The sequence below is a fragment of the Natrialba magadii ATCC 43099 genome, from assembly GCF_000025625.1.
Taxonomy (GTDB): domain Archaea; phylum Halobacteriota; class Halobacteria; order Halobacteriales; family Natrialbaceae; genus Natrialba; species Natrialba magadii.
In genome coordinates, this window is sequence record NC_013922.1 from 1 (window position 1) to 115,343 (window position 115,343).

At 59.9% G+C, this 115,343-nt stretch carries 90 protein-coding genes, 3 tRNA genes, 3 rRNA genes and 1 pseudogene (1 of these 97 running past the window's edge); 49 read left to right on the forward strand and 48 right to left on the reverse strand.

The window, feature by feature from the left end; genetic code table 11:
* Positions 1-676 precede the first annotated feature (676 nt).
* The 3 genes from NMAG_RS00005 to NMAG_RS00015 all read left to right on the forward strand — a co-directional run bounded on the left by NMAG_RS00005 (position 677) and on the right by NMAG_RS00015 (position 4,461).
* Positions 677-2,026: a Cdc6/Cdc18 family protein gene (locus NMAG_RS00005; RefSeq protein WP_004215785.1), complete on the forward strand. Its 1,350-nt coding sequence runs from the start codon at positions 677-679 to the stop codon at positions 2,024-2,026.
* A 263-nt stretch (positions 2,027-2,289) separates the two neighbouring features.
* Positions 2,290-3,573, forward strand: coding sequence for a dihydropteroate synthase (gene folP / locus NMAG_RS00010; protein WP_004215784.1), 1,284 nt, complete (start codon positions 2,290-2,292; stop codon positions 3,571-3,573).
* Positions 3,574-3,762: 189 nt separating this feature from the next.
* Positions 3,763-4,461, forward strand: a complete 699-nt coding sequence (locus tag NMAG_RS00015; RefSeq protein ID WP_004215783.1) for a 6-hydroxymethylpterin diphosphokinase MptE-like protein — start codon at positions 3,763-3,765, stop codon at positions 4,459-4,461.
* Positions 4,462-5,202: 741 nt separating this feature from the next.
* Here the strand turns inward: NMAG_RS00015 and NMAG_RS00025 are convergent.
* Positions 5,203-6,381, reverse strand: a complete 1,179-nt coding sequence (locus NMAG_RS00025) for a tubulin/FtsZ family protein (RefSeq protein WP_049916336.1) — start codon at positions 6,379-6,381, stop codon at positions 5,203-5,205.
* Positions 6,382-6,749: 368 nt separating this feature from the next.
* On the opposite strand from NMAG_RS00025, the gene NMAG_RS00030 reads away from it, so the two are divergent.
* From NMAG_RS00030 to NMAG_RS00040, 3 genes are all read left to right on the forward strand, one after another.
* Positions 6,750-8,549 carry an ABC transporter substrate-binding protein gene (locus tag NMAG_RS00030; RefSeq protein ID WP_004215781.1) on the forward strand — a complete coding sequence of 600 codons (1,800 nt, stop codon included), beginning with the start codon at positions 6,750-6,752 and terminating at the stop codon, positions 8,547-8,549.
* Between the two features lie 195 nt (positions 8,550-8,744).
* Positions 8,745-9,626, forward strand: a complete 882-nt coding sequence (locus tag NMAG_RS00035) for a phosphatase PAP2 family protein (RefSeq protein ID WP_004215780.1) — start codon at positions 8,745-8,747, stop codon at positions 9,624-9,626.
* 304 nt (positions 9,627-9,930) lie between these two features.
* On the forward strand, positions 9,931-10,320 hold the full coding sequence (locus tag NMAG_RS00040; protein ID WP_004215779.1) for a HalOD1 output domain-containing protein: 390 nt from the start codon (positions 9,931-9,933) through the stop codon (positions 10,318-10,320).
* 146 nt (positions 10,321-10,466) lie between these two features.
* Here the strand turns inward: NMAG_RS00040 and NMAG_RS00045 are convergent, their stop codons facing one another.
* The 7 genes from NMAG_RS00045 to trmB all read right to left on the reverse strand — a co-directional run bounded on the left by NMAG_RS00045 (position 10,467) and on the right by trmB (position 19,033).
* Complete coding sequence (locus tag NMAG_RS00045) at positions 10,467-11,435, reverse strand: sugar phosphate isomerase/epimerase family protein (protein ID WP_004215778.1); 969 nt, start codon at positions 11,433-11,435, stop codon at positions 10,467-10,469.
* 59 nt (positions 11,436-11,494) lie between these two features.
* Positions 11,495-12,562, reverse strand: a complete 1,068-nt coding sequence (locus NMAG_RS00050) for a Gfo/Idh/MocA family protein (protein WP_004215771.1) — start codon at positions 12,560-12,562, stop codon at positions 11,495-11,497.
* 97 nt (positions 12,563-12,659) lie between these two features.
* Positions 12,660-13,847: an ABC transporter ATP-binding protein gene (locus NMAG_RS00055; protein WP_004215770.1), complete on the reverse strand. Its 1,188-nt coding sequence runs from the start codon at positions 13,845-13,847 to the stop codon at positions 12,660-12,662.
* A gap of 19 nt (positions 13,848-13,866) precedes the next feature.
* Positions 13,867-15,054: a carbohydrate ABC transporter permease gene (locus NMAG_RS00060; protein ID WP_004215769.1), complete on the reverse strand. Its 1,188-nt coding sequence runs from the start codon at positions 15,052-15,054 to the stop codon at positions 13,867-13,869.
* Entirely contained in the window at positions 15,054-16,118 is a 1,065-nt protein-coding gene (locus NMAG_RS00065; RefSeq protein ID WP_004215768.1) for a carbohydrate ABC transporter permease, read from the reverse strand. The genes NMAG_RS00060 and NMAG_RS00065 overlap by 1 nt, the downstream gene beginning before the upstream one ends.
* Positions 16,108-17,526, reverse strand: a complete 1,419-nt coding sequence (locus tag NMAG_RS00070; protein ID WP_004215767.1) for an extracellular solute-binding protein — start codon at positions 17,524-17,526, stop codon at positions 16,108-16,110. The genes NMAG_RS00065 and NMAG_RS00070 overlap by 11 nt, the downstream gene beginning before the upstream one ends.
* 442 nt (positions 17,527-17,968) lie before the next feature.
* Positions 17,969-19,033, reverse strand: coding sequence for an HTH-type sugar sensing transcriptional regulator TrmB (gene trmB / locus NMAG_RS00075; protein ID WP_004215766.1), 1,065 nt, complete (start codon positions 19,031-19,033; stop codon positions 17,969-17,971).
* A 242-nt stretch (positions 19,034-19,275) separates the two neighbouring features.
* Between trmB and NMAG_RS00080 the strand changes: the two genes are divergently transcribed.
* Entirely contained in the window at positions 19,276-20,295 is a 1,020-nt protein-coding gene (locus tag NMAG_RS00080; RefSeq protein ID WP_004215765.1) for a mechanosensitive ion channel family protein, read from the forward strand.
* Between the two features lie 152 nt (positions 20,296-20,447).
* Here NMAG_RS00080 and NMAG_RS00085 read toward each other — a convergent pair whose 3' ends face one another.
* Positions 20,448-20,858 carry a universal stress protein gene (locus NMAG_RS00085; protein WP_004215764.1) on the reverse strand — a complete coding sequence of 137 codons (411 nt, stop codon included), beginning with the start codon at positions 20,856-20,858 and terminating at the stop codon, positions 20,448-20,450.
* 148 nt (positions 20,859-21,006) lie between these two features.
* Between NMAG_RS00085 and NMAG_RS00090 the strand changes: the two genes are divergently transcribed.
* Positions 21,007-21,246: a DUF5816 domain-containing protein gene (locus NMAG_RS00090; RefSeq protein WP_004215763.1), complete on the forward strand. Its 240-nt coding sequence runs from the start codon at positions 21,007-21,009 to the stop codon at positions 21,244-21,246.
* A gap of 231 nt (positions 21,247-21,477) precedes the next feature.
* Positions 21,478-21,789 carry a DUF7116 family protein gene (locus NMAG_RS00095; RefSeq protein WP_004215762.1) on the forward strand — a complete coding sequence of 104 codons (312 nt, stop codon included), beginning with the start codon at positions 21,478-21,480 and terminating at the stop codon, positions 21,787-21,789.
* A gap of 182 nt (positions 21,790-21,971) precedes the next feature.
* Here the strand turns inward: NMAG_RS00095 and NMAG_RS00100 are convergent, their stop codons facing one another.
* The gene (locus tag NMAG_RS00100; RefSeq protein ID WP_004215761.1) at positions 21,972-23,186 is read right to left on the reverse strand and encodes a pyridoxal-phosphate-dependent aminotransferase family protein; all 1,215 of its coding nucleotides are present in this window, start codon (positions 23,184-23,186) and stop codon (positions 21,972-21,974) included.
* Between the two features lie 240 nt (positions 23,187-23,426).
* On the opposite strand from NMAG_RS00100, the gene NMAG_RS00105 reads away from it, so the two are divergent.
* A complete protein-coding gene (locus tag NMAG_RS00105) occupies positions 23,427-23,627 on the forward strand; it encodes a dodecin (protein WP_004215760.1) in 201 nt (66 codons plus the stop codon).
* 107 nt (positions 23,628-23,734) lie between these two features.
* Here NMAG_RS00105 and NMAG_RS00110 read toward each other — a convergent pair whose 3' ends face one another.
* From NMAG_RS00110 to NMAG_RS00125, 4 genes are all read right to left on the reverse strand, one after another.
* Complete coding sequence (locus NMAG_RS00110; protein WP_012996287.1) at positions 23,735-24,109, reverse strand: HesB/IscA family protein; 375 nt, start codon at positions 24,107-24,109, stop codon at positions 23,735-23,737.
* Between the two features lie 104 nt (positions 24,110-24,213).
* Positions 24,214-24,429, reverse strand: coding sequence for a hypothetical protein (locus NMAG_RS00115; RefSeq protein ID WP_049916334.1), 216 nt, complete (start codon positions 24,427-24,429; stop codon positions 24,214-24,216).
* A gap of 77 nt (positions 24,430-24,506) precedes the next feature.
* On the reverse strand, positions 24,507-25,814 hold the full coding sequence (gene hisD, locus NMAG_RS00120) for a histidinol dehydrogenase (RefSeq protein WP_004215757.1): 1,308 nt from the start codon (positions 25,812-25,814) through the stop codon (positions 24,507-24,509).
* 104 nt (positions 25,815-25,918) lie between these two features.
* Complete coding sequence (locus NMAG_RS00125; protein ID WP_004215753.1) at positions 25,919-26,170, reverse strand: hypothetical protein; 252 nt, start codon at positions 26,168-26,170, stop codon at positions 25,919-25,921.
* Between the two features lie 702 nt (positions 26,171-26,872).
* Here NMAG_RS00125 and NMAG_RS00135 point away from each other — a divergent pair.
* From NMAG_RS00135 to NMAG_RS00155, 5 genes are all read left to right on the forward strand, one after another.
* Positions 26,873-28,344, forward strand: a 16S ribosomal RNA gene (locus NMAG_RS00135).
* A gap of 131 nt (positions 28,345-28,475) precedes the next feature.
* Positions 28,476-28,547: transfer RNA gene (locus tag NMAG_RS00140), tRNA-Ala, on the forward strand.
* Between the two features lie 196 nt (positions 28,548-28,743).
* Positions 28,744-31,662: ribosomal RNA gene (locus NMAG_RS00145) — 23S ribosomal RNA — on the forward strand.
* Positions 31,663-31,793: 131 nt separating this feature from the next.
* Positions 31,794-31,915 (forward strand): 5S ribosomal RNA (gene rrf, locus NMAG_RS00150).
* The 16S, 23S and 5S rRNA genes sit together here with 1 tRNA gene alongside, the layout of an rRNA operon.
* A 270-nt stretch (positions 31,916-32,185) precedes the next feature.
* Positions 32,186-32,566, forward strand: coding sequence for a DUF7344 domain-containing protein (locus tag NMAG_RS00155; protein WP_004267015.1), 381 nt, complete (start codon positions 32,186-32,188; stop codon positions 32,564-32,566).
* A 55-nt stretch (positions 32,567-32,621) separates the two neighbouring features.
* On the opposite strand, the gene NMAG_RS00160 is transcribed toward NMAG_RS00155, so the two are convergent.
* From NMAG_RS00160 to NMAG_RS00170, 3 genes and pseudogenes are all read right to left on the reverse strand, one after another.
* A complete protein-coding gene (locus NMAG_RS00160) occupies positions 32,622-33,707 on the reverse strand; it encodes an NAD(P)/FAD-dependent oxidoreductase (protein ID WP_004267016.1) in 1,086 nt (361 codons plus the stop codon).
* A 461-nt stretch (positions 33,708-34,168) separates the two neighbouring features.
* Positions 34,169-34,291 (reverse strand): annotated as a pseudogene (locus NMAG_RS22330) (manganese catalase family protein); the annotation flags it as partial.
* Between the two features lie 75 nt (positions 34,292-34,366).
* Positions 34,367-35,758 (reverse strand): NAD(P)/FAD-dependent oxidoreductase, encoded by a 1,392-nt coding sequence (locus tag NMAG_RS00170; protein WP_004267018.1) that lies wholly within the window; start codon positions 35,756-35,758, stop codon positions 34,367-34,369.
* A gap of 163 nt (positions 35,759-35,921) precedes the next feature.
* Between NMAG_RS00170 and NMAG_RS00175 the strand changes: the two genes are divergently transcribed.
* Positions 35,922-36,935, forward strand: a complete 1,014-nt coding sequence (locus tag NMAG_RS00175) for a D-2-hydroxyacid dehydrogenase (RefSeq protein WP_004267019.1) — start codon at positions 35,922-35,924, stop codon at positions 36,933-36,935.
* A 223-nt stretch (positions 36,936-37,158) separates the two neighbouring features.
* Positions 37,159-37,593 carry a universal stress protein gene (locus NMAG_RS00180; protein WP_012996289.1) on the forward strand — a complete coding sequence of 145 codons (435 nt, stop codon included), beginning with the start codon at positions 37,159-37,161 and terminating at the stop codon, positions 37,591-37,593.
* Positions 37,594-37,636: 43 nt separating this feature from the next.
* On the opposite strand, the gene NMAG_RS00185 is transcribed toward NMAG_RS00180, so the two are convergent.
* Together NMAG_RS00185 and asd are read right to left on the reverse strand one after the other, a co-directional pair.
* A complete protein-coding gene (locus tag NMAG_RS00185; RefSeq protein WP_004267021.1) occupies positions 37,637-38,110 on the reverse strand; it encodes a DUF7344 domain-containing protein in 474 nt (157 codons plus the stop codon).
* A 102-nt stretch (positions 38,111-38,212) separates the two neighbouring features.
* Positions 38,213-39,247: an aspartate-semialdehyde dehydrogenase gene (gene asd / locus NMAG_RS00190; protein WP_004267022.1), complete on the reverse strand. Its 1,035-nt coding sequence runs from the start codon at positions 39,245-39,247 to the stop codon at positions 38,213-38,215.
* Positions 39,248-39,500: 253 nt separating this feature from the next.
* Here asd and NMAG_RS00195 point away from each other — a divergent pair, with 253 nt between their 5' ends.
* Positions 39,501-39,776 carry a hypothetical protein gene (locus tag NMAG_RS00195; protein WP_012996290.1) on the forward strand — a complete coding sequence of 92 codons (276 nt, stop codon included), beginning with the start codon at positions 39,501-39,503 and terminating at the stop codon, positions 39,774-39,776.
* Positions 39,777-40,075: 299 nt separating this feature from the next.
* Here NMAG_RS00195 and NMAG_RS00200 read toward each other — a convergent pair whose 3' ends face one another.
* The 3 genes from NMAG_RS00200 to NMAG_RS00210 all read right to left on the reverse strand — a co-directional run bounded on the left by NMAG_RS00200 (position 40,076) and on the right by NMAG_RS00210 (position 41,943).
* A complete protein-coding gene (locus tag NMAG_RS00200; RefSeq protein ID WP_004267024.1) occupies positions 40,076-40,267 on the reverse strand; it encodes a 30S ribosomal protein S17e in 192 nt (63 codons plus the stop codon).
* 123 nt (positions 40,268-40,390) lie between these two features.
* The gene (locus tag NMAG_RS00205) at positions 40,391-41,059 is read right to left on the reverse strand and encodes a DUF447 domain-containing protein (protein WP_004267025.1); all 669 of its coding nucleotides are present in this window, start codon (positions 41,057-41,059) and stop codon (positions 40,391-40,393) included.
* Positions 41,056-41,943: a triphosphoribosyl-dephospho-CoA synthase gene (locus tag NMAG_RS00210; protein WP_004267026.1), complete on the reverse strand. Its 888-nt coding sequence runs from the start codon at positions 41,941-41,943 to the stop codon at positions 41,056-41,058. Before NMAG_RS00210 ends, NMAG_RS00205 begins: the two co-directional genes overlap by 4 nt.
* 709 nt (positions 41,944-42,652) lie before the next feature.
* Here NMAG_RS00210 and NMAG_RS00215 point away from each other — a divergent pair.
* On the forward strand, positions 42,653-43,582 hold the full coding sequence (locus NMAG_RS00215) for an HhH-GPD family protein (RefSeq protein WP_004267027.1): 930 nt from the start codon (positions 42,653-42,655) through the stop codon (positions 43,580-43,582).
* A 142-nt stretch (positions 43,583-43,724) separates the two neighbouring features.
* On the forward strand, positions 43,725-46,463 hold the full coding sequence (locus tag NMAG_RS00220; protein ID WP_004267028.1) for a type IV pilin N-terminal domain-containing protein: 2,739 nt from the start codon (positions 43,725-43,727) through the stop codon (positions 46,461-46,463).
* A gap of 115 nt (positions 46,464-46,578) precedes the next feature.
* Here NMAG_RS00220 and NMAG_RS00225 read toward each other — a convergent pair whose 3' ends face one another.
* The gene (locus NMAG_RS00225) at positions 46,579-47,229 is read right to left on the reverse strand and encodes a hypothetical protein (RefSeq protein ID WP_069673584.1); all 651 of its coding nucleotides are present in this window, start codon (positions 47,227-47,229) and stop codon (positions 46,579-46,581) included.
* A gap of 319 nt (positions 47,230-47,548) precedes the next feature.
* Between NMAG_RS00225 and NMAG_RS00230 the strand changes: the two genes are divergently transcribed.
* The 5 genes from NMAG_RS00230 to NMAG_RS00250 all read left to right on the forward strand — a co-directional run bounded on the left by NMAG_RS00230 (position 47,549) and on the right by NMAG_RS00250 (position 55,407).
* A complete protein-coding gene (locus NMAG_RS00230) occupies positions 47,549-48,202 on the forward strand; it encodes a hypothetical protein (RefSeq protein ID WP_004267030.1) in 654 nt (217 codons plus the stop codon).
* Between the two features lie 196 nt (positions 48,203-48,398).
* Positions 48,399-49,481, forward strand: coding sequence for a DNA-methyltransferase (locus NMAG_RS00235; RefSeq protein ID WP_004267031.1), 1,083 nt, complete (start codon positions 48,399-48,401; stop codon positions 49,479-49,481).
* Between the two features lie 114 nt (positions 49,482-49,595).
* Positions 49,596-51,263 carry a gamma-glutamyltransferase gene (gene ggt / locus NMAG_RS00240; RefSeq protein WP_049916070.1) on the forward strand — a complete coding sequence of 556 codons (1,668 nt, stop codon included), beginning with the start codon at positions 49,596-49,598 and terminating at the stop codon, positions 51,261-51,263.
* An 89-nt stretch (positions 51,264-51,352) separates the two neighbouring features.
* Entirely contained in the window at positions 51,353-55,003 is a 3,651-nt protein-coding gene (locus NMAG_RS00245) for a GAF domain-containing protein (protein ID WP_004267033.1), read from the forward strand.
* A gap of 107 nt (positions 55,004-55,110) precedes the next feature.
* On the forward strand, positions 55,111-55,407 hold the full coding sequence (locus NMAG_RS00250) for a HalOD1 output domain-containing protein (RefSeq protein WP_004267035.1): 297 nt from the start codon (positions 55,111-55,113) through the stop codon (positions 55,405-55,407).
* Positions 55,408-55,616: 209 nt separating this feature from the next.
* Here NMAG_RS00250 and NMAG_RS00255 read toward each other — a convergent pair whose 3' ends face one another.
* Positions 55,617-56,030, reverse strand: coding sequence for a HalOD1 output domain-containing protein (locus NMAG_RS00255; protein ID WP_004267036.1), 414 nt, complete (start codon positions 56,028-56,030; stop codon positions 55,617-55,619).
* Positions 56,031-56,350: 320 nt separating this feature from the next.
* On the opposite strand from NMAG_RS00255, the gene NMAG_RS00260 reads away from it, so the two are divergent.
* Positions 56,351-57,604 (forward strand): tyrosine-type recombinase/integrase, encoded by a 1,254-nt coding sequence (locus tag NMAG_RS00260; RefSeq protein ID WP_004267037.1) that lies wholly within the window; start codon positions 56,351-56,353, stop codon positions 57,602-57,604.
* Positions 57,605-57,608: 4 nt separating this feature from the next.
* On the opposite strand, the gene NMAG_RS00265 is transcribed toward NMAG_RS00260, so the two are convergent.
* On the reverse strand, positions 57,609-57,821 hold the full coding sequence (locus NMAG_RS00265) for a hypothetical protein (RefSeq protein WP_004267038.1): 213 nt from the start codon (positions 57,819-57,821) through the stop codon (positions 57,609-57,611).
* A 725-nt stretch (positions 57,822-58,546) separates the two neighbouring features.
* Between NMAG_RS00265 and NMAG_RS20675 the strand changes: the two genes are divergently transcribed.
* The gene (locus NMAG_RS20675) at positions 58,547-59,698 is read left to right on the forward strand and encodes a hypothetical protein (RefSeq protein ID WP_004267039.1); all 1,152 of its coding nucleotides are present in this window, start codon (positions 58,547-58,549) and stop codon (positions 59,696-59,698) included.
* A gap of 50 nt (positions 59,699-59,748) precedes the next feature.
* Here NMAG_RS20675 and NMAG_RS21390 read toward each other — a convergent pair whose 3' ends face one another.
* The 4 genes from NMAG_RS21390 to NMAG_RS00285 all read right to left on the reverse strand — a co-directional run bounded on the left by NMAG_RS21390 (position 59,749) and on the right by NMAG_RS00285 (position 65,790).
* Entirely contained in the window at positions 59,749-62,052 is a 2,304-nt protein-coding gene (locus NMAG_RS21390; protein ID WP_148221893.1) for a hypothetical protein, read from the reverse strand.
* 417 nt (positions 62,053-62,469) lie between these two features.
* The gene (locus tag NMAG_RS00275) at positions 62,470-63,342 is read right to left on the reverse strand and encodes a hypothetical protein (RefSeq protein WP_004267043.1); all 873 of its coding nucleotides are present in this window, start codon (positions 63,340-63,342) and stop codon (positions 62,470-62,472) included.
* Between the two features lie 340 nt (positions 63,343-63,682).
* Entirely contained in the window at positions 63,683-65,377 is a 1,695-nt protein-coding gene (locus tag NMAG_RS00280) for a DUF7845 domain-containing protein (RefSeq protein ID WP_004267044.1), read from the reverse strand.
* Between the two features lie 259 nt (positions 65,378-65,636).
* Positions 65,637-65,790, reverse strand: a tRNA-Met gene (locus NMAG_RS00285).
* Positions 65,791-65,892: 102 nt separating this feature from the next.
* Between NMAG_RS00285 and NMAG_RS00290 the strand changes: the two genes are divergently transcribed.
* Positions 65,893-67,191 (forward strand): DUF7115 domain-containing protein, encoded by a 1,299-nt coding sequence (locus tag NMAG_RS00290; protein ID WP_004267045.1) that lies wholly within the window; start codon positions 65,893-65,895, stop codon positions 67,189-67,191.
* Between the two features lie 128 nt (positions 67,192-67,319).
* Here NMAG_RS00290 and NMAG_RS00295 read toward each other — a convergent pair whose 3' ends face one another.
* Entirely contained in the window at positions 67,320-68,615 is a 1,296-nt protein-coding gene (locus NMAG_RS00295; protein ID WP_004267046.1) for a DUF6498-containing protein, read from the reverse strand.
* Positions 68,616-68,626: 11 nt separating this feature from the next.
* Positions 68,627-69,127, reverse strand: a complete 501-nt coding sequence (locus NMAG_RS00300; protein ID WP_394295561.1) for a DUF5830 family protein — start codon at positions 69,125-69,127, stop codon at positions 68,627-68,629.
* A 262-nt stretch (positions 69,128-69,389) separates the two neighbouring features.
* On the opposite strand from NMAG_RS00300, the gene NMAG_RS00305 reads away from it, so the two are divergent.
* Positions 69,390-70,163 carry a TVP38/TMEM64 family protein gene (locus NMAG_RS00305; protein WP_004267048.1) on the forward strand — a complete coding sequence of 258 codons (774 nt, stop codon included), beginning with the start codon at positions 69,390-69,392 and terminating at the stop codon, positions 70,161-70,163.
* Between the two features lie 129 nt (positions 70,164-70,292).
* Here NMAG_RS00305 and NMAG_RS22335 read toward each other — a convergent pair whose 3' ends face one another.
* The gene (locus tag NMAG_RS22335) at positions 70,293-70,523 is read right to left on the reverse strand and encodes an HVO_2523 family zinc finger protein (protein ID WP_237076830.1); all 231 of its coding nucleotides are present in this window, start codon (positions 70,521-70,523) and stop codon (positions 70,293-70,295) included.
* Positions 70,524-70,832: 309 nt separating this feature from the next.
* On the opposite strand from NMAG_RS22335, the gene NMAG_RS00315 reads away from it, so the two are divergent.
* Positions 70,833-71,705, forward strand: coding sequence for a formyltransferase family protein (locus tag NMAG_RS00315; protein WP_004267050.1), 873 nt, complete (start codon positions 70,833-70,835; stop codon positions 71,703-71,705).
* 108 nt (positions 71,706-71,813) lie between these two features.
* Here NMAG_RS00315 and NMAG_RS00320 read toward each other — a convergent pair whose 3' ends face one another.
* Positions 71,814-76,064 carry an intein-containing adenosylcobalamin-dependent ribonucleoside-diphosphate reductase gene (locus NMAG_RS00320; protein WP_004267051.1) on the reverse strand — a complete coding sequence of 1,417 codons (4,251 nt, stop codon included), beginning with the start codon at positions 76,062-76,064 and terminating at the stop codon, positions 71,814-71,816.
* A 447-nt stretch (positions 76,065-76,511) separates the two neighbouring features.
* On the opposite strand from NMAG_RS00320, the gene NMAG_RS21860 reads away from it, so the two are divergent.
* On the forward strand, positions 76,512-76,679 hold the full coding sequence (locus tag NMAG_RS21860; RefSeq protein WP_004267052.1) for a hypothetical protein: 168 nt from the start codon (positions 76,512-76,514) through the stop codon (positions 76,677-76,679).
* A gap of 135 nt (positions 76,680-76,814) precedes the next feature.
* Here the strand turns inward: NMAG_RS21860 and trpG are convergent, their stop codons facing one another.
* From trpG to trpD, 4 genes are read right to left on the reverse strand one after another with little or no spacing between them, the layout of a single operon-like run.
* The gene (gene trpG, locus NMAG_RS00325) at positions 76,815-77,507 is read right to left on the reverse strand and encodes an anthranilate synthase component II (RefSeq protein ID WP_004267053.1); all 693 of its coding nucleotides are present in this window, start codon (positions 77,505-77,507) and stop codon (positions 76,815-76,817) included.
* Positions 77,504-79,276 carry an anthranilate synthase component I gene (gene trpE / locus NMAG_RS00330; RefSeq protein WP_004267054.1) on the reverse strand — a complete coding sequence of 591 codons (1,773 nt, stop codon included), beginning with the start codon at positions 79,274-79,276 and terminating at the stop codon, positions 77,504-77,506. Before trpE ends, trpG begins: the two co-directional genes overlap by 4 nt.
* Positions 79,269-79,949, reverse strand: coding sequence for a phosphoribosylanthranilate isomerase (locus NMAG_RS00335; protein ID WP_004267055.1), 681 nt, complete (start codon positions 79,947-79,949; stop codon positions 79,269-79,271). Before NMAG_RS00335 ends, trpE begins: the two co-directional genes overlap by 8 nt.
* A complete protein-coding gene (trpD, locus tag NMAG_RS00340; protein WP_004267056.1) occupies positions 79,946-80,986 on the reverse strand; it encodes an anthranilate phosphoribosyltransferase in 1,041 nt (346 codons plus the stop codon). Before trpD ends, NMAG_RS00335 begins: the two co-directional genes overlap by 4 nt.
* 179 nt (positions 80,987-81,165) lie before the next feature.
* Between trpD and NMAG_RS00345 the strand changes: the two genes are divergently transcribed.
* Positions 81,166-81,240 (forward strand) — tRNA-Val (locus NMAG_RS00345).
* A gap of 790 nt (positions 81,241-82,030) precedes the next feature.
* Positions 82,031-83,782 (forward strand): BCCT family transporter, encoded by a 1,752-nt coding sequence (locus NMAG_RS00350; protein WP_004267057.1) that lies wholly within the window; start codon positions 82,031-82,033, stop codon positions 83,780-83,782.
* 156 nt (positions 83,783-83,938) lie between these two features.
* Here NMAG_RS00350 and NMAG_RS00355 read toward each other — a convergent pair whose 3' ends face one another.
* Positions 83,939-84,373, reverse strand: a complete 435-nt coding sequence (locus NMAG_RS00355) for a universal stress protein (protein WP_004267058.1) — start codon at positions 84,371-84,373, stop codon at positions 83,939-83,941.
* Between the two features lie 171 nt (positions 84,374-84,544).
* On the opposite strand from NMAG_RS00355, the gene NMAG_RS00360 reads away from it, so the two are divergent.
* Positions 84,545-85,453, forward strand: coding sequence for an AEC family transporter (locus tag NMAG_RS00360; protein ID WP_004267059.1), 909 nt, complete (start codon positions 84,545-84,547; stop codon positions 85,451-85,453).
* Between the two features lie 69 nt (positions 85,454-85,522).
* Here the strand turns inward: NMAG_RS00360 and NMAG_RS00365 are convergent, their stop codons facing one another.
* The 3 genes from NMAG_RS00365 to NMAG_RS00375 are packed head-to-tail and all read right to left on the reverse strand — an operon-like array spanning position 85,523 to position 87,835.
* Entirely contained in the window at positions 85,523-86,479 is a 957-nt protein-coding gene (locus NMAG_RS00365; protein ID WP_004267060.1) for a hypothetical protein, read from the reverse strand.
* Between the two features lie 47 nt (positions 86,480-86,526).
* On the reverse strand, positions 86,527-87,417 hold the full coding sequence (locus NMAG_RS00370; RefSeq protein WP_004267061.1) for a CAP domain-containing protein: 891 nt from the start codon (positions 87,415-87,417) through the stop codon (positions 86,527-86,529).
* 46 nt (positions 87,418-87,463) lie between these two features.
* Positions 87,464-87,835 carry a lycopene cyclase domain-containing protein gene (locus tag NMAG_RS00375; protein WP_004267062.1) on the reverse strand — a complete coding sequence of 124 codons (372 nt, stop codon included), beginning with the start codon at positions 87,833-87,835 and terminating at the stop codon, positions 87,464-87,466.
* A gap of 104 nt (positions 87,836-87,939) precedes the next feature.
* Here NMAG_RS00375 and NMAG_RS00380 point away from each other — a divergent pair, with 104 nt between their 5' ends.
* The 4 genes from NMAG_RS00380 to NMAG_RS00395 all read left to right on the forward strand — a co-directional run bounded on the left by NMAG_RS00380 (position 87,940) and on the right by NMAG_RS00395 (position 92,415).
* Positions 87,940-89,097 carry a CBS domain-containing protein gene (locus tag NMAG_RS00380; protein WP_004267063.1) on the forward strand — a complete coding sequence of 386 codons (1,158 nt, stop codon included), beginning with the start codon at positions 87,940-87,942 and terminating at the stop codon, positions 89,095-89,097.
* Positions 89,098-89,297: 200 nt separating this feature from the next.
* Positions 89,298-90,506 carry a S8 family peptidase gene (locus NMAG_RS00385; RefSeq protein ID WP_004267064.1) on the forward strand — a complete coding sequence of 403 codons (1,209 nt, stop codon included), beginning with the start codon at positions 89,298-89,300 and terminating at the stop codon, positions 90,504-90,506.
* Between the two features lie 131 nt (positions 90,507-90,637).
* Positions 90,638-91,567, forward strand: a complete 930-nt coding sequence (locus NMAG_RS00390; protein WP_004267065.1) for an ABC transporter ATP-binding protein — start codon at positions 90,638-90,640, stop codon at positions 91,565-91,567.
* Positions 91,564-92,415, forward strand: coding sequence for an ABC transporter permease subunit (locus NMAG_RS00395; RefSeq protein WP_004267066.1), 852 nt, complete (start codon positions 91,564-91,566; stop codon positions 92,413-92,415). The genes NMAG_RS00390 and NMAG_RS00395 overlap by 4 nt, the downstream gene beginning before the upstream one ends.
* Before the next feature lie 26 nt (positions 92,416-92,441).
* Here NMAG_RS00395 and NMAG_RS00400 read toward each other — a convergent pair whose 3' ends face one another.
* Together NMAG_RS00400 and NMAG_RS00405 are read right to left on the reverse strand one after the other, a co-directional pair.
* A complete protein-coding gene (locus NMAG_RS00400; RefSeq protein ID WP_004267067.1) occupies positions 92,442-93,692 on the reverse strand; it encodes a DUF418 domain-containing protein in 1,251 nt (416 codons plus the stop codon).
* 57 nt (positions 93,693-93,749) lie between these two features.
* A complete protein-coding gene (locus NMAG_RS00405; RefSeq protein ID WP_004267068.1) occupies positions 93,750-94,577 on the reverse strand; it encodes an AAA family ATPase in 828 nt (275 codons plus the stop codon).
* A 113-nt stretch (positions 94,578-94,690) separates the two neighbouring features.
* On the opposite strand from NMAG_RS00405, the gene NMAG_RS00410 reads away from it, so the two are divergent.
* Complete coding sequence (locus NMAG_RS00410) at positions 94,691-95,476, forward strand: hypothetical protein (protein ID WP_004267069.1); 786 nt, start codon at positions 94,691-94,693, stop codon at positions 95,474-95,476.
* A gap of 94 nt (positions 95,477-95,570) precedes the next feature.
* Here NMAG_RS00410 and NMAG_RS00415 read toward each other — a convergent pair whose 3' ends face one another.
* Both NMAG_RS00415 and NMAG_RS00420 read right to left on the reverse strand, forming a co-directional pair.
* Positions 95,571-96,275: a phosphatase PAP2 family protein gene (locus tag NMAG_RS00415; RefSeq protein ID WP_004267070.1), complete on the reverse strand. Its 705-nt coding sequence runs from the start codon at positions 96,273-96,275 to the stop codon at positions 95,571-95,573.
* 90 nt (positions 96,276-96,365) lie between these two features.
* Complete coding sequence (locus NMAG_RS00420) at positions 96,366-97,670, reverse strand: ArgE/DapE family deacylase (protein WP_004267071.1); 1,305 nt, start codon at positions 97,668-97,670, stop codon at positions 96,366-96,368.
* 301 nt (positions 97,671-97,971) lie between these two features.
* Between NMAG_RS00420 and NMAG_RS00425 the strand changes: the two genes are divergently transcribed.
* From NMAG_RS00425 to NMAG_RS00450, 6 genes are all read left to right on the forward strand, one after another.
* Positions 97,972-99,114: an ABC transporter substrate-binding protein gene (locus tag NMAG_RS00425; RefSeq protein WP_004267072.1), complete on the forward strand. Its 1,143-nt coding sequence runs from the start codon at positions 97,972-97,974 to the stop codon at positions 99,112-99,114.
* Positions 99,115-99,138: 24 nt separating this feature from the next.
* On the forward strand, positions 99,139-100,242 hold the full coding sequence (locus tag NMAG_RS00430) for an ABC transporter ATP-binding protein (protein WP_004267073.1): 1,104 nt from the start codon (positions 99,139-99,141) through the stop codon (positions 100,240-100,242).
* 3 nt (positions 100,243-100,245) lie between these two features.
* A complete protein-coding gene (locus tag NMAG_RS00435) occupies positions 100,246-101,187 on the forward strand; it encodes an ABC transporter permease (protein WP_004267074.1) in 942 nt (313 codons plus the stop codon).
* Complete coding sequence (locus NMAG_RS00440; RefSeq protein ID WP_004267075.1) at positions 101,184-102,002, forward strand: ABC transporter permease; 819 nt, start codon at positions 101,184-101,186, stop codon at positions 102,000-102,002. Before NMAG_RS00435 ends, NMAG_RS00440 begins: the two co-directional genes overlap by 4 nt.
* Before the next feature lie 175 nt (positions 102,003-102,177).
* Positions 102,178-103,314: an arginase family protein gene (locus NMAG_RS00445; protein ID WP_004267076.1), complete on the forward strand. Its 1,137-nt coding sequence runs from the start codon at positions 102,178-102,180 to the stop codon at positions 103,312-103,314.
* Between the two features lie 135 nt (positions 103,315-103,449).
* Positions 103,450-104,322, forward strand: a complete 873-nt coding sequence (locus NMAG_RS00450) for a hypothetical protein (protein ID WP_004267077.1) — start codon at positions 103,450-103,452, stop codon at positions 104,320-104,322.
* A gap of 67 nt (positions 104,323-104,389) precedes the next feature.
* Here the strand turns inward: NMAG_RS00450 and NMAG_RS00455 are convergent, their stop codons facing one another.
* A complete protein-coding gene (locus NMAG_RS00455; RefSeq protein WP_004267078.1) occupies positions 104,390-105,718 on the reverse strand; it encodes a TIGR00341 family protein in 1,329 nt (442 codons plus the stop codon).
* Positions 105,719-105,979: 261 nt separating this feature from the next.
* Between NMAG_RS00455 and NMAG_RS00460 the strand changes: the two genes are divergently transcribed.
* The 3 genes from NMAG_RS00460 (at position 105,980) to NMAG_RS00470 (ending at position 111,075) form a co-directional block, all read left to right on the forward strand.
* Positions 105,980-107,383 carry a MarR family transcriptional regulator gene (locus NMAG_RS00460; protein WP_004267079.1) on the forward strand — a complete coding sequence of 468 codons (1,404 nt, stop codon included), beginning with the start codon at positions 105,980-105,982 and terminating at the stop codon, positions 107,381-107,383.
* A gap of 317 nt (positions 107,384-107,700) precedes the next feature.
* A complete protein-coding gene (gene aglF, locus NMAG_RS00465; protein ID WP_004267080.1) occupies positions 107,701-108,474 on the forward strand; it encodes a UTP--glucose-1-phosphate uridylyltransferase AglF in 774 nt (257 codons plus the stop codon).
* Between the two features lie 138 nt (positions 108,475-108,612).
* Positions 108,613-111,075 (forward strand): hypothetical protein, encoded by a 2,463-nt coding sequence (locus NMAG_RS00470; RefSeq protein ID WP_004267081.1) that lies wholly within the window; start codon positions 108,613-108,615, stop codon positions 111,073-111,075.
* 883 nt (positions 111,076-111,958) lie between these two features.
* Here NMAG_RS00470 and NMAG_RS00475 read toward each other — a convergent pair.
* On the reverse strand, positions 111,959-113,644 hold the full coding sequence (locus tag NMAG_RS00475) for a thiamine pyrophosphate-binding protein (RefSeq protein ID WP_004267082.1): 1,686 nt from the start codon (positions 113,642-113,644) through the stop codon (positions 111,959-111,961).
* A gap of 191 nt (positions 113,645-113,835) precedes the next feature.
* On the opposite strand from NMAG_RS00475, the gene NMAG_RS00480 reads away from it, so the two are divergent.
* A complete protein-coding gene (locus NMAG_RS00480; protein WP_148221895.1) occupies positions 113,836-115,050 on the forward strand; it encodes an aminotransferase-like domain-containing protein in 1,215 nt (404 codons plus the stop codon).
* 53 nt (positions 115,051-115,103) lie between these two features.
* Here the strand turns inward: NMAG_RS00480 and NMAG_RS00485 are convergent, their stop codons facing one another.
* Positions 115,104-115,343, reverse strand: partial view of an ArgE/DapE family deacylase gene (locus NMAG_RS00485; RefSeq protein ID WP_004267084.1) — the final stretch only. It continues 1,062 nt past the right edge of the window; the window shows 240 of its 1,302 coding nt (coding positions 1,063-1,302); the start codon falls outside the window, past its right edge; its stop codon occupies positions 115,104-115,106.

Here is a 115,343-nt window from a genome sequence, read left to right on the forward strand (position 1 = left end):
GTTACTCACTTCTCTCTAGTTCTAGAACACACATGTTGAATACAACGAACAGCATGTGTGTTGGAGTAGTACACCACTCGAAACGGACGTTTTGCCGTAGAGAGAACGTGTCGACAGCCTGGTGAGGGGGGACACACCACCCTCGCGTTTGTAACGCTGTATGGCTAGGGGGGTTCTGTTTTGCAACACACCTATGTCGCGAGTGAAAAATCCGCCAGGTTACCGGTCATATTCTCCGAAATCTGGGGATCAGTCAGACCCTCCCCCACCCTTTCGGCGTTACATCCGCGACGGGGGTGTGTGTCCCGAACGGCTCGTCGTTCGTCCGGCGCGTCAGACATCGGTGCTAGTTTTGTCGCTCAGTGGGCGTGGATTCTACACCGATCTTCGTTCACACGCTGCTTTCGGAACCGGATTCAAAACGGGCATCTTTGGCCTTCGATTGGACTGCAGTCTTGCGAATTTACATCCGCGACGGGGGTGTCGGTGTCGGCGCCACAGTGACCGCTACTTGTTGCTTTCCACACGGCAGTTAGAAGCGCGAGGGCGGCTATTTCATCGCTCGCGCCTGAATCGGCGTGTTATGGCGGATACAGTCTCGAACACATGCTATTTACATCCGCGATCGATCTCCATACCTTTATTTCAGTCCAGTTGGAAGACACCCGGTACTGCAATGTCCGCCAACGACGATCGCGACCCACTCTTTCGGTACGACGATCCGGTCTTTGCCGACGAGCGATTGCTCGAAATCACGCATCTGCCCGGTCCGGACCGCATCGTCGGCCGGGACGAACAGATGCAACGGGTAGCGGACGCCCTGAATCCGGCCATCTTCGGGAGCGAGCCCAACCACCTGTTCATCTTCGGCAAGACCGGGACCGGCAAGTCGCTCATTTCGCGCTCGGTGACAAAGCGCGTGATCAGCGAAGCACGCCGGGACGACGTGACGGTAAAGTACGCCTTCATCGACTGTGGCGAACAGAACACCGAAGCCTCGATCATCAAGACGATCGCCCAACTCGTCAACGACTCGAGTGAAAGCGGGATCACGGTTCCCGACCGCGGCCTCGGAACCGGCGACTACTACAAGCGCCTCTGGCAGGCCGTCGACCGCTGTACTGACGTGACGATCGTTATTCTGGATGAGATCGACATGCTCGAGGACGACGAAGTCCTCCGCAAACTCTCGCGTGCGGGCGAGAACCGTCGCATTTCGGACTCGAGTATCGGGATCATCGGCATCTCGAACAAGATCGACTTTCCGGACCATCTCTCCGAGCGCGTCAAGTCGAGTCTTTCGCGGGACGAACTCGTCTTCTCGCCGTACGATGCAAATCAGCTCGTCGAAATCCTCGAGAAGCGCCGCGACGCGTTCCACGACGGCGTGCTCTCCGGTGACGTAATCCCACTCACGGCCGCGCTCGCGGCACAGGAACATGGAGACGCGCGGAAGGCAATCGACATCCTGCGGAACGCGGGTCGGATTGCGAAGAAGCAGAACGCGACGCGCGTGACGGCGGATCACGTCCGCGACGCGAAGGAGAAGACCGAGGCCGACCGGTTCAACGAACTCATCGAGGGCTCCCCACAGCAGGCCAAAGCGATTCTGTACTCGCTGACGCTGCTCACCGAGAACAGCACGGAAAAGGAGTTCCCGACGAAGATCATCTACAACCAGTATAAGGAGGTCGCGAACCGACTCGACTTCGACGTGCTCTCCGAGCGCCGGGTCCAGGAAATCCTCCAGGAGCAGAACTTCCTCAACGTCATTCAGTCCGAACGCGAGGGGCGGGGACGCGGGCGCGGGGCGCACGCGAAACATCGACTCCTCGAGAACCCGTCGATAGTCAAGAAGGTGCTGCTGCGAGATTCGCGACTCGCGCCGCTGGAAGAGGGTGGTCGTGATGCAGGCGAGTCCGAGACGGACGGCGAACGCACGGGGAAGAACGATTCAACTGACGAACACGAGAGAGCGGAGGAGTCGGGGTCCGACGAACAGTCGAGTGTCGGCCACTGGTCGTAACGAGACCATCGTTACGGTAGAGTTGGCTCACGTGGTACTCGTATTATGCTGTACACGCACGTCAGATCTCATTCACCAGATCCAAATTCAGTGGATGTGGTTCACTTATAAACCAGACTCTTCCCGTTTATGGAGTGGTCGTGACAGGATGTTTGAGTACAGCCAGTGGGACTGACTGCTGGGGGGGAACGCAACTGCCCGAGTACACCTGTATCCCTCACCGCAACCGCGTTGATTTTCAGTCTTCGCTCCTCACTCCGGGTATGAACAGTGTCGACGCGGCCGGGCTCGGCATCGGCGACGAGCATCCGCCGCGGATCATGGGTGTGTTGAACGTCAGCGAGGAATCCCCCTACGATCCGAGCGTCTACGACGACCCCGGCGAGGCTGCCCAGTACGTCGACGAGGAACTGATCGGTGAAGGCGCGGACATCGTCGACATCGGCCTCGAGTCCGCGAACAAACGCTTCGACGTACTCTCAGCCGAGGAGGAACTCGAGCGTCTCCACATTGCACTCGAGACCATCGAGAGCGTCTCCGGTGACGCAATCTTTTCGATCGAGACGCGCTACCACGAGGTCGCCGAGGAGGCGCTCTCGCAGGGCTTCGACATGGTCAACGATATCGCGGGCTTTGCCGACCCCGACATGCCGACGGTCTGTGTGGAGTACGACGCTGCCGTCGCGAAGATGGCGAGTCCGCCAGATCTCGAGCGCCCAGGCGCGGTCGAGGAAACTGACTGGGCGGCTCGAAAGTCGCCTGACTGGGCGACACAGGCCGACTACGTCGATCAGGTTTACGAGGCGCTGAAACAGAACGGTCTCACGGACAAGACGATTATCGACCCCGCGTTTGGCGGCTGGAGCGAGGCACAGACGCTCGCGGACGACCAGGAGACGTTCCGCCGCCTTCGGGAGTTTCGCGCTCTCGGCCAGCCGATGCTGGTCTCGATCAACCGGAAGAACTTCCTCGGCTCGATTGCAGACCGCGAGACCGAAGAACGACTCCCCGTCAGCCTCGCAGCGACCTCGATGGCGGTCGAACGCGGCGCACACGTCATCCGAACCCACGACGTGGCCGAGACGCGTGACGCAGCGCTCATTGGGTCGGCGTTTTCCGAGCGTGCGAGCGTCTCCACCGGCTCGGTGACCGTCTCACGCCTCGACACTCACACCTCGCGGACGTTCGAACGCCAGCTTCGAGAGCGCGGTGTCGACCCTGAACTCGTGGGCACGGTACAGCCACAGGTACTCGAGTTCACCGGACTCTCGTCGAGTCAGTTTGACGAGCTTACAGCGGCGGTCGAGACGGTTCGTGGGGAAGTGACAGCCACTGGTTGCCAGGATGACAGTGGCAGTGGTAATAGCCCTGACGGGGACGGTGTTGGGAACGGTTCCGGAGGGAACATTTCGGTGCAGCGAACAGTCGACGAGGAGACGATTTTGCTCGGCTCGACGGATTCAATAAGTGCTGTTTCCGCACGGCTTGCGGCCTCAGATGGCGAAATTGAACCGATCGGTGACGAACTCGACAATCTGCTGCAGTAAGAGAAAGCTTATACCGAAGGCTTCGAAATGAAAGAGTGGACGCCGGGCGGCCTCCCGGGTAGGGGTACTTTGGAGGCGACTCCCCGGCCCACAACTCAGAATTATTGGGACACTACGTTGCACAGTGACGACGCTGTCGGGTAACCGAACGACACAAACCGCCAGCAACCGAGTCTCCGACAACCGACAATGGAGTTCGAGACCTGGGAACCCGTCTACGATACTATCTGCCGAGACTTCGGCTATCCCCGCGAGGGAGACGAACAAGCCCGTGACATCCTCGCCTCGCTCACCACGTCGTTCGACCTCGCACACCTCGCCGCGGTCGACGACGCCACCGTTGCCATCGCCGGTGCCGGCCCCTCACTCGAGACGGAGGGGGCACTCGAGTCCGCTCGTGAAGCCGATGTGGTTATCGCGGCGTCGACGGCTGCCGACGTGCTTGCCGCCCACGATATCCCGGTCGACTGTATGGTGACCGACCTGGACAAGAACCCGGAGACAGTGACACAGCTCACGGCGGCCGGCGTGCCGGTAGCGGTCCACGCTCACGGCGACAATATCCCCGCCATTCGGCGCGTCGTTCCCGACTGTGACGACGAGTTCGTCCTCCCGACGACGCAGGCTGCGCCGAGCGGGCCAGTACGGAATTTCGGCGGCTTTACGGACGGTGACCGGGCCGCGTTTCTCGCGGATCACCTCGGTGCGGCCCGCCTCGTCTTCGTCGGCTGGGATTTCGACGACGAGTCCGTGGATGCGGTGAAGGCGGACAAACTCGAGTGGGCCGAGCGACTACTGTACTGGCTCGAACAGCGCCGCGGCGAGCGGTTTGCGGTGCTCGACGAGCGGCGTGCCGAGATCGACGTGAGCGCGCTGGGGTTCGAGTGATTCAGAGGTGGTGGTGGGTGGCCATGGAGCGGTCGAACGCCTGGGTGAGCGACCGGCTATCTACTGGCAACTGACTGGCAATTGACTGGCAACTGAACCAGTAGCCCGACTAATAGGTGCGGGCCCACCGACGGCGGTGGACTGCGCCCCAGACACAGAACTCGATGTAACTGAATCGGTGTTCACTCGATACGATACGTCACGACATCTGTACAGCCACACGTCGGACACTCGGTGTCGGGCGTCTCCGTCGTCCGCCCGCACCGGCGACACTCCTCGATGGTCGTCACGCCATCGGATCCAAGTAGAACCGATTTGACTGCCGCTCGCACTGATCGCCCCGTACTCGAGTTCGCGTTCGAATTCGATTTCGATCCCCGCTGATGCTGTCTCGGCATATCACGTCGATCAGTTGTATCATAGTTCGTTATTGTTCGACTACGATGACTGACATGGATGGAAACCAGTCATCGACTCGAAGGGAGGCGTAACGGTATCTTCGAATGCACCACATACTGCGGTCGAGACGGAGTCAAACGGTCGTTTCGTGCTGTACTGTGGATGCGTGGTCGCCGGTGTCGCCGAACGCCTGGCCGCTTCGCTGGCAGTGTCGTTGGAATCAGTGGTGGTGAACACCAGAGACGATTCGTCGAGAACTCGAGTCCACACTCGAATGCGAAATCCGTCGTGGACTGCTGTATCGAATACTGCTGTGTCGACCGTCAGTCGGTTGGTTCTGCGTCAGAACAGTGCATCGAGTTCGCCGCCCGTGTCGACCAGCGAGGCGAAGTCGTCCTGTGCTCGTGCGCGGACGTTTTCGGTGGTTTCCTGGGCCTCGATGGCGACCTGCTGAAGCTGGTCGATCCGCGGGACGTCGGTAACACCCGAGAGGAGGACGACCGCGCCGACCTCGTCCTCGCCAGGGAGTGGGTAGTCACCGCCACGGATCTCCATGCTGCCGGTCTCGTCTTCGAGCCACTGGCGGCCGCGCTCGACGCCCTTTCGATTCAGGTGTTCCGGTGGGCCAGTCGCGACGACGAGACCACGGTCGGCGCTTGCGGCATCTGCTGGGAGGGTAAGTCTGCCGAGCGTCGACTTGCGGACGAGGCTCGTCATGCGATTCGTTGCGGTGCCCTCGTCGAACTCCGTCTCGGAGCGCAGCGACGAGAGGAGACCACTCGAGTCGTCCTCGATGACTTCGCTGGCGTAGCCGATCGTCGAGATGCCGTTCCCGTTCCCGTTCCCGTTGCCGAGCGTGTTGATAATCTCCGAAGAGTCGACGACGCTCTCGGCGACGTGGTCGCCGTGGCCGACTTCGCCGGCTGCGAATAGCAGTCCGAAGCGCTCGACGATTTCCCGGTTGATCCGATCGTAGCCGCTGCCGACGGACTCGCCGGCGCTGCGCCAGGCGTCGTTGTCGAAGACGAGGAGATTGTCGACTTCGTGGACGAAGGTTTTGAACGACCGCGCGGCGTTGAGGGTGTAGATACCACCCTCGTCGGTGCCGGGGAGGATACCGAGGCCGTAGACGGGCTCGGTGTAGATGCGCTTCAGGTGTTGGGCGAGTACGGGTGCACCGCCCGAGCCGGTGCCACCGCCCATTCCGGCGACGATCAGGAACGCGTCGATCTCGTGGACCTGAATGCGATCGATCGCACCCTGGATCTCGTCGATATCTGCCTCGGTGACTTCCGCGCCGAGTTCGTTGTCCGCTCCAACGCCGTGACCTTTCACGCGCGCCTGGCCGATCAGAACACGATTCTTCTGTGGAACGCGATCGAGTCCCTGCAGATCCGTCGTCGCGGAGTTGACCGCGATTGCGGCCTCGACGAAACTGTTGTCGATGGCGCTGTCGTACGCCAGGAACTCGTCGACGATCTTTCCGCCTGCTTGCCCAAAGCCGATGAGTGCGAGCTTCATGATTGTCTCTCGTGGCCGCTCTCCACCCGGTTGGCCGCCGTTTTCGTGCAGCGACTGCGACACCGGGGTGTGAACGGGTGCCACAGAACGACAGTGATCAGTTTCGGCTATTGTTATGGCCGCCATACGAATGGAGGAAAGAGACTCAGTAATCGAATACACTCATGAGTTCATGATAGTCACTGATTAACGACGGTCTGATTCGGCCCAATTCACGGTCACTCGAGTCGAGTGTCAGTGTCAGTGTCAGTGTCAGTGTCAGTGTCAGTGTCAGGTGTGCGGGTTGATGACTACCAGTCTGTGGCGTGACATGGATCTATCGCTGTGAAAGTAAGTCCTATACATCGTGGTTGCGTATCAACCGAGATATGAAACGGGTCGCTCCGTCGGTGACACGACGGTCCCTCCTTGCCGGCGCAAGCGGTGTCGGGTTGAGCGCACTCGCCGGGTGCTCGGAGCGATTCTGGTCGCGAGCGGAGAACACGGGCCCTGATCAGGTCGAACTCACGATTAAGACGGTCCCTGCCGACGACGACGCGATCGCGGCGACGATCATGAGTCAACTTCGCGAAAATTTCCAGGCCGCTGGCATCGATGCGACCCACGAGCCGATCGCCGAAGCGGAACTGTACCGTGACGTTCTCATCGACGGCGATTACGACGTCTTCGTCCTCAAACATGCCGGACTCGACGAGTACGACGCCCTCCATGGACTGCTTCACTCGCAGTTTGTCACCGAACGGGGCTGGCAGAATCCGTTCCAGTTCTCCGATATTCACGCAGACGAGTTGCTCGACGAGCAACGGGCAACTGACAGGGCAGAGCGCGAAGAGACACTGACTGAACTGTTCAACTATCTGTTAGAGACGGTGCCGTTCACCGTCGTCGCCTACCCCGACCGCCTCGGCGGTACTCGCGAGACACTCTCGGTCTCACGACCACCGCGGCGCGCAATCGAAATCATCGATATTCTCTCACAGGAGTTCGAGGATGGCCCCTTCGACCGGCCGCTCGAACTCGGCATCTACGGTGAGGCGCTGACGGACCGATTGAATCCTCTCATCGTCGACCGTAACCGAGTGCAGGGGTTGATGGAATTACTGTACGACCCGCTCGCCCGCCAGTCACTAACTGACGAGTCAGAGCCGGGCGAGCCAGCGACGTACAGCCCGTGGCTCGCCGAAGAAATCGAGTGGGACGAGGAGAGTTCGCTCACCGCGACGGTGACGCTTCGTTCTGACCTTCACTGGCACGATGGCGAACCGCTCGATGCCGACGACGTCGATTTCACGTTTCGGTTCCTCGGGGATACGTCCCTCGGAGCCGTCGATGGAACGATCCCGGCACCCCGGTATCGGGACAGACAGACGCTTATCGACGACAGTGATCGGATCGAGGTGCTCGACGATCGAACAGTTGTGCTCCCGTTCGGCTCTACCGCTCGCCCGGCTGCGACGCGTATCCTCTCGGTCCCGATCCTGCCCCAGCACATCTGGGAGCCACTATCCGAGGTCATCGCCGAGCGCCAAACCAGGGCACTCGTCCACGACAACGAGGAACCAGTCGGCTCCGGTCTCTTCGAACTCGTCGAAACATCGGCGGACGAACTCGTCCTCGAGCCGTTCGAAGATCACGTGCTTCGCTCGTCTACTGTTCCAAATCGCCCCAGTATCCTGGAACACTTCTCGCAGTTCGAGGGCATTCGATACCGAATTGATCCGAACGTCGGTGCCATGCTCGACGCGCTCGAAGACGGAGAGATCGATGTCACGGCCGGTGCAGTCCCTCCCGACTCGGCCGCACAACTCACCGATGCAGACGATGTCTCGATGGTCACCACCTCGACGAGTTCGTTCTACATGGTCGGGTACAACATCCACCACCCCGAACTCGGCAATCCAAACTTCCGACAGATCGTCTCACAGTTAATCGACCGCGAGTATGTCGTCTCTGAGTTCTTCAACGGCTTTGCATCAGAACCCACACGGAGCACTGGACTCTTTGGCTATCAGCAGTACAGTCAGGACGACGCTACCCTCGAGGGCACTACATCGACCAACCCCATCTCGGTATTCCCGGGATCTGACGGCGAAATCGATCCCGAACGCGTCAGGCAACTGTTCACCGAGGCCGGCTACCAGTACGACGATGACGTGTTACTCGAGTAACTGCCGTCGCGACCGGGCGACTGGATCGCCCGTCCGATTCCGCCTGACTCGCTGACGTCTCGAGTCCCATCTGCGCCGCTCGTCGCTTTCGGTGAATCATGCACTGGACTGGTGTGGGGTGACTCGCAATTGCCGATGGCACTGACTCAGGACCGGTCGCTATTAATGTGCTCCAGCCCTAGTTACTAGTCCCGCATGGCTCTCGTTAGCGTCGTGTTAGATCTCGCCCTCGTGGTTGCGGCGATGCTCGTCACGGCGACGCTTCTCATCGTCGGCCCGCGTCGAATCGCGGCTGCGCTCCAGGATGCCCGCTGGCGACTCGAGATGTGTTTGCTGCCGCTCGCGGTGCTGGCGTTTGTGCTGTTCATTCGGTGGTCGACTGTTGATATCGTTATCAGGATCGAACGCCGCGTGTTCGGAAACAATCTTTCGCCGCATCTGTTCGAATTGGAGCAGTTGCTCTTCCCGGTGAATCCGGTGACCGTCCTGCAAGCGTTCGCATCGCCAGTTGTCACCGAGTTTTTCGTGTTCGTGTACATCTACGGCTATGCGTTCTTGCTGTTGTTCCCTTTCATCGCGTACTTCGCGCTCGACGAGATGGATGACCTCTCGACGTTGATTCTGGCGTTTACAGTGAACTATGCGATTGGGCTGGCCTTCTACATCCTGTTTATCGCCTATGGACCACGCAACTACGACCCGTTGTTGTTCGAGCCGTTGCTCTACGATGTCTTCCCACAGGCCAGGTCGTTGACGAACCAGGTCAACCAGAACACGAACGTCTTCCCGTCGTTGCACACATCGCTGTCGATGACGGTGTTCTTCCTCGCGTGGTTGACACGCGAAAAGTACCCACTGTGGGTGCCGATTTCTGGTGTCCTGGCCATTAGTGTCGGCGTTTCAACGATGTATCTCGGCATTCACTGGTTCTCGGATGTCGTCGCGGGAACCGCGCTTGCACTGATCAGCGTCTACATCGGCCGCAACTACACGGTTCGGGGTATCCACCGGTCGATCCGTAGCTATCTCGATTCACAGCTTGGTAAGCGCGGACGCACAGACCAGAAATACGAGTGAGTGTGGCTGAGGCGGGTATGCGTGCACGAGTGAGCGTGAGGCGGGTATGCGTGCACGAGTGAGCGTGAGGTGGGTATGCGTGCACGAATGAGCGTGAGGCGGGTATGCCTGCCCTGACATCCGCGTTCCACCGTCGTCTTCACCACTCAGTAGCAACGCTTTCCGATCCCGATCAACCGGCCTTCGATATCAAACCCACCTGCATTCTGTTCCCCACGAAATAGACCGTTATAGCCCCTCTCCGAGCTGTCCCACAGTGAAGGGTGCCAGTATCCTTATCCCTTGGAGTCTCCTAGTCATCGATATGTCCTCCCCCGACGATACGTCGCCGCCGAAACCCGGAGTCGAGGATATCGTATCGCCAAGCCAGGCGATCATCGAAGCCGTCGCCGATCGAGAGGGAGTCGACCCAACCGAGATCGAACCGCCGGCGTACGACCCGCTGTACACCGTCATCAATCCAGAAGCACTCGACTCACTCTTCAGAGACGTCACACATGGCACCAGCGGTCAAACCCATCCTGTTCCTCACGCTACACCCCACGCTGACACCCCGGCCCAGACTGATCCTGACTCCGTCGGCCGAGTCGAACTCGAGTACGAGGGATATGCCGTCACCGTGTATAGCGACGGTCGGATCGAACTGGATGACGTGTCGGGTTCGGACGAGTCGGTTAGTGTTGGGAAAGAGTAGTTCTCGTTGTCGTTATCGTTGCCGTTGTCGTTGTCGTTGCCGTTGCCGTTGTCGTTGTTGTGGTCTTGTGTTTGCGTTCGCGTACGTGTTCGTGCTCGTGTTCGTGTTCGTGCTCGTGCTCGTGTCCACCTCACCTCCAACCCGTACTACTCTGCCCAGTACGCCTCCCCGGGTTCGGTCTCGAACAGCGCCCGCTGGAGGAGGTCGATGGCCTTCTCGAGTCCCTCGCGGGAACTCGTGAGCGAGTCCTCGTGTTCGATGCTGAGGGTGCCGTCGTAACCGACCATCCGCAGGGTTGAGACGATATCCTTCCAGTGGGTCTCGCCGTGGCCGTAGCCGACTGACCGGAACAGCCACGAGCGATTCGGTTCGTCGTCGTAGGCCGTCGTATCGAGGACGCCCTTCTCGCGGGCCTGCGCGTCGTAAATTTTGGTGTCCTTCGCGTGGACGTGATGGATCGCATCACGCTCGCCCAGATATCGAATCGCGTCGCTGATCGTAATTCCTTGCCAGTAGAGGTGTGACGGATCGAAATTTGCTCCGATCCGTTCGCCGGTTTCCTCGCGCAGGCGGGCCATCCCGTGTGGTTCGTAGACCAGCATGTTTGGGTGCATCTCGATGGCTACGTCGACATCGTGCTCGTCTGCGTGAGCAGCGATGTCTGTCCAGTAGTCGACGGCCACGTCCCACTGATAAGACAGCGCTTCGTCGTGCTCGGGCGGCCACGGTGCCGTGATCCAGTTCGGCACCTCGTCGTCCGGACCGCCCGCTGGCAGGCCCGAGAAGCAGGTGACGACGCCGACGTCGAGCTGGTCGGCCAGTTCGATCGCTTCACGGAGTTCGGTGTCGGCGGTCGCCGCGCGCTCGTCGTCCGGATGGAGCGGATTGTTGTGCGTCGCAAGCGCGCTGATCTCCAGTCCGTACTCCTCGAGGAGGTCGTGTACCGCCGCCTGTGCATCCGCATCGTGGAGGTACTCTGCACGAGGTAGATGGTCCTGTCCGGGGTGACCGCCGACGCCCGGCTCGAGTGCGTCGACGCCCTGTTCGGCGAGATACGAGAGCGCGCCCTCGAGTGACTCATCAGCGAGCGGTGGAGTGTGAACGCCGAGTTGCATACGAGACGACGAACGAGAAGCGGCGAGATAAAACGCGGGTGCGGCGGCCGACTGAACCGCTACTCGTCGAACGAAATGGTCGTCTTTGTATCGCTCGAGCGGTAGATTCCGTCGATGATTTCCTGTACCAACAGCGCCTGCTCGACGCTCCCGTTGCCGCCGTTCTTGCCGAGAACTCGGTCGAAGAACGCCCGTTGTTCGGCTGTGTGGGTATCGTTCTGGCGGGTGTCGATCGACGTATTCTCGAGATGTGGCGAGCCGCCAGTGCTCGCAGAGTGAATTGTCAACCCGCCCTCGAGCAGGTCGAATCGGGCCGCAGCGTCCGAGCCGTGGATGACGAACTTGTGATTTGCCGGTCGGTTCGTCGCCCAGGCGACTTCCAGACTGATCGTCCGGTCATCGGTACAGCGGACGAACGCACTCGCCGAGTCATCGACGTCGAACCCTCGCGGGCCGACATCCTCGCCCCACATATCCAGATAGGCGTACTCCTCGCGCGACCCGAACTCGCTTCGAGCAATGCCAGACACTTCCATGACTGGTGGGTACTCGAGTAGGTAGAGCGCGAGGTCGATGGCGTGGACGCCGAGGTCGATGAGTGCGCCGCCGCCGGCAATCTGTCGGCGAGTGAACCACGAGCCGCGGCCCGGAATACCCCGTCGGCGGACGTAGTTGGCTTCGACGTGGGTCACGTCACCGAGTGCGCCGCGGTCGATCCGGTCTTTGAGAATCTGGACGGTGTTCGCAAACCGGTTGTTGAACCCGACCATGCAGTAGCTGTCGGTCTCCCGCGCGGCTGTTGCGATTCGTTCGGCGCTCTCGTAGTTGTGGGCGAGGGGCTTCTCGAGGAGGACGTGGATCCCCTGGTCGAAGGCGTCGACGGCGTACTCTTCGTGGTACTTGTTTGGCGTCGTGATGATCACAGCGTCGACCGTTTCGTACAGCTCCTGGTGGTCTTCGTAGACATCGACGTTGTACCGTCTGGCGAACCGTTGTCTGGCTTCCGCGGCCACGTCCATTCCACCGACGAGCGGGACATTCAACTCGCGGAGGCGCTCGGCGTGGTACTGGCCGATGTTACCGAGGCCCACAATTCCGGTGTTGATGTCGGAGCGATCGTCTGTCATAGCGGGAATCTGTTAGCCGGTTTCGAACAAGTACACCATTTGTCGCTATACCAAACCTTGGGGGCGAACCACCTTTTGTCCATTGGTGGTGGGGGACTCACGTGTCGGCTTCCGTCGCGGCTGGGCCGGAGCCGCCGTCTGAGGGCTCCGTCAGGCCGTGTCGGAGTGCGTCGCCTGTCGCCGTCTCGAAGAGGTGGATCTTCGAGCGGTCGAGGACGACGTTGACGTCTTTCCCCTCGTGGATGTCGGTATCCGGCGTCACGCTCATCAGCAACTGATCCGACGCAGTCGCGGGGTCCTGTTCCATCGACCGGTCTGCGGCCTCCGAAAGGAGCAGATAGACGAACACCTCATCGCCCATCGGCTCCAGCACGTCAGCTGTCGCCCCCAGTTCGGCTGTCTGCTCGGCCACGCCATCAGCCGTCGCCACGAGGTGTACGTCCTCCGGCCTGACACCGAGCGTGAGCGTCTCGCCAACGTCCATCGACGGAACCAGCTCCGGCTCGAACGCCACGTCGACGTTCTCCGACTCGAACCCCGTCGCCGTGAGTTCTCCCTCCATAAAGTTCATCGATGGCGACCCGATGAACCCCGCAACGAACAGGTTCGCCGGCTCGTTGTAGCACTCGAGTGGTGGCGCGAGTTGCTGGAGTTTTCCTTCGTTGAGGACGGCGATTCGGTTCGACATGGTCATCGCCTCGGCCTGGTCGTGGGTGACGTAGATGATGGTCGTCCCCAGTTCGCGGTGGAGGCGCTGGAGTTCGGTTCGCATGTGGACGCGCAGTTTGGCGTCCAGGTTAGCGAGCGGTTCGTCCATGAGGAAGACGTCGGGGTTGCGGACGATGGCGCGGGCGATGGCGACGCGCTGGCGCTGGCCGCCGGACATCTCGTCGGGCATCCGGTCGAGCATGCCCTCTAACTGGACGATGTCGGCGGCCTGTTCGACGCGACGTCTGACCTCCTCGTCGTCGTACTTTCGTAACCGGAGGCCGAAGGAGATGTTCTCGAAGACGTCCATGTGGGGGAACAGCGCGATGTTCTGGAAGACCATCGCGACGCCGCGGTCCTTCGGGGCCAGGTTCGTCACCTCGCGGTCGCCGATGTAGACGTTCCCCTCGGTTGGCTTTGTGAGTCCCGCGACAGTTTCCATGGTCGTCGACTTGCCACAGCCAGAGGGGCCGACGAACGTGACGAACTCGCCGTCTTCGATCTCCATCGAGACGTCGTTGACCGCGGTGACGTCTTCGTAGCGTTTCGTGATGTGTTCGAGTTGAACGCGTGCCATAGTGTGGTTTCCTCCGTTTTCACTCCTTGAGCGCGCCTGCGGTCAGGCCGCTGACGATCTTTTCCTGTGCGATGATGACGAGAATCGCGACGGGGATCACCCCGATGATGCTCGACGCCGCCATCAGGTGATACATCACCTCGTACTGGCCCTGGTAGCCGAGGATGCCCTCGAGTATCGGGGCCCAGTTTTCCGGTTGGCCGTCGGTCATCAGGAACGAGAAGAAGAACTCGTTGTAGACGGCGATGAACGTCAACACGCCGGCGGTCGCGACACCAGGAGCTGACAGGGGAATGATGACCCGGAACAGCGCGCCGAGCCGCGTGGTTCCCTCGACGCGGGCCGCGTCCTCCAGGCCGTCCGGGATCTGTGAGTAGAACGTCGTGAGGATGAAGATGGCGAGTGGCATGAAGATCGCCGACAGGGGCAACACCATCGCGCCGGGCGTGTTGTAGAGACTGCCGTCGCCGGTAATCGGCTCGAGTGCGACGAACTGCGTGTTGAACAGGTCGTTCAGCGGGATGAAAAAGGCCGCTGGTGGGAAGAACGAGATCACCAGCACGAGCAGCATGAGCGGGATCTTTCCGGGGAACTGGAGCCGGCCGAAGGCGTAGCCCGCGAGGCTGGCGATGACCAGCACGACGATGGTCGAGGCCGTCGCGATCACGAAGCTGTTGAAGACGTACCAGTGGAATGGCAGCACCTGGAAGACCTCGACGAACGCACCGGGGTTGAAGCCGTTCGGCGTGAGGATGATGTCCTGTTGTTGTCCTTCTGGCGTCAGCGCGACCATGAGTAACCAGTAGAACGGGAACAGCGTCGTGAACAGGAAGAATATCGTCGCCGTGTAGAACATCGCCCGGTAGGCGCGGTCCGGGTTGGAAATCGAACTCGCAACCCAGCGCTGGAACGGGCCGCGGTCAAGTTCGGCGTCCTCGCCCTCCACGAGGACGTTGCTCTGCTGTTGGCCGGCCTCGGCTGATTGGCCGCCATCCGTCGCCGTCGCACCGTCATCCGTCGCCGTCGCACCGCCATCTGTCGCCGTCGCAGCCTGTTCGCGGGCGTACGCCCAGTGTTCGGGAACGCCGACGCCGTTGTCATCAGTGCTTGCTGGAGCGTCGGCTTCGGTTTCGGTTGGCGTCTCGTCGGTTTCTGTGCCGGTCGACGTCTCGTCGGTTTCTGTGTCGTCCGTCCTCTCGTCGGTCATCAGTAGATCCCTCCCTCGGTGTCGCGGAAGAAGAACACGTACACCGAGATGATCAGCCCGATCACGAGCGCGGTCGTGAACGCCACTGCTGCCGCAGTCGCGAAGATACGCGTCCCGCCGAACATAGCCTCGACGACGAGACACGTGAGCGACGGCACGGTCGTACAGCCCGCGGTCGACTCAATTAGCCCGTAGACGCGCATCGCGTCCATGGTGCGGAACAGCATCGCGACGAGCAGGGCCGGCAGGACGAGCGGCAGCGTGATCATCTTGAACCGCTGCCACGGCGAGGCACCCGCGACCCGCGCCACGTCGTACAGGCTCCGGTCGACGCTTTGGAGACCGGCCAGGATCAACAGCGCCATGAACGCCGCCGACTTCCAGATGTCCGCGATGAGAATGATAATGAACGAGTCACGACTGTCTGCCAGCGGGTCGGCCCCGAAGACACCGAGCCACTGCATGAGGTCGCTACCGAAGCCAACCTCGGGCTGGAACAGCAGGAAGAAGAGCATCCCCTGAATCACGATCGGCACCGCCCACGGGAGGATGATCGCGACCCGGACCCAGCGCCGTCCCCGGAAGTCCTGATCGAGCACGTACGCCTGCCCGAAGCCGATAACCGTCTCGAAGAAGACGCTGAGCACCGCGAACGCGAGCGTGACGAACAGCGCCTGCTGCAGGAACGGGACACCGAGTTCGACGAACGGGAACGAGGAGGTGACGCCGACGTCCAGGAACTGCCGGGCGAGTCGCGCGTTCCCCGTCAAAATGTCGACGTAGTTCTCGATACCGACGAACTCGCCGAGTGGCTCCGCCCCGCGCGTCTCGTCCGCCCGCAGAGACATGATGAACGTCATGATGAGCGGGTAGAACGCGATCAACGCGAGCAGGGCGAAGGCCGGAATCAGGAGGAGGTAGGCGTAGGCAGCCTCACTCAAATTCTCCATCCAGTTGACGACGGGGTTGCCGGTGCGGTCCTGTTCGGTGTCGAGGTCGGTCTGCGTGCCGATCCCACCCTCGAGGTCCCCTGTCTCGGTGCCGCCATCGGGTTCACTCACCATGTCGGGCTGCCACCTCCGATTCGCTACCCTCGAGGCGTCCGGCCAGGTCCTCCATGGCCTCGCTCGGCGACTTCGCGCCACGATAGGCCGCGTTCACCTCCTGGAAGATGAGCGCGGACTGCTCGGGCCAGACGTCCGTCACGGGACGTGGCACGGCGTTCTCCCCCGCCAGCTGGATCTGGTCGACGTAGCGTGCGATCGGACCGATCTCGTCGGGATCGGCCTCCTCGACCAGATCGATGTTCGGTGGGAGAAAGCCCTGCAACTCGAAGATGGTGAGCATGACCTCGTCGTGGGTGAACGCCTCGAGTACCTGCAACACCTCGTCGATCTGGTCGGTGTACGGACTGACGGTGAGATTCCAGCCCCCGAGCGCAGCAGCCGTGCCACCGACGCCCTCGAACTCGGCTTCGTCTTCGGAGACCGCGTACGGCTGTGTGATGACGCCAAGATCTTCACCGAAGGCGTCGTCTTCTCCCGTCGCAGCGATCGCGAACGGCCAGTTCCGGTTCGCGACCGCATCACCGCCCTCGAACGGGCTGAGTGACTCCTCCTCGGTCCACTGAACGATGGCCGACGGACAGATCTGTGGGTAGCCCTCGAGTGCGTGCTCGTCATCGTCCCCGTGAATGAACGCCCGCATCATGCGAATCGCGTCGAGGACGCTGTCGTCGGTGACGGTGATCGGACGGTCGCCGGCGGTGAACAGGTCCTCCGTGCCACCGAAGTAGCCGCCGCCCCAGGTCGACATGACCTCGTTGAACGTACAGCAGGCAAGCCCCTCGAATGCGGCCGCCTGTGTCGTGAGACCGTAGTTGAGTCCGGCCTCGTCCTGTGCGTCGGCGACCGCCTGCGAGAACGTTTCCCAGCTCGGCGGCTCCGTCGCCCAGTCGCTCGTGTCGTGGCCGGCATCCTCGACGAGGTCCTGGCGGTACAGCATCATCCCGAAGTCAGGAAACAGCGGCAGTCCGTGGATGTCGTCGGTCTCCGGATGGCGGGCCGTCTCGAGTACCTCGTCGAGATAGACGTCCTCGATCCGGTCGACCACGTCGTCGGGGAGTTCCTCGGTGAGGTTCGTCGTCTGCTCGCGCAGGATGAAGGGAATCGTCCAGCCCGTGTCCATCATGTGGATGTCGGGTGGCGCGCGGCCGGCTTGCAGGGTCGACTGGGCTTCCTGCATCCGCTGTGCGGAGTCGCTGACGACTGTCTGGACCTCGACCCTGATGTCCTCGTCGAGTCCGACGTCCCACAGCGCCTGCTGGACGTCGGGTTCGTCACCGTCGGTGTGTAGAATTTCCTCGAAGTCCGTCGCCCCGGTCATGATCACCGTGTCTGGATCGTGTCCGCGGCCAAGACAGCCAGCGATCGTCGTCGCCCCGACTGCCGTAGTCGCCGAGGCTGCGGCCACGAACGAACGACGGGAGACACGCGTGCCCCGCGTTCGAGACTGGTTGGAATTACCGGCGGAACCAGCAGTGGGCTGGTCGGAATTACCGGCGGAACCAGCAGTGGGTCTCGGTCCCATCGAACGTAACGTCACACCGCATACTATCTTAGTGGTTGGCTTGCATACGAGCCCTTAACCTGAACAGTCGCGTCTTGCAACCGGTGTAACCATTGATTACGAACGACTCTCTCAAGTGATATAACGGAGTTCTTCGTGGGGTCACGGTGGCGTGGCTCGCGTCTCGAGTAGAGGGGACAGCGCGCAGTGTACGCCATGTACACCATGTACACCATGTCGTGCCCACGTCGCGTCTATGGCCACGCTGAAAATAGCGTTTGTAGCACCAGCCGTTCGTCTCATTCAGCCGCCGGCCGACTCACAACGACCGCTCGATACCGTCCGCCTAGTCGTCGATCGACGGCGGTTTGTTGCGTCCGATGTGGATCTCGTGTCCCTCGATGTCCTCGAGTGCGGCGACGCGGCCACCGACGGTGACCTCCTCGCCTTCCTCGGTCTCGACGGTGAGGCTCGCGACCTCCTCGCTGACCTCGAAGGAGATGTCGAGGACGCGCCCGCGAACGATTCGGGTGCCGCCAACTTCGACATCGCGGCCCTCGATGGTGGCGTAGAACTCACCACCTTCCTCGATGAGGTCCTTCACGCAGCGTCGAATCGAGGCGTATCTGCGGGGGTAGGAACGCTTCGAGCCGTCCTCGCTCAGTGTCTCTTCGGCGGTCGTCCAGAGGACCGTGCCGAAGAAGCCGGAGACGAGGAAGCCGAGGGAGGAGCGGTTGAAGATGACGCCGTAGCGGTCCTGGTCGTCACGCAGGGCGTCCTGGGTCGCGTAGACGGAGTAGTTCCCGTCTGCGACGGCGATGACCGGCGTCGTGATCCCGCGTCGAGCGCGGACGGTCGTCGCGACGTTCTGGTACTCGAACTCCGCCGGTGTGGGTGCTTCGTCGGCTGGCGTAATGAGCAGATCCACGCTAACGCCGGCGTCGACGGCGTTGCGGAGTTCGTCCTCGAACCGGGTCAGCAGACCAGGTGTCAGCGACAGCGACAGTTCGTACTCCGCGGCGTCGATGACCTCCTCCAGGTATCGAAGGATCGTCGACCGGGACTTGACCAGCGAGACGGCCTCGGTGTCACGGGCGGGCGCGGTGTAGCGCGCCTCCAGTTCGTCGATCATCTGCTCGAGCGAACTCTGAACGTCGTCGAAGGCCTCGCCGGGATCGATCGCGACGACCTTCATCGGACGCGATTCGCGCAGTTCGACCAGTCCACGGTCGCTGAGGCTGCGGACGGTGTCGTAGACGCGGGGCTGTGGGATGTCGGTCCGGTCGGCAATTTCGCTCGCCGTGAGCTGGCCGTGCTCTAGAACGGTCAGATAGGCGTCGATCTCGTACTCGCCGAGGTTGAACCGATCCCCGACGCGCTCGACGGTCGAGCGCAGTTCGTCTGATGCCATACCCACACCTACGGTCCCGATGGATAAATGATTTATTATGCATCGAGTAGCATCTCTTTTCGAAATCAGGTTAGTTTCACGTTGGGTCGAAAGCGAGCGCCGTTCATGGCTTCTCACGACCTGTTCGAAGACCACACCGAGGGCTGAAAGCGGGGCCACGACCGCCACTGCACTCGCGTCGAAACTGAATACCCGAGTGTGCGGACAGAACCCTTAACCACTGCCGCCGTGAGTTTGTTCCCATGCTAGAGGACCTGCTGGAGGGGACGCGATCACCCGTCGAGGTGCTCCAGGACAACGTTCCCTTCGGTGTCAGCGAGGTCATCGTGGCAGTCGTCGTGCTGGTGATCGGCTGGTACCTCTCGAACGTCGTCGTCCGTCTCACTGGTCGGACCGTTGCTCGCCGAATCGAGCGGCCGAGCGTCACCCGAACGGTTCTCCGTGGGGTGCGAATCTCCGTGCTCGTCGTGGCGTTCGCCGTCGCGGCTGGCGTACTTGGCGTCGGTGATACAGAAATTCTCCTCTCGGTTACCGTTATCTCCGCCGTCATCGCCGTCGTCCTCGCACCGCTGGTCAGTAGTTTCGTTACTGGAATCTTCGTGCTCGCAGATCGGCCCTACGAAATCGGCGACATGATCGAAATCATCGACGAGGGCCACACCGGTTTCGTCGAGGACATCACGATCAGGTACACGAAAATTTTCACACTCGAGAACACCTTCATCGTGATCCCGAACTCGGAGATCTACAACCGTGATGTCATCAACTACTCCGCGGAGGACGAGCGGACGCGAATCTCGGTCGAGTTCGAGGTGACCTACGAGAGTGACCTCGAGGCTGCTCGTCGACACGCAGAGCGGGCGGCGCGAAGCGTCGACATGGTTATCGGCGGTGGTCCGGATATCCGGATTGGGAGCGCCCGATATGCGGCTGCGCCGGTCTGTACCATTGACTCCTACGCTGACAACGGAGTCGTGCTTACGCTGGCGTTCTGGGTCCAACACCCCTACAAACAGCGGATCGCCCGTTCAGAGGTCCAGTCGGCGGTCCGGTCACGCTTCGCGGATCTGGATATCGAGTTCGCGTACCCACACCGTCACCACGTCTTCGATAATACGACGGGTGTTGCCCGCGTTACGGTCGGCGATGGAGACGATGGCGACAGCCCCGCTCCCGGACACGAGCACAGAAACGCACACGATGCCGACCGCGAAGGGGAAGCGATACGGGCAGACTCCGATGTGGAGTCAGGCGACTCCTGACGGTAGCGGAGCAGAACGGGAGAATCACGATATATAGTTTAAAAGGACAATCGAAACCAGGGAACAGGAACTGCTTGTCGGCCGGAACGGCGGTAGCGGTTCCGATGATGAAAGAATAAGAAACGGTCCTGTCTGTCGTCAGTCCTTGCCCACTACGCGTGCGCGCTTTCGACAGTGACGACCTCGCAGTCGAGGTGTGTTCGCAGATAGCGGTCGATATCCGGATTGTCCGTCAACCGACGGAAGATGCGACGCAGGCGACTCGCCTGCTGGCTGCCGATAACGACGATATCAGCATCCTCGGCCGCAACCTCGTCGAGAATACTCTCTTCGACGAGGAACCCGGTTCGGACGACGTACCGGGCGTTCTCGATTGGCCCGATCGATCGCTCGACCGCGTTTTTTAGATCGATTCTCGTTACTTTCTTCCCGTTCTGATAGAGGTCCACATGTAGAACCGTGATCGCCGCATCGCGCTCGCGGGCGATCTCGATTGCCTCCTCGAGTGTCCGCCGCGAGTGTTTCGTCAGTGGATATCGAACGGGAACCACGACAAGCGCCATTACAGCATCGAACGATTCCCGCGCGGGTAAAGGTTTCAGTTAGTGCTACTCTCGTATGGGTAAGCCCATCATACTCACGCGATGGCGACTGCCGACGGGTGTCGCCGGGACAGACAGTCATTTACCGAGCGCGTGAATACCCCACAGTATGCGATCGATCGTCACCGAGGACGGCGACACCGTCTTCATCTCGCAAACAGACGGCGATACGGGGTCGAAGGGCCCTTTCCTCGTCGTTTACGAAACGAGCGACGCTGACAGCCGCTATGGGTGGTTCTGTACGAACTGCGAGGATGTCGACAACGCGATGGACTCCATGGGCCGGATCAAGTGCAACCAGTGTGGGAACTTCCGGAAACCCACGGAGTGGGACGCAGCACACGAATAGGGCGGCTGATTCCGCCTCTCGTCGTGTCCCCACACTATCCCCGTCCGTTCTCGCCGTAATCTCTCGTTTTGCTAATTGACTATTACCGCCTTGTCGCTCCGTGACTGGAGACTGATTGTCAACAAAACACTGTATTGCGATTGCATTTGTCTCGTCGAACCCGAATTTGGGATTCGTACCAACATTTATGCTACTGGGTGACGTACCTCGATACGAATGGGTCCTGTTAACATGCGACTCGTCGAGCAGGCCAGGTCGATCTTCGCCGAGCTTGGATACACCGTCGAAGGAACCGGCCCCGAGTTTCGGGCCGAACGCGCGTGGAAAGTCGTCCACGTAAACACAGTCTTCGAGAACGCCGAACTTCCGTCCTCATCGTCGACCGAACAGTTCCACTGTTTCGTCGCCCACCCCGAGGACGCAGCCGATCTCGAAAACCAGCTTCTTAGCACAAACCCCAGCTACGAGTGGGCCATCATCGCCGTCGACGGGGACGACTATCAGGTCGAACGCGCCCCACCGGGACCGCGCGTCTCCGCCTGACTCGCGTCCCGTCGAGTCCCGTCCAGCCCGCACCGCACCCACACTCACCGCCACATTCCGACCCATTTTCACCATTTCTACGGCCGTGAGCGATCGGCCCGCCTGTCCTCCACGTATAGTGGTCACAGCACCTTGCTCACTCCACTCACTCAGAGTACCCCGATCACCGCCGATCACTCCACTCACTCAGAGAGCGCCCGTCGCACCGCCGACACACCCGCACCCGTGTCCACCGACGCACCGAGGGACTCGAGTACGTCGCCGAGTGCCGTCACGACGTAGATCACGTTCTCGGGCCGGGCGGAGTACCCCATACAGCCGATCCGGAAGATCTCTCCCTCGAGGTCGCCGAGACCGCTCGCGATCTCGAGATCGTAGCGTTCGATGAGTTCAGAACAGACCTCGCCGTCGTCGATCCCGTCCGGAACGCGGACCGCGTTGAGGCTTGGCAGCCAGAACTCGTCCGGCGCGTTCATCTCGAGTCCCATCCCCTCGACACCGGCTTTCAGCGCGCCGGCGAGTCGCTCGTGGCGCGCCCAGCGTTCTTCGATTCCTTCCTCGGCGACGAGTCGCAACGCCTCCCGAATCGCGTAGACGTTCGTGATCGGCGCGGTGTGGTGGTAGGCACGTTCGTCGCCCCAGTAGCCCTCGAGCAACGAGAGGTCGAGATACCACGAGCGCGGGTCCTCCTCACGCGAGAGGACCTTCTCCATCGCCTCGTCCGAGAGCGTGAGCGGACTCGCGCCCGGTGGACAGGAGAGACACTTCTGGGGCCCCGCGTACGCGACGTCGATATCCCACTCGTCGACGCGGAGTTCGACGCCACCGATCGAGGTGACGGTATCGGCGATGACGAGCGCATCGTGGTCGTGCGCGGCCGCAGTCAGCTCTGGGACGTTCGGCTGGAGCACGCCTGTACTCGTCTCCGCGTGAACGAAGCCAAAGACGTCGGGTTCGTGTTCGGCTACCGCGTCGGAAACGGTGGCTGGCTCGAGTGGTTCGCCCCAGGGCGCGTCGACTTCGACAACCTCACCGCCAGCCCGGCGTGCCATCGAGGCCATTCGGCCGCCGAAGTAGCCGTTCGTCGGCACGAGCATGGTGTCGCCTGGCTCGACGAGATTCCCGATTGCGGCCTCCATTGCAGCCGAACCGGTTCCAGAGACGGGAATCGTCCACTGATTATCCGTCCGGAAGGTGTAGCGAAGCAGTTCCTGCACCTCGTCCATAATCTCGACGAACGACGGGTCGAGATGGCCGACTAGCGGCGTGCTCATCGCCTGCAACACGCGCGGGTGCACCTCGCTTGGACCGGGTCCCATCAGTGTTCGATCCGGCGGCGTTAACTCGCTGATTGTCGACACATCGACCGACTCACTCGAATCGTCAGCGGTTGGCATAGATAGACGTGGTATCGGCTCCCTCAAAAACGTTCACGCCTCCCCTGTCTTTCGTGCCGTCGTTCCCACAACGCTGTCTTTCGTGTCGTCGTTCCCACAACGCTGTCTTTCGTGTCGTCGTTCCCACAACGCTGTCTTTCGTGTCGTCGTTCCCACAACGCTGTCTTTCGTGTCGTCGTTCCCACAACGATACACTGACCGCGTATCTTTATGCTCCCGTGTCAGGTAGTGACTGCCGCAATGGTTTTCAAGAAGATCACCCTTATCGGCACCAGCTCGGAAAGCTTCGACGACGCAGCGGACAACGCAATCGACCGCGCAGAAGAGACGCTCCAGAACGTCCAGTGGGCAGAGGTCGACGAACTGGGCGTCGAGGTCGCGACTGCAGACAATCGCGAGTATCAGGCTGAGGTCACCGTTGCGTTCAAACTCGAAGACTAAGCCTCCAGCCCCCATCAAAACTCGACACAGGCCACAGTACCATCCACAGGACTGAAAAACAAAACAGACGGACGACGGACGTATCGCGGTGGGTACTCCTCCTCGAGTTACGTCCGGAACGACTCGCCACAGCCACACTCACTCACGACGTTCGGGTTCTCGACGTGGAATCCCTCCGCCTGCAGTCCACTCTCGTAATCGAGGATACTTCCCTCGATATATTTCAGACTCGCCGGATCGACGAACACGCGAAGGTCGTGGTGTTCGTAAATCGTGTCGTCCTCGTCTGGCGCGTCGTCGAAGCGCATCCCGTAGGAGAGCCCCGCACATCCGCCCTGCTGAACGAACAGGCGCAGCCCGGCTTCGTTCGCGTCCATTCCCTCGCTGTCGAGCAACGAAAGCGCCTGTTCTGCGGCACTCTCGGTGATTTCAATCTCCGGGCGCGTCTCCGCCTGTCCGCCATCCATACTGTCCGTGCTCATATGCACTCATTCCCGGGCGACGATGTTAACCTTGACGCCCCCGGAACACCAGACACTGCACGACACTATACCGGCGGACGCGTTCCAACCCCGACACTCGTACCTCACTGTACACTCGCCCGCCTGGCAGCGCGGTAGTACGACCCGAACTCGAGTCGATCGTTCCGTGAGAGTTCGATGTCGTGTTCCGCGAGCAACTCGAGCATCCGTTCGACGTCACACTCGTACCACATCGCGAGGAGTCGAACGTTTCGCTGCGCGTAATCGTAGTTCCGCTCGAGAACCCGCCCGTCGGTCGGATCGACCTCACGCGGTTGCATCATACTCAACTGTGAGACGCAGCTACGTAAAACCAGGCTGGGGAGTAGCCGGGTCGTGCAAACGGTGTAGGCTCTGACTACGAGTCGTCGACCGTCTCCGCTCCGCTCCGATCCAGACGTACCCGCACGCTGTTGGCGTGTGCGTCGAGTCCCTCGGCGTCCGCGAGCGTCGTGATCGTCTCGCCGAGTTCATTGAGCCCGTCCGACGAGAGGCGCTGCACTGTCGTCGACCGAAGGAACGTCTCGACGGAGAGTCCACCAGTCACGCGTGCACCGCCGTTCGTCGGTAGAACGTGATTCGTCCCACTGGCGTAATCGCCGGCCGCGACTGGTGTTTCAGGACCCAGGAAGACGCTTCCTGCGCTATCGATGCGCTCGAGCAGTGACTCGTCGTCGTCCGCAATGATCGAGAGATGCTCTGGCGCGTACTCCTCCGTGAACAGAATGGCCTCGCTCATCGAGCGTGCCAGAAGGACGCCACTGGCATCGTTCTCGAGTGCCTGACGAATTACATCTTCGCGCTCGCTCGCGTTGGCTTGCTCGCCGACGGCGTCGGCGATTGCCGTTGCCGTGTCTGCGTCATCAGTCACGGCGACGACCGAAGCGTTTGGATCGTGTTCCGCCTGCGCAACTAACTCAGCTGCGACGAGAGTGGGATCGGCAGTCTCGTCGGCGACGACGACGATTTCGCTCGGACCGGCCAAAAAGTCGATTTCGACGTCACCGCGGACCGCTGCCTTGGCTGCGGTGACCCACTTGTTCCCCGGCCCGACTACCTTCTGGACACGCGTGATGGATTCGCTTCCGTAAGCGAGAGCCGCAATTGCCTGTGCGCCCCCGACACTATAGACTGCGTCTGCACCCGCGATGTGGATTGCCGCGAGTGTCGCTGGGTTCAGTTCATCCGCTGGCGGCGTTACAACGGAGACGTGCTCAACGCCTGCGACGACCGCCGGGACGACTCCCATGATCGCACTCGACGGATATGCTGCTTCCCCGCCGGGGACATAGACGCCAACGCGATCGATCGGTCGGAATCGTCGACCCAGTTCACGTCCGTTGCTGAACTCGCGTCGCCAGTCCTCAGGAATCTGCGCTTCGTGGAACTCTTTGACGTTGGCCGCTGCGGTTTCGATTGCTTCGCGGAGGTCCGGATCAAGCTCGTCGTACGCGCGCTCACACTCGTCCGTTATCTCGAGGTTTCCCACTTCGACACCGTCGAACTCACTTGTGAACTCACGGATAGCGACGTCTCCCTCCTCGCGGACGCGGTCGACAATCTCTCGTACATCCCCGCGAACGCTCTCAATCCCCGCATCTCGCTCGAAAAAAGCAACCCGGTCGTCCGGACCGAGATCAGCTATTTCGCGCACGTCGGTTGTCATGTATCTGCGTTGGGTTGGCAGTCGAAAAACCGTTTCCTTCCCCGCGTACGCGCAACACTTGTGGAGAGCTATTCGTGGATCGATTTGTTTGGTTATGGTGTAGTCTACGTGTCGCCTTCCGGATTCGTCTCTGAATCTTGTTCCGGATTTTCGACTGTCCAGATCCCGACTGCATCCAGTGTCGCACGCACGAAAAGGTATACAAGCAGTGTAAACCCGATAATTGCGAGGGGAGCCTGGAGCATCTCCGCGATACCACGTCCGAGGAGAAGTTGGCTGAATCCGCGAACGAAGAAACTCAGAATCACGAGCGCGAGCGCGATGATAGAGAGTTTGACGAACCCTGATTGATCCATACTCTCTGCTACGTGTCCACGAGCGCTAAATCGTGTCGGTCACACTCCATCTCGTTTAGTCCTGTTGGATAGTACAGTACTGGTCTATTACGGGAGGAACAGGATGTGTACGTTGTGATAACGGGAAATGACCGCCCTCTCGAGCCATCACTCCCCGTCAATGACCAACGTGGTTCAGACGTCGATTGAGACGACGGTCTTATATAGTAACCCTCTCCTCGTCATTAATGCGAACGACGTGGCGCACGCCGCCACGTTCCCTCTGGCCGTTTCCCGGCACGGAGGTAGGAATTGTATCCACTCCCCGTCTCTCTCCCTTTCGGGAGGTGACACTTGGGCATCGATGTCGTCTATGTCACTGCCGGTCATCCGGCAGTGCGAGACGACGCCCTTAAGTACATACGAGGATTTGGATACGATTGCAAAGAAATGCGTGACTGACGAAGCGTTCACTCGCTTCGTCGTCGGACGATTTGGGTTCGAAGGGGTTAAGTACCCCAGACGGCCTACGAATACGTCCGAAGGAAATGAGGATCCTACCCCTGCGGTCCGCCGTACAGATGGGATCTGATGTTAGCCTTGGTAGTTCGGTGACGCCCGATCGGTTCACGATCGTGGTTGGTCACCGAACGTGGACCCATGTGTGAGTGCACGAGACATTAGCATTCACCGCCAACCCCCCAGCCTTGCGCTGGGGAGACCATTCCGGTTGATCCTGCCGGAGGTCATTGCTATTGGAGTCCGATTTAGCCATGCTAGTTGTACGAGTTTAGACTCGTAGCAGATAGCTCAGTAACACGTGGCCAAACTACCCTATGGATCCAGACAACCTCGGGAAACTGAGGCTAATCTGGAATACGACTCTCATCCTGGAGTGGAGAGAGTCCGAAATGCTCCGGCGCCATAGGATGTGGCTGCGGCCGATTAGGTAGACGGTGGGGTAACGGCCCACCGTGCCAGTAATCGGTACGGGTTGTGAGAGCAAGAGCCCGGAGACGGTATCTGAGACAAGATACCGGGCCCTACGGGGCGCAGCAGGCGCGAAACCTTTACACTGCACGCCAGTGCGATAAGGGGACTCCAAGTGCGAGGGCATATAGTCCTCGCTTTTTGCGACCGTAAGGTGGTCGCGGAATAAGTGCTGGGCAAGACCGGTGCCAGCCGCCGCGGTAATACCGGCAGCACGAGTGATGACCGCTGTTATTGGGCCTAAAGCGTCCGTAGCTGGCCGCGCAAGTCTATCGGGAAATCTCTTCGCTTAACGGAGAGGCGTCCGGTGGAAACTGTGTGGCTTGGGACCGGAAGACCAGAGGGGTACGTCTGGGGTAGGAGTGAAATCCCGTAATCCTGGACGGACCACCGGTGGCGAAAGCGCCTCTGGAAGACGGATCCGACGGTGAGGGACGAAAGCTCGGGTCACGAACCGGATTAGATACCCGGGTAGTCCGAGCTGTAAACGATGTCTGCTAGGTGTGACACAGGCTACGAGCCTGTGTTGTGCCGTAGGGAAGCCGTGAAGCAGACCGCCTGGGAAGTACGTCCGCAAGGATGAAACTTAAAGGAATTGGCGGGGGAGCACTACAACCGGAGGAGCCTGCGGTTTAATTGGACTCAACGCCGGACATCTCACCAGCATCGACAATGTGCAGTGACGGTCAGTGTGATGAGCTTACCTGAGCCATTGAGAGGAGGTGCATGGCCGCCGTCAGCTCGTACCGTGAGGCGTCCTGTTAAGTCAGGCAACGAGCGAGACCCGCACTCCTAATTGCCAGCAACACCCTTGTGGTGGTTGGGTACATTAGGAGGACTGCCAGTGCCAAACTGGAGGAAGGAACGGGCAACGGTAGGTCAGTATGCCCCGAATGTGCTGGGCGACACGCGGGCTACAATGGCCACGACAGTGGGATGCAACGCCGAAAGGCGACGCTAATCTCCGAAACGTGGTCGTAGTTCGGATTGAGGGCTGAAACTCGCCCTCATGAAGCTGGATTCGGTAGTAATCGCGCCTCAGAAGGGCGCGGTGAATACGTCCCTGCTCCTTGCACACACCGCCCGTCAAAGCACCCGAGTGGGGTCCGGATGAGGCCCGGTTTCCGGGTCGAATCTGGGCTCCGCAAGGGGGCTTAAGTCGTAACAAGGTAGCCGTAGGGGAATCTGCGGCTGGATCACCTCCACAGATCGGGACTGGGGCGACGCCCCAGCCCACCTTTCAGTCCACGTTCGGTTACACCACCCACCCGCCGAACCGAACGGGCACCTTTGAACTACCAAGGCTAACGCTTCGTTCCCTCCAGTTTGGAGGGGTGGGCCCATAGCTCAGTGGGAGAGTGCCTCCTTTGCAAGGAGGATGCCCTGGGTTCAAATCCCAGTGGGTCCATATCGCGTCACGGTCTCTTTGAGATCGCGGCGCACGAACCGATGCACCACTCCGCGTAAGCGTGAGTGGGAAGGGTCAATGCAGGCCAGCCGTCTACTGGCGTGCAGATGAGACCGTGTGTACGTGTAGTCCAGGCGTCCACTGGACCCGTTCCCGGGTCACGATATGCTACACTTCTGGTGTAGCGCCGATCCGATGAACGTGGCTACTGTGCCAGCTGGTGGATCGCTCGGCTTGAGAGCTGAAGACGGACGTGCCAAGCTGCGATAAGCCTCAGGGACCCGCACGGAGGGAAAGAACTGAGGATTTCCGAATGGGAATCCCCACCGCAATTGCTTCGCGCAATGGGGAACGCCGAGAACTGAAACATCTCAGTATCGGCAGGAAAAGAAAACGTAATGTGATGTCGTTAGTACTGGCGAAGGAACGCGATACAGTCCAAACCGAAGCCTTCGGGCAATGTGGTGTTCGGACTGACGATCACTCTCCGAAACTCGACACGAAGTCTCTTGGAACAGAGCACGAGACAGGGTGACAGTCCCGTACTGTCGACGAGTAAGAGACGAGTCAGCTCCAGAGTATCGGGGGTTGGATATCCCTCGTGAATATCCCAGGCATCGACTGGGAAGACTAAACACTCCTCAAGACCGATAGCGAACAAGTAGTGTGAACGAACGCTGAAAAGCACCCCACAAAGGGAGGTGCAATAGGGCGTGAAATCAGTTGGCGATAGAGCGACAGAGCATACAAGGTCCGCCGAGTAACGACCGAGACGCGAGTCTCTAGTAGGAATCGACGGAAGCCGATGTTCTGTCGTACGTTTTGAAAAACGAACCAGGGAGTGTGCCTGATTGACGAGTCTAACTCGAGAATCGAGGAAGGCGTAGGGAAACCGACATGGCCGCAGTCTTACGACGAGGGCCGCCGTGTTCAAGCGCGGGGAGTCAATCGGGCACGACCCGAAACTGGATGATCTAGACGTGGGCAAGGTGAAGCGTGCCGAAAGGCACGTGGAGGCCTGTTAGTGTTGGTGTCCTACAATACCCTCACGTGACCTACGTCTAGGGGTGAAAGGCCCATCGAATCCGGAAACAGCTGGTTCCAACCGAAAGATGTCGAAGCATCACCTCTGCCGAGATAGTTCATGGGGTAGAGCGACGGATTGGGGGACCGCACTCCGAGAGGAGTGCGCCCCCCTGTCCAACTCCGAACCTATGAACGTCGTTCGACGCAGGGAGTCCGGTGCACGGGGTAAGCCTGTGTACCGTAAGGGAGACAACCCAGAGCTGGGTTAAGGTCCCAAAGTGTGGATTAAGTGCGATCGAAGGTGGTCTCAAGCCCTAGACAGCCGGGAGGTGAGCTTAGAAGCAGCTACCCTCTAAGAAAAGCGTAACAGCTTACCGGCCGAGGTTTGAGGCGCCCAAAATGATCGGGGCTCAAATCCACCACCGAGACCGAGCCGTACCCCTGACAGGGTAATCGCGTAGGTTGGCGTTCTGTTCGGGTGGAAGCACGGATGAGAATTCGTGTGGACCGTTCAGTAACGAAAATCCTGGTCATAGTAGCAGCGTTAGTCGGGTTAGACCCCCGACGGCCGAACGAGTAAGGGTTCCTCAGCAATGCTAATCAGCTGAGGGTTAGCCGGTCCTAAGTCTGCCCGTAAGTCGAAGCAGACAACAGGGAAATAGGTTAATATTCCTATGCCGGTATGCAATAAAAGTTGACGCTTTGGGGCCACCCAGGCTGGGCCTTCGCCCAGTTGAACAGTCGAAGAGCGTGGAAGCCGTAATGGCACGAAGCGATCGAATGGCTGGATAACGCAAGCTGGGTCAACCCAGAGCCCGTGAAAAGACGAGCATACTGTCCGTACCGAGATCCGACACAGGTACTCATGGCGGCGAAAGCCAAGGTCTGTCGGGAGCAACCGACGTTAGGGAATTCGGCAAGTTAGTCCCGTACGTTCGCAATAAGGGATGCCTGCCTCGGAAAGAGGCAGGTCGCAGTGACTCGGGCGCTCCGACTGTCTAGTAACAACATAGGTGACCGCAAATCCGCAAGGACTCGTACGGTCACTGAATCCTGCCCAGTGCGGGTATCTGAACACCCCTTACAAGGGGACGAAGGACCCGTTAACGGCGGGGGTAACTATGACCCTCTTAAGGTAGCGTAGTACCTTGCCGCTTCAGTAGCGGCTTGCATGAATGGATCAACGAGAGCGCCACTGTCCCAACGTTGGGCCCGGTGAACTGTACGTTCCAGTGCGGAGTCTGGAGACCCCCAAGGGGAAGCGAAGACCCTATAGAGCTTTACTGCAGGCTGTCACTGAGACGTGGTCGCCATTGTGCAGCATAGGTAGGAGGCGTTACACAGGTACCCGCGCTAGCGGGCCACCGAGCCAGCATTGAAATACTACCCGATGGTGACTGCGACTCTCACTCCTGGCGGAGGACACTGGTAGCCGGGCAGTTTGACTGGGGCGGTACGCGCCTGAAAAGATATCGGGCGCGCCCCAAGATTTCCTCACCCGCGTCGGAGACGCGGGAAAGAGCGCAAGAGCATACGGAAGTCTGACAGTGTCCGGCACAACGACGGACGCTGACGCGAAAGCGTGGTCTAGCGAACCAATTAGGCTGCTTGATGCGGCCAATTGCTGACAAAAAAGCTACCTTAGGGATAACAGAGTCGTCACCCGCAAGAGCACATATCGACCGGGTGGCTTGCTACCTCGATGTCGGTTCCCTCCATCCTGCCCGTGCAGAAGCGGGCAAGGGTGAGGTTGTTCGCCTATTAAAGGAGGTCGTGAGCTGGGTTTAGACCGTCGTGAGACAGGTCGGCTGCTATCTATTGGGGGTGTTATGGTTCCTGACGGGAACGTTCGTATAGTACGAGAGGAACTACGAATGGGTGCCACTGGTGTACCGGCTGTTCGAAAGAGCACGTGCCGGGCAGCCACGCACCACGGGGTAAGAGCTGAACGCATCTAAGCTCGAAACCCACCTGGAAAAGAGGAGCCACCGAGGCCACTCGTAGAAGACGAGATCGATAGACTCGGGGTGTACGCGCCAAGGCAACGAGGCGTTGAGCCCGCGAGCACTAATCGGCCAAGCCACACATTCATACATATCGCATTGGATCCGTGACGCGAGAACGGGTCCGGACGCAAACTGGACTACACGTACAACACGGTCTGAAGAGACCACTGAGACTGGTGTCAGATAGTCACGGTTCGATTCCGTGGATCAGCGTTAAGGCGGCCATCGCGGCGGGGTTCCTCCCGTACCCATCCCGAACACGGAAGATAAGCCTGCCTGCGTATTGGTGAGTACTGGAGTGGGAGACCCTCTGGGAGAGCCGATTCGCCGCCCCTACTCATACTCCATACTTACGCCCTGCAGAGTGCCAACTCTGCGGGGCGTTTTGCATTTCTGCCCGGTAAAGAACCGCGTAGCTCCGTTTCCCTTCGGTCAGGTTGCAGTCTGGGTAGTGCCTTGAGTAACGTGCACAGACCGACTCCAAATGACATACTTCGTAATTAGAGTGTGGTAGTCTGTATTATTAAACGTGAACTGACTGGTTGATAAGTGGACCAAATCCTTTTGGAGCGAACCTTATTCAACTGTGTCTGGTACGATTTGGTCATGTCAGATTCCGGTGGATCATGGCTCGATACAGCTTATGGACTCCTGTCTACGTCCCAGCGGCGATACGCTTTATACTACTTTCTGAATAACGAAGACGCAAGCCTCGACGAACTCGTCGAGGAAATCTCCGAGTGGGAGTCGGATGTCGCTCCTGAGTCGATCCGAATCGCTCTCCATCACAATCACCTCCCGCAACTCGCGGAACACGGCATCGTAGAGTACGTTGACAGTGATATCCGTGTCACATCTAAATTCGATGCGCTCCGGAGTACTGTTGCACAGGCACGTGCAATTGAAGACGACTCACGGAGTACTCAGAGTCCGCTCATGTTCGGCAGTGGTTCCGAATCGGTTTCCGAACCAGTTTCGGAAGACTAGTTTCTCACTGACTACGTCGGGTGCAGCAAAGACGTGGGATCATGCGCTCCAGTGCTCAGTTGTAGGTGTGATATTCGACCGCTCGCTCGAGTAACTCGTCGGGGATTCCTGGTACGTCTTCCTTCCGGACTGTTCCCAGTTCGTCGATAAGCCCTGGGTCACGTGGAAACTCGCGGCGGTCCCAGTGGATCGAGATACCAGCTTTTGCACCCTCACCAAGCGCGATTGGTACTTGGTTGTGACCCGGTGTGAGATCCCCGACTGCGTAGACGTTTTCGACCGACGTTCGGCCATGTTCGTCGACGACGACCGTTCCGTCGTCGTTGAGGTCGCAGCCGAGTTCTGTGGCCAACCCGTTGTTGTAGTCCGAGCCATACACCGCAAATCCCCCTGTGTATTCGCGAACGGTTCCATCTTCGAACGTCATCGAGTCCAGCCAGCCGTCATCGCCGTTCTCCACGCCGGTGACTTCCTCGTGGACGATTTCGATTGGATGGTTCGAAAGCATCGTGTCGGTTTCGCCGCTCCAGGTCGGGTCCTCGCCGCGAGTGAGCAGATCGACATCGACTGTGAAATTGAGCATGATCGCAGCGACGTAGGCGGCGCTTTCGGACGTCCCCATGACGTAGACGGGTTCGTCGGTGAACATGTAGGCATCACAGTGTAAACAGTAGTGCAGACCGCGCCCAGTCCAAGGCAGCGGTGGTTCGGGTCTCACATCAGTGAATCCGGTGGCGACAACGACGTATTCTGCGACGTAGTCGGTATCAGTGCCACAAAGTGTGATTTTCGGTGGTGGTGAATCACTGTCGTCAGTTGTGTCGCGTTGTTCCTGTTCTGCTGTCTCGGCAGTGGAGTCCGATTCTGAACGTGAACAAGATGAAATAGTGTCCTGATAGACGGTACAACCGTAGGCTTCGAGTTGTTCTTTCCCAGTCGAGAGGAGTTTCGCGCCGTTCATTGCCTCCGGAATACCGACGACGTTGTGTACGTCCTGCATCATGGCGGCGCGGCCACCCCCTTTGTCGATGAGTGCAGTCCGGTTTCCGAGTCGTGTACAGTACAGTGCCGTACTCAGTCCCGCGGGGCCGCCACCAACGACGACGACATCGAACGCAGTGGGTGTGCCCTCATCTATCATACCGTCGATTCACCATCGGGATTCAAAAACTTCTCTGGGGCATACGACGGGATGGCCCATCACATTGGACCAGTTTCACTGACGGTTGATCGTACTATCAGTAGTGTTATACCTCCGTCTTGCTGTCGACATCAGTTGCGCTGAGCTATAGTACGGTGATAGCACTGTCCAGTACAGGAACGAAAACTGTCACCCGGAACACTAACGTCCAGCCTCATCCCGTGGCGGCATGCCGCGTCGGCTGGCTAACCCTCGTGCCGGGTGGATCACATGTTGCGCGCCCGGGTTCGCCGTGCTGTCATCGCTCCCGAATGGGTGTGCTCGGCCGGGGACTAAAGGCACGCAATCATCCTAGGAGCGTGGTCCGTTTAACAGTTTCACTCCTGTTGGTAGAAACCGCGTCGGACGTTTCGATGGTATTTCGGTTCGTCCAGAGCGCTGAGTTGCGAGGGTTACTCGTCCCCGGGCGTATTGTACGCGCAGCGTTGCGTTGTGAGGGTACGGCCGGTGACTTTGGCTATCACGTTCGCGTAGAGGTTGCCGGCGAGGTTGCGCGAGGCGACGCTGTACCCGCCACTGAACGGCTGCTGGTGATCCGGGAGAATGATTGTGTCTGATTCTCGATGCCGGTGTCCGAGGAGACACTGCACCCGCGTGGATCAGTACATGTAATCGGCTTCGTTGAACTGGATGTACTTCCCGTTCCGGTAGTTGAACTTCCGCTTTTTGTATGCCGCGAGGATCTTCGTCGCGCCGATGCCGGCAGAGTAGGTACGATTGATCAGGGTGTTCTCGCCCCCATCACTTTGCATGTCATTGATGACATCGAACGCCCAGTCCCAGTCGTCCGGTTCGTAGTCTTCGACGATGTCTGCGAACGAGACGTTACGCAGGATTTCGTCGCCGATAGCGCGCTTCCAGATATCGTTGTAGTTTTCGAGGGAATCAGTCGCAGCGAGTCGACCGGCGATCTTGCCGGTGCGAACGGCGACGTGATAGCCGCCCTCGTGGAAGGCCGAGGTCGCCCCCATGGCACCGCCGGCGACGGCGATGTTCGCGCCGACGGGTGAGTCGATCGGTCGTGTCGATGAGATTGGGTACGTCTCGGTTCCCTTCGACTTGCCGCGACCCTCGACGATCGGGATGTCCTCCTCGATGTCGTACTCGTCACCGTACTCGAGTTCCAGCAGTCGCGTGATGTACTCGGAACCGGAGGGAAGCCGGTCGTCTTCGGGGTCGAGCAGCGCGTAGGCACCGGGATTATCGACGTCTTCGAGGCGCATGCCGATGGGCATGGTCAGGCCAACGCGGGCGACTGTGCCGTCGTTGGGGAAGACCCACGGATAGGCGGTTTCGCCCGGCATGTATCCCCACCAGAACGTGAGGGTATCTTTGAACTCCTCGAACAGTTCGGGCGGGAATTCTCGGTACTCCTGGTAGGCGATGTGGTTTGCTTCCGGCGGTGAGAGCTGGTCCGAGATGCTGCGCCCCGGCGGGGTGAATTGATCGAGGGCCCCGAGTGTAATCCGGCGCTGTGGGCCGTCGGCGAGGATGACATACTGCGCTTCGAGTTGATTGCCGTCCGAGAGCGTCAGGGTGTGGGTTGGTCCCTTCGGACTATCGGCTCGGAGATTGGTCTCGAGATCTGAGACGCCGGTGCCGACGCGCAGGTCTGCGCCGGCGTCGGTTGCGCGCTCGTAGAGCCAGTCGTCCATCCGCGCGCGGTGGAACGTGTAGCCAAACTTTGAGTAGCTGGCATCCATTCCTGTCGTGGTGAGTTCGACGGCACTATTCGGTCCGACGAACTCGGTGGACTCGAGTTCCCGGTGGATAATCTCGTCCGGGATTTCCTCGTAGTCGAAGTCCATGATATCGATCCAGTAGTCGAGCATGCCGGCGGCGTCCGTCGAGTCCGGCCCGAGTTCCTCGCGGTCCTTGCGGGGGACTCCCTGCTCGAAGAGGACCGTCTCGGCTCCGTGTGCAGCGGCCCGTTCGGCCGCGGTGGCACCCGCGGGTCCGCCACCGACGACCGCGACCTCAACGCGTTCCATACTCCGTGTGGAGTCAGTGGCCCGTATTAAAGTACCTGTATTTCCTCCCTGGAAGGGAGTCCCCCGAAATACGCACTGGCCGAGATCGACCGGCCCGTGTACGATCTCTGCCTATCTCACCGTGAGACCAACGTTTTTGCCCGCACCACGTGAGGCCACGTACATGCCATCGAACGATGCAGACGACGAGTATACCGAGTCTGCTACAGAACCGCCAGTGACAGACCCAGACGTGCTCGTCCTCCGGAAAGGAACTCACGGAACGCCGGTCGAACAGTATGTCGACGCCATCCGTGACCGGCTCCCGGAGCATACAGTTGAGCTCGCGCGCACCCCCGCTGCGGAACGCGAGGCGATCCAGTCTGCCAGCTTCGTCACCGGCATGACGTTTGGCGAAGAGCTACTCGAGTCCGCCGACAAACTCGAGACGTTCGCCTGCGCGTACGCGGGAACGGGACACCTGCCGCTCGACGAACTCGACGAGCGTGGTGTGACGGTGACGAACGCGTCGGGTGTCCACGGTCCGAACATCGGCGAGCACGTGCTGGGGGCGATTCTGCGATTCACTCGCCGGTTCCACGTTGGGAATCGGCGACAGCGTCGGCGGGAGTGGCGCCACTACAGGGCGTACGAACTGCAGGGCTCGACGGTGACCGTCGTCGGCCTCGGTGCCATTGGACAGGCGGTCTGTGAGCGACTGGAACCGTTCGGTGTCGAGACGATTGGCGTTCGATACTCGCCCGAGAAGGGCGGACCGACGGACGAGGTCATCGGCTTCGAGGGAGAGGCGTTTCAGGACGCACTCGCCAGAACGGACTACCTCGTGCTGGCGTGTCCGCTCACGGAGACGACGCGCGGGCTGATCGACCGCGAGGCGTTGACGACGCTCGGCCCCGAGGCTGTCCTGGTCAATATCGCGCGCGGTCCCGTCGTCGACACGGACGCGCTCGTCAGTGCGCTTCGGAGTGGGCGCATCCGTGGTGCGTCGCTCGACGTCACCGATCCCGAACCGCTTCCGGAGGACCACCCGCTCTGGACGTTCGATAACGTCCAGATTACGCCGCACAACGCGGGACACACGCCGCAGTACTACGACCGACTGGCCGATATCGTTGCGGAAAACGTCGAGCGACTCGAGAACAGCGAGGACGAACTCGTCAATCAGGTTCGTCCCTGACCTGAGCCGCTGGCACTCGAGTCGGTATCGGCAGTTCGAAACCCGGGTTTCTGACTGCGGCGTCCGAGTGCCAGCACGAGAGACGCTCGTCTTCCCGTGAACTCGGTGGCCGCGTACACTTTTTTGGTACTCTATCCCGAAGTTCAGGCATGGTACTCGAATTTGATGTCGGAGAGGCGATGTGTGTGCCGAGGAGTGTGCAGTCGGTACCGGAGGGATCTCGATGACGCTCACGTTCGACGGGACGGTACTCGTCCCAGCGGCAGACCCCAAGGATGGCAAGCGCACGGCCGAAGCACTCACCCCGCATCTCGATACGGACAGTCGAGTTGTTCTGGTGAACGTCATCGAGAAGGGAGGCGGGACGATCGACAAGGCACCGATGGAGCAGCGAAAGGAGTACGCCAACGAAATCTTCGAGGAGGCGCGCAAGCCGCTCGTCGACTCTCCCGCGACGATCGAGTCCGAGACGCTGTTCGGAACAGACATTGTCAAAACAATTTTTGACGCAGCGGGCGAGCACGATGCAGACGCAGTCGTCTTTACTGCACGAAAAGGAAACCGAATCGCAGAACTCCTGACGGGCGATGTCGCGCGCCGCCTTGTCAAAGAGGGAACCATTCCGGCCGTTGCCTTGCCACAGGTGACTACAGACTAATAATTGACACCCGTTGGTGGTTGGCTGGCCTCGATCTGACTGCTCAGGTCATTGCTTCGGGAACGGCGTCTTCGTCGCTGTCACCGTCACTATCGCTATCGCCACCACTGTCTCCACCACGGCCCTGTCGCTCGTTCTGGAGTTGCGAGACCAGTTCTTCGCCCGTCTCGCAAAGTGCCACGGTGTTCGTTTCTGGATCGAACTCGAGTGCACCGGCGTCAGCTAACTTTGGAACGTGCGTGTGACGAAGTGAGATGTGGATCCGCTTGCGTGTTCCGAGCAGCGCATCGCCGGTCGCGGCGAGGGGGCCGCTGTCCTGTCCGTCGTCCTCGAGAACGACGTGATCTGCAACATCCGAGAGCGGGACTGGGTCCGTGTTCTCGAGTCTGTCGAGATACCGGAGCACAGCGCGGCGGCGCCAGTCCGAGAGCAGATCGAAGACGGCGTCAGTCGCCGCAGCGTCAGCAGCATCAGCAGGTGTCGAGAGCGATTCAGGATCGGAGATCACTGGGAGCATATTCGATACTGCGGGCGCTGCCCCCTTGTGTCGCGCGCCAAATCAATGAGGTAAACTGGAACTACTACTGGAGTAAAAAGGCGGTGTTAGCGCTCGGTGCTGCTACAGGTAGCCGTTCTCGAGTAGCAGTTCACCGTTCAGTACACTTGCGCCCGCAGCGCCGCGGATCGTGTTGTGTGCGAGGCAGTTGTACTGGAGGCCGAACGGCGTCTCCTGCAGGCCGCCCGCTGCGATTGCCATGCCACCGCCGACGGTACGGTCCATGCGCGGCTGTGGTCGGTCCGGTTCGTCGAAGACATGGATGAGCGGCTCCGGCGAGGAGCGCAGGTCGAGCGACGGGAACGCACGCATTGCCTCGGCGGCGTCGGCCGGCGTGAGTTCGTCTTCGGTCTCCACCCAGACGTTCTCGAGGTGGCCGTCGATCGTCGGGATGCGGTTACACGACGCCGAGACGGACATCTCGTTGTGCGAGAGTTCCGCACCGTCGAACTCACCGAGGAGTTTGCGGGACTCCGTCTCGAGTTTGTCCTCTTCGCTGCCGATGTAGGGGATGGCGTTGTCGATGATTTCCATCGATGAGACGCCGTCGTAGCCCGCGCCGGAGACGGCCTGCAGGGTCGAAACGTGGACCTTTTCGAGGCCGTACTCCGCGATCGCGGCGAGCGTCGGGACGAACGTAATCGTCGAGCAGTTCGGGTTCTTGACCAGGGCGCCGTCCCAGCCGCGCTCGTCGCGCTGGACCTCGAGCAGGTCGAGGTGGTCGGCGTTAATCTCTGGGATGACAAGCGGCACGTCCTCGGCCATCCGGCTGTTCGAAGAGTTCGAAGAGACGACGTAACCGGCCTCACAGAAGGCCGGTTCGACTTCCGAGCCGATACTCGACGGCAGTGAGGAAAACAGGAGGTCAACGTCGTCGGGGACCTCGTCAGGGTCGGTCGCGGTGACAGTCATCTCCCCGATATCTCCGGGGATTGGGCTGTCGACGCGCCACTTTGCAGCCTGTCGGTACGTCTTGCCAGCACTCGAATCGCTCGCGGTCAGGGCGGCGATATCGAAGTCGGGATGCGGCTCGAGAAGCTGAATCAGTCGTTGTCCAACGGCGCCAGTTGCGCCGAGTACGCCTACTCGTACTGCCATTTTGTGTCACTGAGTGTCGTGGCCGCAAAACCGTTTGGATTTTCATCGCACAGCCGTTAACGGCAGTATTTGTTGACATCTGTTCAATTCTCTCGTGCTGATGAGTGGCATGGGCTGTGGATGGTCGACCACCCAGCGTGGGGGTCGCCGCGCGTCCATAGAAGAAATTAAGAAAACGGGGCCGCATTGAACGACCGATGAACCTTCGACAGACCCGATCCGTTGGGCGTGTCGCACAATCGGAGTGGTCACGATGACCGAGGCGACGAACACCTCGCGCGAGCCAGGGATCCAGAAGACGCCGTTTAGCATCGGCGCGACCGTCGTTGCAGCCGTCTGTACGCTACTCGGCGTGTTGATGATCTGGACCGGCTACCAGGCAGCCAGGGCAGAGGAAGCGGCCGAACTCGCCGTCATCGGCACCGAACTCAACCTCGTGACGGGCGTCGCGGGAGGGATGTTCGTGTTGTTCGTCGCGCTCGTTGCGTTCGTCGCCGCGTTCTACATGGAACCTGGCTTCGATCAGTAACGCCGCACGGCACGACACGATCGCACGGCAGCGATTCTGTTCTTCTCCTGCTTACCACGCTAGCGCTGGGAGTCTCTCCTGTTGAGAGCTTTGAGAGCGCCGAATGTGTCGAGAGCCATCGCCCGCTTCCTGCTAACTCCCTATGCGGCCAGTTCTGGAAAACAGTGGTAACGCCTCCACTTGACATCCTCCACACGGCTGAAGCCGTGGGCTTTCACCTGTACCTTCTGTAACACTACTACCGGTCAGCCGAGCACAACCGCTCACCGTACTCGAATCGAACGCAAGAATGCGACGGATTATGCAGGAACCTGTGCGCCCTTCTTCCGCGTCACGTAGCCCGCAATGCGGTTACGAACGCCCTTGGACTCGACGTTCGTGAGCTTGTCGACGCTGTCTTTGTTCTGTTCGAAATCGGTCGTGAACGCATCCGGGTACCGCTCCAGGAGGAGGTTCCCGGTCTTCTTGACGTAGGCCGGTTTGATTGCCATACAGGGAGGTTCCGTCCAGAGGCTCTTAATCCCTTTCTCTTGCGTTTTCTCCGTACTGTTTCGAGATCCGTCGAAAGACCGGTCGATCCGTCACCTCGTACCCACCCCCGGCTCACCTCCGGCTCACCACTCTGAATACGCTCGAACCAACTCGAGTGCCGTCCGGTCTCGGGAGTCACCGGCGCGGTCGACGACGTCGGCGAAGAACGCGAGTCGCTCTCGGAGTTCGGCGTCGTCGTAGCCGGGGACGCCGAGCCGAGAGGCTGCAACGGTGGCCTCGATGACGGCACCGAAGCCGCGGTCGATAGTGGGAACGGTTTCGCGCACGACGGCGGCGTCGACGGGTTCGAGCGTCCAGGCTTCCCAGTCGGTTCCGTTCTCGGTGCCAGCGTCGAACTGAGTGACTTCGACACGGACCCAGGCGGCGGCTGCGTCGAGGACCGGCTCCTCGTGTTCGTCGATGGTGAGTGCGGCGTCGGTGAAGGCGACGGGATCGTCGACGAACTGGACGTAGCCCTCGCCCTGGCGGTGGAAGTTGCGTCGGGTGCGGGTGTTGCCCCAGGTTCGGGCGGTGATTGTGGCGGTTTCTGATATGGGCTGCTCCTCGTCTCCCCCCGCGAACAACCCAAGTGCCGCTGCGTTCCACAGTCCGTTCGGTCCGAGCGTGGTGACCACGGACTCGGTGACGCCGGTAAGGCTGACTGGCCACGCTGTCGTCTCTGGGCCAGCAGCTGCTTCGTCTTCCCGCTCACTCTCGCTCGCACCGTCGCGACCATCGCGCTCACCGCTCATACTGAAACCAGTTCGGACTCGAGTGCGATGAACAGTGCGGCCGCGGTGATGTCCGCCGTCGTCCCCGGATTGATCCCGCGGTTGACGAGGTCGTCGGCAAATACCTCGACTGCGTCCCGGTCCGTGCTGAGTGCATCCTGCGCTGCCAACTCGCTCGCCCGGTCGGTGACCTCCCGTGCAACGCCTTCGCCGTGCTTGGTCGCGACCAGCGTGTCAGGACGCTCTGCGAGCAACGAGAGAAACACCGCTGCGGCGCGGTCGGGTAGCGGCCCGTCGGCGCTCGCGAGCCGTTCCGCTGCGGTGAACGACCGCTCGAAGCCGGTTACCCACTCGCGAGCGACGTCGTCGCCGGGCACGCTCTGCTCCATCACGTCGACCAGCGTCAGCCCGCGCTTCTCGAGTGCTGGGATAGCGTCACTCCCGCGGCGAACGTCGAGCGGGGCCATGTCTGCGGGCGGGTCGGCAACGTGGACATCGACGTGTTCGAACGCGCGGTAGAACGCCGCGGCGTCTGCGACGGTCGTTTCATCGACGACCGACTCGACGGCGGATTGGGAGGGGTCGGTGGATTGGGAGAGGTCGGCGGGTTGAGAGAGGTCGGTCACCGCAGCGCGGACGAGCGGTGTGAGCAAGAGGAGTGCGCCGAACTGGGTGTTGTCGCCTTCCTGTTTGGCCATGCCGGCAACCGCTCGCTCGAAGGCAGGGCCGATGGCTGCGCCGTCGGCGGCCAGCTCGAGACCATGCTGTGAGCCGACCGCGCCGGCGAGAAAGTGCTCGAACCGGAGGTCCTCAAGGTCGCGGTGTCGGTCGACGTTGCCGGGTTTCGGCGTGCTGGCGACCTCGAGCAGCAGCGCCAGATGTGCGTTTTGTGCTGGCGTTCGCATATGTTGTGCGAGTTGGTGTGGTGGTTTAGGCGTGTGGATTGTGTGGTTTGAGGGTGCGAGCTATGGTTGTACAGCCTGTCGTCTGTTTCGCGACCGTCCGAACGCCGGTACTATAGTAACAACTGCAACTAGTTACACACTGATCGCCGAGTCATCTGGCGATCAGGTGTGCAGTGACTTGCAGTGGCTACTATAGTTTACTCGAGTAGGTGCCTGGGAGTGCCAGGGCTGTCCGATTCGATGACCGGTACTCGACTGGTGAGGAAAACGCGGACTGGTCAGGAACACCCTGACCAGTCAGCATCGACGTGACGTTCGTCTGCTCTCCGCTCAGTTGTGATCACGGGGTGGATCCTACTGGTGGTCCGTCCACGTCGGTGGTGACAGCCGACCTGGAGTCGTGATCGTGCCCGCCGTTGAGTCTCGCGTTCGCGAGTCGCTGTGGCGCGGGTGTGCCCAGTATCGCTGTGCGAAGCGTCACTGCACCAGGGGTCAGTACTGGTTGGAAACGTTCGCCGGAAACTGTTCCTGTATCCGGTGCCGGCAACCTTGCCCCGGTGCATGTGAGCATTCAGCACTATCGGTTCTAAAGATTTGCCCTTGTCTATTTGGGTACCCGCCGTTTGGCTGACTGTGCACCAGCCCAACGCGTCCACCCCGAGCGCCGGAGATCACTAGCCCTAAACCTTGGAACGCCTAACCCAGACCGATGACCGATACGGAGGCGGCACAGTCGTCGAGCCTCCCCGATGACTGTGAGTCCGTCCGCGACGCGCTGATCGCGTGGTACGAAGACGACCATCGTGATTTCCCCTGGCGGCGGACCGACGACCCCTACGAAATCCTCGTCAGTGAGGTGATGAGCCAGCAGACCCAGCTCGGTCGCGTCGTCGAGGCCTGGGAGGAGTTCCTCGAGCGCTGGCCGTCGACGGCCGATCTCGAGGCCGCCGACCGGGCCGACGTCGTTGGCTTCTGGACGGGTCACAGCCTCGGGTACAACAACCGTGCGAAGTACCTCCACGAGGCCGCGGCGCAGGTCGAAACGGAGTACGGCGGAACGTTTCCCGAGACGCCCGACGAACTACAGGAGCTGATGGGCGTCGGCCCCTACACGGCAAACGCCGTCGCCAGTTTCGCGTTCAACAACGGCGACGCCGTCGTCGATACGAACGTCAAGCGCGTCCTCTATCGCGCGTTCGATGTCCCGGACGACGACGCGGCGTTCGAGGAGGTGGCGACCGACCTCATGCCCGATGGTCGTTCCCGGGTCTGGAACAACGCGATCATGGAACTCGGTGGTGTCGCCTGCGAGCAGACGCCCTCGTGTGACGAGGCTGGCTGTCCGTGGCGCGAGTGGTGTTCGGCCTACGCCAGCGGCGACTTTACCGCACCTGACGTCCCGACGCAGCCCAGTTTCGAGGGGAGTCGTCGCCAGTTCCGTGGACGAATCATCTCGACACTCAAGGAATACGACGAACTCGAACTCGATACACTCGGTCACCGGATCCGCGTCGACTACACGCCTGACGGTGAGTTCGGTCGCGAGTGGCTCCGCGGACTCCTTTCGGACCTCGCAGACGACGAGTTAGTCGAGTTCGACGGCGACGGCGCAGACACTGTTGCACGACTTCGCCGCTAACGCCGACCGAACTCGGCTTCGCCCGCTTTTTCGACCGACACAGCGCACGAGTGACACGTTTGTGAGGGCTACGTATTATTGGACTCAAATACAGTTTACATTTCCAATAGATTAAAGGGGGAAGATTAGAAATAGCCTGCGTATGCGAAGACGTGAACTACTTGCCGGAAGCGGTACCGTCGCAGCCATCGCCCTCTCCGGGTACACCGGTGCAGCGACGGACAGCGCTCCCGGCAGTCAGGTGTCTCTCCCGTCTGACATCGAGTCCGTTTTTGAACTGGTTCCCGCAGAATCGACCATCGAGACGTCCGTTCGACACATCGTCTACTCGCGTGTTGACGGCCAGGAATCAGAGCCTGGCTACCCTGGCGTCCACGGTGCCGTCGACGAGTTCGACGAAATCGACGCCGACGAGGTCGCTGAAACCGCTCTGGTCATCGGCGACGAAATGCAACTGGCCGCGATCACTGGCTCGTTCGAGCAGCCCGAGATCGGTGACAACGAAACTGAGGGCTGGGCCGTCGGCGAGGTCAATGGCGACCCGCTCGCAGCCGCCGATGGAAAACTGGTCATCGCACTCGGTGACGACAGCGACGACACCATCGACGCAGCCATCGCGACAGCAAACGGAGACGAGGCGTCCGTTCTCTCTGATTCCGACGTCATCAAGACGATGGTCGAACACCTCGATTCGATGTCGTACGTTACCATCGTCCCGGACGCGTCTGAAGTTTCACCTCCCGGACTCGACACCGAGGTGGTCGACGCGGTCGGCATCGGTCTCGAATCTCCACACGGCATTCGCAGCGACGATTCCACGCTCGAAAATGGCTACGTGTTTCACCTGTCCTCAAGTGCGGCCGATGTCGACGACGAGTGGGTCCACGAACAACTCCGGCAACTCGAAGAGGGCGAGGTCCTCGAGGCGTCGATCGACCGTTCGGACGCCTTCATCCACGTCGACGCGGTCGTCGAACAACCACCAGAGCGGGACCGTGACGCCGCACCTGACGCAACCGTTCGTGTCCGTTCGAACGCCGACGAGGGTGTCGCGACGTTCGAACACACTGACGGTGAATCGATCGATGCCGACATGCTCGAGGTGTGGCAGAACGGCGACCTCGCCGACGACCAGCTCGCCGACGAGTACACGAGATTTGCGGAGGGAGATACCTTCGAACTCGAGACGGGACCGATCGCCGACGTCGGACTGCGCTGGTTCGACGAGGACGAAGACGTCTATTACTACTACGGAACGACCACGGTCGGCAGGGAGTCGTTCGAGACGACCCACGACTACGATGCTGACACGGTCGAGATTACCTACACTGGTGAGCGTGAGGCCGATCCCGAACTCCTCGAACTGGTTCACCGGACGGACGATGGTGCGAGCACCGATCGATCGGCGGTCGAGGGCCTGCGCTCGTTGACGGCGGGCGAGACGATCACGGTCGAAGACGTCACGCTGGGCGATCGGGTCTCGCTCGACCTGGCGGTGCCAGCCAATCCGAACAGGGGACAACGGTCGCTTGCCTCCTATCGGATCCGGCCACCCCGGATGTTCCTCTCCAGTCACGGCGAAACTGTCACCGCAAGATACCGGGACGACCAGGACCGCGACGCCGATGAATTCCGCGTGCTGGCCGACGACGAACCGGCAGCGACCCAGTTCACCGACGTGACCGAGACGCTGTCGGATGGCGATGCCATCGAACTCGGCGAGGTAGACCACGGCACGCACATCGTCGTCGAGTGGCTCGAACCCGACGAGCCCGCGGTTGTCGCAGAACGGGTCGTCCGACCGAACGCTCGCGTGGACCTCACGTACGACGACGGCGATGGAACCGTCACGATCGACCACGTCGAAGGCGTTGCGATCGACGCTGACGAACTCAAGTTACGGGCAGGTGACGATCCGATGGCCGTACAGCCAGCCGATGAGTACGACACGTTCGAGCCCGGCGACAGCGTCACGGTCGAGTCCGAGCCGTTCGTGCAAGTCGAACTCGTCTGGGAGGGCCCAGAGGAGACGGAATACAGTATCGGTCGCACAACTGCTGGCCGCGACCTGCTCGACGCGGAGTACGACCACGATGCACGTGAGGTCGAACTTGTCTACACTGGCAGTCAGCCTGCAGATCCGTCGTTCCTCTCGGTCACCCACAGACAGGACGGTCCTACCGATGCAGACGCCAATCGCTTCGAGCAGGCGTACGAGACGTTGACCGATGGCGATAGCATCGTTCTCGAGGACGTCGCAATCGAGGACAGAATCACCGTCATGGTAGTTCAGGAGGGTGAAAACCACTCTTCTCGGCGCTCTCTCTTCCACTTCACACCGGAGCCGAACCGGTCGTTCCACTTCGATGACCGCGAAGATGGACTCGTTGCCGTCTACCGCGAGCAAACGGACCGAGACGCCGATTCCTTCGAACTTCTGGTCGATGGCGAACCAGCCGAGACCCAGCCCGCGGATCGCCACGAGACATTGACTGTTGGTGACGAACTCGAGCTCGGTTCGTTCGATGCCGGAACCGAGCTCACCGTCCAGTGGGTCGTGCCTGACGAACCGCGGTCGGTCCGGAGTCACGTCGTCGTCCCGACTGTCGAGTTCGACATCGAGTACGACGCAGACACCGACGAGGTAACCGTCGAACACGGTGGCGGTGATGCCATCGACGCTGACGATTTGGGCGTTATCGTCGAACCGACACGGCTCGATCCGGTCGGCTGGGACGAGTACGAAACCGTCTCCGAGGGCGATACGACGACGATTGACGCGATCGATGAGTCCAGTTCACACAGTGATCGCGACCCGACGGTGGTGGCGGTCATGTACAGAGAGAACACCCATCTCACGTCCGAACGAATCGAGACCTAATACTGATCGCGACGACTAATCGGTCGCGATCGGTACGCCTTGTTCGAGTGATCTGGCTCTCTTGACTCTCTTGGCTCTCCTGCCTCGAACTCCTCGCGCGTCCGCAGGATTCCGTTCAAACGCTCGAATCGAGCAGCTGCTGTACCCTGTATTGATGCGCGAGGAAGGCACAGCAGACGAACGCAAGCGCTGCAACCTGTACTGCTTCGATCAGGACGACGACAGACGCAATCTCGAGTTCAACCAGCGGCGGTCCGTTCGTCCAGTCAGCGAACCAGGCGGTCGCGAGTAGCGTCGAGGCCCCGATTGCGAGCAGGGCTGCGGAGAGCACAGGACCGAACGAAGAAAGAGGGGGAACGTCCGGCTGGAAAAGGCGGCGCTCGAAACAGAACTGCGTGGTGAGGAGGCCAGTCAGGAACACCGTTGCGACGATGAGGCCGGTCGGTCCGGCAAGGAACTCGGCGATGAGTAGCCAACTGACCCACCCGGCGGCGAGTGTAATCGCGGTGCTTCCGCGTCGAAGATAGACCGCCGAGCGTGTGTCGCTAACGGTCGAATCGAAAATGCCGGCCCTGAGAAACGAGCCACAGAGGAGGATTCCGAGCCCCAGTAAGGCTGCCGCCGTCGTTCCTGAGCCAACGACGAGTCCAAACCAGAGACCGACAGCGAGCGCTTCGACGATCGCAATCGTCAGCGCAGCGGTCATTCCGACGAGCCGTCGCCGGGTCGTACGACCGAGGACGCCAGGATGTCGAATCACGCTCACAGTACCCACACACACCATTTTTACCCGGGTGGGTTTCGTTATCCGATGATTACTGCTCGTCCGTTGCACTCGAGTAGGAACTCCCACACGACCGGCAGCGACGAACGATGTCTTTGACTACCATACTCAGGCGGCTGTGAACGCGTAACCCGGTCTCTCAGTGTCCTCAGGGGTGATTGTTGCGCAACCGGGAGTGGGTGGTAGCAGTGTCATACTGTGGCCTGTCCGATGGGTAGGTGCTGGTTACCTGTTTTTCCCGCACGCGGGACGTGAAAAACGGTCCACAGAATTATGTACAGTGGTGTAGTCGTGCCGGATTATGCCCGAGTCAGAACAACAGGACAGGACACTCTCTGAGTTAGTCGTCAAGGAAGCCGTCGGAATGGGACTGGATTCGTCCATGCGTGAGTCGATTCTCGAAGCTGTTGATGAGGCGGACGGCTCACAGGACCAGCGCTCGCTCGCAGTCGCCGCCGGCACGTTCGGGCTGGGGGCCGCACTCGGCTTTCTTGCCGGTCGCGAGTCGACATCACTCGAGGAGACTCCACTCTCGGACGTCGACGAACCGGACATGATCGAGGACGTGATGGAATCGGACGACGAGGCGGAGGGGGCGGTCGAGGAAACGACAGAGACTGTCGAGGAGGTGACCGATTCGGACGACGAGGCAACCGATGAGGGGGGTTCGAGTGGCATCATGCGGCTCGTCCTGCTGGTCGCAGCAGTCGCTGGAGTGGCCTATCTCCGGCGACGGTTTGCGAGCGACGAGGAGGAGTGGGAGCCGATCGAGGAGTTCGAACCGGCGACTGATCTGGCGGAGAAAGCGGAGGATGAACTCGAGGACGTTGCCGAGGTGGCAGACGAAGCGGAGACTGGCGATGCGGACGAAGAGACGGACGCAGAAGCAGACGAACCGGAGGACGAGGATGAGGACGAAGCAGACGCTGCGGACGACGATGAAGACGACGAGTAACGATCGTCGCCTGTCGCTCTCTCGGTAGCCTCCGTGTTTCCGTTCTTGTTTTTGCGCTCGCTTTCGCTCTCGATACTTCCCGAATTCCTGTCACTGTCACCCCCCGTCCCCGTCTGTCGACTGGCACGCAGCGCGAACGATCACACCGAAGCGTTGACGAAGGAGCTAAGGGGCCGACGCCGACAGTGTGAAGCCAATGGAGACGACCCACCGCGTCTTCGTCGGTGACTCTCGTGACCTCGCCGCAGTCGGCGATGACACCGTCGAACTCGTCGTCACGTCCCCGCCGTACCCCATGATCGAAATGTGGGACGACCTCTTCACCGAGCTCGACCCCGCCATCGGCGACGCACTCGAGTCCGGCGCGGGTCGTCGGGCGTTCGAGGCGATGCACGCCCAGCTCGATCGCGTCTGGGACGAGGTCGAGCGAGTGCTCGTCGACGGCGGCATCGCCTGTATCAACGTCGGCGACGCGACCCGATCGGTCGACGGGAGCTTTCGCGTCTTCTCGAATCACGCGCGGGTACTCGAGGCGTTCGAGTCGCGCGGCTTCGATCCGTTGCCGGACGTGCTCTGGCGAAAGCCGACGAACAGCGCCGCGAAGTTCATGGGCAGCGGGACGCTGCCACCGAACGCCTACGTGACGCTCGAACACGAGTACGTGCTGCTCTTTCGCAACGGCGGCGAGAGTCGCTCCTTCGAACCCGGCGCAGACCGTCGCTACGAGGCGGCGTACTTCTGGGAGGAACGAAACAACTGGTTTTCGGACGTCTGGACCGACGTGAAGGGTGAGTTACAGCACCTCGAACAGCCCGACAATACCGAGCGGAGCGGCCAGGACACCGATCTTCGAGACCGTTCCGCTGCCTACCCGTTCGAGATCCCCTACCGGCTCATCACGATGTACTCCGCGTATGGCGATACAGTGCTCGACCCCTTCTGGGGAACCGGGACGACGACGCTGGCCGCGATGTGTGCCGGGCGCCACTCGATCGGACAGGAACTCGAGACCGGGTTCCGTGACGTCTTCGACGAGCGAGTCGAGCGGGTGCCATCGCTTTCGCGCTCCGTTGGGCAAGCGCGTCTCGAGCGCCACCGCGAGTTCGTCGAGCAGCGCCGTGCGGAGGGCAAGGAGCCATCGTACGACGCAGTTCACTACGATACGTCCGTAGTGACCAAGATGGAACGGGAACTGCTCTTCCGTGAGGTCGTCGAGACGGAACCGATCGACGACGGCTACCGCGCCATACACGAACCCCTGTTCGACGAGGGCCGATAGCAGCCGGATACAGTTCACGATACGCTTCATTCCGTTCAACAGCTGACAGAACGTCCTTTGACACAGCCACCAGTACTTTTGGTGGTTCACGTCAGTGTGTCGGTTGTGACCACTGTGAACGACTCAATCGATCTCGATCGCTTCGATTCGAAACGGTCGACGGCGTACGCGAAACGAGGGATGGTTGCGACCAGTCAGCCGCTTGCAGCGCAAGCTGGCGTCTCTATACTACAGGATGGCGGGAACGCTTTCGACGCAGCCGTTGCGACGGCGGCCGCGCTCAACGTCGTCGAGCCGACATCGACGGGTCTGGGCGGCGACGTGTTTGCACTCTATCGCACCGCAGACGGCGAAGTTGGTGCAATGCGCTCCTGTGGTGGCGCACCGGCCGATACGTCGATTGAGACGGTTCGGGAGTCCCTCCGCGAGTCCGATGATCCGGGCCAGTACTACCCCGAATCGCGCGGCTACGCGGTCGACGGTGAGACCGACGAAGACGAACTCGAGATGCCCTTCCTCGGTCCTCACGCGGTCACGGTACCCGGCACGGCCCGCGGCTGGGAGGCGACCGTAGAGAAACTCGGCCAGAAGACGCTCGGCGACGTCCTCGAACCGGCGATTCATTACGCGACGGAAGGCTATCCGGTCTCGCCGATCATCGCCAGCCACTGGAGCGGTGCTGAGGAGCTATTCACGGACGAAAACGCCCGTGAGGCGTACCTCTTCGATGACGAGAGCCCAGAGCCGGGGCAGGTCGTTACCCTGCCGAAACTCGGCGAGTCGATGCAACAAATCGCCGACGAGGGGGCAGACGCCTTCTACGAGGGGGAGATCGCGGACGCCATCGTCGAGGAAATTCAGGACGCTGGCGGGGTTATGAGCCACGACGACCTCGCTTCCTTCGAGCCAGAGTTCATCGACCCCGTCGAGACGACGTACAACGGTGCGACGGTGTACGAACTCCCGCCGAACAATCAGGGACTCATCGCACTCGAGGCGCTCAATATCGCCGAGGAGATCGGCGCGGGTGAGTACGACTACGACTCGCCAGAGCGCATCCACGCCTTCGCAGAGGCGATGAAACTGGCGTTCGTCGACGGCCACCATTACATCACGGACCCCGAGTACGAGACGGTCCCGCCGCTCGCATCCAAGTCGTACGCGCGCGAGCGGGCGAACGCGATCGGCGACGCCCCGATTCAGGACCCTGCAGTCGGCGTTCCGAACGCGAACGCTGAGGATGCCGACACCGTACTGCTGACCGTTGCGGACGACGAGGGCAACCTTGTCTCCTACATCAACTCCAGATTCGCCGGCTTCGGCAGCGGTCTCGTCGCGGGCGAAACGGGTATCGCGCTCCAGAACCGCGGCGCGTCGTTCTCGCTCGATCCGGACCACCCGAACAGTCTGGAGGCCGGCAAACGGCCGTTCCACACGCTCGTTCCCGCCATCGCGAAACTCGACGAGGACGACTGGCTCGCCTTCGGCGTGATGGGCGGCTACATGCAGCCACAGGGCCACCTTCAGGTCCTCTCGAATCTGATCGACTACGACATGTCACTGCAGGACGCTCTCGACGCGCCGCGCTGGCGCTACCGCGAGGACGGTACTCTGGGCGTCGAGGAACGACTTCCAGCGCTGGCGAAACTCGCTCGAAAGGGCCACGACGTCGGCGTCCTGCCGCCGGTGATGTTCGGCGGTGCCCAGATCGTCCGTCAGAACGGCGACGCGCTTTCAGGGGCGACAGAGCCGCGCAAAGACGGCGCTGCAATCGGCTACTGAGCACGGAAAGAATAAATTACCATTTCTAACCGAAGACGTCGGAAATAATTCTGCGCGAAGCTTTTGGTACTGCTGGACGCAGTGGCGGTATGAACGACTGGCTCGAGACTGCCATTCAGGCCGAGCCTTCCGTGCAGTCGTCCAGTGTCCCTTCCACAATTCGCGTCCTCGTTACCGGGTCGACCTCCCTGCGCGAGACTGTCTCGGAGACACTCGCAGCGAGCGACGTTGCCTCCGTAATCTCGCCCGCGGCCGAGACAGACGTGGCTGTCAGCGCTGACTCGAGTACCGAGCCACCACCACACTGCCTGCTCACCGACGACCTTGACTCACTTTCGGACATGGGTCTCCTCGAGGCACCCGAGGGAACTGTGGATTCTGCACCATCCGACCCATCCGAGATGTCCGGCCCAAACGAAGTATCCAACACGCCTGAAAGATCCGAAACATCCGAAACAGCTGAAACATCCGAAACAGCTGAAACATCTGAAACAGCTGAAACATCTGAAACAGCTGAAGCACTCGAGGCATCCGAACCCCCCATAACTCCTGAAACACCCGGCCCACTCGAGTACCCCATCCTCTACGTCTCTCCCGACGATTCCGAGCGAACGGCCACTGACTCGGAGCACATCTCACTGTCGTTTGACAGTGAGACAGCCGACGCGACGGATTCGACGACGGGATCACAGACCGAGTCCGCAGAGCCGGCATCGTCAACCACGGCGACGGCCGAGCCTTCTGTCCCCTCACCACCTCCACTCGAGATCGTTCCACGAGCCATACTGCAGTCCCGTCGCCAACTCGAACACCGGTTACAGCGGACGGTCCAGTTCGCCGCGCTGACCGAGACAGTCACGGCCCAGCGCGAGTGGTATCGCTCGTTACTCGAACGCTCTGCTGACCTGTTGTTCGTCCTCGACGAGACGGGCGAAATCACGTACGTCAGTCCGTCGGCGGCAGACGACTCGAGTGCAGACGAGCCGACCGGTGCGACCGCGGACGACTTGCAGACACTGTGTGGGACCCACTTCCTCGACAAGGTCCACCCCGACGATACCGACGACGTCCGTGACGCGATCGCAGCCGTCAGAGCGGCCGAAATCGGATCGGCGGAGGCGGTCGAGTACCGGTGTCGAACCAGCGCGGATACAGAAACCTGGGGGGTCTACGAGGCGACGCTAACGAACCGACTCGACGACGACCCGATCGACGGTATCGTCGTCTCAGTCCGAGACGTCACCGAGTATCACCGCGTCGAACGGGAACTGGACGAGTCGTTCCGTCGCGTGACGGATGCGTTCTTCGCCCTCGATGCCGACTGGCGGTTTACCTACGTCAACGAACAGGCTGCAGCGACGCTCGATGCCGACAAGGAAACACTGCTCGGCGAACCGATCCTGGACGTCTTTCCGGAGATGGTCGGCACTGACTTCCAGCGAGCTGCACTCGAGGCGATGGAGGAGCAGGAACTGCGGTCGCTCGAACGCTACTACGGTCCCTACGACCGCTGGATCGAGGCCCGAATCTATCCGTCATCGACCGGCGTCTCCGTCTACTTCCGCGACGTGACCGATCGTATCGAGCGCGAACGCAAACTCGAGGTCCGCACTGAACGTCTGCAGGCAATCGTCAACAACGCGCCGATCATCCTCTTTACGCTCGACCCCGACGGGACAGTGACGCTGGCCGAAGGGCAGGGACTCGAGCGGCTCGATACGGTCCCGGAGGAAGTCGTCGGACGGTCCGTCCTCGATCTCTTCGACGACGACCCGAAGGTCCGCGCCGATTTCCACGCCGCACTCGAGGGCTACCCGATTCACGTCCAGAACGAAGTCGACGGGCAGATACTCGACGCCTGGTGTCGGCCGATTACAGTCGACAGGGGCAGCGGGGAGGCCGTCTCCGGCCCAGCCGACGATGACCAATCCGAGATCGAACGGATCATCGGCACCGCTGTCGACGTCACCGAGCGCGTCCAGTATCAGGAGACACTCAATGGCCTTCACGACGCCACGAGCCACCTGCTCACCGTCGAATCGAAGCAGGCCGCCTGTGAGTACATTGTCGACGTTGCCGCTGACGTACTCGACCTCAATGCCTGCGTCTACCGGTTTGACGATCAGCAAAACGAACTCGTCCGGGCCGCCTACTCGACCGCGTTCGAATCCCTTGCTGGCCCGCCACCACGGCTCCAGCCGGGTGAATGTCTCTCCTGGGAGGCGTTCGTTTCGGAGACGCCGTCCGTCTTCGACGATGTGTCGGAGGTTGGCGGTGTGTACGATTCTGAGACTGACGTCAGAAGTACACTCTTCGTCCCGCTTGGCCAACACGGCGTGCTCGTCGCCACTGCAGCCGAGCCGAACACGTACGACGACGAGACGGTCGAACTGGCCCAGCTATTCGCCCGTACCGCGGAGGCGGCACTCGACCGTATCGGCCGAACGCGACGGCTACACGAGCGCGAGCGCGAGCTGAAACAACAGAACGACCGTCTAGAGCGCCTCAATGCGGCAAACCGTGTCCGCCAGGAAATCGAACAACTGCTGTTGATGGCCGATTCGCGATCCGAAATCGAGCAGGGAATTTGCGACCGGCTCGCTGAACTCGACGGCTGCTCGATGGCCTGGATCGGTGCGCCGGATCCGAGCGGGAACGAACTCCGCATGCGAGCCCAGGCTGGACGCGACTACGGGTATCTCGACGCCATCACCGTGACGACAGTCGACAACTCGGCCGCCGAGCCGTCGGGCCGAACCGCACGCACGCGGACACCCACCGCTGTCGACAATATCGCAGACGCCGTCCACGATGGCGACTGGCGCGCCGAAGCTCTCTCGCAGACGTTCCAGTCGGTGTACGCGGTTCCACTCGTCTACGACGATTTCCTCTACGGCGTGCTCTCGCTCTACGCCGACGACCGGAACGCCTTCGACGATCGATTCCGCGAGATGCTCACCGAACTCGGTGAGACGATCGCCTACTCGATCGACGCCGTCAAACGCAGACGCGCCGCTACCGACGACACCCGTACCGAAGTCGAACTCGAGATCGACCGTGGCTCGCTTTTCGGTGCCCTCGCGACTCACCTCGACGCGGCGGTCGAACTCGAGGGCGCGACGGCTGGAACGGACGAGACGGTCGTCTTCGTGTCCGTGGATACCGCAGCTGAGGACGACGCTACTGTATCGGGAACGGCGGCTGATCGCTTCGATACAGACGAGTTGACGTCCATCACGGGTATCGTCGATAGCTCCGTCATCGCCCGTTCAGAAGGGAAGACGCTTCTCCAGCTCCGGATTGTCACTCCCTTTATCGGCTCGGTCGTCGATGCACAGGGTGGCACGCTTCGATCGGTCTCTGCTGCGGCGGCCGAGCCAACGCGGGCCCGACTCGGCGTCTCCGACGCTGTCGAGATTCGCGACATTATCTCGGGACTCAACCGAAACGGGATCGACGCCACGATGATCGCCCGACGCGACCAGCCTGCAGAGACGCCGGTGGCACTCGATGCGGCCAGTCGACGTGTGCTGTTGAACCAGCTGACCGAGCGCCAGCGCGAGGTCGTCCAGACGGCCTACCACGGTGGGTTCTTCGATTGGCCGCGTGAAACGACCGGTGAAGAGATCGCAGACTCACTCGACATTTCCTCACCGGCGTTTCATAAACACGTTCGCGCGTCGGAGGCCAAACTCTTCGGGACACTGTTCGATGACGTGTTTTCGACAGGGGATGGTTAACTGTTTAACCAGCGGAGATCGGTGTAGTTACACAGTTAACGAGCAGGCTCTTTACAACCAACCGTGAAGGAAGAACTGCCTTCCACGGAAAGCGGGGGTCAGCAGTAATGACTGAGATTGAGATGACTTCACAATCACCAGTAGCGACAGGGGAGTATACCGTACAGTACGACCGACTTGACGACGAGCCACTGAGCGTCGCGATCGCGACCGCTGTTGCCACTGTTTGCAACGCAGACGCGACCGAGCTCGAACCACTTCACTACGCCATCAACGCCGATGCACTCGAGCGACTGTTCGAGCCGCGTGCGAACGGGCTCAGAAACGAGGGGTCTGTCACGTTCGAATACAACGACTGTCTGGTCACTGTGACCGCAGATGGGACGATCCGAGTCGAATCGTAATCGCTGCCCGGTGTACCTGTCCCGGCTTTTACTCACCAATCTGCTTTGGTAGCTGTAGCTCGGTATCTATGGCTCGATAGCTGTAGCTTAGTAGCTGTGGCTCGGTAGCTGTAGCTCGGTAGCTGTAGCTCGGTAGCAGCCGCTACTCACTTCGTGGTGAACCTGTCTGGCAACACCACGGTGATCACGGCCGCTGTTTCCGCCAGCGGTCAATCGCTCTGGGCGTCGGCATCCTCCGTCGGATTTGATCCCGATTCTGGATATTGCCGTGGCGTAATCTCGACGGCACCAGTTCCGTCGACGCGAACTCGATGTCCACGATAGACAAACACAATCTGCGAGAGTCCCTCGGTGGGCGTATATGCTGTCCCAGTCCCTGTTTCTGTGTCGGTACCTGTTTCAGTGGTCATCCCAGTTCCTGTTCCTGTTCCCGTTCCCGTTCCGGCCTCTGCGTCAGGCCGTGCACCGATGGCCGTGGCCCGCGTTGTCGATCGGACCAACACATCGAGTGCACTCGGGTCTATCACTTCGTACAGCGGTGGCTCGAGCTCTGTCGGCTCGAGTCCTTCGATCGCTGCAATCTGCTGGATAACGTTTTGACTCGGGTCAATCCCCGTCCCCATGCACCACCCTGCCACACGACCACACATAAATCCGATGATGGTTTTCTGACGGATGGCTGCCGTGCGTCTGACGCCTGGCAGACAACCCCGAACCGATCAGTTCGCACTCTCGCTCGTTCCCTGCAGTCTCTTCAGAGACCTGGGTTCTGAGCGAGCGGGACAATGTGTCAGCGCCACCGCTCTTATCGAATGTAACACTCTACTACCAGTCCCGGCGTTACCACTCGTCTTCGACCTGTGGTGTCGTTACAAATGCCCGGGGAGGGGCTCGAACAAATGGTTCCGATGCCCATATATAATAGGAAGGTATCTACCGGGGTATGTCGAACCGTGACTACCGTTCGCAGATAGAGAATCTGCGTGAACGGGCGCGTACTTCCGACGAGATCTCCAACGAAGACGGTGAGGCACTGATAAAGTTCAGTAACAGGATGGACCTGTTGCGCTCCGAGTACGGTGATGCTCGCCATAAGAAGCTCCTCGGAAACTGTGTCCGTCTGGCCGAAGCTGTCGGTGGGCTCGCTGACGCGCTGGATAACCGGGATTCGGCCGAACAGGTCGTTCGATACATCAACCGGACATACGAAAACGAGGAATCGAACCGTGACTACCGGATAGCCCTCCGAATGTTCGGTGAACACACCACCGACGGCGAGGGAAAGCCGGACAGCATCGACTGGATACCCAGTACATATTCGAGCGACTACAACCCGAAGCCGGATCCGAGTAACATGCTTCGATGGGATGAGGAAATCGTTCCGATGATCGACGAAACGCGGAACTCGCGTGACGCCGCGCTCATCGCCACGGCGTGGAACCTCGGAGCGCGTCCGTACGAGCTCCAAGACATCTCCATCGGAGACGTGACGGACAGCAATTACGGGATGCAGGTCACGGTGGACGGAAAACGCGGCCAGAGGTCGCCCACGCTGATTCTTGCGGTCCCTCACCTCCAACGGTGGCTCGAGGACCATCCTGATCCTGACGACCGTGATGCGCCGCTGTGGTGCAAGCTGACAACGCCCGAACCGATCAGTGATCGGATGTTCCGAAAGATCCTCGAAACAGCGGCTGACCGAGCCGGGGTCACACGGCCTACAACGCTGTCGAACTTCCGAAAAAGTTGCGCCAGTTACCTCGCCAGCCAAAACGTGAACCAGGCGAATTTGGAAGCTCACATGGGCTGGAAACAGGGGAGTAGCGTAGCTAGCAGGTATATCGCTATCTTCAGCGGGGAAAGTGAACGTGAGATAGCGAAGGCATACGGGGCGGAAGTCCAAGAGGACGAACCGGACCCGCTTGTTCCGATAGAGTGCCCGCGATGTACTCGAAAGACGCCGCGTCACAAGGATCAGTGCGCGTGGTGCGGACAGATCCTCGAACCTGGAGCTGTCGAACGAATCCAGCGCGAACAACGGGAGATTAGCCGAGATACCCTCAAGATCCTCAAAGAGAACCCGAAGCTCTTGGAGGAAGTGGAAACGCGACAGGAAATCATTGCGTTTCTGGAGGATCGACCCGAACTCATCGCCCGCGCCAAACGGATGGCAGACGCGGCTGACAGCGACGACTGACGGGTTAGTTCCCATCCAGATCCCTCCGTTGCAACCGATCCAATTCAAGCTGGAGCTCTTCTAACGTCACATCATCGCCGTATTCGTCCAGAATCGCCCATACGACGGCCCGGGTAAATTCGTCATCGCCGTTTTTCAGGACATTGAGTAATCGGTCCCGGTTATTCTGAACATAGCGTTCGGGATCATCAGTAAGCGAGTAGTTCGGATTACTCATCCATATCACCCCGTTCCCGTGACGCCACTTCGAATATGGAAACAGAGGTAAGGGGCCCTTCTGTGGGGGAGGACTCGTATTCGGTGCAAGTGTCAGCCGGTGCGTCAGTCGTAAGACCTAAGCCACCGGAAAGAGAATCCACTACCGAGACAACACCAACAACCCGTCCAAGGAATCGCTGGGTGGAAATCACGCCACTCAGCGGGGTTGTCATCGGTCGGGCTTTCTCCGACCGTACTTTCACTTCTGTCGAGTGGTACATCTGCTGCCTTTGCTAAAAACTTAACGACCGCTAACCCCGTGGAATCGATGGTTAGGAGTACCACAACGCCATAATTCTGTGGTACAGAATCCGTCAACTATGGTTCCGGTTTTATATAACTGTGACACAAAATAGCCTTTTCCTGAATTTATCGTAAAAGCGTTTTCCAGTGGATTTTGGCCCGTTCTTTCACTGGGTGATTGACTCTTTCCGAGTCTGTGCTGGATCCGTTTGCACATTGGGATCGTACTGAGCGACCATCTTTCTTAGAAGGGTGTTGTAGTCTTCTCCCCCGCGTTTCTGGGAGCGAACAAGTTCTAAAACTTCACTCTCTACGGGAATAGAGGTATCACTTGGCATATGGTCACTGACTAGCTAATGACACAAATAACTACTGTCCACTTTTGAGCAGCTGTTTTCTCATCGCATTATTTATAATGGATGTGTGGCGAGAAAATAGATAATGAATGATGATATCATCCAATCAGAATCATTACAAAGCAATATAAATAGGATTATCTTCCTTTTTGTTTTTGGAGTTGTCATCCTTGTTAATGCATCCTATATATTGTTTGGATCAATCGGCATAGAAGCGGTCGGAATTATACTAACTTCCATTCTTAGCGCGTTACTCGTAGTACTATATTTCAGACAGACTGTCATTCAAAACAGACAGTCTAAACTATTAAGAGCGGATCACAAGCCTGCAATTCGACGTAGCGTGTGGGAGGAATGGTCTGAAGGGTTAGTGCGTATTGATCTTGAGAACTTTGGAAATGGATTTGCAGATAACTTACAGTTAGAATCTGTCGTGGAATGCTCTAATGATGTTTATGAGACGAAGGTTTTCCGCCGACCGCTATACCGATTATCGGACGAAGAGAAGACTGACTTTCAACCTGCAAATTTAGAGAGTGGTGAGAAAGCAAGTTTCATGGGTATTGTCGGGACGGAACTTGAAGGGAAGGGAACCTTTTCTGATCTTACTGTGCCGTTCTCTTCGGCTGTTGCAGCCCTAAAAGTCACAGGCACTCGTGCGGTACGGTGGGAAGTAAATATTGTTTATCAAAATCCCCTTGAGGAAGAAAGACGGCGAAAAATCTTGGAGGGGACATTCACACCAAAAGGTCAGATGAGCCTTACTGATTCTATGCACAGTATCTTTCCAGATGGAGCAGAAGCGATGTTAGAAAATAATGCTTCAAGTTTCCATTTCCGACCACAACCATATGGGACATCGAATCCAGAAGAGTGTCCGAATGTAAATGTCGATCTCACCTTTATGGGTTTCCCTTTAAAAGATGATGAGGTAAAATATCAGATACCGGCTCGTATTGAGATTGGCAACGCAGATGCTGTAGAGTTACGAATGGGATCTGATGTCTTAACGCGTGTTGAACCGAGTGATATAGAATCAGACGATGACGTAGCTAAAGTTAAAATCAGCGAACTCTCATCTGATCCGATGACATATGGGGATGTGATTCAGGTATTTGCCTTTCAGGATGGAAATGAATATGAAGTAGATTGTATCCCTGCACCTGACCGATTACCACAAGTGTACAATGAAGCTATTCATCCAGAAGATATAGTTAAGCACAGACAGACTAGGTAGAGATAATTGGCTAAATATTAATCAGGTTCTCAGCTAAGACCGCTTGATGATCAAATCCATTTCTGCTCTCTTTTTAAGTATTTGTGATATCGGTCACACCTGTTTTGTAAGTACATTTTGAATTTCTGATTTATCATCTGCTGCTCCTGTGACCAAACTTGATTAGCTGAAAGGGGGTATCCGGTCATGCCATCTAAATCTGGATATCCCTTATTAGACAGCGCTGATGTCATGATTTGACTGTGTGTGTGGTTAGGTTCGTAAAAATCATGGGCTAAGAGCTGATTGAGTAACGTTCTGCTCTTGTTCAGTTGAGGGCGATTATGGATTAGAGCCCCGAATAATTTCAAATGCCTGTATAGCCACTTTGCCTCCTCTTGGCTATACTCCTCCCTTATTTCCGAATAAAGTTTCGCGAAATATATTAAATTATAAAATAACCGGTCATCGTCTTCCAGATGGGTATAGTATAGAATGACGAGATAGTTGGACAACTGGTCAATGATAGTCGCCCTAGGGCGAGAACCATTATTTATGCCAATTTCTTCTCTTAAAGAGTCACAAAAATACTCTGTTAATTGCTTTTCAACGTTGATGATTCCCACATCATCGTTGACCATTCCATCTAAATCATAAGAGCATATGAATAGCAACTCTGGATAGCCAGAGTAAAAGTCATAATAGTTAGTATCTGAAAATTGGTTTGTCACCTCCCGTACTAGTGATCCGAGAACCATCATTATTGTTAATAACTCTCGTTCAGTACGTGGGTTTGAAAATTCGGGCTTATCTTTTTGAGCTATCTTTGCCTCTGCTGGTGGCTCTGATGTAATGCTACTAATTAGAGCCGCGTGATTTGGATCTAACCCATATATCCCATAGTACCTTATATTTGCCATAAGTGAGTTCAATCTAAAGTAGGATGCCAAAACAAGATCGTTAGCGACAACATCTGAATCCTTGCTCAGAGAATGGATGTTGACCATTGCATTCAGTACATTCTCAATAACCTGGTCAGAATATAAACGATTCTCAGTACTGATATTATTTATAATTGTGATCAGTTGCCATTCAAATTGTGCGAGGGAAATTTGAATGGCTGCAGAATTGCCTGATTTTTCGACGGACGTGCTAACGATTTCTTCTAAAGGTGTTGTCAACGCACCATATGTTCCGAAACCGTGTGGATCATCATCATTTAAGTACAATAAGATGGTCCGATTGATTTCTCGAATTGAGGTCCCATAGGCATCAGTCCGATCCAAGCCATCTTCCGTGATCTCGAAAACCTCTTTCAAGGAATTTAACCAGAGCAAAGTCTGACGACTGTCTTTGGTATTTTTATACGTTTCCCTGGACAGATGGCCTAATGAATCAACTAATGTTTCAAGATTCTTTTGATGAGAATATTCGTCACCTAAGTCGTGAATAAAAAAGTAATATTGATCATTTAGATGTCTTACAAACTCTTTTTCCACGGGTGTTTCAACGATATCTAAATAGTTTGTTCCGTAATCTTCTAAACAGTCTATACAAGTGTCTGCTACATCATATTCATTATTTTCAACTGCTTCCAAACCAATGTTTCTGTAGAAAGATGTTTCATTGATCAATTCTTGATGCTCATCCTCTTTTTCTATTTCTGGTGGCTTAAATAGTCTCTCTCTATCTATTTTTTCTATATTCCTGTCTTTCCTTTTCGATAGAATATTTGACACATCTAAGTAGTGAGCGACTATCAGTGTAAGTGATAATAGCAACATTAGGGATGCTATTGCTGAACTATAACTTATCAACGTAGCTAAGCCTGAAAGTCCAAAATATATTGATGTAATATTGAATGTAGTGAAAACTAAGAATAGTATGACAATAAATCTTAAATAGTTGTCGTTTAAAACTTCCTCTGAAAGATTTGATGAGAAACTTTGAGTTGCATTCTGAATTACAAAAACCAATATTATGAATGAAAATCCGACCAAATTGATCATCAAAAGAAGAGATTCTGGGTAAAAGGTTGGTTCGGCTGGTTCGGCAATGTTTGTTATAGCATTTGGATATAGATTATAAGATACCAGCACGGAGATGGGCAGAAGGATAGCAATATAGAAGAAGAAGACTCCTACACCATACCGATCCATCATATTTCTTTTTGTTTCTATTTTAATCATATAATCAGCAAATGGATCTATGGTTCTGTTGTCTATGCGTGCCTTCCTATGGGTATAGCGATAGTCATAGTATATTGTCTTTTCTATGCCATGATGTGGATCATCATATATTCCAGTCCGTGATGATCGAAACATTTTCCAGAACCTCACCAACTGGAAAAGTGGAGCGGCAGATTCTGGATTCATTTATAAGGAGACGGTGAACTGTGGGGATTCATCGTCAAAGCGTTTTCCAGTAAACCGCTCACTGTGAAGCAATTCGATCGTCGCCACTATGTGAGGTGGGGATAGTTGCGGGTGAGTTTCTAGATAGAAGGGGCGAAATGACGGTAATGGTTGTAATTAGGCCATACGGCGGCCAGAAAGTGGTCACGTCCCCCAGAAATAGAGGGTATATCACCTCTCTGGAACTGAAATTAGACAGCACTCTGTGGTACAAACGCGCGTCAATGTGGAATGGATTGATCGCGACTCTCCCGCGCCGCAAGGATCAAGCCCTAACTCAACTGGAACGAAATGGTCTGATTCCCTTTCTACGAGAGCGACGGATCCCCAATGTTTGAGGTTCAGCCGGTCGTTCAATGATCCGGTGTAGAGAAATGATTAGTCGTTATACGCTGGTGAGTGTTCATCCAAAATTGGACAGGGATCTCCCGGTTCACCATTGTCTTCCTCAGAAATAAGAAAGCCTTCTGCGTCTTCATGAACGTTCTCGCGGGGTTGATATGCACACCATGTTAGATCTTCAAAATAATAGAGTGCATAAATATATTCGTCGTAGTTATCTCCCGCATTTTCAATTATATCTTCTTTCACTTCATACTCTTCGGACTGTTGAATAGTACTATCTTCAAGATACACGCCTTGTGATTCCCACATGTAATCGGTTTTGACTGGAAGATTTGTGTTCAGTCCATAATATCGTGTATCCTCGGAGAGAACATCGGTGTCCACTACAAAAGCAACAGTTGCGTCCGTACCCGGGTCCAACTCTCCAATATTCACCGTTTGTGAACAATATTCTCTGCTATCACCATTTTCCTTGATTTCCTCTTCTCTGGGTAGGATTGGATCGCGGACAGATACACCTTCTGAGGTCCCCAGTTCAGAATTTTTAACCAAACAACCGGGTAGATGGACTTCTGCCTCGATATTCTCGGCGGTTGCATCGCCCTTATTGGTGAATTGGACTTGGTATGTCACATAGCTACTTTCCCAACTTAGATTGTCCAACAACTCAATCTCATCACCCTCACGATAATCCGGATCCCCGACTTCATGCTCAATTTCTATCACTGGTGAATTGTATACACCAACAGCATCCCCAATAGGAACAAAAATTGGTGTGAGGAGAGGGGTTATGACAAATGTCAAGAGTATACCAGTCAAAAGTCCAGCTACGAACCCATGTTCCTCGATAAATTCCGTAATCTTGCTATAGGCCGTCTGAAGCGCAGAGATTAGTCTTAGACTCATTATTGGTATCCTATTTCACTGTAGAACGATAATCTATCTTTGTATAACCTTTTGACGGATCTAAAATGAGAAGCGCCAAAGTTTCGCGTGGTCCCTACGGGGGTGCGTTTTTGCGCGCCTGCGGCGCGCAGCGGTGTGGTGTATTTTGATGGTGTGGCCTTAGCCACACTCCTAACGGGGATCCCGACCGGGGCGGTCGGGATTCCCCGCGTGGGTGCGGGACGGGGGCCAACCGGCCCGCCCCTCGCGGGGCGCGGCGAGGGGGTAGAACCAGGTATTACACGCAGAAATAAGTGAAAATAAGAGTGTTTGATAGTGATGCCTCTCACCGGGCGGGCCGCTACAGGTAGTGCCAGACCGTAGCTACGCCGCGCTCACCAAGGTCTACCTGTCCGCCCCGGAACCGAGCCGGATCCTTTCCGGCGTCACACCACAACCGGTACGCTTCCTCAATCCGGGCACTGACGTTCCGGATGCCACGCATTCGGAGCTTCAGACGGGCGTCCTGCCGGTCGTCTACGTCGATTCCGTGTTTTGCGCACCACGCTACCAACGCGCTGGTTGTCTCGTCTATACCGCGCTTGCTGGCCTCAATCGCTTTCGCCCCGGCTTCCACAGCGCGACGAGTGGCGTCCTTCGCCTCTTGTACGGACTCGTGGACCATCTCAGCGATGTGATTCGACCGGAGCGAGACAGACCCATACTCAGCCTCTACGAGTTCAGGGATGCGGTTCAGCGCTCGCCTCACGCTATCTACGTGGCGGTCATTTGCCTCGGCTATGTCGGCAGGTGAAACGTCGCCACCGTCTGTTACCAGATATTCCAGAGACTCCCATTCTACGGGGCTGAGTCCGTCAGCGAGGTGTTTGATAACGACCGATTCCTGAGAACTTCGGATCTGCGTCAGGTCCAGCGAGACGACGTTACGATCCTGTTCTTGGGTGGGGTCGAAGTAGTCATCCGCAACGAACGGCCCATAAAGGCCCCGCCCGGGACCGTTGCTGTCCCCGTCACCCTGTTCGTCGTCTCCGGGGTGGATCGGGATACCGGCCTCGGCCAGTACGGACAGCACCGTCTCGTCAAGCTGCCGCGTGAGTTCTTCAAGTTCGTCGGGACTGACACCGATTTTCTCATCCCACAGGTTCACCTGATAACTCGCTCCGACTTTCGGATGTGCCAGTGCCCGCGAACTGGACATGCTGGCGGACTCGCGGCTGTAGTAGTGTTTCACTTCTCTCGGGAAGGTGTGGGACGGGAACACCTCAGTAACGCGCTGAGGTCCGAGAGTAGCCGTGTGGTAGTATCCCTTCACGTTCCGGCCCTTCTCATCCCGGTCGTTCTGTACGAGTTTTCTGTAGCCACTACGGTCGTTTTCAAGCAAGTGGCCGAGTGACGCGATTGGCCCGTCACGGGCGTGGACCGGACCACTGCGCTCATCAAGCAGGCGTACGTACCGTTCGGCGTCCTGCGTGTTCGAGTGAGGATGGTAGTCCTCGAAGTACCTGCGGTGGATTCCCACGGCTTCAGCGGCTTCTCGTAGCAGTTCCTCGTACCGCTCGAAAGCGATGTTCGACCCGTTGATTTTGATGTTCACCGCTTCGTGGACCGGTCGCTCATCAGTTCCGTCAGGGACGGAGAACTCGGATTTCTCACCCCACTTGTTTTCGGTCTGCATGCCCTGCCAGCGGGGAGCGAGGTGCGCGTTGAAGGACTGCTGTCCCGCCGGATCTTCGTCGGTGTGGCGGGCAACAGACAGCCGGAACTCACGCATTTCCTCAATCCAGAACTCGGTTCCCTGTGGGTTCGTCGCGCCTGGCTGAATATCTCCGTCATCGTCCTCACCGGGATGGGCGATACCGCTATCTTGGTAATACAGCTTCACTACCCATTGTTCCCCGTCGTTCTGGAACGCGGCAACCTGTGACCCGCCCCCGTCCTTCACTCGTCTGTCGGCTGCAAAGAACGGCTGGAGCCCGTATTGCTCAAACAGGTAGTTGGCCGAATACTCGTGGTAAGCGAGCCCGACGGCCTTCATCGAACCACCCCGTGAGCGGTGGCGATTCTATTTCCAGACTGCCGGGACACCACCGGTTCGCGTGGTTCGTGTGGATACCCAACACCACCGGTTCGTGTGGCGTACCACAGAGGGACTAAACCCCTCAAATTTCTTATTTCTGGGGCATATATAACCAGTTCTGTGGAGGACAGGTATTCAGTCCCAGATCTGGAAATAGAATTGTGGGTGGAACGTACTCCCGTACCCTTTTTCTTGGGCACCGGAACAAATAGTTTTATGCCCGGGGAGGGCTCCGAACCCTCGATCTCCGCATGTCCCAGGTCCGAGGCTCGGCAGAGTCCTCGTGGGGACACGGAGGCTTCCAAGGCGAAACCGCACCGAATCTCTGAACCCTATGAGTGCGGCGCTATGTCCAGCTAAGCCACCCGGGCTCACTTTCCGGTAGTCGCCTGCCTTTCTTTAAGCTTCTCATTCCCGTTCGTCGTGCAATCTGGACCCACGGATTTATCACACGTTATTACGAACTGCGACCCATGAACGTTCCCGGCATCGTTCAATCTACTCTCGATGGCGAGGAGATCGCCGCACGAGTCTCGCTCGGGGGGGAGGACGAACTCTTCGTCACATCTTCGAGAACACTCGTCTATCGCTCCGAGGGTCTGCTGAGCGATGAATCAGTCGACGACTACCCACACGACGCCGACCGACTCACCCTTTCGGAAGGCCGACGCAAAACCAAGTTCACACTCGAGTACCCACTCGAGGACGACAGGCAGTTTACCGTGCCATCGAAGGCGACGGACGACGTGTTGCACCCGGTCATTGCGGGTGTGTTGAACGGTAACGGAATTACGGATGCCGGTGAGACGGTTGTCCAGACCTACCGTTTCAGTGAGCTGACGCTGATCATCACGAGTGATCGGCTGGTCAAGCACATCGGCGCTGCCGTCTGGGACGAGGATTACGAGGAGTACGCTTTCGAGGACGTGACGAACCTCGCCTTCGAAGACGGCAGCGTTGCGACGCAGATTGTCCTCGCGGTTGACGGTCGTCCACAGCGGATCAAAGCGCCGAACGATGAGGCGAACGATCTCCGGGAACGCCTTCAGCGGGCGCTGTTTGACTACCACGACGTGGAGTCGCTCGCCGAACTCAATGACGTTGTCGGGGTAGACGAGGACGACGAGCCTGACGAATCCACCTCGTCGATGGACTTCGGCGACAGTGTCGATCCGCTCGATGCGAATCCGCCGGAGCTTTCAGACCGGGAGGATAGTGGTCGTGCTCGGGAACAGACACAGCCACAGACTCAATCCCAATCGCAACCACAGGACCAGTCGATGTCCGACACCGAGGCACAGGCCAGCCAGGCCGCGGCCTCGGACCCACTCGCCCAGCAGGAGACACAAACCCAGGCCCAGGCCCAAACCCAAACACAGACGCAGGCGAACACATCGAGCGAGACCTCCAGCGTAGCGGAGTGGGGACAGCAAAACCAGGAGTCGTCGACGGGCGTCGGCTCGGCTGACTCAGCGCAGTCCACACCGACAGGTAGCGATGTCGCTACCGACTCACCTGACGAGGACCGCACAGGAGAGGCCGGCATTGTCGACACCGACCCGATCTTCGAAGAACCAGCCGACTCGAGTACGACCGATGGCGATGCTGCCCTCGATACTGATCCCACCCACGAACCCGCACCCGCACCCGCACCAGCGGTGCTCGATCGACTCGATGCACTCGAGACGGCCGTCGAGGAACAGAACGAACTCATCGAGCGACAACAGGAGACGATCGAGCAGTTGATCACTGAGCTTCGACAGGGTCGGTAGTCGCGTTTCAGGCTCTTTTTTGTTTTAGCTCAGTCCAGTCTGGTCTGGCTTCGTCTGGTCCGGCTTCGTCTGGTTCTGGGTCCGATTATAGCCGTCCCCGATACCAGCAACCATACTTCTCTTTCTCCTCACGCAGCCTTCACTTCATTTTGGTGCTGTCGATGGCGGTTGTCGATCAACTCCCTGGCACGCCGTGCCTCTGTCGCTGGGAGCGCCCGCAACATGACATCCACGTCGTCATCGTCCGCTCCGAACGAAGCGCTCTCGGTACTCGAGAACACCGTTCGAAATCGACCGTCCCGCGCTCCGGTTGGCGGCTCCTCGAGTCGAAGGCAGACCGAGCCGAGGTTAAGTACTCGGGGTAGGATGCCGCGGTAGCACGTGCAGTCCTCGATAGCCCGGTGTGGGACGAACCGGGCAACTGTCTCGTGTCGCGTGTTGTACATTGCGACCCCTGTCGGATAGATTCGGTACTCGAGTCCTCCGTATCGTCGGCGGAGAACGCCGACACCGAACGCGGTGAGACTGAGTGTGGTGACGAGCAGTATACCTCCGAGGGCGAGCACACCGGTGTACGGATGACCGATCACCTCGAGGATAAGGAGTCCGTAGAGGCCGAGTGTGAGAGTCCCGGCGAGCGCCGAACCGGCGACGATGACCGGGGTCCAGACGAGAGTGAGGGCGCGTACCGAAGGCTCGCCGGTCCAGTCGGGCGGTGCAGTCGGTGTGAACGATTCGGTTCGTGATCTGGCGGCTCCGGAAGGTGGCTGAACGCGAAGTCCACGCTTCGCCAGCGCGTCACCTGTGGTCTTGAGCAGGATCAACGCCGTCGCGAGCACCGTCGGATTCCCGTCGAAGACAGTGTGGCCGCTTGCAAAGAGGAGCACGAGGAAGAACAGCCAGAGTTGTCCGATCGGTCGGACGAACTGCACCGCGGGCGTGACACGTTCGTATTCGCACTCGCCGATAAATTCAGCTCTAAATGCGAGCAACTGTGAGCCGAGCATCGCTCCGACCGTGAGCATCACGGTTCCGGCCGCGATCTCGCCCGTACTGCCTCTCGAAAGCGTCATCTCGCCGAACACGGACCAGAGTGGCGATCCGCTCGTCACGACGAGGTACGCAACTCCGTAGACGACGACCGAGAGGATAGCAAGCCAGGCCGTTCCGAGGCGAATTGTTGGGCCGTCGGGCCAGCAGACGACATCGTCCGGCAGTCGTCCCGTCCGGTCGCCGCTGGCCAGCATGATTTTCGGCGCGTTCAGCAACAGGAGCACGCCGAATTCGAGCCAGTAGAGAAGGACGACGACCAGCGGATCCCACCCGAGGAGGACGATACCCACCAGCGGGAGTGCGTTCCAGAGCCAGTACGGCACTGAGTCTGCAGATGCAGATTGTGTCGATTCGAAACCTGACCCGTTCATATTCGTCGCTCTCAGTCCGTATCCCGGCCCGTAACCTTCCGAATGCACGAGGAGCCGAAGGGGCCGAGTTCGCCCGCCTCGAGTTTGATGAAGTGTCCCGTCGAGAGCCCGCAGCCACAGCGCTGACAGTCGAACTCTCCCTCTCGCTGGACGACATCTTGTTCGAAGCGGACGTACTGACGGCTCTTCGGACGGACGATTCCGTCTTCGCGGTCGATAATTCCACGAAGTTCGGCCTCGTCGAGAATCGTCCGCGTGACCGTCGGATCGCTCGTCACCGTCTCGATGCGGTCGACGACATCGGCGAGCGAGAGCGAGTCGTGCTCGAGTCGCTCGAGCAACGCGAGGCCGAGTTCGACGCGGTCGTCGTCGTGTGTATAGCGTGCGGCCGTGTTTCCGGAGTCGGTATCGTCCGTCTCGGTATCCGGACGCTGTCGTTTGCCAGCCTCCGACGGGGCCGCCGCCGTCGTTTGGTGTTCGCCTTCGCCACGCCGGTCCTGCCAATCCGTCAGTCGTTCACCGTCGGCAGGCTCACGACCCGTTTCAGGTGTTGAACCAGCGTCTCCGCTGCCATCGTCGGCTGTCGAACCGTCGGAGTCGGCCCCGTCACGCACCATCGATGAGTGCTCACAGAGCAGCGCGAATAAACGTTGTGACGTTTCGGCCGGCGTGGCCGTTCTGAGCGACTGATGGCGACTAGTTGGTGTCCAGTTCTCCGATTCGGTGCGCCACCAGAGCACAAAAGCTTCAATACCTGCTCCAAAATCTCGACCGATGTCGGTTCCCTCGGTGTCGACTCGAGTACTCGCTGGCGTGGTGGTCGCCAGCGCAGCGGTCACCGCGGGGCTGCTCGTCTCGCCGACTGCGACCGTGGCGACACTCGAGTCGGTGACGGCGAGTCCAACACTCTTCGGGGGTGCAATCGGTGCCCTCTATCTCGTTCGGCCGTTGTTTGCCTGGCCGACGACGCCGCTGGCCGCGGTCGTCGGCTACGGTTTTGGCGTGACGATGGGTGTACCGATCGCCCTCGCTGGCGTGATCGTCACAGTGACGCCGATTTTTCTGGTCGCCAGAGCTACTACCGGGCGTGGCTCGAGCCGTCCGTCCACGACTGGCCCTGATGGAAACACGGCTGTGTCGACTTCGGTTTCCGAACGCCGAGAGCCGACCGAAGCCGGCTGGATTGGTTCCGCACTGGGACGGACTACCGCCGTCATCGACCGATACTTCGATACCGCGGGCCCTATCCGGGGTGTCATCGCGTCACGTCTGGCACCGATCCCGTCCGATATCTCGACCTGTGCTGCGGCCGTCAGCGGCGTCAGGTATCGGCACCTCGTGATCGGAACCGCGATCGGTGAACTTCCGTGGACGATCGCAGCAGTCGTCGTCGGCGCGTCGGCTGGCACCGTCACCGCCGGCGGGTTCGGCGAACTGGGCCTCGTACTGACGCTCGCATGCTGTCTCGCTGCGCTAGTCTTGCTCGCCGGTCCCGCCTATCGCGTTTTCAGGACACGTACCGACGAGCAATCTGCGATCGACGGTTGAGTACGCTCCGTTCGCTGGTCGTTGGATCGGGGACAGGAAAGGACGGACAGAGAGCGAAAGCGAAACGAGACTGGATCGTTCACAGCGGCGGGACTCGAGTACGAGTCGAACTCTCCGATCCGATCCGTGCTACACCCAGAACGTGTCTGCGCAGTCGAAGACGACGCCGTGTTGTGGACAGATGTACTTGCAGTGGCGTTTGTACATTGGTGTTTCACAGTGTGGGCAGGGGCGGCCGTTTCGTCTGTGTTCGGAGTTCGCTGGGTGTTCTCTATTCTCTGAGTCCTCTGCACCCTCTGCATCCCCTGAATCCTCTGAATCCTCTGAATCCTCTGCACCCTCTGCATCCTCTGAACCCACTGCACCCGCCGTATTCGACTCGCTCGACTCAGTCATTGGACAGAACAAGAGTGCGGTGACGACACTGGTCGGGTCGCCCACCGGGCAGTGCCAGTGTCGGTGCTGGTTCGGGTACTGGTCGTCGGCAGTCACTTGTCCTCGAGACGCACACCATTCGGTTCGACCGATGCGTTCCGTTCGTATGAACACAGTGGATAGCTACTCGATCGTGTCTGGGACACAATACATTTCCACTTAACAGTTCGTATCACTTGCAGCTACGGGAATGGGAACGAGCGTTGAAACCCCCAATTCACGTACAGTACGCCGATGGACTGCGAGCGCGTTTGCGTTCTCCTCGACGACGAGTGTTGCCCCGCGTATCAGCTGTCGGCGATTCGAGAACTCGCTGAACAGACGTCGGTCGAGTTCCCGCTCATCGTTATCAACGACGACGAGTTTCGTCTTCGCGACCAGTCTCCGTCGTATCTGGCCCGCCGGTTCCGGAGCTGGGGCTCATTACTCCCCGTCTGTGCGGCCACCGAGCTTTCGAGAGCAATTCGCGGCCCGCCGGCGTACGATGAACGCCATCACTACTCGACGGTCGATGCACTCACTGAGTCGACCGTCGTCCGCTGTTCGCCGCTCTGGGAGGACGACCGCTGGCGGTCGCTCCCCGACCCGCTCGTCGACAGGATTGCTACCGAAACCGACGTCGCGATCCGTTTTGGCTTCGGGCTCCTGACCGGTCGGATCTTGGCGGCACTCGAGTACGGTGTGCTCTCGTTTCATCTGGGGGACATCCGAGAGTATCGTGGGCGAATCGGAGCGTTCTGGGAGTATCTCGAAGACGAACCGGCGGCAGGCGTGACGCTCCAACAGCTCACGCAGCGGGTCGACGGCGGGCGGATCGTCGCCGTCGACGACGTTCCGATCGAGCCGCGAGATACGTACGGCGCAGTCAAACGGCGACAGCGGTCGATACTTGGGGAGTTGCTGGTCGAAGGTGTACAGAATCTGAACGACCCAGATTTCGAGCCGCGGGTTCCGGAGACGCTGGGTCCGTACCGGTCGTCGCCGACGGTTCCTGAACTGGGTCGGTTTTTGCGAAAGAACGGGACGAACGCGGTTCGGCGCGTGGTTACAGGGAACCGGGTTACCGAGAACGAGACGCCGAGCCATCACGTAGACGACTTTTCGTGAGAGCGGCCCAGGCAGCGAGAGACGGATCTGAAGCGCAAAAATCGAAGAGGAGAGAGGTGGTCCGCTTCGTCGTGATTGTGCCGTCAGCTGGCAGGCGACTCCTGCCAGTTAGCACTCGCTCCAGCCACAGGACTCGCAGGTCTTGCAGCCTTCGGAGAAGTACAGCGAGAGTGCGCCACAGGATGGACATTCCGGCGACTCGCCGGCGTCGATGAGGTCCTGCGTCGCGTCCTCGGTGTCGCGGTCGGCGACACCGGCGCCGCCGTCGGTTTCCGGCTCGCTGAACTCGGCTTCAGTATCCGCTTCGGCCGCGTCTTCGAGCGTCTGCTGGGTCGGGTAGGGTTTGTCGATCTCGTTCTCCAGGTATCGGCGCATTGCGGTGCCGATGGCGTCCGGAATCGATTGGATCTGTTCGCCCTTGTCCCAGGCAATCTTCGGCGAGCGGGTGCCACAGAGTTCGTCGACGATCTCCTCTGGGTCGACACCCGAGCGCAGCGAGGTCGAGATGACCTTCGCGAGCGCCTCGGTGAAGGAGTTCGTAAAGCCACCCGAGTGGCCGATGTTGGCGAACAGCTCGAACGGCTGGCCGGTTTCTGGGTCCTCGTTGATCGTCACGTAGACTTTGCCGTATCCGGTGTCGATGCGCTGGCTGACGCCCTGGAGTGCGTCGGGTCGTTCGCGCTTTTCGGTGAAGTCGACGTGAACCGGTTCGGCGTCGGGATCGCGGAACTGGTCTGGCTCGGAAGCGAGCGCGTCGATGTCCTCATCGAGGGCCGCCTGCACGTCCTCGCTCTCGAGGAAGGTCTCGAGTCCGCCGAAGATCTCGTCGATCTGGTCGACGAGCGCTTCTGCCGCTTCGGTTTCGTCGGCGAAGTCGGCGTTGTCCGCGCGCGTGGTGAGCACCTGCTTCGAGCGGGTGCCGTCGCGGTAGTAGGTGACGCCCTTGCCGCCGTTTTCGTAGACCCACTCGAAGACATCCTTGGCGTCCTCGAGACTGGAGTCGTTCGGCGCGTTGACGGTCTTCGAGATGGCGGAGTCGACGCCCTTCTGGCAGGCACACTGGACTGCAGCGTGCTGTTTTGCCGAGAGGTCTGAGGTGATGACGAACAGTTCACCGATCGCGTCTGGCACCGTCGAGAGTCCTTCGACGCCCTCGAACTGGTTGGTCGCCATCTGCTCCTGGGCCTCTTCCTTGACGGCGTCGACGTCGATGTCGTTCGCCTCGAGGGTTCGGAGGAAGTAGTCGTCGAACTCGACGAGCATCTCGTCGCCCTGGACGTCGTCGGTGACGTTCTTGTAGTAGGCGACGTTGTAGATCGGCTCACAGCCGCCAGTGGTGTTGCCGACCATGCTCGTCGTTCCAGTGGGTGCGATGGTCGTGACGTTGTGGTTCCGAATTGGGAAGCCATCCTCCCAATCGTCGGCGTCCTCTCCCGTCTGGTGTTCGAACCACTCGCGGTACTCGGTTGGGTTCGCGTACTTGGAGTCGTCCCAGTCGTTGAACGAGCCGCGCTCGGTCGCGAGTTCGTGGCTCGTCGCCTTCGCGCCGTGGTTGATGTGGGTCATCAGCTGGCGGGCGACTTCGTTCCCCTCCTCGCTACCGTAGCGGATGCCAAGCTGGATGTAGAGCTGTGCGAGCCCCATGATACCCAGGCCGATCTTGCGCATGTCGCGGACGGTCTGCTCGATATCCTCGACCGGGAAGTCGGACATCGTCACGACGTTCTCGAGGAATCGGGTACCGTAGGAAATGCGCTCGTCGAACTCCTCGTAGTCGATGGCTTCCTCGAGGAAGGCGTCGACCGCCTCGGCCTGCGAGTCGTACTCGTCCGCGTGGGCCTCGGACCAGACGCGCCAGTCGGGAGCGTCCGTATCTGCGAGCGTCGAGAGGTTGATGTGACCGAGGTTACAGGCTTCGTTCTCCTCGAGTGGCTGTTCGCCACAGTTGTGAACAACGAATCCGTTCGCGACAAACGAATGCGTATCTGGCTCCGTCAGGTCGTAGACCGCTTCGTGCCCGTCGGATTCGACGGATTCGACGGTCACTTCGAACTGTTCACTGTACGGACCGCGGTCGTACTCCGACAGACGTTCCTCGAGCGCCTCGGTCTTGTACTCGAGCAAGAACCCGATCTCGTCAGCGAAGCGTTCGAGGTTATCCTTGACGATGACGAGTTCATGCTGTGCCTTCGTCTCGTACGCTTTCGTTCCACCGCAACCGTCAGAGAGTTCTCGAGTGCCAGCTTCCTTGCGGTTTTCGTAGACCTTGCTGGCGATACCGAAGTTGAGCAGGAGTTGCTGGACCTCGCTAAGGAGATCGGCGTCGGAACTCCACAACCGAACGGAAACGCCCTTTTCGACGTTCCCCTGAACACAGCCGTCTGCCGTGAATAGCGATTGGAGGAATCCACGAGCCATCTCTTCACTGCCCCGCATCACTGTATCGGGGACCTGAAGCTTCTCTTCGGTGAGTCCGACTTCTTCAGCGTATTCATACAGGCGAGTCGATCGAATCCGTTGTTCGATCGCCTGAGCGCCACGATACTCATCGTGGCGACTGATTGAGTTGACGCCGATTTCGTAGTTCGCGTTTCCGAGTGGTTCGCGAACAACTTCGTTTACGTCTTCGGCGAACGCTTCGGAAATTTCGGCATCCTCATCGTAGAAGTTCAAGACAGCACGCTCTTCGCTGTGTTTGAGGTGGCCGTCCCCGACGAGCCACCCCAGCGTCCGGCCTTGCTCAGCGGTTCCGTGCTGCCCGAACTTCCCCTTCCGGTTCTGGATATGAACCGTGTCACCAGTATCGAGGTTCTGTGCTTCGACCCACCCGTCAGCAGTCATGACGCGGTGGTCTGCCGTGAGTCGAAGCTCGTACCCTTCTTTGGTCGTGAGTTTGTAGACGTCTTTCTCACCAGTTTTGTAGACGCTACTGGCTTCTTTGATCGAATCTTCGCTAAGTCGTCCGTCAACGACGACGTCGGTGGCAACGCCCTGCTCATACAGCTCTTCGGCAGGAATGAGACCGCGTTCAGTGCTGATGAGGCTATCTCCGGTTACACAGGGGTTCGTCGCCAGGATACGGTGATCTTCGTGTTCCTCGGTGTCGAAGGAGTGCTCCTTGTTGACCCGTTCGAGATAGATCACGCCAGGCTCGCCGTTTTCGTGGGCGCCCTCGACGATCCGCTCCCAGATGAGTTCTGCAGGGATCGACAGCGGCTCGCCGACCTCGATGTGCTCGCCGAGGTCGTAGCGGCTGTACATCTCCTTGGTTTCCTCGGTCGCGATGTGCGGTTCCTCGGTCCGTGGGTTGGTGAAGGTGTACTCCTCGCCGTTCTGCAGCGCTTCCATGAACCCGTCAGTGACGCCGACGGAGATGTTGAAATTAGAGAGATGCCCTTCGACAGCGTTGCGAAGGTGCTTTGGAACGCGCCCGTCCTCGTCGATCAGATCACGGGCCTCCTCGAGTGCCTCGCTGAAGGACGTGTAGGTGTAGTCGTCGGGGTCGTTGAGACGGAGACAGTGGGCCAGGGAAACGTCCTTGTTCTTCGCGTGGATGAACTCGATAACGTCGGGGTGGGAGACGCGCATGATGCCCATCTGGGCACCGCGGCGGGTGCCACCCTGGGCGATGGTCTCACAGAGCTGGTCGTACGTGCGCATGAAGGTGATCGGCCCGGAGGCGATGCCGCCTGTGGAGCCGACTGCGTCGCCGTAGGGACGCAGTTTCCAGAACCCGTAGCCGACGCCGCCGCCGGACTGGAAGACCTCTGCGGCCTTCTTGGCCGTCTCGTGGATGTCAGAAAGGTCGTCGTCCGGAGACATGACGAAACAGGCCGAAAGCTGCTGGAGTTCGTCGCCGGCGTTCATCAGGGTCGGCGAGTTCGGCATGAACGACAGGTTTTCCATGCCCTCGGTGAACGTGTCGGCGACGTCTTCGACGTGCTCGCGGACCTCGTCCGGCAGCTCCGGGACGACGGTGTCGTAGGTGAACTTGTTGACGTTGTGTTCCGTCAAGACCGTCTCTACATCGTCGTCTACGGTCGTTCCCTCGCCGAAGACTTCCGCGGCGAGTTCGTCGCGACGCGGGTGATCCGGCTTGAGCTGGTCCGGCGTGACGGTGATCTCGAGATCGTGCGTTTCGGCCTCGTAGACGGCTTCGGCCAGCGCGATGTTCTTGCCAACGCGGTCGAAGAGATCTTCCTGCTCTTCGATGAGGTCGCCGTTAGCGTCCTTGCGCAGATAGCGGGCTGGCAGGATGTTGTGATAGGCGTTGTCCGTCATCCGTTCCTCGAGTGTCTCCCCCTCGGTGCGCTTGATCGGGAGGGTGAGGTCGGCCGCGGAGATGTCGTGTTCGCTCACGCGCGCGTCACCTCGCAGGTGTTACGTCGCGCTGTGTCGATTCGTGGGTCTTGCGGAGTCCTGGCTCTCATCATTCGTGACGAAGGTCTGGTATTCATGCATACCTCATAAAATGTGGTGTTGTTATCCCACCTGTGTTGGAGTAACACAAATTTGATTGGAGTGATGTCTCTCTCCTATCTGTCGTGGGAGGGCCGTGGAGAGCCCTCGTTGGTCGTGCTCACAACTACGTAGTCAAGTGCCTTAATCATTGTTAGAGCATCCTGAAAGTGAAGTCGAGAGCGCTCATATACCAGGATTCTAGTAGATTCGAGAGTGGTGAAATCGACGCGTTGCCTCACTGGAAGCGCGTCCCCTGATAATGGGTCACCAGTCGTGAACACTCAGTGATTCTCTGTTGTCACGATATCCGGAAAGATTACGGCACTGGGGTACGGGGATTCGACTATGCTCGAACCACTAACGGGGTCGACGGTGCTGCTCGTCCTGGCGGGACTCGCCGCCGTCGCAGTCGCCATCGTCGCGATTCGCATCGCAATCAAACTCGCCATCCGCCTCGGGCTCATCGCCGCGGTCGTCCTCGCCGGCCTCTACACGGTCGGCTACCTCGGTTGAAAACGACGACAGACACGCTCACCGCACCATTCTGGGTAGACATACCTGATTCAGCAAGCAGCCAGTTCCACCACATCGCCGCCCGGTCCAACTCGTTCGACTCCTTTCTCGCTGCTTGACTGCCGTTGCTCACACTCACACCTGTTCGAGAAAGTTCTCGATAATATCGTGCCCCGCAGCAGTGAGCACACTCTCTGGATGGAACTGCACGCACTCGAGTGGATACTCGCGATGGCGAATCCCCATGACGAGTTCGTGGGTGTGGGTGTTGCTGTCATCGCGGTCGCTGTTGTGATCATCACCGCCGTCACTGCCGCTATGAATCGCCGTCGCAGTAACCTCGAAGCAGTCGGGAACCTCGGTCGCGACCAGTGAGTGATAGCGCCCGGCCTGAAAGCCCTGCTCGAGACCAGCGAAGACGCCCGTCCCGTCGTGGTCGACGCTCGAGGCCTTGCCGTGGATTGGGTCTGGTGCCCGGCCGACGCTGCCGCCGTACTCGTAGACGGCGGCTTCGAGGCCGAGACAGACGCCGAGCGTGGGGATCTCCGGACTGCATTCGCGAAGGACGTCCATCGAGACGCCGACGTCGCGGTCGTTCTTCGGGTGGCCGGGACCGGGGCTGATGATGATTGCGTCCGGGTCGACAGCGCGCACCGCCTCGAGTGTGGCGGTATTTTTCAGCACCTCGGTTTCGGTGTCGTCCTGCTGGCTGACGTACTCGACGAGGTTGTAGGTAAACGAGTCGTAGTTGTCGATGAAGAGAACGCGCTTGGACTCGCCGTCTCCGCGCTGTGTCCTCGTCTCTTGGGCAACGCGTTGCTCGCTCATCGGTGCACCTCCTGGGGCTCGGACTCGATCTTCTCGAGTGCAGCGAGTACGCCGCCCATCTTCTTCTCGGTCTCCTCGAACTCGGCTTCGGGATCGCTGTCGGCGACCAGTCCGGCACCGGCCTGGACGCGGATTCGGTCCTGGGCGGTTTCGTTCCCGTCCCCGTTCCCGTTCCCGTTTCCGTCCTCGTGTTCGTGCTCGACCGTCGCCGTTCGAATCACGATCGCGAAATCAGCGTCGCCGGTCCAGGAGTAGTAGCCGACACCACCGCCGTACAGGCCGCGGGGCTCGGTCTCGAGATCGTCGATGATCTCCATCGCACGGATCTTCGGCGCGCCGGAGAGCGTCCCGGCAGGGAACGAGGCTCGCGTCGCGTCGAACGCGTCGGACTCGGCGGCCAGATCCCCAGTGACCGTCGACTCGATGTGCTGGACGTGGCTGTACTTCAGGACGTTCATGAATTCGTCGACACGGACAGAGCCGGCGTCTGCGACCCGGCGCACGTCGTTTCGTGCAAGGTCGACCAGCATGGTGTGCTCGGCGCGCTCTTTCTCGTCTGCGAGCATCTCTCCTGCGAGTCGACGGTCCTCGACGGGACTCGTCCCGCGGGCGCAGGTACCCGCGATCGGATTTGACATGATCTCCGTGCCACGAACCGAAATCAGGGTCTCGGGGCTCGCACCGACGACAGTCAGATCGTCATGCTCGAGGAGGTACATGTACGGCGAGGGGTTCACGTCACGCATCGCCTCGTAGAAGCCCAGTGTATCGATCTCGCCGGTGAGTTCTCGCGTCCGGGAGATGACTCCCTGGTAGATGTCGCCGTCGAGAACGTGCTCTTTCGCGCGTTCGACGCTCTCCTCGTAGGTTGCCTGTGAGCCGGCAACCTCGTTTTCGCGAACGAAGCCGCCCGTTTCTGGCTGCTCAGCGTCGCGAAGCGTCGACGCGACCGCCGCCGCTTCCTCACGGAGTTCGTCGTAGACCGCACCCGGATCGTCGCCGGACTCGAGTACTGGCGTGAAGATGAGCGAGACGGTGCCGTCGTGTTCGTCGAACGCGAGCGTCTTCGTCGTCAGGACGAACTGGGCGTCGGGAAACCGCGAGTCGGGCCGCTCGCAGCCGACCTCCTCGAGCCAGAGGTCGTAGACCGCGTCGTAGGCGAGAAAGCCGACGAGACCGCCGTCGAGGTGCTGGCGGTCGCGGTCGTAGTCCGGGACGTTCTCGAGTCGGACGTCCGGCATGACGTGTCGAAGGCTGTCGACGGTGTCCTCGTCTCCAGCGTTCTCTCCCCTGTTCCCAGTAGCGGACTCGAGTACCGCCTGCGGTGCTCGGTCGCTGAGTGCCTCGACGTGTGTTCCGTCGGGGTCGACGGTGACGACGGCATCGGGGTCGTAGCCGACGTACGAAAAGCGCGCGTGTCGCTCAGCCCCCTCGGATCGTGGTCGGAACGCACCGTCGGGGTCGCTCGAGGGCGTCTTGTCGGCGCTCTCGAGCAGGAAGGCGTACGGCGAGCGCGTACAGTCACTGCCGCTCGAGCGACCTGTCAGGGCCGCGTACGCGGTGAGCGGTGTCGTCTCAACGTCGAGCGTTGCGACGGTTCGGACGACGACAGGGCGCTCGTTGGCACTGTCGCTTCCGCCGTTGGCACCCGCTGCCGTCGCCGTCGCCGTCGCCGCTTCTTCACCGGCCGCGAGGGCACAGAACTGTGCGCGGTCGATGTCGAACTGGACCGGCTGGCTGTCGTCGTACGTCTGCGTCAGATCAGTCATGTGTGGTGTGGTATGGGTGGGGTTGGGCCGGCGCTTCCCTGTTGGTACAACTCGCTCGCTCGACGAACGACCGGACGGCGTCGGTGTCTTTTACGCCGCCAGTCGCCTCGACGCCGCTCGCGACGTCGACCGCGAACGGTTCGACAGTCTGTACCGCCTCTGTAACGTTTGCGGGGGTCAACCCACCCGCGAGAATCACAGGCGTCTCGAGTGCCGCCACGAGATCGCGGGTCCGCTCCCAGTCGTGGGTCTCGCCCGTGCCACCGCCGCCGTCTTCGTCGGTGCTGTCGACGAGGAGTGCGTCAGCGGCGGCCGCGGCGTCTTCGGCCTCGTCGACCGCCTGACTATCCACCGCGTAGATGAGTTCCGTGCTGGTCTGTTCGCGAACGGACTCGAGTGCGGCCGGTTCGAGACTGCCGTGAATCTGGAGCGCGTCGGGCTCGACGGTTGCGGCCAATTCGGCGGCCGCAGCCGGTGTTTCGGGCATCGTAACGAGAACGGACGTGACGAACGGTGGAACGTTCGCGACGAGGTCGCGCGCCTCCTGAACTGCGACTTCACGAGGCGAGTCGACCGGAACGTCGCAGATGACGCCGACGGCGTCAGCGCCCGCGTCGACCGCGGTCTGCAGATCGTCCGCGTTCGTCAGACCACAGATTTTGACGCGCGTCATTGGGCACTCGGCTCCGCCTCGGCCGCTGTCTCGGAGTCAGCTGCGCCGCTGCACAGGTGCTTGAGCTTCGTCGCCGCCGCGCCAGATTCGATCGCCTCGCGTGCGATGGTTGCACCCTCCGACAGGGAGTCGGCTTCGCCTGCGACGTAGATCGCTGCGCCGGCGTTGGCGAGGATCACGTCGCGCTTGGCTCCAGTCACGTCACCCGCGACGATCCCGCGAAGATCGGTTGCGTTCTCCTCCGGGGTTCCGCCTGCGATGTCGTCGATTGCGTGTCCGGAGAGTCCGAGATCCGCGGGCTCGACGGTAAATTTCTCGACGTGGTCGCCTTCGACCTCGGCGACAGTCGTCTCGCCGTGGATCGCGATTTCGTCGGTGCCGGCACCGTGGACGACCAGCGCACGTTCGACGTCCATCCGTGCAAGTGCGCTCGCGAGAATCGGCACGAGTTCGGGATCGTAGACGCCGACCACCTGCGCGTCTGCACCTGCGGGGTTCGTCAGCGGTCCGAGCACGTTGAAGATCGTTCGCATGCCGAGTTCCTTGCGCGGGCCGATGACGGCCTTCATCGCCGGGTGGAATACCGGCGCGAGCATGAAGCCGATGCCGTCGTCCTCGATCGCGTCTTCGACGGCTGGCGGTTCGGCCTCCACGTCGACGCCGGCGACCTCGAGGACGTCTGCGCTGCCGGAGGAGGAGGAGACGGAGTAGTTGCCGTGCTTTGCGATGGGAACGCCTGCCCCCGCGGCGACGATTGCGCTCGTCGTGGAGACGTTGATCGTGTTATAGTCGTCTCCACCGGTTCCGCAGGTGTCGACCAGCGGCTCGCGGTCGGGCGTGATCGTTCGTGCGGCCTCGTGCATCCCCTGTGCGAAGCCGGCGATTTCGGCTTCAGTCTCGCCTTTCGCACGCAGCGCGGTCAGCAACGCACCGATCTGGGCCTCTGTGGCTTCCTCGAAGACGGCCGTCGACGCCGCTCGAGCCTCCGATTGTGTTAGATCCTGTCCCTCGGTCACCCGTTCGACGAACTCCTGCATAGTGGACACCAATGTACGTTGTTGTGTTGTGATGCTCAAATCCGTACATCAACTTAAGCCTATCGGAGCGTGGGGTCGACTCGCGTACGGCGTCCGATTCGAAACCTTCAATTAGGGTGGCCGGCAACCAACGAGTGCAGACAAGGTGGCGACGCGCCACGATGCACGCAAAACCGGACGGGTTGGTGGTCTAGTCTGGTTATGACACCTCCTTGACATGGAGGAGGCCGGCAGTTCAAATCTGCCCCAACCCACTATTTCTGTCGCGAACAAATCCGTGAGCGACAGAATCGTCATGTTTGGCTGATTTGAATCAGGGAGTGGAGCGAAGCGAAACGACCGTGGTTCAAATCTGCCCCAACCCATTTTTCGAGCGTCACATTTCGAGGAGCGGAGTCGTTCGAAACGGCTTCGCCGTTTCGTGATGACGAAAGACGCGGAGCGTCTTTCGAACCACGACGAGCACATCGCTCGAAAAATTGTTACGGGTAGTTTGAACCAGACAAGTCGCAGCGCTCGAGCACCGCGAGAGCGACCGTCTCGGCGTAGTTCAACTCTGCTCCAACCGCTGTTTCTGAACACATTCCCGACTAACACGTAGTGCGGTAGTGCCACGAGATCCCAACCCACGGTATTCCGGGCACCGCGTACACGTTACAGATATCCCTTCTCGAACCGTCGAAGCTACCGTCTCTTCCGTCAACAAGCAACGTCCGCAGCAGTGGCTACTCGGCGTGGTTGATGGACTCGAGTACAGGTCGGGGTACAGCTCCGAGTCTCGTCCCTGCGCTCTGGATCTGTCTTTGTCTCTGCCTCACGTGATCGGGCACGTGGAGCAAGCGCTCGCCTGCAGAGAGGGAGAACAGGGTCTGGCAAGCAGTGGCCTCATAACGGCGGCGATTGTGGAGGGGATGTATGTGTATCCCGGGTCCGGGTCAGATGAGCGTGAGCCGTGGACTGACTGTGGGTGTGTCCGTGGTCATGGTCGTGCTCGTGGCTGTAGCCGGTGTCGCTGGTGTGACTGAGAACACACTCGTGTAATTTATGGCTGATGATGAGTCCGGTGACGACGAGTGGGTGACGGACGGATTGTTCGAGGCGGATCCTGATATCGAACCTGGAGGGACGAACGTACAGATCGCCGGCGTAGATATCCAGCCGCAGGTCGTCATCACCTCGGCGGTGGTCATCCTCGCGTTCGTGTTCGGGACGTTACTCGCACCGGATCGGGCCGAACTGTTGTTCAACCAGGTTTCAGATGGCGTGAACGCGGCGTTCGACTGGGTCTACGTACTCGCGATCAACGTGTTCATCCTCGTCGTCCTCTACTTCGCGCTGAGCAAGTACGGGAAGATCAGAATCGGCGGCGTCGACGCTGACAAGGAGTTTAGCGACCTGTCGTGGTTCGCAATGTTGTTCAGCGCGGGGATGGGGATCGGCCTCGTGTTCTGGAGCGTCGGCGAGCCGCTCTTTCACTTCGCCGACCCGTTGTTCGGTACCGAGCCGGAGTCCGCTGCCAGCGCGGAGTCGGCAATCGCACTTACGTACTTCCACTGGGGGATTCACCCGTGGGCGGTCTACGCGCTCGTTGGTCTAGGGCTTGCGTTTTTCACGTTCAATCGAGGATTGCCGCTGACGTTCCGCTCGGTGTTCTGGCCGCTCCTCGGCGAGCGCATTTACGGCTGGTGGGGCCACGTTATCGACATCCTGACCGTGTTCGCGACGCTGTTCGGTATCGCGACGTCGCTCGGACTCGGTGCGTTGCAGATCAACGCAGGCCTGTCGTTCCTCGGCAGTGATGTTTTTGGTATTGCCGTTCCCGAAGGGGCGGGGCCACAGGTCGTCATTATCGGGATCATTACCGCCTTCGCGCTGGTTTCGGTCGGCCTCGGGTTGCAGGCAGGGATCCGCCGATTGAGTAACCTGAACGTCATTCTCATGACGTTCCTGATGCTGACCGTGTTGCTCACCGGACCAACGCTGTTCGTACTGGGGCTGTTCCCCCAGACGCTCGGGAACTATCTGTCGAGTCTTCCCGAACTGTCGCTGTGGACTGGCTCCTTCGACGGGGCCCCTTACGAAGGCTGGCAGGGCGACTGGACCATCTTCTACTGGGGTTGGTGGATCGCCTGGTCGCCGTTCGTCGGCATGTTCATTGCCCGAATTTCGCGCGGCCGGACCGTCCGTGAGTTCATCCTGGCGGTCCTGTTTCTCCCCTCGCTCTTCTCGTTCGTCTGGATGACCATCTTCGGCGGCACCTCGCTTCACTTCGAGCTGTTTACCGACCAGACGATCGTCGAGACGGTTCTCGAGGTCGGCGAGGAAGTTGCCATGTTCGAACTCTACACGCTGTTGCCCCTGACGGCCATCCTCTCTGCCGTGACCGTCTTGCTGGTGACCACCTTCTTCGTCACGTCCTCGGACTCCGGCTCGCTGGTACTCGCCCACATCACCTCCGGCGGACTCCACCAGGCCCCGCGAACCCAGCGTATCGGCTGGGCGCTCACCGAGGGCGTCATCGCTGCCGTCCTCCTCATCGGCGGCGGACTCGCTGCACTCCAGACTGCGGCGATCACTGCCGGCCTCCCGTTTGCACTCGTCTTGTTGGTGTTGTGTTACAGTCTCTGGAAAGGCCTTGGCGAGGAGTACGAGACACTCGAGTCCGAGGAGTTCGCGGAGGCGGTCGACGAGTTGGTTGAGAACCGGGACGTGGTAGTCGAGCGGGCGGGAACGGGGGTGGTGACGGAGATACAGGATGAGACGGATGAGGAGCCGGCTGTGGACGAACGAGCGTGATTCGGGGAGTAGTGGTAGTGATGTTCTGGAGTGCTGTACCGTGATGGGGGTGGGGTGCTGTACTGGAACGCTGTGACGCGATAGTGCGGTGTGGCCTGAACGCTGGAACGAGAGCGAGCCCACTGAGACTCTGCCCCCTCGAGTGTGAACTGTCTCTTATCCTCGATGCCGAATCGTCGTCACAGGTGCGTCGGCCGTCCGAACAACCTTCTCGGCCGTCGTTCCGGTGATGTAATCACCGAGTTCGGTTCGCCCTCTCGTTGCCATGACGATGCCGTCGATATCCTTCTCGTCGACGTAGTCCGTAATCTCCTGCGCGACACTCCCCGTCCGGACTGAGCCGACGGCAGAAAGGCCTTCCTCTGCCGCTTCGTCGACGACCTCGGTGACGACACGCTCGCCGTAGTCGCGGTACTCCTCGAGTTCGCCTGGATCGTGGCCGGCGCTGGTGAAGATGTAGTGAGCCTTCGTTTCGATCACGTAGAGTGCGTGTACGGTCGCATCGAACGCGTTCGCTATGCCAATCCCGTGGTACATTGCTCGTCTCGCCTGCTCGCTCCCGTCGGTCGGAATGAGTATCGAGTCGTACACGCTTTCTCAGGTATCCTACGACGGCCAGCCGCAAATAATCGGGGCCGACAGCGGACGTCTGTGGCTCAGCCGTAGCCATCACGAACTGGTTGACGCTGTCACACCGTCACAACGTGTCGCAGTATCGACCGGAACCGAACGGTAAAAACCCCCGAACCAACTGGGCGACGTATGGAGGTCCTCGGTCGGCTGCTGGCGCTGCTCGTCGTGTTGCTCCTCGGAGCGGGGCTCCGGATGAGTGGCGTTCTCGACGAGCGCCGAACCGGCCGACTCAACGCCGCTGCCTACTACGTTGCTCTCCCCGCACTCATCTTCGTCTCGACGTACAATCAGGCGGTTGGCTCGCTCCTTTCGCTCGAACTCGCTGTCGGCGTGACTGTCGTCCTGTTCTCGACGGCGGGGCTCGCCTGGCTTGTCCACCGCCACCGGTCGTCGCCAGCACGTCGGAGTGTCGCTATCGTCCAGTCGTACCACTCGAATCTCGGCTATCTCGGCCTGCCGCTCGTCGCGGCGACCTTTGGAGACGACGTAACGGGGATCGCAAGCGTCATTCTCGGCTTCGTCACACTGATGCAACTCCCGCTTACGATCGTCCTTCTCTCGACGATCAACGGCGCCAGTGCCGACATCGGTGCTGAACTGCGCGGCCTCGCGACGAACCCTGTTCTACTCTCGCTGCTCGTTGGCCTTGGCGTTGGGTCACTTGGCGTCACGGTACCGTCGGGGGCGGCAACCGGACTCGATGTGCTCGGCGCGCTGGCACTCCCGCTCGCATTGCTCTGTGTCGGTGCGTCGCTCCAACTCGAGACGCCCGCTATCGATTTTGGTGCAACCGGAACCGTCGTCGCACTCAAAATCTGCTGTATGCCGGTACTCGCCTGGGTCGTCTTCTCCGCGCTCGCCGTCGACGCCGCGACGCTCACCGCGACGGTCGTGATGCTCGGCACTCCCACTGCCGTCTCGACGTTCGTCTTCGCGAACTCACTCGGTGGCGACGAGGAGTTTGCCTCGCTGAACGTGTTCGTCACGACGCTCGCCTCAGTCGCCACGCTGTTCGTGTTGATTACGCTGGTCGGCTGAGCCTGACCCTGAGCCTGAGCCTGAGCCTGCGTTCCCGGACCGAGTCGAAAACCGACCACTGACCGACGACTATCGTGAGAAGAACTGCTTGAGTCGAGCGATGAATCCGCCCGACTCCGAGCCGTCGGCAGTTTCGCCCGCAGTTGTTTCCGTACTGGCCCCTCCGCTCTCACTTCCTGCCCCCGTCGCGCTGTCGACTGTTTCGGTTCCGGTTCCAGTCCCGGCCGAAGACGCTGTCGCGTCGATCGCGCCAGCGAGCGGCCCGGCATCGTCGGGGAGCGAGTCAGTAGGTGTCGTCGCTTGGCCATCCGCACTCGAGTTCCCATCCACACCACCAGTCTCCAGGTCGTCCAGCGAGAGGTCGACGTCGTCGATCTCGGGCGTCGACTCGCGGCCGGTGCCGGCTTCGGCGGCGCGGACGTCTGCGCCGGTAACGTCGCCGCTGTCGATCCGTGCGGCGAGTTCGCTGGCGGCATCGTCGACGTTCTGTCCCGGTTCGGAGTCCGTGGTGTTGCTGGCGCTGCCGGTGGGCGCGTCCGCCGAGTCGTCGTCAGTTGCTGCGTTGTCGGCCTCCGCGTCCGCTGATTCGTTCGAGGTCGTGTCGGGCGAATTGGTCTCGGATGGTGTGGCGGTACTCGAGTCGGGAGCGGACTCGTGGTCGTCCGACGTGTCGAGTTGTTCGCCAGCACGTTCAGTGGCTGGCTCGTCGCTGGTGCCACTTTGCTCGATTGTGCTCTCGGACGATGACTCGTCCGGGGCCTCGGAGGGAGGGCCCGAACCGTCGGCAGGGGCGTCGGAATCGGATCCACCACTGATGTCGATGCCGGAGTTCGTCGTCTCGCCGAGGGAGTCGAGGATATCGTCGACGCTCTCGTCGGAGACGACGCGCTGGGGACCACCGCTCGGCTGGAACGGATCGTCGGCGCTGGTGTCGTTGTCAGGACTGTCGCCAGTCTCGGCGTCGGAGTCACCAGCGGCCGACTCGTCCTCACCAGCCGAGTCGGACTGCACTCGATCGTCGCTCATTGTCCGACTCTGCTAATGCCGTGACCATAATCGTTCCCCTGCCGGTTTTACCACTCCAGACAGAAATTGTGCGACGCGTACACCGCGCCATCCTCAGCGATGTAGACGCCCACACCGCCACGGTCCCAGCCGAAATCACTGTGCTCCTCGAGGATCGCCTCGCGGTGCTCGGTCGAGTTCATCCACTGATTGACCAGCCCAGTCGCGAGTCCCTCCGCGGTCTGGTACTCGACTACTTCGTCCTGGCCGCTGGACTCGACGGGCCGATCGACCCACGTCATCGCGATGTTCTCGCCGTAGGCCCGACAGTAGTCGTCTACCTCGGAAAACCGATCGTACGGCCCATCGCCGTCGGGGTTCGTGTGCGCGAAGTAATCACGCTCGGCCATGTCGACGCTGTGGGCGCGTGACACCGAGGCAACTGTACCGTCCCACTCGAGTGGGTCGATGTCGTGGTCGGCTCGGCGCTCGTTGACTTCGGCGTGGACGAAGTCCTCGACGTCGTCTGAGGTGATGGTCTCGACGTCGGTTTCGTAGCTCGACTGACCGGGATCACCGGGGTCCGTGACGGCGGGGTTGCGCTCGCCGGCAGGTGGCGGTTCCGAACTGGGCGAGGGGCGGTCCCCGATGGAGTCAAAGTCCCCGATAGAGTCGAAGTCGTCGATGGAATCGAGGTCATCGATGACGACGGGTGCGAGGAGTGCCCCACCGGTGAGGAGCGCGGTCACGAGGAGTGCGATGACAAAGAGGCGAGTGAGTGTTCCGAGGATGGACCCGGCAGTCGAACTGGTCGTCTCGCCCTCGATGGAGTCGCTCGCGGTGGTCGCAGGCGAGCGATGAGACGGTTTGGCACCGTCGCCGCTCTCGCTTCCACCGTTCGAGTCGGCTGCGTCCGTGGACCACTCCGACTCACTCGTCGACTCGTCCCATCGATCCATTCACCTCGACTATCGAGAGCGAGTAATAAGACAGCCCGGATCGGTTTCACCCGGTGATACCTGCGCTCGTCTCGTCCGTCTCCGCCGTGTTTGTTGCCTGTCCGTCGGCTACAGCGCCACCATCACCGAAAATCGTCTCGTGGAACCCGATCACCAGTCCCGGCACGACCGCCATGAACAGGTGTTCCTCGAGTGGGATGCCGGCAATGTCGATCCCCGTCCGGAGTTTGATGTCGAAGACGCCAACGGCGAGGGTGTAGCGGTCCCAGAGGTAGGCAATCGGGTACAGTGCGAGGATTGTCACCGCAGCCTTCCGGAGCGCATTGGCCCGGTAGAGCAAGGCAGCGGCGATTGCTCCCCAGAACAGTTCGGTCGCGAGGTAGGTGTACCGTCCGAGAACGCCGATGTTTGGCACCATAATCGCGTGACATCACGACGGGACAAAACGGTTGCTTGCGTCCCCACCCGGCCAAAACGTGCGGTATGTTCAAAACCCTTGACGCAGTACACCCATTCGTAAGGATGAATATCGCTGATATCGCCAGCCAGGACTACATCGAGGTTGATGTCGGAACGCGGATGGGCAAAGTCCGTTCGACGTTCGAGGACGGCAACCCCAAGGGAATTATCGTTACGAACGACGGGGACTACGAGGGCGTCATCAGCGAGCGGGAGGTCCTCCAATCTCACGTCGAGGACGACGCGAAGGTCGCAGCACTCACGAAACCGAGTCGAAACACGCCTTCCCCGAAGGTCGACCGACAGGAAGACGTGCGAGAAACCGCACGCGTGCTTATCGAGGGCAACGCCAAGGTCGCACCGGTGTTCGAAAACGACGACCTCTGGGGTGTCATCACTGACGACGCGATTCTCGAGGCGGTACTCGAGAACCTGGACACGCTCACCGTCGAGGATATCTACACGTCCGACCCGGTGACGTTACAGGAGGACGACGGCATCGGCAAGGCGATCAACCACCTCCGTGAGCACGGCATCTCACGAATTCCGGTGTTGAACGACAACGGCTACCTCACCGGCGTGGTTACGACCCACGACATCGCGGACTTCGTCATCCGGAAGAATCACACGATGACGACGGGCGACCGGGTTGGCGATTCGCAGCGTCTGCTCGACGTGCCGATCTACGACATCATGAACAGCCCGGTCGTGACGACCACGCTCGACGCCACCGCGAAGGAGGCCGTCGAGCGGATGCTCGACCAGGACTACGCGGGACTGATGGTCACGCCAGAAGACGATGACCGGGTCGTCATCGGCGTCATCACCAAGACGGACATCCTCCGTGCACTCACGTTCACCGAGGAAGAGCGCATGGACGTCCAGATTACGAACATCTCGCTGCTCGACACGATTACTCGAGAAAGCATCGTCGAGAGCATCCAGGATGTCTCGGACAAGTACGCGGATATGCAGGTGTTCCATGCGCACGTCCGCTTCAAGGAGCACAAAGAGAAGCTCCGGGGGACGCCGCTGGTGCACTGTCAGATCCGGCTCCGAACGAACAAAGGCCAGGTCGCCGGCACGGGCGAGGGTTACGGTGCGGAGAACGCCTTCCGCGTTGCACTCGACAAACTCGAGCGCAACGTCCTCGAGGTCAAGGGCGTGACGAGCGACGAGGAGTACCGCGGGCAGCTGCTTCGGAAGCTGAACGAACTGTAAGTTCCCAACAGCTGCGTTATTCCTCTGCGTCGCTTCCTCGTCTTTTGCGTGTGATGACGGGTTTCACATCGCGGTGATGAATTCCGCGTAGTAGTGGCGAGCCACAGCCTGCTGATGGATTATATAACCGTAACTCACTTTCTCAGTAGTTGAACTCTCCAGGTGCCTATAATCATAACCGATAGCAAGTGTGGTGTGTCATGGCAGACAACACCACACGTCGAACGGTACTGGCTGGAACAGCGGCGGGGCTCGGACTACTCACGGTCGGAACGGTAGCGGCGGACGAAGAACAGGTGCGGTACGTCGTCACCGGTGGGAGCCCACAGCAACTCGAGCGCGAGGGGTTCACGGTCGTCCACGAAATCTCGGACGCGAACGTCTATCTCATCCTCGGTCCCGAGGATGCAGATCCGACGAGCGTCGACGGCGTCAACAGCGCTTTCGAGGACTTCACGTACGAACTCGACGTTGCCGACGAGCCAACCGAGGCGCCGACGGGTGAGCTCGAAGACGAACAGTGGGACAAAGACCTGATCAACGCGTTCGACGCGCACGATCACGCGACGGGTGCGGACACTCGTATCGGCATCATCGACACCGGCGTCCACGACGGCCATCCCGATCTGGGGAACGTCGATGTCGACGCCAGTCGGACGTTCATCGACTGGGAGGAGTCGGACCACACGGGCGACGTGCAGTACCACGGCACCCACGTCGCCGGCATCGCTGCAGCGACTGGTTCCGAAGGCGTGACCGGCGTTGCGCCGGATGCAGAGATTGTCTCACTCCGTGTCTTCCCGTCGGAAGGACCCCTCCTCGCCAGCGTTGGAGACACCCTCCTGGCGCTCGATCATGCCGCAGAACAGGGCCTCGATGTCGTGAATATGAGCATCGGCAGTGCGCCACAGCCGCCTGAAGAGAATCAGGAGGGGTATCGCATCGCTCGCCAGCAGGTCGTCCGAAGCGTCACCCAGCGGGGAACGTCCGTCGTCGTGAGCGCTGGCAACGACAGCCAGAACCTCCAGCAGGGCGGCTGGATCAGTCTCTGGGGAAGTATCCCCCGTGCGTCGTCCATCAGCGCGACCACGGAAGCCGACGAACTCGCAGACTTTTCGAACTACGGCGCGAACGAAATCTCGGTCGGTGCGCCTGGTGACATGATCCTCTCGACGTTCGACCCGGACAACGAGGCGCTTCCCGGTACCGAGTACGCGAGCGCATCCGGGACCTCCATGTCCGCCCCACAGGTCGCCGGCCTCGTCGGCCTCGTCCGCGAACTCGATCCGAACGCCAACGTAAATCAGGTCGAAAACGCGATCGAACGCGGTGCGACGGGCGACGGCCGCGACGATCCTGAGACCGGTGCCGGTCGCATCGACGCACTCGAGACGGTCGACCTCCTGTAACCGATCACCCTACCGCTGCGATCCGCGAACCGATCGGCCGCTCGCTTCTTTCGTGTTCTTCTGGGATTCCTACCGCACAGACCTGACAGCCGAACACAAAGTCTATTAGCGATGGCTGTGGCCTCTGCTGTATGGCCGCCATCGAACTGCGCGGCGTCACGAAACGCTACGAGCGGCGCGGCCTCCTTCGTAGCAACTCCGTGACTGCCCTCCACGACGTCGACCTGGCCGTCGAAGACGGCGAGATATTCGGCTTTCTCGGCCCCAACGGGGCCGGCAAGTCGACCGCGATTGACATCATGCTCGACTACGTCCAGCCGACCAGCGGTGCCGTCCGCGTGCTCGGCCACGACGTCCAGACCAACAGCGTCGCCATCCGGGAACGGACCGGCGTCCTCCCCGACGGCTACGACGCCGTCGGGGAGCGCACCGGCCGCGAACACGTCGAACTCGCCATCGAGGCCAAGGGCACCAACGACGACCCCGAGGACCTCTTGGAACGCGTCGACATGCTCGGCCCCGACAGCTACCCCGTCGAGCAGTACTCGAAGGGGATGGCCCAGCGACTCATGCTCGCGATGGCCCTCGTCGGCAACCCCGACCTGCTCATCCTCGACGAACCCTCGACCGGCCTCGACCCCAACGGCGCACGCACCATGCGCCGCATCGTCCGCGAGGAGAACGACCGCGGCGCGACCGTCTTCTTCTCGAGTCACATCTTAGAACAGGTCGAGGCCGTCTGCGACCGCGTTGGCATCCTCGACGGCGGCGAACTCGTCACCGTCGACAGCATCGACCGCCTGCGCGAAACGATCGGCGGGACTGCACGGGTGACACTCGAGTGCTCGCAGGTTCCGGACGGTGCCCCTGATCGCATTGCTGCGATCGATGGCGTCGCCTCGGTGGAGACGAACGGGACGAAGATTCAGGTGGCCTGTGCGAATCGTGCGAAGGCACCCGTCATCGCGGCGTGTCACGACTCGGCGACGGTGACGAACGTGTCGACGACGGAGCCGTCGCTAGAGGATCTCTTCGCGACGGTGACCGGAGGTGGCGCATGAGTCAGCCGGGATTCCTCGAGCGACTGCTGCTATTCGCCCGCGAGGACATTCGGGATTCGGTTCGCGAGCGCCAGGCGCACCTCCTGATCGCCATTTTCGCGCTCGTCGGTGGCGGACTCGCCTACGCCGCGGGCCAGCAGGTCCAGCGCTGGGCGAATCGGGAAGGGGAGTTCGTCGTCGAACTAATGCCACAACTGCTCGGCCCGCTCATGTTTCTCGTCCCGCTGGTTGCGCTCGGCGTGGTCGCGCCGGCAATCGTCGAGAAGCGCTCGACGGGGGCGCTGACGGTGTTGCTTAGCCTGCCGTTCTCGCGATGGGTGGTCGTTCTGGGAACGCTTATCGGCCGAGTGGTCGTCATCACGACGTCAGCGCTGGCCGCGATCGTGATCGCAATTCCGATCGCCGCGCTGTTCGGCGTCTCGGTCGATCCCACGCAGGTGGCTGCAGGTGTCTTCGCGATTGTCCTCCTCACGGTGACGTTTACCGCAATTTCGGTGTCGATTTCGGCGGTCTCACAAACGTCGACGCGGGCGTCGTTTGCCGCCATTTTCGCGTACGTCCTCTTCGTATTCCAGCTCTGGTCGATCATCCCGGTCTACGTCCTCTCGGGCTTCCAGATGCCCGAGACGACCCCTGGCTGGGGAGAGGTGCTCAGCGCGTTGAATCCGATGGCCGCGTTCAGTAACCTGCTCGCGGCGATTCCGGAACTGGCTGATATCGGACTTCACGGAACCGCGGAGAATCCGGCGATCTACGAACAGCCGGCTGTCGCACTCCTCATCTTGCTCGCGTGGATCGTGGTGCCGATCGGTGCGAGCTACCTGCGATTCCGGACGACCGACCTCTGATCTGTCGGGTTCGACCGGTTTCTGCACTACCCGTCGCTTTGCTCCGCTGTGTCCGATCCAGCACGGGACTCCCGAAGCGGCGGTTTCGACTTGTACGTCAGCGCCCGCCAGAGCCACTCCATCGGCCCGTACCGGAAGTACCGCAGCCACAGCACCGACAGCGGCACCTGCACCGCCCAGATGGCGACGACAATGGCGAGCAGTTCGACCCGCGTGACCGCGCCGAACAGGCCGAGGCCGTGGCCGTAGAAGATGGACGTGGCGAGCACCGTCTGCAGGAGGTAGTTACTGAACGCGGTGCGGCCGACGGCGGCGAACGACCGGGTTGCGAGGCCGTCGGGTCGCCACTGACAGAACCACATCACGAGTGCGAGGTAGGCAGCAGCGAGCGGGAGGCTGCCCCAGTAGTTGAACTGCCGCCAGAGGAGCGCGCCCTCGACGCCCCAGTCGTGGGCGTGGATGTAGGCGACGCCAGCCAGGATCACGACAAGGCCACTGACCGCGCCGACGGCTGCCAGCCGGGCGTAGAATCGTGCGGACCGCTCGTTCGTCAGCACGCCCCACTTGAACAGCGCCATCCCGAGGAGCATCACGCCACCGACGCGCCAGGCGGTGTAGCCGACAAAGTCAGTGGTTTGGCGGCGGAACGACGTCGACGCACGGTGGTCGAACTGCTCAATCCAGCCGCTTCTGTAGGTCTCGACTTCAGCGCGGAGAACTGACTCGGCCGGCCGCCACGTATCCGCGACCGTGCTTGGGTCTGCCGTCAGCGCCGCCAGTATCTCGAGAAGCGACGGCACTGCGATGAGCCCGATTCCGATTGCTGACAGGGTTCGGGCCGGAAGGTCTCGGAGGACGAGGACACCGAACGCGCACGCGCCGTACGCCACGAGGATGTCGCCGTACCACAGCAAGTAGGCGTGGGCGAGTCCGAACAGCACGAGCCAGCCGAAGCGACGCGCCGACAGCACGGTCGCAGCGTGCTCCGTCGATTTCGACCGGACACTCTGCGTGAACAGGCTGATGCCGGCTCCGAACAGCAAGGTGAACAGCGTGATGAACTTCTGCTGGGCGAAAACGTGCGTGCCGAACCAGGCCCAGTAGTTCCAACCGGTGAACTCGCCGTGCACCGTCGGATTCGACAGCGTCGCCTCTGGCATCGCAAACAGCCAGATGTTGACGAGCAAAATCCCAAGCAAGGCAACCCCGCGCAGCGCATCGAGGGCGACAATCCGTTCCGAGGGCGGTGTCGGTCCGTCCTCGGCGCGTTCACTCATCGCTCATCTCTTTTCGTCTCACGACAAAAGCGGTGTGTCTTCGCGTCGCGTGGTTCGCTATCGCGACGCCGGCTCCGCCCCACCTTCGACACCCGAATCCGTAATCCGGAACTGCGAACTCTCACCCACCGGCTTCGACCGGTGCTTCTCGAGTGTCGCTCGTCGCTTGCCACCCCGGAACCGATCCAGTCGGAGCACGACACCGGTCCAGTGCTCGAGGGTGTTGCCACCGAGTGCGCGCGTGCGATCCGATTCGGGGTCCGAAAACACCTGATTCGTGAGGACGACCGCCAGATCGTACTTGCGCGCGAGCGAGAGCAGGTGTGTCACCTGCCGGGTAACACTTCGCAGCGCCTCGCCGTCGTTGCCCTCACCAGTCCGTTCGAGTCTGTAGAAGCCGGTCGCGCTGTCGAGGACGATCAGATCCGCGCGCTCGGCGAACTCCTCGGCGTCGCGGACGGCCTCTGCTTGCTCTTCGAAGTCGAGTGCGTCCTCGATGACGATTCGCGAGGCGACGGTTTCGACGTCCGGCGTGGGATCGGTGTCGCTTGAGTCTAGGTCGGACTCGAGTGTCCCGGGCCCGGGCCCGGGCCCGCCGTCTCTCGCGACGGGGGTGTCACTGTCGGTGGCAGTGTCCGTGCCGGCCCCAGTGTTGCCGACGCGTGCGGTGAGCAACTGATCGAATCGGTCGACGGAGACGCCCTCGGTGTCGATGTAGACGACGGTCCCGCCCTCCACAGCGGTTTCGACGGCGGCTGAGAGCGCGAGATTCGTCTTGCCCGCGGCTGGCGGACCGTACAGTTGTGTCACGGTCCCGCGTTCGAATCCCCCACCGAGTAACTCGTCGACCGGTCCACAACCGGTCGGAAGTGCCGCGTCGTTCACGGCCGTAGTTGGGTCTGTCCGGGCAAAAAGCCCCCGAAAACCGACCGTCGCGTGTTGACTGGCTGGCCGAATCGGTCGAACACGTTTATTCACATCCACAGCGAAGACTGCGTGTGATCGTCGTCGCGACAGCGGATTTCGAAGTCTATCACGGCGTCGTCAACGAACTCCGGGACCGTGGCACCGAGTTCACGACCGTCGAACTGGGCGCTGCACTGCCAGAACAGACGGCCGTGGTCATCACGGACGCAGCCGCTGCTGGCGAGTTTGAGGGCCACCAGACCATCGTCGCCGACCCAGAGGACTCTCGCCGCGCGGTCGACCAGGCGCTGACCGCGATGCGAGGGTCGGGCGGACGAATCATCGTCGGTGTCGACCCGGGCCGGAAACCCGGCATCGCCGTCCTCGACGGCGAAATGGTCGTTGCCGCGTTTCAGGTACCGATCGCCGACGCCGTCGACGTCATCCAGCAGGAGGTAAGCGACGCACCCGACCCCGTCGTCCGGATCGGTGACGGGGCGCGCCTCCAGAGTTCGAAACTCGTCAACGAACTCGAGGACGTCCGGGTCGAACTCGTCGACGAAACGGGGACGACGCCGTATCTTGGCACCGGCGGCCGCGGCATGGAGGACGTGCTGGCCGCGGTGAACATCGCCCGACTCGAGGGTGAGGTGGTTGACGCGCGTGACATCGAGCCGACGGCTGGCGAGTTGCAGGTCATCAAGGACCGCTCGCGCGAACAGAGTCGAACGAATCGGGCAATCGACGACGTGCTCGCGCGTCGAGTTGCAGCGGGTGAGTTGACAATTGCGGAGGCGCTGGCCGAGCACCGGACTGGGGATGTGAACTCGGACAGTTCAGATGGGTCAGACGAGCAGACCGGCCAGGAGAGGACGTGACTGTTGAGGAGTCGGCAACCGATACGGATAGGGCTTCGTCAGGAACAGCGGACGGTACTCGAGAGCAAGCGTAGCAGAGACGGTTTGCTCGAGATCACTGCGTAATCGAGGTCCAGATGTCTTGGACACGCGGCTGCGTGCTCACCCACCAGGCCCCAGCGCCGCCGACACAGCCGGCGAAGGCGAGCCAGCCGTCCGTCTCGCCGCCGGTGATGAGGAGCGCGACCGTTCCGAGACCGACCGCGCCGGCGAACATGGTCGCTGGCTGTTCGTTCGTGAGCCGTGCAGCGAGATACAGGTAGCCGAGTCCGAACACCACCGAGGCCAGTACGTCGACGAGGAAGTGGACGCCGAGTGCGAGCCGCGAGAACGCGACGAGTCCGATGATGCTGGCTGCGGCGATTGTTCGCCTCTGGGCCGTCGATCGGCGGCTCCAGATCGCGAGCGCGCCCCAGAGGACTGTCGCGGCCATCGTGTGTCCGCTCGGAAACCCGTCGCTCTCGCGGGGGACCGCCTGCAGCGATTCGGGTGGGCGGGGGGAGCCAAACGCTGTCTTGAGCACCAGTGTGAGCGCGAGGCCACCAAGGACGACCGCCAGGACGAACGCGGTTCGATCCGGGAGCAGTTGGTTGGTGTCATTGGTACTGGTGGCCTGATAGGCTCCTGCGAGTGCGAACAGGCCGAGCACGCCGACGACGACGAACTCGTCGCCAAACAGTGCCGTCACCTCGAAGATGGGGACGGTCCACTCTGGGAGTGTGTTGCGTACGAGTTCGGTCACGCCGAGATTTCGGCTCATGGGTGGCGTGTGGGTGCTCGAACTGCCTGCGTCTCGTCTCGCTGGTGTCGCTGGACCATCGTCGTGTCCGTCGATACGAGCGCCGTGACGTTAATTCTTCGAACGTGACCCTTCAGGTTCGTGGCTGGTACGGGCCGTGTTGGTCGGTGTGTCCTCCCCCAGAATAGCTGCAAGCGTGTCTACGAGGACATCTTTGCTCTGTTCAACAGCGTCCCACTGAATGGACTCGTTCGGGAAGTGTGCATTGTCGATCGACCCCGGCCCAAAGAGAACGGTTGGTATCGATGCAGCCTGATAGTGTCTCGAATCCGCGCCGTACGTCGCGCCTTTTGGCGCGGTATCTGCGAGGCCGTTCTGTTCCATTCCCGCTTGCAAGTGACGGACGATCGGCTCATCGTGGGACACAGACGCCGGTTCGAACTGGACTGAAAACCGTTCGAGTGATGGGGGATGTGCTTCGAGCCAGTCGTCTCCGTCGACGACAGCGTCAATCCGGTCGCGGACGGCCGACTCTACCTCTGTGACTGTTTCCCCGGGTGCGACACCGACCCGTATCTCAGCGGTGAGCGTCGCCGGAACTGAGGAGGCCCACGAACCAGCCTGAACTGTTCCAACTGAGATCGGCCACGGTGTCTCAAACCGCTCGTAGAGTGGATGTGTAACGGTGAGAGAGCGCTCCGTCTCCAGTTCTCGAAGCGCTGTTCGAATTCGCTCGAAGTGCGGCAGTACTGATTCCCCACGCCACCGTGTCGCCGCGTGAGCAGATTTCCCCTCGAGTTCCAGCCGGAGCATCACCGAGCCCTCGACTGCTGTGACCAACTCTAGCTCTGTTGGTTCCGCAACGATTGCTGCATCTCGCTCAAACGGATACGGGTTCGATAGTGCGGCCATTGCTGCACCGATTCCGCCCTCCTCTTCGCCGACGACGCTCTCGACGACAAGACGCCCATTCAGTTCGTCGCTGTCTGTGTTTTGTGCAGCAAGTTCTTTTGCAGCGAAGAGACAGGCGCTCAGGCCGGCTTTCATGTCTGCAGCGCCACGGGCAATCAGCTTCTCGCCGTCCCACGTTGGCGTGAACGGGTCAGTATCCCACTGTGCTTCCTCAGCAGGGACGACATCGACGTGGCCGTTGAGAACGATCGTTTGGCCTTCATCAGGATCCCCGAATTCAACAACGCCAGCCACCGATGGCCGGTCTGCGGTCTCTATTGTGGCCGGATCTGATGGAAACGATGGATGGTTCGCAAGCAGCTCCGGATCTGCCGTCCACTCATAGGTTTCGAACCCAACTGCATCTAACTGGTTACGAATCCACCGCTGTGCTGGTTGTTCGTTGCCGGACTCTGTACGGAATGATAGGAGTTTCTCGGTGAATGATTTGAATTGGCTTCCCATGGTTTGTCTGCTATTCTATGTGCGGGTGGTTATCAACTCTGTTATGACCTGCCCTCACGACCCACGTTGCGTCCTATCATCGGTCTCTCTCACTGGTGTGGTGACTTCAGCCGCCAGTCCCTCTATACACACTGTCTGTGCTATTTCGCTGCTCAACGGACGGTGATGGCAAGTCACGTAGTGTTCAATTGGGCAACCCATTCTCGGATGGAGTCCTATTGAGTGTAATATGTTAAGATTAAACATGATTGTTAGTGGCTCTCTCCGGTGGGTTTATATACCATGGATTGGACTCACAAGCATGGCATATGATGGCAATCACGCAAGCCGTCGGTCCGTTCTCGGGGCCGTCGGCGGCGCGGGCGCAGCAGCCCTCGCTGGGTGTCTTGGAGGCGGCGACGATATCGAATACGTTCGCCCAATCGAGATCGAGTCGTTCCCCGTCGAGGAGTACGAGTCCGAAGTAAACGTCTGGAACTGGTACACGGACTGGGTCGATTGGCATACTGATGAGTTTCAGGAGAGCTACGAGGGAATCGATCGGGTATACTCGCAGGCGTACTCCGGACCCAGCGAATGGTACTCTCGATTAGAGGCTGGTAACGACGAAATCGACAACATCTGTGCAACAAACGAGTGGGTTGTCCGGGCGATGGACAACGACTACCTGGAGCCACTCCCTGTCGAGCAGATGGAGGCCTGGGACGTCCTCGATCCGCTTGCAAGAGAGGACGCAGAAGAATACTACGGCAGAGACGGCGAGGTCTATGCAATTCCCGAGTCGATCGTGATGCAGCCATCTCTGACGTACAATACCGAGTATTTCAGCAGTCCCCCGGATTCGTGGGGTGTGCTGTGGGATGAGGATCTCGCCGGAATGATGTTCATGGAGGACTGGCCGGAAGTGTCCTGTCGTATTGCAGCACTGTACACTGGCCAGGATCCAAACGACCCCGACGACTTCGAGGAGATCGAAGAAGTGCTCATGCAACAGCGTGACCTCAACGTCACGTACTGGAACGAGTTCTCGTCTGCGATGGAGATGTTCATCGACGAAGAGGTCGTCGTCGGGCCGCTGCGTGATGGCCGAACGTGGATGGCACAGTTCCTCAACGACGCACCGATCGATTACGCGGTCCCAGAGGAGGGTATGATGTACACGTACGACAACTTCGTCATTCCAACCGGTGCGCCAAACCCCCGTGCAAGTGCTGCATGGATCGAACACGGCGGCCAGATCCCTTCACGTGTCCAGTTGTTCGCAGAGATGGGATATGTTCCACCGATCGAGAATCTCGAGGACGAACTCACAGAGGTTGTCTCCGAGGAGGAAGCCGCGTTTGCTGACTGGCTCGACCCTGACGAACTAATCTTTGTTGAACCGCTCGATGAAGAGACGCTCGACCGGTACGACGAGATCTGGACGACCGTCGTCGCTGGCTAACTACTACGCTACGCTTTTGCACTCATGTCCGTTTTACAAGTCGAAAACGTTCGGAAAGAATACGATGATGTATTGGCTGTCGAGGATGCTTCGTTCACGGTCGAAGACGGGGAGTTCGTCTCCATTCTGGGTCCGAGTGGCTCAGGAAAGTCGACGATGTTACGAATGGTTGCCGGATTCGAGTCCCCGACGAGTGGGGACATTCGAATCAACGGTGAGAACGTCGTTGGCGTGCCGTCGTTCGAACGAGACACCAACATGGTGTTCCAGAACCTGGCGCTGTTCCCACACCTGACGGTGGCTGAAAATATCGCGTTCGGTCTCAAACGCCGCGGTGTTGGCCGCGAAGAGCGGGAAAAGCGAATCGAAGATATCCTCGAAGTGGTCGAACTCAGCGGCTACGGTGACAGAGACATCGATCAGATGAGCGGTGGTGAGCAACAACGAATTGCCCTTGCGCGGGCGATCGTCAACGAGCCCTCTATTATCCTCCTCGACGAGCCGCTTGCCTCGCTCGACCGAAAGCTTCGCCAGCACATGAAGTTCGAACTGCAGCGGATCCAGGAGGAGACCGGCATCACCTTCCTCTATGTCACCCACGATCAGGAGGTTGCGATGTCGATCTCCGATCGGATGGTGATCCTGAACGAGGGCCAAATCGAGCAGAAAGGCTCGGTCCAGGATATCTACGACCGGCCTGAGACACGGTTCGTTGCCCAGTTTATGGGCGATCTCAACTCCGTCACGGGAACCGTCGTCGATCAGACTGCGGATACAATCGAATTCGAGATCGGCGATACGTCCGCTACAGTCCCGTACGACGACGGGACCACCGTTGCTGCTGGTGACACGATCGATATCGGTATCAGACCATCACATGCTGATCTCGTTCCTCCCAGCACCGGCGGTATCATGTCGGGAACAGTGACGAACCATATCTATGCCGGAGACGAGATGGTGTATACTGTCGATATCGGCCAGGAAGTGTTCCAGGTCGAAACTGAAGCAGACAGCTTCGAAACTGGAGATACCGTTGCACTCTCCTGGGATGCTGAGCAGACGTTCTTGTTCAACGATGGACAGAACGTCTCCGTACGAGACGAGCAAGCCGTCCAACTCGAGGGATAGATCGTGTCGACACCGACTCCTGACTCAGGCTCGACTGCCGGCGGCGTTCGACAGCGAAGTCGACAGTACCTCAGACAGATCCTGGATGCGTTCCGAGATCGACCTCGTGCACGCCTTCTCGTTCTCGTCGGCATTCCAGCGTTTGTACTGCTGTTGTTCTTCATCTTGCCGCTGGCGTACATGGTCTGGCTGTCGTTCCACGACGGCATGCCACCCGCATCGCTCACGCTCGAGAATTACCTGAACGTCGTTACGACAGACCTCTACTTGCGGGTTGTCTGGCGAACGACGGTGCTAACGGTCCAGACGACGGCGCTCGTCGTTATCCTCGGGTACACGCTTGCCTACAGTATGGCTCGGTTCTCGAAGCGGACGACACTGCTGTTGTTGTTGGTCATCCTCCCCTTCTGGACGAATTACATCGTCCGGATGTACGCGCTGATCAACATCTTCAGCCGGGACGGCCTGCTCGACTGGATGCAGATCGTCACTGGTCTTGCACAGGATCCAAGCGGGATCATGTACACCCACACAGCGGTCTTGCTCGGCCTGACGTACGTCTGGCTCCCGCTTGCCACGCTGCCGTTCTACGCGTCGCTGACAAACATGGACGACAACCTGATCGAGGCTGCGAAGGATCTCGGCGCAGGACCGATAGAGACGTTCTTCACGGTGACGCTTCCCATGACGAAAAACGGCGTCATCGGTGGGATCATTCTCGTCGCAATCCCCACGTTCGGTGCGTTCGTCACTCCGACGTTGCTCGGGGGGACTGACCAGTTGATGATCGGAATGGTGATCGAGAATCAGTTCACCGAAGCGTTCAACTGGCCGTTCGGCTCGGCGCTGAGTGTTATCGTCTCCGCGTTCGTCGTGTTGATGCTACTCGTCGCCGTGAAGTTCGGTGCCAGCGATGTCGTCACCCGACGGAGTGATACCCAATGATTCCGAGTACGATCGAGCGGTTTGTCGACCGACGCGGCCGTGCGATTGGCCTCGGTCTTATGTGGGCAGTCATTGCGCTGCTCTGGATTCCCATCGGCATTGTCACGCTGATGTCGTTCGCAGCCGACCGCGCGCTTGCGTTCCCACCAGACGAATTTACCCTTCGCTGGTACCGTGAGTTCTTACAAAACGACGCCGCGATCGATGCGGTCTTCACGTCGTTACAGGTGAGCGTCATCGCGACGCTGATTACCGTCGTCCTCGCGACGATTCTCTCGTACGCGATTGCGAAGTACGAGTTCCCCGGCAAGGGCGTAATCCAGCTGATCGTGACACTTCCGATCATCGTCCCGCTGGTCGTCGTCGGTGTGGCGATGGTGCTGTTCTTCGGCGTCATCAACGTCGGCACTGGCTTCTGGAGTGTCGTCATCGCACACGTCGTGCGGACGATTCCGTTCGCCGCACTGATCATTATTCCAACGATGCTCCGGTTCGACGAGACGCTGGAGGAAGCCGCGAAGGACCTCGGGGCAGACGAACTCGACGTCTTCGTCAACGTCCGGCTTCCCAATATCCTGCCCGGCATTGTGGCAGGCGGGTTGCTCGCGTTTACGATTTCGTTCAACGAGTTCGTCTACACCTACTTCGTTCGGGATACACGAACGGAGACGCTGCCAATCTACCTGTGGAACCAGATCCGGTTCGAAGCGTCCCCAGAAGTGAACGTGATCAGTGTCGTCTTCTTGCTCGTTGCAGTCGGGATGATTCTGCTGGCACTGGCGATTACGAACGTCCAGCGCATTACGATGCGCTGACCGCCGCCGTTTTCCGTTTCCGTTCTGTACCCCTTCCTCAGCAGCGATTCTGTGGCATGTGAACCACCACTCACTACACGCCCAGATATTTGAATAGCAGTCAACTACCTAACTCGATCTGGGACTGACCGGTATTATCATAGTGGTTGCTATTCTCACTCGTACTATACTCTCTATGAGCAACGATACGTCGCTGTCAGTCTACTGGCACCCGCGAACGTTCGATCACGCCCCTCCGGACGGCGCCTTCAAACTCCCGTCGATGCCGTTCCTTGCGTCCGATGAACCGCATCCGGATCAACCCGAACGGGCGAAGAATATCAAGCGAATCATCGAGTCGACGTTTGGGGATGCCGTGTTCACGACTGCGGACCCTGCACCGGAGGATGCGATCGAGCGCGTCCACGATTCGGAGTACGTCTCCTGGCTCAAGAAGTTCGCCGAGGACGGCGGCGGGTACATCGACGGCACTACCACCGCCATGAGTGATGCCACCTTCGAGGCAGCACAGCATGCCACCGGTGCAGCCCTCGCTGCAACGGACGACGCACTTGCTGCGGACTCCCAGACGGTCCCGTACGCGCTCGCCAGGCCGAGCGGCCACCACGCCCAGAGCGACCGGGCCGACGGCTTTTGTTTCCTGAACCACGCTGCGATCGCAGCCCAGCACGCACTCGATACTGATCCGGCTGTCGATCGGGTCGCAATCGTCGACTGGGACGTCCATCACGGTAACGGCACGCAGGAAATCTTCGAAGACCGCGACGATGTGCTCTTTCTGAGCATTCACAACGACCACGGTGCCTGGGATCCGACGTACCATCCACAGACCGGCGGCCTCGAGGAGGTCGGCGTCGGCGACGGCGAGGGGTACACGGTCAACGCACCGGTTCCGCCGGGTACCGGCGACGAGGGCTACGAACGTGTGTTCGACCGCCTCGTCGAACCCATCGTTTCCGAGTACGATCCAGACCTGCTCGTCTACAGCGCCGGGCAAGACCCCGGCCCATCCGATCCGCTCGGCCGAAACCTCATCTCGCGTGATGGCTTCCGGATGCTCGGCTCGCGCGCCGCGGAACTCGCCTCGACGGTGACCGACGGCCACTACCTCATTCTGCAGGAGGGCGGCTACCAGATCAGCCACCTGGCGTTTGCGACACTGGGGGTACTCGAGGGCGCGACCGGCGAGACACACGACCTGCCCGAGTATGGTGAGGGTGATCCCTACGCGTGGCTCGACGAGAACACGGAGCCGCTCGTCGATGCACTCGAGGAGATCCGTGAGGCACACGGCGAGTACTGGCCCGTCTAAGTCGACGGCGGCTGTGTCGACGATTCTGCGAACGTGACAGGCTACCCTGCCGTTTATCGTTCCGGCGGCGGTAGCATCGGGTGATTCTGCGCTGTCCATTTGGACGTGGTCTGTGCTGTCCGGGTGGATACAGCGATGAAGGTCTCGCGTGACATGGCTCCCGCACTCACTCACTTCCTCGCCGGCGCGACGCTCGTCCTCCTCGCAGCGGGACCGCTTGCGCTCCGTGGCTATCTCACGCGCCGCCATCTCTGGCTGGTCGTCTTCGGCGGGCTCTGGGGGATGTTTCCGGACATTCACTACGTGACGCCCGTGTTCCAGTCCGAACTGACGGCCATGCACGACTCTCGCTGGGCCGACCTCTTTGCCTTCCACTACACGCTCGACCAGCCGCCGTTCGACACGCGTGACCTCCTGAGCATCGCCGCCTCGGTCGTGACCTTCGTCATCGCCGTCGCCGTGTTCACCGCTGCAACCGCCGTCGGCGACCGTAATAGCCACGGCCGACCGCCGCGGTACGGCCTGCTGGCCCGAACGCTCGTCTTCGGCTACGCCGCTGGGATCGTGGGTCTCCTCGGGGCACTCGTCGTTGGTGGGGCCCTCGTCTGGACGGGGCGACTCGAGTTGGTCGCCGAACTGGTCGGCCGTGAGAGTACGGCCGCGGGCTGGCTGGTCCTCATTGGCGGGTGTGTGGTGGCGAGTGCTGGGTTCGCGGGTGGTGTCTCGGTGCTCAACAGGCGCTGGCACGTGCTGCGGCCGGGGCCGTCGCTGGTGCTTGGCGTCTGGTATGGACTCGGTGTCTGGCTCGTGGGTGTCGCGTTCGCGGTCCCGATCTGGATGCGCGTCGTGCTGGATCTCTCCCGGCCGGTGCCGTACCTGCACGTGTTTGGGCTGGTCGTTCTGGGTAGCTTTGGCGCGGTGATCGGGTTTGCCTATCCGCTCGTCTGGCGGTTCATCGGGCCGCCGGTTGCGGATCTGGGGTCCTCAAAGCGGGTGTCGGAGCAGTGATCGATCAGATTGGGGGTTGGCTACTCGTCGGTGGTGCTCGTCCCCGGTGACCTCGCCAGGAACGAGGTCACGCCGTCTCGTACTCGATGAACCGAACGTCGACCCGTACACCGTCTCCCGTTTCGTCGGTGACTCGTTCGTTCAGTTCCGAGACGAGTTCCGGATGTTCGACAGCAGCCGGTTGCTCAACTGTGATGACGATGCGTTCAGGCTGCTCGAGAATGGCTCCTTCTTCGATCCGTATTGCGGGATCAAACGGGACTTCTTCCTCGAGAAATAGCTCCACCTCGACGAGGGTGACGTCCTGATACGCCGGTGAGTCGAGCACGTCCTCCACCTCCGTCGTGACTGCGTTCTCGAGCGATGCGCTCTCATACGACGCCCACGTGACGCCGATCAGGAACGTCGACAGGACGAGGATGACAATAGTAAACATGACGAGACGGCGGCGGACTAACTGCCGTGCGATCCCCGTCTCACTCCGAACGCGGGGACGGTATCCCATCGCCCAGAGGGTGAACAGGCCCGTGATATTGACGCCCAGCAGATTAACGAAGACGAGGATAAGCGAGCCGATGACGGCGTTTGGAACGCCCCACGCGATCGCGATGCCTGCGGCTGCGGCGGGCGGAATCAGTGCAGCGGCGATCATCACGCCAACCAGCGCAACGGAGATACCCGTCGAGAGGCTCAACACGCCGGCAATTCCCGCCCCAAAGGCAACGACTAGCGAGAGCAGGTTCGGAAGAACCCGCTCGCTGAGTTCGTCGATTTCGAGGATTTCGATCCCGGGTGGGACGAGAAACATCGACTTCGAAATCCACGCGAACACCGCGGCACCGCCGATTGCGACGCTAATGCCAAGCACCTGATACACAACGCCGGTCCAGAACAGATCGTGTTCGTTGAGAACGGTTCCAACGCTGGCTGCGAGCGTCGGGCCGATCAACGGTGCGATCACCATCGATCCAACCACGACGGCGGCCGAATCGAGCAATAGTCCTGCCGTCGCGACGATCGCACTCATCAGTGTCATCGTCACGTAGACCGGAATCGCCGGTACGAGTTCCTCCGATTCGGCGTACAGCTCGTAGCGAGCGAGGCGTGCGTCGGCAAGTATCTCCCCCGTGTACCGTTCTTTGAGCGCGCCGAACTGTCGGGAGATGACCGTCTCCGCCGTCACGACTACCGTATGGTCGTCCTCGTCGAGTCCCGCCTTCTCTAACTTATCCAGGACGACGTCGACGGCGCTTTTTGGGAGGGAAAACGAAACGAGGGACTCGTACTCGCTGGTCTCGTCGGCCGGAACGACCGTGTAGTCGATCTGCTCTGCGTCAAGCACCGCCAGCACTGGTTCGCGCGTCTTCGGCCGGACCGAAATCTCGACGTGACGCATTTGACACGTTTTCACTGGAGACAGCTATCAAGCACTGGGTGTCTCTCAGTAACTCGGAATCGAAGACGGCCAGCGCCCCGTCTCCTGTCTTTCTTTCCGCTGCCCCTCTCTTTCAGGCTCCCTTGAATATGTGTTTTATCTGAGAAAGATATAACGGGTCGGTCGATGTCAGATACGTTAACTGACAGCGGTCCACTGGTGAGAATGAGCAACTCGACATCATCACCGACAGCTACCCGGACGCACAGCACTCACAACCGGATGCCTCGTGCCATCCTCCACAAGAAGGTCCTCGACGTCGCCGTATCCCGACCGGACGCCTCGCTGGAGGAACTCGCTGATGAGGTCAGCGGTGCAACCGTCTCGATCGTCGAGCAGGTACTCGAGGAGTACGGTGATCCAGGCGAGACGGCAGCCGAAAGTGCTGCGAGCAGTGGGGATGGTGAGAGTGAAGAGAGAGACAGTGCTGAGTCGGCGTTACAGGGAGAGGAGGCAGACGGAGCGGGTGGTGACGAGAGGGGGGTCGCGGAGCAGGATGTGACTGTCGGTGTGAGCAACGACGAGGACGCAGACCCGGGGACAGAAACCGAAGCGAGCGCAGACGAAAACGAGGACCAGCGCACTGCAGAAACAATTCCCGACCAGGATTGCGACGACGATACGGGAGAGACACCTGTTTCCACGGATGGCGCACCAACAGCTTCGGACACAGCCACCAATTCGACGATGACCACCGACAACTCGACGGATTCGACACCCGACGTACCGACCGATCCGACAGCACTGACGCCACGCCAGCGCGAGACACTCCAGGAGATTGCTGCCCGGCCCGACGCAACGCAGGCCGCACTCGCCGAGACGCTCGGCGTCACCAGCGCGACGATCAGCCAGCGGGTGAACTCGATCGACGGCTTCGAGTGGTCGCGCCGACGCGAGTTCGTCGCGAACCTGTTCGACGACGAAGACAGTGCAGTGGCGGCGGCTCGTGATCACGAGGGCGCTGGCGAGTCCGACTCCAGCGCTGAAGCCACTGTGGATGGCGAGAGGGTACTCGAGTCCGAGCCGGAATCGGTGGTGGCCGGGAATGGGAACGGGAACGAGAACGAGAACGGAGACGGGAACGTGATCGAGAACGAGAGCGGGGCGGAGTCCGTGGACAGCGACGCTGATAGCGCTGCGTCGGAGGCTTCCGATGCGGTTGGCGATGGGGCTGGACAGGGAGTGGCTGTGTCTGAGTCCGAGTCCGAGTCCGAGTCCGAGGCTGGAAGCGAGCGCAGTGACGAACAGTCCACCGGAAACACGTACGAATCGCGTCGGTTCGATCGCCAGGATACACAGACACAGGCAGACGAACCGGCGGAGACGCCAGACGCCGCTGCAGGTTCCGGGTCGGAGACGGGAGCGAGAACGGAACTCGGCACGGACACCCACACCCACACCATCGCCACTGACATCGCCGCACTCGCCGAGCAACTCGAGTCACTCGAGTCCACCGTCCAGTCTGCGTCATCCGACCGCCAGGGCTGTCTCGCCGATCCCGAGTTCGCACACAAGGTCTTGCGCGCGTGCTTCGACGCCGAGCACATCACCGAGGAAGACGAGGTGCGACTGCTGCGAGAGATCGCTGGTGAGGGTGGGGACTCGAGTGTGGGTTCCGCGGAGTAGCGATTCTAGTACTAGGTTGTGGATAGAGATGCTATAGTAGCCACTGCAAGTCACTGCACACCTGATCGCCAGCCTGCTCGGCGATCAGTGTGTAACTAGTTGCAGTTGTTACTATCGAACTAGAACTCTCGTCTCAGTAGTGTCACCGTCAAGCCGAGGGTGGTGTCGCGCTTTTAGGGTCGGAATCCGTCGCCAAGTGTGACTGTTCACTGGTCGTCCTAGTGTCGGCTGCAAATCCGAGCACACGCGGCAATTTGGCGGGCATCCAGCATGGACAGGGGGTGGCTATTTATCCCGGTTCGAAGTGGGCAGTGTCTATGCAAGCGGTCGTTCTCGCAGCCGGAAAGGGGACTCGCCTCCAGCCGCTCACCGACGACAAGCCGAAGGCGCTCGTCGAAGTCGACGGGCGGCCGATCATCGAGGATGTCTTCGACAACCTCATCGCGATCGGTGCGACGGAGTTGCTCGTCGTCGTCGGCCACCTCAAAGAGCAGTTGATCAACCGCTACAACGACGAGTATCGGGGCGTGCCGATCACGTACGCCCACCAGCGCGAGCAGCTGGGGCTCGCCCACGCCATCCTCCAGGTTGAGTCACTCGTCGAGGACGAGTTCATGCTCATGCTCGGTGATAACGTCTTCCGGTCGAACCTCGGCGACGTGGTGACCCGCCAGCAAGAAGATCGCGCAGATGCGGCGTTCCTGGTCGAGCAGGTGCCCTACGAGGAGGCCTCGCGCTACGGCGTGCTCGATACGAACGAGTACGGCGAGATCGTCGAGGTCGTCGAGAAACCCGACGACCCGCCGTCGAATCTCGTGATGACTGGCTTCTACACGTTCACACCCGCAATCTTTCACGCGTGTCAACTCGTCCAGCCGAGCGACCGCGGCGAGTACGAACTCTCGGACGCGATCGATCTGTTGATCCAGTCCGGGCGGACGATCGACGCAATTCGAATGGAGGGTTGGCGCGTCGACGTCGGCTATCCGGAGGACCGAGATCAGGCGACGGCGTTCCTGCAGGGAGAGGATGTCCCACCAGCGGAGGTTCCCGGTGCGTCGGTTAGCGCGCCGGAACTCGAGACCGACTGAGGTTTCGGTCCGGTGGTCGGTTTCGCTCTGTCGGTGGCGAGGAGGCGTCGTGGAGGTGTCGAAGAGGTGGCGAGGAGGTGTCGTGGAGGGATGGTATTCTCACAGTATTTATCCGCTCCCACGCAAACGTAGTGGCTAATGGCCGACGCCGACGACCCGGCACCCCACACAATCGCCGACGCAGCAGCGTCGTTCGTCGAGGAGTACGACGACGGAGCAGCGACACTCGAGACAGTTCTCGCTGTCGACGACGACCACGAGACGTGGGAGTTTGCGGAGCTGCCGCTTGACTCCGGGACGTTCGGCGAACTCGTTTCCCGCAATATCGTCGTCAAAGACGACGGTGAGTACCGCGTCTCGAGCCGTGAGGGCGTGCGAGCCGGGCTGACCGGCGAGGAACTTGCCGATGAGAGCGAATCCACATCGGTCTCGCGTGATCTCAGCGACGTCGTGACCGTCGACTGGCGGTCGGTCGGTGCACTCGCGGGCGCACTGGTCTTCCTGTTTGTGATGCGGCTGGTGAACTATGGGTCGGTGTTTCGCGACGAGTACGTCGTCTCGCCGGGGAACGATCCGTACTACTACCGGTACTGGATGGACGAACTGCTTGCTGAGTCCGACGGGGTGACCGACTGGGGCGTGGTGACGTCGATGCCCGACGGTGCAGCCGGGTTGCGTCCGCTCACCCACGCCTCGAACTGGTTTGTCGCCGAACTGCTCGGCGGCGATCAGTGGGCGGCAGATATGGTCGCTGCCTGGCTGCCTGTGGTTGCGACGCTGGCGCTGGGTGTCGTCATCTACTGGCTGGCTGTCGTCGTGACGGACGACGTTCGCGTCGGCGTCGCGTCCGTCGTGTTACTTGCGCTGATGCCCGTCCACGCGGTTTACTCCGGCGTAGGCTTTCTCGAGCACCGGCTCTACCAGTACTTCTGGCTCGGCGTAACGCTGCTCGGACTCGCGTGGCTGGCGATGGACCTCCGACGGCGGCGGACGGTCGCACCGACGACACGAGAGGCGGTGCTCGGCCACTGTCGATCGCCGTGGGCCTGGCTTGCTGCCGTCACGTTCGGCGTGGCGCTCGCACTCTCGGCACACGCCTGGGGTGGCTCGATCCTGATGTACATCCCGGCGGCCGGCTACGTCGGCATGAAGGCCGCACTCGACGCTCGCGAGGACGTGTCGCCGGTACTCGCAAACGGACCGCTGATCGGTGGCCTCGTCGTGAGTGCCCTCCTGTCCGCGTTCTTACACCTCCGCTGGGGCTGGCACGAGTCGTTCATCGCCGTCGTTCCGGCTGTGGTCGTGGTTGGCGCGCTCGGCGTCGTTGTAATTGGTGAAGGATGGCGGCGAGTCGATCACGGAGTACCCGTTAGCGTGTTCGTCGGTCTTCAGGTGCTACTCACTGGTGTGGCTCTCGCAGCGTTCCGGTCGAACTGGACCGAGGAGTGGGGCCGGCTGCGAGAACGAGCTGATGACGTGTTCTTCCGGGAGCATCACGGTGCAACGGAGACTGCATCATTGTTTGCCACAGAGAACTCGATCATCCTCGAGCCACTTGCACAGCTCGGCGCGACGTTCTACCTCGCAATTATCGTCCTCGGCTGGGCGATCTGGGTCGTCAGCCGCCGATACGAGCCGGCGTGGCTGTTGCTGTCCGTCTACACGCTGTTCTGGATCGCTCTGGCCGGGTTTCAGGTCCGGTTTGCCGCACAGCTCGCGATCCCGATGGCTGTTCTGGGCGGTCTCGCTCTCGTCTACCTGCTCGCGTGGGTCGACCTTGCCCGACTGCCGCGTCCGTTCAGAGAAGGCGATGTGGACGATCGGGGCGGCTCACCCAGCACCCGGCGGACTGCAGCCGACGGTGGCGACCCAGAACCGAGTATTATCGTCTCCCGCGATTGGCGAAAGCTCGCGACGCTCGCCTGGATCGCCCTGCTCGTCTGTGGCATGAGCCTGTTCTTCGTTCCATCGCTGAGTGCCCAGACCGCCTACGGCGATGCAGAAGTTGCGGCGACGGTCGCGATCGAGGAGCACGCCCTCGAAACCGACCGGGAGTATCCCGACAACTTCGTGTTGAGTCCGTGGGGTGACAACCGGATGCACAACTTCTTCGTGAACGGTGAAGCCAGTAGCTACAGTTACGCTGCGAACAACTTCGATGAGTTCCGGACCGCAAGTGATCCGGACGACTGGTACGATCAGTTCGAGGACCGAGTTGGCTACGTCGTCATGCCCGGGACATCCGAGATGCCAGCTGAGATGGCACAGACACAACTCCACGAAAACTACGGCGCTGGCGGGAACGAGACCGACGGACTCGCACACTACCAGGCCATCTATCTCGATGAGGAGGCCTCCGCCTTCGCCGTCGTCCCCGGCGCGACGATTACCGGCTCTGGCGAGGCCGGCGAGGAGCTATCACTCGAGACCGAGGTCAGCGTCTCAGACGAGACGTTCACGTACGAACGGACGGTGACGGTCGACGAGGACGGCTCGTTTGCCGTGACGGTGCCATATCCTGGCGAGTACATCATCGGCGACAGCGAACTCGAGGTCTCGATGGACGACGTGGAGAACGGCGAGCAGGTTGTACTCGAGTAGCGCCGGCGCGGGATACTCGTTGTCTGAACCTCGGTTTCTTCGTTTGTCTTTTCGTTGCACACTGCGGAGATGTGTTTCTCTTCTCCAGGGAAAGTGGGGACAGTCGTTCTGGCGCGTCTGTACTGCCATCCACCCAGGTAACAGCGTTCCAGAGCTGCTGGTGTCAACGCGGGCTTCGTTCTCGTGTGGTCCATCGGAACGCTTTGTGTTCTGAGGACGACTTCGCTGTCTCGAGGCCTAATAGTAAAATCTATTTTATAAATGGGTTCGATAGGTATTGCTAGATTAACACAATACTATTTCGCTGACGAATACTTCTTACTGTCTCGGAATGTGGGTGAGAGAGCTCCAACTCAGCCGTGGTAGCCATGTGATTTTACTATATTTTCCAACACCGAGTGATATATCTGTTGGGATGTTGCATTCGATAGGGCGTTATCTGGCCATATGGGGATGAGTAACCAACTCTCTTATACCAAGAAACACCTGGCCGAAAAGTGGCTCTGTACCTTCAAGACCAAGTTGACTACTTTCATACCTCCTCAGTCACAATCGGGTGAGCGCCAGCTCAGTATTGGTCATCTCTGGCATAACTACAACACACCTGGCGAAGATAGATAATTTTTATTATATAATATGCGACGATGCTACACTGGAGGGTGCCGCAAGTAGGACACCACCAAATCCAAGCGGAAGCTGGCAGTTGGTGCCTGCTGACAGGCAAGACGTATCCACTCGAACGGCAGCCGTGCGATTGGTTGTAAATGGTTCCAGAGTTACTATAGCGTTCGTGAGATAGCTATCTCGTTCTGGGTAGTATTGACCGAAAGAAGGTGCAGAGAGCTGCTCTCGACTGTCCAGTAACCAGTCACAGCAGTCCGTCTCAATCGTGAACTAACACGTCGAGGACGGTCGTTCCATCCTGGTCGCGTGCCGATTCAATTGCCGATGCGATTTCCGATGGGGAGTAGACCATCCGGCTGCTTGCGCCGTAGCTCTCCGCGTTTTTGGTGATGTTCAGCGGCGGTTCGAAGTCCATCCCCACAAAGTCGTGCTCGTCCTCGTTGCCGCCGAGGACGCGGAGCGTATTGTCCTTCAGAATACGGTAATTGTTGTTGTTCGCAACGATGACAGTGAGATCAACGTCGTACCGAACGGCGGAGTAGATTGACTGCGGATAGTAGAAGTATGAGCCGTCGCCGATGAACGCCACGACGTCCCGCGGGTCCGGCCGTTCGCGTTCGGCGATGGCCGCGCCGATTGCCGCCGGGAGCCCGTACCCGAGTCCGCCGCTTTTGTTCGACAGCTTCCCTTCCGTGCCGTACGGAACGTGCCACCGGACGGCTCTGCTACTCGTTACGCCCTCGTTGACGAGAAACGCGTCAGACGCGGATTCGAACATCGCCTGTCCGAGCTCACCTTTCGATGCGCGGGGATCGTCGTCGTCCGCCTCTGCGGGCCGCTGCTGTTCGCTGAAGTGCTCGATGGCTTCTTGGACAGTGTCGATTCGTCTCCGGCGCTCGTCCTCCGAGATGCGTGTTTCAAGTTCGGCGGCCAGTTCGCTCATCACAGCGCCCGGATCACCGATAACGGAGACGTCTGCCGGTCGATTCTTCCCGAGTTCTCGGGGGTTCATTCCGATCTGAATAATCGTCGTCTCCGGTGAGAACAGCGGCTCTTCATGCCGAATCGATGTCGTCAGGGACGAACAGCCGGCGAGGACGACTGTGTCGGTATCGACGAGGTCGGCGAACTGGCTCTCGGTTCCAGGGACGTAGTGGCCCCACTGTGGATGGTCCATCGGGAAGCTGACTTCCCCGGGGAGGAACTCGCCGTGGACACGAGCACCGCTCGACTCGGCGAACGAAACGGCTGCCTCGACCGCGTCCGGGCCGGACCGTGCGATTTCGTCGCCGGTGATAACCACGGGTTCCGTTGCATCGGCGATCGCGTCGGCTGCGGCCTCGATCGAATCGAGGTCGCCCCGTCCGGCGCGTGGAATCTCGCCGAGTCGTTCGACTTCCTGTGTCGTTTCGTCCAGCATCACGTCCAGGGGGAGGGCAAGAAAGACGGGGCCGGTCGGCGGCGTGAGTGCGTATCGAACCGCCCGTCGTAGCATCGTGGGGAGTGCCTCGACGGATTTGACCTCGCCACTCCACTTTGTGTACTGACGGACCAGTTCTTCGAGGTCACCCGACAGAATCGGCTCTTCGTGCTGGAAGTCCGTACTGTGGTTGCCGGCCGTCACGAGTAGCGGTGACCCGGCGAAATAGGCGCCGATGACGTTCCCGACCCCGTGTGCGAGACCGGGGGCAACGTGCAGATTGGCGACACCGATCGGATTTATGTCCTCGTCGTGGTGGGAGTGATAGCGTCGGGTTCGGGCGTATCCGGACGCCATTCCGACGGCGACATCTTCGTGGAGTCCGAGAACGTACTCGATCGAACTGTCGCTTAGTGACTGAACTACCGGAAGTTCAGTTGTACCTGGATTACCGAAGAGGTGTTCTACACCATACTGATCCAACGCATCGACGACATACTCGGCTCCTGTGCGGGATGTAGTCATAGGTGTTAGCATCAAACACACAAATAAATAATTTTGGGTCAGTTCGCGAGTTCTATATAAGAGAGTGGACTCGACGCGGTGAACCAGGCCACTTTCGCGACATCGTGGACAGTCAAATCCCTACAGTAATGGACACTGATGGGTATCTTAATAGGGCAAAACACAGTACTATGGACGCAGAGAGAAACTGCATGAAAAAATCCGAGAGATCCGGTGCGTTCGACCATATTTTTGCGACGACGGTGAAAGAGCAGATTGGAAAGGCTGGATACGGCGACTGGCGAACGATTTCGGCCCCCGACGCCGTCTCGCTTGGGTACGGGTTCCCGTATCCGGAGTCGCTCCCCGAAGACGACCTCATCGAGGCAACCGAGACCGTCCTGACGGACGAAGACGAGCAGGTGCTCCAGTACGGCGGCGGTAGCTACACCGAGCAACTCGAGACGTTCCTCGCCGACCGAGCTCACAGCCGCGGCATCGACTGTGGGACATCGAACGTGCTGGTGACCAACGGTGGCACCCGTGCCATCGACACGATCTGCCGGGCCTTCCTCGAACCAGGTGACTCGATGTTCGTGGAGGGACCGACGTTTATGGGTGCAATCAGCGTCTTCAGAAATCATGGCGTGGAACTAACGAGCATTGGTGTCGACGCCGACGGACTCGACATCGACGCGCTTGCCGAAACGTTGCGTCTGCGTGAACAACAGGGTCGCGACTCACCGAAGCTCCTGTATACGATTCCAACCTTCCAGAATCCGACTGGCGTTTCACTTTCGATGGATCGCCGAAAGCGACTGCTCGAACTGGCTGAGGAATACGACTTCGTAATCATTGAAGACGACGCGTACGGCGACCTGCGGTACACAGAGCACGACCTGCCGCCGCTCAAGGCTCTCGATGATACCGGACGCGTCGTCCACATCGGAACCTTCTCGAAAACGATTGCCCCGGGTGTTCGGACCGGCTGGATAATCGCGACCGAGGAGATCCTTGCGGTGCTACGCAAGCTCAGTGCGGGCGGTACCAACACGTTCACGCGGAGCCTCGTCGCCCACTACTGTACGTCGGGCAAGCTCGCGGCGAATATTGATGCCATACGGCGTGCGTACGGAGAGCGCAAGGATCGGATGCAACAGAGCCTCGAAACCCACATGCCGCCAACAGCTGAGTGGACCGAACCCACCGGTGGCTTTTTCGTCTGGGTTACGCTCCCAGCGCAGATTGATACCGAAGAGATGCTGGTTGATGCCGCCGAAAACGGCGTTACCTATCTCCCCGGATCGATGTTCTTCCCCGAGGATACTGGGAACAATAGTTTGCGGCTCTCGTTCAGTTACGTTTCGCCCGACGAAATCGACCGCGGGATCGCGGCCCTCGGACAGACGGTTCGCGAGTGGACGTAACACAATGGCCGGTCACGCGGGCACGACCGGTATAGTGACACCACCCACTCGGATCACGTCCTCTCGGTGCCACACCAGTCGATCGCCGTCAGCGCGAGCGTCTGGGCGGTCTCGACCAGCGAGTCGATCTCGACGTACTCGTCCGCGCCGTGGATGTTTTCTCCGCGAGGGCCAACGCTCGGACACGGAATGTCGTAGTAGTTGACGTAGAACCGTTCATCCAGCCCCGCCAATCCGCCGACCCACGTTCCGTCTTCGCCAATGACGGATTCTGCGTTGTCGCTCACGAGTTG

Excerpts from the sequence above, each read along its gene's own strand:
- NMAG_RS00050 (WP_004215771.1), bottom strand. The coding sequence starts at position 12,562 with ATGACAGACGATCGCTCCGACATCAACACCGGAATTGTGGGCCTCGGT.
- NMAG_RS21390 (WP_148221893.1), bottom strand. The coding sequence starts at position 62,052 with ATGAATCCAGAATCTGCCGCTCCACTTTTCCAGTTGGTGAGGTTCTGG.
- NMAG_RS00230 (WP_004267030.1), top strand. The coding sequence starts at position 47,549 with ATGCCCGAGTCAGAACAACAGGACAGGACACTCTCTGAGTTAGTCGTC.
- NMAG_RS00025 (WP_049916336.1), bottom strand. The coding sequence starts at position 6,381 with ATGAAGCTCGCACTCATCGGCTTTGGGCAAGCAGGCGGAAAGATCGTC.
- NMAG_RS00005 (WP_004215785.1), top strand. The coding sequence starts at position 677 with ATGTCCGCCAACGACGATCGCGACCCACTCTTTCGGTACGACGATCCG.
- NMAG_RS00480 (WP_148221895.1), top strand. The coding sequence starts at position 113,836 with ATGAAAAAATCCGAGAGATCCGGTGCGTTCGACCATATTTTTGCGACG.
- NMAG_RS00475 (WP_004267082.1), bottom strand. The coding sequence starts at position 113,644 with ATGACTACATCCCGCACAGGAGCCGAGTATGTCGTCGATGCGTTGGAT.
- hisD (WP_004215757.1), bottom strand. The coding sequence starts at position 25,814 with ATGACAACCGACGTGCGCGAAATAGCTGATCTCGGTCCGGACGACCGG.
- NMAG_RS00030 (WP_004215781.1), top strand. The coding sequence starts at position 6,750 with ATGAAACGGGTCGCTCCGTCGGTGACACGACGGTCCCTCCTTGCCGGC.
- NMAG_RS00015 (WP_004215783.1), top strand. The coding sequence starts at position 3,763 with ATGGAGTTCGAGACCTGGGAACCCGTCTACGATACTATCTGCCGAGAC.
- NMAG_RS00195 (WP_012996290.1), top strand. The coding sequence starts at position 39,501 with ATGACCGAGGCGACGAACACCTCGCGCGAGCCAGGGATCCAGAAGACG.
- aglF (WP_004267080.1), top strand. The coding sequence starts at position 107,701 with ATGCAAGCGGTCGTTCTCGCAGCCGGAAAGGGGACTCGCCTCCAGCCG.
- NMAG_RS00315 (WP_004267050.1), top strand. The coding sequence starts at position 70,833 with ATGGACTGCGAGCGCGTTTGCGTTCTCCTCGACGACGAGTGTTGCCCC.
- NMAG_RS00255 (WP_004267036.1), bottom strand. The coding sequence starts at position 56,030 with ATGGGGACGGGGATTGACCCGAGTCAAAACGTTATCCAGCAGATTGCA.
- NMAG_RS00115 (WP_049916334.1), bottom strand. The coding sequence starts at position 24,429 with ATGCAACCGCGTGAGGTCGATCCGACCGACGGGCGGGTTCTCGAGCGG.
- NMAG_RS00350 (WP_004267057.1), top strand. The coding sequence starts at position 82,031 with ATGGCTGATGATGAGTCCGGTGACGACGAGTGGGTGACGGACGGATTG.
- NMAG_RS00470 (WP_004267081.1), top strand. The coding sequence starts at position 108,613 with ATGGCCGACGCCGACGACCCGGCACCCCACACAATCGCCGACGCAGCA.
- NMAG_RS00235 (WP_004267031.1), top strand. The coding sequence starts at position 48,399 with ATGGAGACGACCCACCGCGTCTTCGTCGGTGACTCTCGTGACCTCGCC.
- trpG (WP_004267053.1), bottom strand. The coding sequence starts at position 77,507 with ATGAGCGAGCAACGCGTTGCCCAAGAGACGAGGACACAGCGCGGAGAC.
- asd (WP_004267022.1), bottom strand. The coding sequence starts at position 39,247 with ATGGCAGTACGAGTAGGCGTACTCGGCGCAACTGGCGCCGTTGGACAA.
- NMAG_RS00095 (WP_004215762.1), top strand. The coding sequence starts at position 21,478 with ATGCGACTCGTCGAGCAGGCCAGGTCGATCTTCGCCGAGCTTGGATAC.
- NMAG_RS00200 (WP_004267024.1), bottom strand. The coding sequence starts at position 40,267 with ATGGCAATCAAACCGGCCTACGTCAAGAAGACCGGGAACCTCCTCCTG.
- NMAG_RS00370 (WP_004267061.1), bottom strand. The coding sequence starts at position 87,417 with ATGGATCGATGGGACGAGTCGACGAGTGAGTCGGAGTGGTCCACGGAC.
- NMAG_RS00290 (WP_004267045.1), top strand. The coding sequence starts at position 65,893 with ATGAACGTTCCCGGCATCGTTCAATCTACTCTCGATGGCGAGGAGATC.
- NMAG_RS00175 (WP_004267019.1), top strand. The coding sequence starts at position 35,922 with ATGCCATCGAACGATGCAGACGACGAGTATACCGAGTCTGCTACAGAA.
- NMAG_RS00360 (WP_004267059.1), top strand. The coding sequence starts at position 84,545 with ATGGAGGTCCTCGGTCGGCTGCTGGCGCTGCTCGTCGTGTTGCTCCTC.
- NMAG_RS00385 (WP_004267064.1), top strand. The coding sequence starts at position 89,298 with ATGGCAGACAACACCACACGTCGAACGGTACTGGCTGGAACAGCGGCG.
- NMAG_RS00180 (WP_012996289.1), top strand. The coding sequence starts at position 37,159 with ATGACGCTCACGTTCGACGGGACGGTACTCGTCCCAGCGGCAGACCCC.
- NMAG_RS00100 (WP_004215761.1), bottom strand. The coding sequence starts at position 23,186 with ATGCCAACCGCTGACGATTCGAGTGAGTCGGTCGATGTGTCGACAATC.
- NMAG_RS00365 (WP_004267060.1), bottom strand. The coding sequence starts at position 86,479 with ATGAGCGACGATCGAGTGCAGTCCGACTCGGCTGGTGAGGACGAGTCG.
- NMAG_RS00395 (WP_004267066.1), top strand. The coding sequence starts at position 91,564 with ATGAGTCAGCCGGGATTCCTCGAGCGACTGCTGCTATTCGCCCGCGAG.
- NMAG_RS00415 (WP_004267070.1), bottom strand. The coding sequence starts at position 96,275 with ATGAGCCGAAATCTCGGCGTGACCGAACTCGTACGCAACACACTCCCA.
- NMAG_RS00245 (WP_004267033.1), top strand. The coding sequence starts at position 51,353 with ATGAACGACTGGCTCGAGACTGCCATTCAGGCCGAGCCTTCCGTGCAG.
- NMAG_RS00265 (WP_004267038.1), bottom strand. The coding sequence starts at position 57,821 with ATGAGTAATCCGAACTACTCGCTTACTGATGATCCCGAACGCTATGTT.
- NMAG_RS00065 (WP_004215768.1), bottom strand. The coding sequence starts at position 16,118 with ATGGTGAGTGAACCCGATGGCGGCACCGAGACAGGGGACCTCGAGGGT.
- NMAG_RS00430 (WP_004267073.1), top strand. The coding sequence starts at position 99,139 with ATGTCCGTTTTACAAGTCGAAAACGTTCGGAAAGAATACGATGATGTA.
- folP (WP_004215784.1), top strand. The coding sequence starts at position 2,290 with ATGAACAGTGTCGACGCGGCCGGGCTCGGCATCGGCGACGAGCATCCG.
- NMAG_RS00295 (WP_004267046.1), bottom strand. The coding sequence starts at position 68,615 with ATGAACGGGTCAGGTTTCGAATCGACACAATCTGCATCTGCAGACTCA.
- NMAG_RS00425 (WP_004267072.1), top strand. The coding sequence starts at position 97,972 with ATGGCATATGATGGCAATCACGCAAGCCGTCGGTCCGTTCTCGGGGCC.
- NMAG_RS00160 (WP_004267016.1), bottom strand. The coding sequence starts at position 33,707 with ATGATAGATGAGGGCACACCCACTGCGTTCGATGTCGTCGTCGTTGGT.
- NMAG_RS00445 (WP_004267076.1), top strand. The coding sequence starts at position 102,178 with ATGAGCAACGATACGTCGCTGTCAGTCTACTGGCACCCGCGAACGTTC.
- trmB (WP_004215766.1), bottom strand. The coding sequence starts at position 19,033 with ATGGCATCAGACGAACTGCGCTCGACCGTCGAGCGCGTCGGGGATCGG.
- NMAG_RS00090 (WP_004215763.1), top strand. The coding sequence starts at position 21,007 with ATGCGATCGATCGTCACCGAGGACGGCGACACCGTCTTCATCTCGCAA.
- NMAG_RS00170 (WP_004267018.1), bottom strand. The coding sequence starts at position 35,758 with ATGGAACGCGTTGAGGTCGCGGTCGTCGGTGGCGGACCCGCGGGTGCC.
- trpD (WP_004267056.1), bottom strand. The coding sequence starts at position 80,986 with ATGCAGGAGTTCGTCGAACGGGTGACCGAGGGACAGGATCTAACACAA.
- trpE (WP_004267054.1), bottom strand. The coding sequence starts at position 79,276 with ATGACTGATCTGACGCAGACGTACGACGACAGCCAGCCGGTCCAGTTC.
- NMAG_RS00335 (WP_004267055.1), bottom strand. The coding sequence starts at position 79,949 with ATGACGCGCGTCAAAATCTGTGGTCTGACGAACGCGGACGATCTGCAG.
- NMAG_RS00035 (WP_004215780.1), top strand. The coding sequence starts at position 8,745 with ATGGCTCTCGTTAGCGTCGTGTTAGATCTCGCCCTCGTGGTTGCGGCG.
- NMAG_RS00110 (WP_012996287.1), bottom strand. The coding sequence starts at position 24,109 with ATGAGCACGGACAGTATGGATGGCGGACAGGCGGAGACGCGCCCGGAG.
- NMAG_RS00060 (WP_004215769.1), bottom strand. The coding sequence starts at position 15,054 with ATGACCGACGAGAGGACGGACGACACAGAAACCGACGAGACGTCGACC.
- NMAG_RS20675 (WP_004267039.1), top strand. The coding sequence starts at position 58,547 with ATGAATGATGATATCATCCAATCAGAATCATTACAAAGCAATATAAAT.
- NMAG_RS00105 (WP_004215760.1), top strand. The coding sequence starts at position 23,427 with ATGGTTTTCAAGAAGATCACCCTTATCGGCACCAGCTCGGAAAGCTTC.
- NMAG_RS00250 (WP_004267035.1), top strand. The coding sequence starts at position 55,111 with ATGACTGAGATTGAGATGACTTCACAATCACCAGTAGCGACAGGGGAG.
- NMAG_RS00040 (WP_004215779.1), top strand. The coding sequence starts at position 9,931 with ATGTCCTCCCCCGACGATACGTCGCCGCCGAAACCCGGAGTCGAGGAT.
- NMAG_RS00155 (WP_004267015.1), top strand. The coding sequence starts at position 32,186 with ATGTCAGATTCCGGTGGATCATGGCTCGATACAGCTTATGGACTCCTG.
- NMAG_RS00055 (WP_004215770.1), bottom strand. The coding sequence starts at position 13,847 with ATGGCACGCGTTCAACTCGAACACATCACGAAACGCTACGAAGACGTC.
- NMAG_RS00185 (WP_004267021.1), bottom strand. The coding sequence starts at position 38,110 with ATGCTCCCAGTGATCTCCGATCCTGAATCGCTCTCGACACCTGCTGAT.
- NMAG_RS00045 (WP_004215778.1), bottom strand. The coding sequence starts at position 11,435 with ATGCAACTCGGCGTTCACACTCCACCGCTCGCTGATGAGTCACTCGAG.
- NMAG_RS00305 (WP_004267048.1), top strand. The coding sequence starts at position 69,390 with ATGTCGGTTCCCTCGGTGTCGACTCGAGTACTCGCTGGCGTGGTGGTC.
- NMAG_RS00215 (WP_004267027.1), top strand. The coding sequence starts at position 42,653 with ATGACCGATACGGAGGCGGCACAGTCGTCGAGCCTCCCCGATGACTGT.
- NMAG_RS00085 (WP_004215764.1), bottom strand. The coding sequence starts at position 20,858 with ATGGCGCTTGTCGTGGTTCCCGTTCGATATCCACTGACGAAACACTCG.
- NMAG_RS00420 (WP_004267071.1), bottom strand. The coding sequence starts at position 97,670 with ATGGGAAGCCAATTCAAATCATTCACCGAGAAACTCCTATCATTCCGT.
- NMAG_RS00375 (WP_004267062.1), bottom strand. The coding sequence starts at position 87,835 with ATGGTGCCAAACATCGGCGTTCTCGGACGGTACACCTACCTCGCGACC.
- NMAG_RS21860 (WP_004267052.1), top strand. The coding sequence starts at position 76,512 with ATGCTCGAACCACTAACGGGGTCGACGGTGCTGCTCGTCCTGGCGGGA.
- NMAG_RS00455 (WP_004267078.1), bottom strand. The coding sequence starts at position 105,718 with ATGCGTCACGTCGAGATTTCGGTCCGGCCGAAGACGCGCGAACCAGTG.
- NMAG_RS00260 (WP_004267037.1), top strand. The coding sequence starts at position 56,351 with ATGTCGAACCGTGACTACCGTTCGCAGATAGAGAATCTGCGTGAACGG.
- NMAG_RS00380 (WP_004267063.1), top strand. The coding sequence starts at position 87,940 with ATGAATATCGCTGATATCGCCAGCCAGGACTACATCGAGGTTGATGTC.
- NMAG_RS00220 (WP_004267028.1), top strand. The coding sequence starts at position 43,725 with ATGCGAAGACGTGAACTACTTGCCGGAAGCGGTACCGTCGCAGCCATC.
- NMAG_RS00205 (WP_004267025.1), bottom strand. The coding sequence starts at position 41,059 with ATGAGCGGTGAGCGCGATGGTCGCGACGGTGCGAGCGAGAGTGAGCGG.
- NMAG_RS00440 (WP_004267075.1), top strand. The coding sequence starts at position 101,184 with ATGATTCCGAGTACGATCGAGCGGTTTGTCGACCGACGCGGCCGTGCG.
- NMAG_RS00125 (WP_004215753.1), bottom strand. The coding sequence starts at position 26,170 with ATGGATCAATCAGGGTTCGTCAAACTCTCTATCATCGCGCTCGCGCTC.
- NMAG_RS00210 (WP_004267026.1), bottom strand. The coding sequence starts at position 41,943 with ATGCGAACGCCAGCACAAAACGCACATCTGGCGCTGCTGCTCGAGGTC.
- NMAG_RS00275 (WP_004267043.1), bottom strand. The coding sequence starts at position 63,342 with ATGAGTCTAAGACTAATCTCTGCGCTTCAGACGGCCTATAGCAAGATT.
- NMAG_RS00460 (WP_004267079.1), top strand. The coding sequence starts at position 105,980 with ATGCCTCGTGCCATCCTCCACAAGAAGGTCCTCGACGTCGCCGTATCC.
- NMAG_RS00400 (WP_004267067.1), bottom strand. The coding sequence starts at position 93,692 with ATGAGTGAACGCGCCGAGGACGGACCGACACCGCCCTCGGAACGGATT.
- NMAG_RS00080 (WP_004215765.1), top strand. The coding sequence starts at position 19,276 with ATGCTAGAGGACCTGCTGGAGGGGACGCGATCACCCGTCGAGGTGCTC.
- NMAG_RS00390 (WP_004267065.1), top strand. The coding sequence starts at position 90,638 with ATGGCCGCCATCGAACTGCGCGGCGTCACGAAACGCTACGAGCGGCGC.
- NMAG_RS00280 (WP_004267044.1), bottom strand. The coding sequence starts at position 65,377 with ATGAAGGCCGTCGGGCTCGCTTACCACGAGTATTCGGCCAACTACCTG.
- NMAG_RS00450 (WP_004267077.1), top strand. The coding sequence starts at position 103,450 with ATGAAGGTCTCGCGTGACATGGCTCCCGCACTCACTCACTTCCTCGCC.